Annotated in this window: 96 protein-coding genes (2 of these 96 cut by a window edge); 41 read left to right on the plus strand and 55 right to left on the minus strand. The window is 72.5% G+C overall.

Features of this window, described 5'->3' with window-relative positions; all coding sequences use genetic code 11:
* On the plus strand, window positions 1-419 hold the 3' portion of the coding sequence (locus FHS13_RS08980; RefSeq protein ID WP_184290381.1) for a response regulator. The gene continues 241 nt to the left of window position 1, outside the view; 419 of the gene's 660 nt are visible here — the last part of the coding sequence; the start codon falls outside the window, past its left edge; it ends in the stop codon at window positions 417-419.
* A 65-nt stretch (window positions 420-484) separates the two neighbouring features.
* On the opposite strand, the gene FHS13_RS08985 is transcribed toward FHS13_RS08980, so the two are convergent.
* Window positions 485-2,311 carry a GAF domain-containing sensor histidine kinase gene (locus tag FHS13_RS08985; RefSeq protein ID WP_184290383.1) on the minus strand — a complete coding sequence of 609 codons (1,827 nt, stop codon included), beginning with the start codon at window positions 2,309-2,311 and terminating at the stop codon, window positions 485-487.
* 212 nt (window positions 2,312-2,523) lie between these two features.
* Between FHS13_RS08985 and FHS13_RS08990 the strand changes: the two genes are divergently transcribed.
* The gene (locus FHS13_RS08990) at window positions 2,524-3,132 is read left to right on the plus strand and encodes an HAD-IA family hydrolase (RefSeq protein WP_184290384.1); all 609 of its coding nucleotides are present in this window, start codon (window positions 2,524-2,526) and stop codon (window positions 3,130-3,132) included.
* Between the two features lie 92 nt (window positions 3,133-3,224).
* Here the strand turns inward: FHS13_RS08990 and FHS13_RS08995 are convergent, their stop codons facing one another.
* The 4 genes from FHS13_RS08995 to FHS13_RS09010 all read right to left on the minus strand — a co-directional run bounded on the left by FHS13_RS08995 (window position 3,225) and on the right by FHS13_RS09010 (window position 6,874).
* Window positions 3,225-3,884, minus strand: coding sequence for a nucleoside/nucleotide kinase family protein (locus FHS13_RS08995; protein WP_184290386.1), 660 nt, complete (start codon window positions 3,882-3,884; stop codon window positions 3,225-3,227).
* 58 nt (window positions 3,885-3,942) lie between these two features.
* The gene (locus FHS13_RS09000; protein WP_184290387.1) at window positions 3,943-4,479 is read right to left on the minus strand and encodes an NUDIX hydrolase family protein; all 537 of its coding nucleotides are present in this window, start codon (window positions 4,477-4,479) and stop codon (window positions 3,943-3,945) included.
* A 170-nt stretch (window positions 4,480-4,649) separates the two neighbouring features.
* Window positions 4,650-6,380: a PH domain-containing protein gene (locus tag FHS13_RS09005; protein WP_184290389.1), complete on the minus strand. Its 1,731-nt coding sequence runs from the start codon at window positions 6,378-6,380 to the stop codon at window positions 4,650-4,652.
* The gene (locus FHS13_RS09010) at window positions 6,377-6,874 is read right to left on the minus strand and encodes a PH domain-containing protein (RefSeq protein ID WP_184290391.1); all 498 of its coding nucleotides are present in this window, start codon (window positions 6,872-6,874) and stop codon (window positions 6,377-6,379) included. The genes FHS13_RS09005 and FHS13_RS09010 overlap by 4 nt, the downstream gene beginning before the upstream one ends.
* Window positions 6,875-7,077: 203 nt before the next feature.
* On the opposite strand from FHS13_RS09010, the gene FHS13_RS09015 reads away from it, so the two are divergent.
* Together FHS13_RS09015 and FHS13_RS09020 are read left to right on the plus strand one after the other, a co-directional pair.
* On the plus strand, window positions 7,078-7,911 hold the full coding sequence (locus FHS13_RS09015) for an SPFH domain-containing protein (RefSeq protein WP_184290951.1): 834 nt from the start codon (window positions 7,078-7,080) through the stop codon (window positions 7,909-7,911).
* 15 nt (window positions 7,912-7,926) lie between these two features.
* Entirely contained in the window at window positions 7,927-8,151 is a 225-nt protein-coding gene (locus FHS13_RS09020; RefSeq protein WP_184290394.1) for a hypothetical protein, read from the plus strand.
* A 107-nt stretch (window positions 8,152-8,258) separates the two neighbouring features.
* Here the strand turns inward: FHS13_RS09020 and FHS13_RS09025 are convergent, their stop codons facing one another.
* Window positions 8,259-9,920, minus strand: coding sequence for an FAD-binding dehydrogenase (locus FHS13_RS09025; protein ID WP_184290396.1), 1,662 nt, complete (start codon window positions 9,918-9,920; stop codon window positions 8,259-8,261).
* Window positions 9,921-10,113: 193 nt separating this feature from the next.
* Here FHS13_RS09025 and FHS13_RS09030 point away from each other — a divergent pair, with 193 nt between their 5' ends.
* Window positions 10,114-10,935, plus strand: coding sequence for a hypothetical protein (locus FHS13_RS09030; RefSeq protein WP_184290398.1), 822 nt, complete (start codon window positions 10,114-10,116; stop codon window positions 10,933-10,935).
* A gap of 29 nt (window positions 10,936-10,964) precedes the next feature.
* On the opposite strand, the gene FHS13_RS09035 is transcribed toward FHS13_RS09030, so the two are convergent.
* Window positions 10,965-12,059 carry a zinc-binding dehydrogenase gene (locus FHS13_RS09035; protein ID WP_184290400.1) on the minus strand — a complete coding sequence of 365 codons (1,095 nt, stop codon included), beginning with the start codon at window positions 12,057-12,059 and terminating at the stop codon, window positions 10,965-10,967.
* Window positions 12,060-12,202: 143 nt separating this feature from the next.
* Between FHS13_RS09035 and ku the strand changes: the two genes are divergently transcribed.
* Both ku and ddaH read left to right on the plus strand, forming a co-directional pair.
* On the plus strand, window positions 12,203-13,147 hold the full coding sequence (gene ku, locus FHS13_RS09040; RefSeq protein WP_184290402.1) for a non-homologous end joining protein Ku: 945 nt from the start codon (window positions 12,203-12,205) through the stop codon (window positions 13,145-13,147).
* Between the two features lie 143 nt (window positions 13,148-13,290).
* Window positions 13,291-14,133 carry a dimethylargininase gene (gene ddaH / locus FHS13_RS09045; protein WP_246404989.1) on the plus strand — a complete coding sequence of 281 codons (843 nt, stop codon included), beginning with the start codon at window positions 13,291-13,293 and terminating at the stop codon, window positions 14,131-14,133.
* A gap of 80 nt (window positions 14,134-14,213) precedes the next feature.
* Here ddaH and FHS13_RS09050 read toward each other — a convergent pair whose 3' ends face one another.
* The 3 genes from FHS13_RS09050 to speB form a co-directional block, all read right to left on the minus strand.
* Window positions 14,214-15,653: an aminobutyraldehyde dehydrogenase gene (locus FHS13_RS09050; protein WP_184290404.1), complete on the minus strand. Its 1,440-nt coding sequence runs from the start codon at window positions 15,651-15,653 to the stop codon at window positions 14,214-14,216.
* Between the two features lie 75 nt (window positions 15,654-15,728).
* On the minus strand, window positions 15,729-17,213 hold the full coding sequence (locus FHS13_RS09055) for a cytosine permease (RefSeq protein ID WP_184290406.1): 1,485 nt from the start codon (window positions 17,211-17,213) through the stop codon (window positions 15,729-15,731).
* Window positions 17,214-17,446: 233 nt separating this feature from the next.
* The gene (speB, locus tag FHS13_RS09060; RefSeq protein WP_184290408.1) at window positions 17,447-18,403 is read right to left on the minus strand and encodes an agmatinase; all 957 of its coding nucleotides are present in this window, start codon (window positions 18,401-18,403) and stop codon (window positions 17,447-17,449) included.
* Window positions 18,404-18,592: 189 nt separating this feature from the next.
* Here speB and FHS13_RS09065 point away from each other — a divergent pair, with 189 nt between their 5' ends.
* The 4 genes from FHS13_RS09065 (at window position 18,593) to FHS13_RS09080 (ending at window position 24,500) form a co-directional block, all read left to right on the plus strand.
* Window positions 18,593-20,128, plus strand: a complete 1,536-nt coding sequence (locus FHS13_RS09065) for a PucR family transcriptional regulator (RefSeq protein WP_343064961.1) — start codon at window positions 18,593-18,595, stop codon at window positions 20,126-20,128.
* Between the two features lie 193 nt (window positions 20,129-20,321).
* Window positions 20,322-21,641, plus strand: a complete 1,320-nt coding sequence (locus FHS13_RS09070; protein ID WP_184290410.1) for a GAF domain-containing protein — start codon at window positions 20,322-20,324, stop codon at window positions 21,639-21,641.
* Between the two features lie 625 nt (window positions 21,642-22,266).
* Complete coding sequence (locus FHS13_RS09075; RefSeq protein WP_184290957.1) at window positions 22,267-23,499, plus strand: aminotransferase-like domain-containing protein; 1,233 nt, start codon at window positions 22,267-22,269, stop codon at window positions 23,497-23,499.
* Between the two features lie 50 nt (window positions 23,500-23,549).
* On the plus strand, window positions 23,550-24,500 hold the full coding sequence (locus FHS13_RS09080) for a D-alanine--D-alanine ligase (protein ID WP_184290412.1): 951 nt from the start codon (window positions 23,550-23,552) through the stop codon (window positions 24,498-24,500).
* Between the two features lie 419 nt (window positions 24,501-24,919).
* Here the strand turns inward: FHS13_RS09080 and FHS13_RS09085 are convergent, their stop codons facing one another.
* Window positions 24,920-26,626 (minus strand): protein kinase domain-containing protein, encoded by a 1,707-nt coding sequence (locus FHS13_RS09085; protein ID WP_184290414.1) that lies wholly within the window; start codon window positions 26,624-26,626, stop codon window positions 24,920-24,922.
* A 355-nt stretch (window positions 26,627-26,981) separates the two neighbouring features.
* On the opposite strand from FHS13_RS09085, the gene FHS13_RS09090 reads away from it, so the two are divergent.
* The 3 genes from FHS13_RS09090 (at window position 26,982) to FHS13_RS09100 (ending at window position 31,160) form a co-directional block, all read left to right on the plus strand.
* Window positions 26,982-28,532, plus strand: coding sequence for a PucR family transcriptional regulator (locus FHS13_RS09090; RefSeq protein WP_184290959.1), 1,551 nt, complete (start codon window positions 26,982-26,984; stop codon window positions 28,530-28,532).
* Between the two features lie 71 nt (window positions 28,533-28,603).
* On the plus strand, window positions 28,604-29,299 hold the full coding sequence (locus tag FHS13_RS09095) for a pentapeptide repeat-containing protein (protein WP_184290416.1): 696 nt from the start codon (window positions 28,604-28,606) through the stop codon (window positions 29,297-29,299).
* A 118-nt stretch (window positions 29,300-29,417) separates the two neighbouring features.
* The gene (locus FHS13_RS09100) at window positions 29,418-31,160 is read left to right on the plus strand and encodes a protein kinase domain-containing protein (RefSeq protein ID WP_343064962.1); all 1,743 of its coding nucleotides are present in this window, start codon (window positions 29,418-29,420) and stop codon (window positions 31,158-31,160) included.
* 119 nt (window positions 31,161-31,279) lie between these two features.
* Here the strand turns inward: FHS13_RS09100 and FHS13_RS09105 are convergent, their stop codons facing one another.
* Window positions 31,280-32,044: an SDR family oxidoreductase gene (locus FHS13_RS09105; RefSeq protein WP_184290421.1), complete on the minus strand. Its 765-nt coding sequence runs from the start codon at window positions 32,042-32,044 to the stop codon at window positions 31,280-31,282.
* Window positions 32,045-32,302: 258 nt separating this feature from the next.
* Between FHS13_RS09105 and FHS13_RS09110 the strand changes: the two genes are divergently transcribed.
* From FHS13_RS09110 to FHS13_RS09125, 4 genes are all read left to right on the plus strand, one after another.
* Window positions 32,303-33,073 (plus strand): TSUP family transporter, encoded by a 771-nt coding sequence (locus tag FHS13_RS09110; RefSeq protein WP_184290423.1) that lies wholly within the window; start codon window positions 32,303-32,305, stop codon window positions 33,071-33,073.
* A gap of 140 nt (window positions 33,074-33,213) precedes the next feature.
* Window positions 33,214-34,248 carry an iron chelate uptake ABC transporter family permease subunit gene (locus FHS13_RS09115; RefSeq protein ID WP_184290425.1) on the plus strand — a complete coding sequence of 345 codons (1,035 nt, stop codon included), beginning with the start codon at window positions 33,214-33,216 and terminating at the stop codon, window positions 34,246-34,248.
* Window positions 34,245-35,333: a FecCD family ABC transporter permease gene (locus tag FHS13_RS09120; protein ID WP_184290427.1), complete on the plus strand. Its 1,089-nt coding sequence runs from the start codon at window positions 34,245-34,247 to the stop codon at window positions 35,331-35,333. The genes FHS13_RS09115 and FHS13_RS09120 overlap by 4 nt, the downstream gene beginning before the upstream one ends.
* A gap of 55 nt (window positions 35,334-35,388) precedes the next feature.
* Window positions 35,389-36,204, plus strand: coding sequence for an ABC transporter ATP-binding protein (locus FHS13_RS09125; protein ID WP_184290429.1), 816 nt, complete (start codon window positions 35,389-35,391; stop codon window positions 36,202-36,204).
* Window positions 36,205-36,252: 48 nt separating this feature from the next.
* Here the strand turns inward: FHS13_RS09125 and FHS13_RS09130 are convergent, their stop codons facing one another.
* The 5 genes from FHS13_RS09130 to FHS13_RS09150 all read right to left on the minus strand — a co-directional run bounded on the left by FHS13_RS09130 (window position 36,253) and on the right by FHS13_RS09150 (window position 41,793).
* Window positions 36,253-36,849 (minus strand): GTP-binding protein, encoded by a 597-nt coding sequence (locus FHS13_RS09130; RefSeq protein ID WP_184290431.1) that lies wholly within the window; start codon window positions 36,847-36,849, stop codon window positions 36,253-36,255.
* Window positions 36,850-36,855: 6 nt separating this feature from the next.
* The gene (locus tag FHS13_RS09135) at window positions 36,856-37,218 is read right to left on the minus strand and encodes a DUF742 domain-containing protein (protein WP_184290433.1); all 363 of its coding nucleotides are present in this window, start codon (window positions 37,216-37,218) and stop codon (window positions 36,856-36,858) included.
* Between the two features lie 5 nt (window positions 37,219-37,223).
* Window positions 37,224-37,661 carry a roadblock/LC7 domain-containing protein gene (locus FHS13_RS09140; protein WP_184290435.1) on the minus strand — a complete coding sequence of 146 codons (438 nt, stop codon included), beginning with the start codon at window positions 37,659-37,661 and terminating at the stop codon, window positions 37,224-37,226.
* Entirely contained in the window at window positions 37,645-39,867 is a 2,223-nt protein-coding gene (locus FHS13_RS21695) for a sensor histidine kinase (RefSeq protein ID WP_184290437.1), read from the minus strand. Before FHS13_RS21695 ends, FHS13_RS09140 begins: the two co-directional genes overlap by 17 nt.
* A gap of 324 nt (window positions 39,868-40,191) precedes the next feature.
* Window positions 40,192-41,793, minus strand: a complete 1,602-nt coding sequence (locus FHS13_RS09150) for an AMP-binding protein (RefSeq protein ID WP_184290439.1) — start codon at window positions 41,791-41,793, stop codon at window positions 40,192-40,194.
* Between the two features lie 120 nt (window positions 41,794-41,913).
* Here FHS13_RS09150 and FHS13_RS09155 point away from each other — a divergent pair, with 120 nt between their 5' ends.
* Window positions 41,914-42,933 (plus strand): acyltransferase domain-containing protein, encoded by a 1,020-nt coding sequence (locus FHS13_RS09155; protein WP_184290441.1) that lies wholly within the window; start codon window positions 41,914-41,916, stop codon window positions 42,931-42,933.
* Window positions 42,934-42,941: 8 nt separating this feature from the next.
* On the opposite strand, the gene FHS13_RS09160 is transcribed toward FHS13_RS09155, so the two are convergent.
* Window positions 42,942-43,136 (minus strand): hypothetical protein, encoded by a 195-nt coding sequence (locus FHS13_RS09160; RefSeq protein ID WP_184290443.1) that lies wholly within the window; start codon window positions 43,134-43,136, stop codon window positions 42,942-42,944.
* A 754-nt stretch (window positions 43,137-43,890) separates the two neighbouring features.
* On the opposite strand from FHS13_RS09160, the gene FHS13_RS09165 reads away from it, so the two are divergent.
* From FHS13_RS09165 to FHS13_RS09175, 3 genes are all read left to right on the plus strand, one after another.
* Window positions 43,891-44,898, plus strand: a complete 1,008-nt coding sequence (locus FHS13_RS09165) for a tyrosine-type recombinase/integrase (protein ID WP_184290445.1) — start codon at window positions 43,891-43,893, stop codon at window positions 44,896-44,898.
* Window positions 44,899-45,006: 108 nt separating this feature from the next.
* On the plus strand, window positions 45,007-45,810 hold the full coding sequence (locus FHS13_RS09170; RefSeq protein ID WP_184290961.1) for an exodeoxyribonuclease III: 804 nt from the start codon (window positions 45,007-45,009) through the stop codon (window positions 45,808-45,810).
* 15 nt (window positions 45,811-45,825) lie between these two features.
* Window positions 45,826-46,572, plus strand: coding sequence for an alpha/beta fold hydrolase (locus FHS13_RS09175; RefSeq protein WP_184290447.1), 747 nt, complete (start codon window positions 45,826-45,828; stop codon window positions 46,570-46,572).
* Between the two features lie 53 nt (window positions 46,573-46,625).
* On the opposite strand, the gene FHS13_RS09180 is transcribed toward FHS13_RS09175, so the two are convergent.
* Window positions 46,626-47,381: a class I SAM-dependent methyltransferase gene (locus FHS13_RS09180; protein WP_184290449.1), complete on the minus strand. Its 756-nt coding sequence runs from the start codon at window positions 47,379-47,381 to the stop codon at window positions 46,626-46,628.
* A 366-nt stretch (window positions 47,382-47,747) separates the two neighbouring features.
* Between FHS13_RS09180 and FHS13_RS09185 the strand changes: the two genes are divergently transcribed.
* Both FHS13_RS09185 and FHS13_RS09190 read left to right on the plus strand, forming a co-directional pair.
* Entirely contained in the window at window positions 47,748-49,136 is a 1,389-nt protein-coding gene (locus tag FHS13_RS09185; protein ID WP_184290450.1) for an amino acid permease, read from the plus strand.
* A 213-nt stretch (window positions 49,137-49,349) separates the two neighbouring features.
* On the plus strand, window positions 49,350-49,886 hold the full coding sequence (locus FHS13_RS09190; protein WP_184290452.1) for a hypothetical protein: 537 nt from the start codon (window positions 49,350-49,352) through the stop codon (window positions 49,884-49,886).
* A 68-nt stretch (window positions 49,887-49,954) separates the two neighbouring features.
* On the opposite strand, the gene FHS13_RS09195 is transcribed toward FHS13_RS09190, so the two are convergent.
* The 11 genes from FHS13_RS09195 to nirB all read right to left on the minus strand — a co-directional run bounded on the left by FHS13_RS09195 (window position 49,955) and on the right by nirB (window position 64,248).
* The gene (locus tag FHS13_RS09195) at window positions 49,955-51,310 is read right to left on the minus strand and encodes a hypothetical protein (protein ID WP_184290454.1); all 1,356 of its coding nucleotides are present in this window, start codon (window positions 51,308-51,310) and stop codon (window positions 49,955-49,957) included.
* A 119-nt stretch (window positions 51,311-51,429) separates the two neighbouring features.
* Window positions 51,430-52,662, minus strand: a complete 1,233-nt coding sequence (locus FHS13_RS09200) for a tyrosine-type recombinase/integrase (RefSeq protein WP_184290456.1) — start codon at window positions 52,660-52,662, stop codon at window positions 51,430-51,432.
* A 6-nt stretch (window positions 52,663-52,668) separates the two neighbouring features.
* Window positions 52,669-53,142, minus strand: coding sequence for a hypothetical protein (locus FHS13_RS09205; RefSeq protein WP_184290458.1), 474 nt, complete (start codon window positions 53,140-53,142; stop codon window positions 52,669-52,671).
* Between the two features lie 10 nt (window positions 53,143-53,152).
* The gene (locus tag FHS13_RS09210; RefSeq protein ID WP_184290459.1) at window positions 53,153-53,473 is read right to left on the minus strand and encodes a hypothetical protein; all 321 of its coding nucleotides are present in this window, start codon (window positions 53,471-53,473) and stop codon (window positions 53,153-53,155) included.
* A 179-nt stretch (window positions 53,474-53,652) separates the two neighbouring features.
* Complete coding sequence (locus FHS13_RS09215) at window positions 53,653-57,249, minus strand: TM0106 family RecB-like putative nuclease (protein WP_184290461.1); 3,597 nt, start codon at window positions 57,247-57,249, stop codon at window positions 53,653-53,655.
* Window positions 57,250-57,381: 132 nt separating this feature from the next.
* Window positions 57,382-58,086 carry a septal ring lytic transglycosylase RlpA family protein gene (locus FHS13_RS21700; RefSeq protein ID WP_184290463.1) on the minus strand — a complete coding sequence of 235 codons (705 nt, stop codon included), beginning with the start codon at window positions 58,084-58,086 and terminating at the stop codon, window positions 57,382-57,384.
* A 229-nt stretch (window positions 58,087-58,315) separates the two neighbouring features.
* Complete coding sequence (locus tag FHS13_RS09225) at window positions 58,316-59,431, minus strand: protein-tyrosine phosphatase family protein (RefSeq protein WP_343064964.1); 1,116 nt, start codon at window positions 59,429-59,431, stop codon at window positions 58,316-58,318.
* 125 nt (window positions 59,432-59,556) lie between these two features.
* Window positions 59,557-60,243 carry a sirohydrochlorin chelatase gene (locus tag FHS13_RS09230; RefSeq protein WP_343064965.1) on the minus strand — a complete coding sequence of 229 codons (687 nt, stop codon included), beginning with the start codon at window positions 60,241-60,243 and terminating at the stop codon, window positions 59,557-59,559.
* 8 nt (window positions 60,244-60,251) lie between these two features.
* Window positions 60,252-61,385 carry a uroporphyrinogen-III synthase gene (locus FHS13_RS09235; protein WP_184290469.1) on the minus strand — a complete coding sequence of 378 codons (1,134 nt, stop codon included), beginning with the start codon at window positions 61,383-61,385 and terminating at the stop codon, window positions 60,252-60,254.
* Window positions 61,382-61,744 carry a nitrite reductase small subunit NirD gene (gene nirD / locus FHS13_RS09240; RefSeq protein WP_184290471.1) on the minus strand — a complete coding sequence of 121 codons (363 nt, stop codon included), beginning with the start codon at window positions 61,742-61,744 and terminating at the stop codon, window positions 61,382-61,384. Before nirD ends, FHS13_RS09235 begins: the two co-directional genes overlap by 4 nt.
* 11 nt (window positions 61,745-61,755) lie before the next feature.
* Window positions 61,756-64,248 carry a nitrite reductase large subunit NirB gene (nirB, locus tag FHS13_RS09245; RefSeq protein ID WP_184290474.1) on the minus strand — a complete coding sequence of 831 codons (2,493 nt, stop codon included), beginning with the start codon at window positions 64,246-64,248 and terminating at the stop codon, window positions 61,756-61,758.
* A gap of 429 nt (window positions 64,249-64,677) precedes the next feature.
* On the opposite strand from nirB, the gene FHS13_RS09250 reads away from it, so the two are divergent.
* The gene (locus FHS13_RS09250) at window positions 64,678-65,316 is read left to right on the plus strand and encodes a DsbA family protein (protein ID WP_184290963.1); all 639 of its coding nucleotides are present in this window, start codon (window positions 64,678-64,680) and stop codon (window positions 65,314-65,316) included.
* Window positions 65,317-65,377: 61 nt separating this feature from the next.
* On the opposite strand, the gene FHS13_RS21705 is transcribed toward FHS13_RS09250, so the two are convergent.
* A complete protein-coding gene (locus tag FHS13_RS21705) occupies window positions 65,378-68,212 on the minus strand; it encodes an ATP-binding protein (RefSeq protein ID WP_184290476.1) in 2,835 nt (944 codons plus the stop codon).
* Window positions 68,213-68,403: 191 nt separating this feature from the next.
* Between FHS13_RS21705 and FHS13_RS09260 the strand changes: the two genes are divergently transcribed.
* Window positions 68,404-68,892 (plus strand): anthrone oxygenase family protein, encoded by a 489-nt coding sequence (locus FHS13_RS09260; RefSeq protein WP_184290478.1) that lies wholly within the window; start codon window positions 68,404-68,406, stop codon window positions 68,890-68,892.
* A 13-nt stretch (window positions 68,893-68,905) separates the two neighbouring features.
* On the opposite strand, the gene FHS13_RS09265 is transcribed toward FHS13_RS09260, so the two are convergent.
* From FHS13_RS09265 to FHS13_RS09285, 5 genes are all read right to left on the minus strand, one after another.
* Entirely contained in the window at window positions 68,906-70,342 is a 1,437-nt protein-coding gene (locus FHS13_RS09265; RefSeq protein ID WP_281388748.1) for an FAD-dependent oxidoreductase, read from the minus strand.
* Window positions 70,339-72,429: a molybdopterin oxidoreductase family protein gene (locus tag FHS13_RS09270; protein WP_184290480.1), complete on the minus strand. Its 2,091-nt coding sequence runs from the start codon at window positions 72,427-72,429 to the stop codon at window positions 70,339-70,341. The genes FHS13_RS09265 and FHS13_RS09270 overlap by 4 nt, the downstream gene beginning before the upstream one ends.
* The gene (locus FHS13_RS09275; RefSeq protein ID WP_184290482.1) at window positions 72,426-73,802 is read right to left on the minus strand and encodes an MFS transporter; all 1,377 of its coding nucleotides are present in this window, start codon (window positions 73,800-73,802) and stop codon (window positions 72,426-72,428) included. The genes FHS13_RS09270 and FHS13_RS09275 overlap by 4 nt, the downstream gene beginning before the upstream one ends.
* A 201-nt stretch (window positions 73,803-74,003) precedes the next feature.
* On the minus strand, window positions 74,004-74,594 hold the full coding sequence (locus FHS13_RS09280) for a methyltransferase domain-containing protein (protein ID WP_184290967.1): 591 nt from the start codon (window positions 74,592-74,594) through the stop codon (window positions 74,004-74,006).
* Between the two features lie 474 nt (window positions 74,595-75,068).
* A complete protein-coding gene (locus FHS13_RS09285) occupies window positions 75,069-76,199 on the minus strand; it encodes a PP2C family protein-serine/threonine phosphatase (RefSeq protein WP_420222365.1) in 1,131 nt (376 codons plus the stop codon).
* A gap of 298 nt (window positions 76,200-76,497) precedes the next feature.
* Between FHS13_RS09285 and FHS13_RS09290 the strand changes: the two genes are divergently transcribed.
* The 3 genes from FHS13_RS09290 to FHS13_RS09300 all read left to right on the plus strand — a co-directional run bounded on the left by FHS13_RS09290 (window position 76,498) and on the right by FHS13_RS09300 (window position 78,977).
* Entirely contained in the window at window positions 76,498-77,241 is a 744-nt protein-coding gene (locus tag FHS13_RS09290; RefSeq protein ID WP_184290486.1) for an MBL fold metallo-hydrolase, read from the plus strand.
* Window positions 77,242-77,298: 57 nt separating this feature from the next.
* On the plus strand, window positions 77,299-78,096 hold the full coding sequence (locus tag FHS13_RS09295; protein ID WP_184290488.1) for a DUF4253 domain-containing protein: 798 nt from the start codon (window positions 77,299-77,301) through the stop codon (window positions 78,094-78,096).
* A gap of 68 nt (window positions 78,097-78,164) precedes the next feature.
* Entirely contained in the window at window positions 78,165-78,977 is an 813-nt protein-coding gene (locus FHS13_RS09300; protein ID WP_184290490.1) for a thioesterase family protein, read from the plus strand.
* A gap of 46 nt (window positions 78,978-79,023) precedes the next feature.
* Here the strand turns inward: FHS13_RS09300 and FHS13_RS09305 are convergent, their stop codons facing one another.
* On the minus strand, window positions 79,024-79,785 hold the full coding sequence (locus tag FHS13_RS09305) for a metallophosphoesterase (protein ID WP_184290492.1): 762 nt from the start codon (window positions 79,783-79,785) through the stop codon (window positions 79,024-79,026).
* Window positions 79,786-79,900: 115 nt separating this feature from the next.
* Here FHS13_RS09305 and FHS13_RS09310 point away from each other — a divergent pair, with 115 nt between their 5' ends.
* Complete coding sequence (locus FHS13_RS09310) at window positions 79,901-80,473, plus strand: CGNR zinc finger domain-containing protein (RefSeq protein WP_184290494.1); 573 nt, start codon at window positions 79,901-79,903, stop codon at window positions 80,471-80,473.
* A 106-nt stretch (window positions 80,474-80,579) separates the two neighbouring features.
* On the opposite strand, the gene FHS13_RS09315 is transcribed toward FHS13_RS09310, so the two are convergent.
* From FHS13_RS09315 to FHS13_RS09325, 3 genes are read right to left on the minus strand one after another with little or no spacing between them, the layout of a single operon-like run.
* Window positions 80,580-81,440: a metal ABC transporter permease gene (locus FHS13_RS09315; protein WP_184290496.1), complete on the minus strand. Its 861-nt coding sequence runs from the start codon at window positions 81,438-81,440 to the stop codon at window positions 80,580-80,582.
* The gene (locus FHS13_RS09320; protein ID WP_184290498.1) at window positions 81,428-82,168 is read right to left on the minus strand and encodes a metal ABC transporter ATP-binding protein; all 741 of its coding nucleotides are present in this window, start codon (window positions 82,166-82,168) and stop codon (window positions 81,428-81,430) included. Before FHS13_RS09320 ends, FHS13_RS09315 begins: the two co-directional genes overlap by 13 nt.
* Window positions 82,165-83,100: a metal ABC transporter substrate-binding protein gene (locus tag FHS13_RS09325; RefSeq protein WP_184290500.1), complete on the minus strand. Its 936-nt coding sequence runs from the start codon at window positions 83,098-83,100 to the stop codon at window positions 82,165-82,167. The genes FHS13_RS09320 and FHS13_RS09325 overlap by 4 nt, the downstream gene beginning before the upstream one ends.
* Before the next feature lie 272 nt (window positions 83,101-83,372).
* Here FHS13_RS09325 and FHS13_RS09330 point away from each other — a divergent pair, with 272 nt between their 5' ends.
* Genes FHS13_RS09330 through FHS13_RS09345 form a run of 4 tightly spaced genes read left to right on the plus strand, consistent with a single transcriptional unit; the run spans window position 83,373 to window position 87,665 of the window.
* Window positions 83,373-84,524: a Gfo/Idh/MocA family protein gene (locus FHS13_RS09330; RefSeq protein ID WP_184290502.1), complete on the plus strand. Its 1,152-nt coding sequence runs from the start codon at window positions 83,373-83,375 to the stop codon at window positions 84,522-84,524.
* A complete protein-coding gene (locus FHS13_RS09335) occupies window positions 84,521-85,681 on the plus strand; it encodes a DUF993 family protein (protein ID WP_184290504.1) in 1,161 nt (386 codons plus the stop codon). The genes FHS13_RS09330 and FHS13_RS09335 overlap by 4 nt, the downstream gene beginning before the upstream one ends.
* The gene (locus FHS13_RS09340; RefSeq protein ID WP_343064966.1) at window positions 85,678-86,586 is read left to right on the plus strand and encodes a sugar phosphate isomerase/epimerase family protein; all 909 of its coding nucleotides are present in this window, start codon (window positions 85,678-85,680) and stop codon (window positions 86,584-86,586) included. The genes FHS13_RS09335 and FHS13_RS09340 overlap by 4 nt, the downstream gene beginning before the upstream one ends.
* A 2-nt stretch (window positions 86,587-86,588) precedes the next feature.
* Window positions 86,589-87,665 carry a mandelate racemase/muconate lactonizing enzyme family protein gene (locus FHS13_RS09345; RefSeq protein ID WP_184290506.1) on the plus strand — a complete coding sequence of 359 codons (1,077 nt, stop codon included), beginning with the start codon at window positions 86,589-86,591 and terminating at the stop codon, window positions 87,663-87,665.
* A 44-nt stretch (window positions 87,666-87,709) separates the two neighbouring features.
* On the opposite strand, the gene FHS13_RS09350 is transcribed toward FHS13_RS09345, so the two are convergent.
* The 5 genes from FHS13_RS09350 to FHS13_RS09370 form a co-directional block, all read right to left on the minus strand.
* Window positions 87,710-88,741 carry a substrate-binding domain-containing protein gene (locus tag FHS13_RS09350; RefSeq protein ID WP_184290508.1) on the minus strand — a complete coding sequence of 344 codons (1,032 nt, stop codon included), beginning with the start codon at window positions 88,739-88,741 and terminating at the stop codon, window positions 87,710-87,712.
* Window positions 88,742-88,827: 86 nt separating this feature from the next.
* On the minus strand, window positions 88,828-89,712 hold the full coding sequence (locus tag FHS13_RS09355) for an NAD-dependent epimerase/dehydratase family protein (protein WP_184290510.1): 885 nt from the start codon (window positions 89,710-89,712) through the stop codon (window positions 88,828-88,830).
* A 105-nt stretch (window positions 89,713-89,817) separates the two neighbouring features.
* Window positions 89,818-90,654: a DUF6807 family protein gene (locus tag FHS13_RS09360; protein WP_184290511.1), complete on the minus strand. Its 837-nt coding sequence runs from the start codon at window positions 90,652-90,654 to the stop codon at window positions 89,818-89,820.
* Window positions 90,651-91,829 carry a Gfo/Idh/MocA family protein gene (locus FHS13_RS09365; protein ID WP_184290513.1) on the minus strand — a complete coding sequence of 393 codons (1,179 nt, stop codon included), beginning with the start codon at window positions 91,827-91,829 and terminating at the stop codon, window positions 90,651-90,653. The genes FHS13_RS09360 and FHS13_RS09365 overlap by 4 nt, the downstream gene beginning before the upstream one ends.
* Window positions 91,826-93,139: a Gfo/Idh/MocA family oxidoreductase gene (locus FHS13_RS09370; RefSeq protein ID WP_184290515.1), complete on the minus strand. Its 1,314-nt coding sequence runs from the start codon at window positions 93,137-93,139 to the stop codon at window positions 91,826-91,828. The genes FHS13_RS09365 and FHS13_RS09370 overlap by 4 nt, the downstream gene beginning before the upstream one ends.
* A 416-nt stretch (window positions 93,140-93,555) precedes the next feature.
* Between FHS13_RS09370 and FHS13_RS09375 the strand changes: the two genes are divergently transcribed.
* The 3 genes from FHS13_RS09375 to FHS13_RS09385 are packed head-to-tail and all read left to right on the plus strand — an operon-like array spanning window position 93,556 to window position 96,722.
* Entirely contained in the window at window positions 93,556-94,521 is a 966-nt protein-coding gene (locus tag FHS13_RS09375) for a carbohydrate ABC transporter permease (protein ID WP_184290517.1), read from the plus strand.
* Window positions 94,511-95,377, plus strand: coding sequence for a carbohydrate ABC transporter permease (locus FHS13_RS09380; RefSeq protein WP_184290519.1), 867 nt, complete (start codon window positions 94,511-94,513; stop codon window positions 95,375-95,377). Before FHS13_RS09375 ends, FHS13_RS09380 begins: the two co-directional genes overlap by 11 nt.
* Before the next feature lie 16 nt (window positions 95,378-95,393).
* Complete coding sequence (locus FHS13_RS09385) at window positions 95,394-96,722, plus strand: ABC transporter substrate-binding protein (RefSeq protein ID WP_184290522.1); 1,329 nt, start codon at window positions 95,394-95,396, stop codon at window positions 96,720-96,722.
* Window positions 96,723-96,773: 51 nt separating this feature from the next.
* Here FHS13_RS09385 and FHS13_RS09390 read toward each other — a convergent pair whose 3' ends face one another.
* Both FHS13_RS09390 and FHS13_RS09395 read right to left on the minus strand, forming a co-directional pair.
* Window positions 96,774-98,264, minus strand: coding sequence for an aldehyde dehydrogenase (NADP(+)) (locus FHS13_RS09390; protein ID WP_184290524.1), 1,491 nt, complete (start codon window positions 98,262-98,264; stop codon window positions 96,774-96,776).
* A 32-nt stretch (window positions 98,265-98,296) separates the two neighbouring features.
* Window positions 98,297-99,262: a 5-dehydro-4-deoxyglucarate dehydratase gene (locus FHS13_RS09395; RefSeq protein WP_343064967.1), complete on the minus strand. Its 966-nt coding sequence runs from the start codon at window positions 99,260-99,262 to the stop codon at window positions 98,297-98,299.
* Window positions 99,263-99,398: 136 nt separating this feature from the next.
* On the opposite strand from FHS13_RS09395, the gene FHS13_RS21860 reads away from it, so the two are divergent.
* Entirely contained in the window at window positions 99,399-100,163 is a 765-nt protein-coding gene (locus tag FHS13_RS21860; RefSeq protein WP_184290526.1) for an IclR family transcriptional regulator domain-containing protein, read from the plus strand.
* Window positions 100,164-100,173: 10 nt separating this feature from the next.
* Here FHS13_RS21860 and FHS13_RS09405 read toward each other — a convergent pair whose 3' ends face one another.
* Both FHS13_RS09405 and FHS13_RS09410 read right to left on the minus strand, forming a co-directional pair.
* Window positions 100,174-100,812 carry a response regulator transcription factor gene (locus FHS13_RS09405; protein WP_184290528.1) on the minus strand — a complete coding sequence of 213 codons (639 nt, stop codon included), beginning with the start codon at window positions 100,810-100,812 and terminating at the stop codon, window positions 100,174-100,176.
* 26 nt (window positions 100,813-100,838) lie between these two features.
* Window positions 100,839-102,059: a sensor histidine kinase gene (locus tag FHS13_RS09410; protein ID WP_343064968.1), complete on the minus strand. Its 1,221-nt coding sequence runs from the start codon at window positions 102,057-102,059 to the stop codon at window positions 100,839-100,841.
* 324 nt (window positions 102,060-102,383) lie between these two features.
* On the opposite strand from FHS13_RS09410, the gene FHS13_RS09415 reads away from it, so the two are divergent.
* Window positions 102,384-103,340: an exonuclease domain-containing protein gene (locus tag FHS13_RS09415; protein WP_184290530.1), complete on the plus strand. Its 957-nt coding sequence runs from the start codon at window positions 102,384-102,386 to the stop codon at window positions 103,338-103,340.
* Window positions 103,341-103,400: 60 nt separating this feature from the next.
* On the opposite strand, the gene FHS13_RS09420 is transcribed toward FHS13_RS09415, so the two are convergent.
* Together FHS13_RS09420 and FHS13_RS09425 are read right to left on the minus strand one after the other, a co-directional pair.
* Window positions 103,401-104,531 (minus strand): baeRF2 domain-containing protein, encoded by a 1,131-nt coding sequence (locus FHS13_RS09420; RefSeq protein WP_184290532.1) that lies wholly within the window; start codon window positions 104,529-104,531, stop codon window positions 103,401-103,403.
* A gap of 160 nt (window positions 104,532-104,691) precedes the next feature.
* Window positions 104,692-105,492, minus strand: coding sequence for an alpha/beta fold hydrolase (locus tag FHS13_RS09425; RefSeq protein WP_184290975.1), 801 nt, complete (start codon window positions 105,490-105,492; stop codon window positions 104,692-104,694).
* A gap of 551 nt (window positions 105,493-106,043) precedes the next feature.
* Here FHS13_RS09425 and FHS13_RS09430 point away from each other — a divergent pair.
* Window positions 106,044-107,633, plus strand: a complete 1,590-nt coding sequence (locus tag FHS13_RS09430; protein WP_184290534.1) for an alkaline phosphatase D family protein — start codon at window positions 106,044-106,046, stop codon at window positions 107,631-107,633.
* Here FHS13_RS09430 and FHS13_RS09435 read toward each other — a convergent pair.
* From FHS13_RS09435 to pabB, 3 genes are all read right to left on the minus strand, one after another.
* Window positions 107,621-108,430 carry a class I SAM-dependent methyltransferase gene (locus FHS13_RS09435; RefSeq protein WP_184290536.1) on the minus strand — a complete coding sequence of 270 codons (810 nt, stop codon included), beginning with the start codon at window positions 108,428-108,430 and terminating at the stop codon, window positions 107,621-107,623. The two genes, FHS13_RS09430 and FHS13_RS09435, sit on opposite strands and share 13 nt — an antisense overlap.
* Before the next feature lie 105 nt (window positions 108,431-108,535).
* The gene (locus FHS13_RS09440; protein ID WP_184290537.1) at window positions 108,536-109,255 is read right to left on the minus strand and encodes a metal-dependent transcriptional regulator; all 720 of its coding nucleotides are present in this window, start codon (window positions 109,253-109,255) and stop codon (window positions 108,536-108,538) included.
* Window positions 109,256-109,470: 215 nt separating this feature from the next.
* Entirely contained in the window at window positions 109,471-111,480 is a 2,010-nt protein-coding gene (pabB, locus tag FHS13_RS09445; protein WP_184290539.1) for an aminodeoxychorismate synthase component I, read from the minus strand.
* A gap of 176 nt (window positions 111,481-111,656) precedes the next feature.
* Between pabB and FHS13_RS09450 the strand changes: the two genes are divergently transcribed.
* Window positions 111,657-111,884, plus strand: coding sequence for an SHOCT domain-containing protein (locus FHS13_RS09450; protein ID WP_184290541.1), 228 nt, complete (start codon window positions 111,657-111,659; stop codon window positions 111,882-111,884).
* Window positions 111,885-111,897: 13 nt separating this feature from the next.
* Here FHS13_RS09450 and FHS13_RS09455 read toward each other — a convergent pair whose 3' ends face one another.
* Window positions 111,898-112,601: the 3' end of a sugar porter family MFS transporter gene (locus tag FHS13_RS09455; protein WP_184290543.1), read on the minus strand. 781 nt of this gene lie beyond the right edge of the window; 704 of the gene's 1,485 nt are visible here — the last part of the coding sequence; the start codon falls outside the window, past its right edge; the stop codon is at window positions 111,898-111,900.

Genomic DNA, 112,601 nt, shown 5'->3' on the forward strand with positions numbered 1-112,601 from the left:
CCCGCATGCTCATGCTCACGTCCTACTCCGACGACGAGGCCCTCTACGGCGCCGTCATGGCCGGGGCCTCGGGCTACATCCTCAAGCAGATCCACGGCACCGACCTGGTGGGCGCGGTCCGCACCGTGGCCCAGGGACGCTCGCTGCTCGACCCCGAGTCGACGGCCCGCATGCTCAACCGGCTGCGTGAGGAGGCCGGGCGCAAGGACCCGCTGAGCGAGCTGACCGAGCAGGAGCGCCGCGTCCTGGAGCTCATCGGCGAGGGCCTGACCAACCGGGAGATCGGCGCCCGCATGTACCTGGCGGAGAAGACGGTCAAGAACTACGTCTCCCGTGTGCTGGCCAAGCTCGGTATGGCCCGCCGCACCCAGGCCGCGGCCTACGCCGTCCGCCTGTCCATGGACCAGCAGAGTTCCTGAACCGACATGTGCGGGGGGCCGCACCCGAACGGGTGCGGCCCCCCGCACGTGCGCGGAGCGCGGGGTCAGTCGCCGAGGGCGGGGGCGGGCATGTCTCCGGCGGCTGCCTCGGGAAGCCGCACCGGAGCGGACCACTCGACGACGGTCCCCTCGCCGGGGCCGGTGGCCACCGCCATCGACCCGCCCAGCTCCTCGGCGCGCGAGGCCATGTTGCGCAGGCCGCTGCGCGCCACGCCCTCGGGGATGCCGCAGCCGTTGTCGGAGACCCGCAGGACCACCTCGTCGTCGCTCACCGACAGCTCCACGTCCACCGACGTGGCCTTGGCGTGGCGGGCGGCGTTGGACAGCAGCTCGCGCAGTACCGCCGACAGGTGGGCGCCCACGGTCTCGTCGACCGTGTTGTCCACCGGCCCCTGGGTGAGCAGTCTCGGCGCGAACCCCAGCGTGTCGGAGGCGGAGTTGACCAGGTCCAGCACCTGTGAGCGCAGCGTCGAGGCCTCGTCCCCCGAGTGCTGCAGCGCGAAGATCGTGGAGCGGATCTGGCGGATCGTGTCGTCCAGGTCGTTGACGGCGCGCTGCACCCGGTCGGCCGAGGCGCTGTCGTCGATCCTGCGGACGGTGCCCATCAGGGTGATCGCGGTGGCGTAGAGCCGCTGGATCACCGTGTCGTGCAGGTCGCGCGCGATGCGGTCGCGGTCCTCCAGAACGCTGAGCCGCTCGGAGTCCAGGCGCGCCTCGGCCAGCTCCAGCGCGACCGCGGCCTGGTTGGCGAACGACGACAGCATGCCCATCCAGCTGTTCTGGAACTCCTCCTGCTCGGCGGTGCGGGCCAGGAACAGCACGCCCCGCGCGCCGTCGGGCGGGCCGAAGGGCAGCACGAGGACCGGGCCCAGACCGAGCCGGGCCAGGAACTCCACGTCCCGGTCGCAGTACTCGGAGATGTTGGTCTGGACGTGCCTGCCGCTGAGGTAGACCCGTCCCAGGAGGGTGTCGGGCGCACAGGTCAGGGAGGCGCCCCGGATCCCGGTGGCGACGGTGGAGCGGGGGCCGAGGACGTTCCTGTGCCCGGGCGGGGCGTCCTCGTCCGGGCCGTCCCACACCCGCACGGTCAGGGTCCCCGGTTCCTCCCCCGGCATGGCGATGACGGCGACGTCGGCGTGCGCCATGAGCCGTGCGCGCCGTGCCACCAGGCGCAGCACCTCCTCGGGCGGCGCACCCGACAGCAGCCGGGTGGTGATCTGTCCCGAGGCGTCCAGCCAGGTCTCCCTGCTCTGGGTCTGGGCGAACAGCTGTGCGTTCTCGATGGCGGTGCCCGCCGCGGTGGCCAGAGCGCGCAGGAGCAGTTCGTCGTCGACGGTGAACTGCGTGCCGTCCTGCTTGTCGGTCATGTACAGGTTGCCGAACACCCGGTCCCGGATGCGGATCGGGACCCCCAGGAAGGACCGCATCACCGGGTGGCCCTCGGGGAAGCCGCGCGACTCGGGGTGCTCGGAGACATCGCCCAGCCGCAGCGGCTCGGGCTCCTTGATGAGCAGGCCGAGGATGCCTTCGCCCCGGGGCCAGTGGTCGATGGAGGAGATCTCGTGCGGCTCCAGACCGACCGGGATGAACTGGCTCATCTCGCCGTCCTCCCCGATCACGCCGAGCGCGCCGTAGCGAGCGTTGACCAGGCTGGTCGCGGTCTCGGCGATGCGCAGCAGAAGCGGGTCGAGGTCGAGCCCCTCGCCGATGGAGACGACGGCCTCCAGCAGTGTCCGCAGCCGCTCGTGCGCGGTGGAGATCTCGCTCATCCGCGAACGGACCTCGTCGAGCAGATCGTCCAGCCGTACCTGCGGCAGGGACAGCCGCTCCTGCCCTCGAAGCGCGTGCGCGCCGCCGACCGTGTCACTCATCTGGGGCTCTTTTCGACAGCTGCCAAGGTCTGGAACCGAGTCTAGGTCCACCATCCGGACACCCGCAGCCGGGCTGTCACAAGCTTTTCGTGCCCTCCCTCACACGCGGTGATCGGGCGTGTCCGCACCCGCTGCGGGGCCTTCCGGAGGTGCGGGGGCCCTCTCCGGGTACTGATGGAGGGAGCCGCATCCGCAGCCGCGAGGAGGAACCTGTGACCGAGACGCACCGGGGCGCCGTGCTCTTCGACCTGTTCGGTGTCATCGCCCTTCCCCAGGACGATGCGGGCAAGGGCCGCCTCGTCCGGACGGCGGGCGTGCCCAACGAGCCGTTCTGGAAGGCCTACTGGGACCTGCGCCGGCGCTACGACCGCGGCGATCTGGACGGGTACGCCTACTGGAAGGGCGTGGGGGAGCGGCTGGGCACCGAGTTCGACGACGCCAAGATCATCGAGCTGCTCAAGTTCGACGTCGAGAGCTGGCGCGGCGTCGACTCCGAGATGGTCGACCTCGTGCAGGGGCTCGCCGCCTCCGGGCGCACCATCGGACTGCTGTCCAACATCCCCACCGAGCTCGCCGACCGCTTCGAGAACGAGAACCGCTGGCTGGAGGCGTTCGGGGTGGTGGCCTTCTCCTGCCGCATCAACATGGCCAAGCCCGAGGCCGGCGCCTACCTGTGGTGCGCCGAGCGCATGGGCGTCGATCCCCGGGACATCCTGTTCACCGACGACCGCCTCGACAACGTCGAGGCCGCCCGGGGCGTGGGCATGCGGGGCCACGTGTTCACCAACGCCGGGACGCTGCGCCGGCTGCTGGGGGAGTGAGCGCCCCCGCGCCGGGCCTGCCGCGGGCGGGGCCTTCCGGGATCCGCCGACCGGACCGCCTTCTGCGGCAGTGCTCCCGCGGGGGCGGGGTCTCAGTCCTCGGGGAGGCCGGGAACGCCTCCGGTGCGCACGACGCGGGTGCAGCGGTCCCGGAAGCGCTTGACCAGCTCGCCGTTGGGGCGGTCGCTGCGCTCGACCCACGCGCGGGCGGCCTCGTCGGTGGCGCCGCCCGCGAGCTGCCTGCGGTGCAGGCGGCGCTCGCGCAGGGCGTCGTCGGCCTCCACGTACCACAGCTCGGCGAACAGCTCCCGCAGCCCGGCCCACGGTTCCTCGTCCCAGGCCAGGTAGTTGCCCTCGGTCACCACCAGGGCGGTGCGGGGCGCGATCACGTGCCGGGCGGCGACGGGCTCGTGCAGATCGCGGTCGTAGTCGGGCACGTAGACGGGGTTTCCCGTCTCGGTGAGCAGGCGGCGCACCAGGGCCGCGTACCCGTGGGCGTCGAAGGTGTCGGGGGCTCCCTTGCGGTCGAGCCGGCCCAGGCGGGAGAGCTGGGCGTTGGACAGGTGGAAGCCGTCCATCGGCACATATCCGGCCGTGCCCTCCCCCAGGCGCGCGTCGACCTGCTCGACCAGGTGGCGGGCGAGCGTGGACTTGCCGGCGCCCGGAGCGCCGGTCAGCCCCAGGAGGGCGCGGTGCCCGGAGGCGGAGGCCTCCTCGGCCAGTGCGAGGACGTCGTCGAGAGGTACGGGCATGTTCCGAGCCTACGTGTCGCGGTGCCGGCGGGCGGGTCGCCCGCCCGCCGGCACCGGGTCAGGGGATGTGGCCGACGTGGGCCAGGGCCTGCCGCAGCAGCACGTCCTCGCCGCCGGCCATCTCGGCGTGCAGTTGCGGGCCAGCCGCCTCCTGCACGGTGAACCACACCAGGTCCAGTGCGTCCTGGCGGGGCTGGCAGTCACCCGCCACGGGGACGATGTAGGCCATCGCGACCGCGTGCTGGCGGGAGTCGTGGAAGGGCGTCACACCCCGGGTGGGGAAGTACTCGGCGACGGTGAAGGGCTGGGGAGAGGCGGGGACGCGCGGCAGCGCCACCGGGCCCAGGTCCTTCTCCAGGTGGCGCAGCAGTGCGTCACGCACGCGCTCGTGGTAGAGCACCCGGCCCGAGACCACCGACCGGTGGAAGCTCCCGTCCGGCGTCGCCCGCAGGAGCAGGCCCACGTGGGTCACCTGCCCGGCCTCGTCCACCCGCACCGGCACGGCCTGTACGTACAGGATGGGCATACGGGCGCGGATACTCTCCAGTTCCTGGGATGTCAGCCACCCGGGCCGGGTGTCGGCGGTCTCGGTCATAGGGGTGTGCGGCGGTCCCCGCCGCGCAGGCCGGGAGTGGTCGCCGCTCCCTCCCTTCTGTCGCTGTCCGTCGCCCGCGGCCCCCGCGGGGGCCGCGGAGGCCACGATCTCGTACGCGGTCAAGCAGTGGAAAGGCTACATGCGGCGGCAGCGGAGCCGGGTGACGCGGCTCACGTCGGACGTGGCTCCTCCTCGGAGGGGCCGACGCGGACCAGGAAGGGCGACAGCAGGCCGGGTACCGCCTCGTGGGCCCAGGCCAGGCCCTGACCCAGACCGACGTCCGCCGCCGTGTACACACCCTCGCCCGCGGCGGTCGTGGCCGAGACGTGGGCCAGGCCTGCCCGGCGCTGCAGCGGGGACCGGGTGATCCGCCAGCCGATCACCGCCGACCGCTCCAGGGCCACGGTGTCGCGCGAGGCCATCCCCTTGCGCACCACCAGGTAGCGCGGGTGCAGGCCGTGCCCCAGGCCCCGGTAGGAGCCCACCGCGTACCACAGAGCCGCCGCACCCAGCAGCACGGCCGCCACCGCCCACACCCACAGCGGGGCCGCCGCCACCGAGCGCGCCGCCACCGGCACCGGTGAGAGCCGCTCCTCGATCCTGTACACCGCCTCCCAGAACGCCTCGTTGGCCAGGGTGTGCAGCCAGGCCGCCCCGGCCGCCGCCACCGCGCCCAGCACGGTGACGATTCCGGCGCGGGTGAAGCGGCGCCGCAGCGCGGCCCGCGGGTGCGCGGCCAGCGAGACCTCCAGAGGGGAGTTCCGCGTGCGCGTCAGGTCGGCGGACAGCTCGAGCGCCCTCGCCCGGGGCATGGCCGGGGACAGGCGGCTCTTGGCGCTGGTCCTCCTGTCGTCGCCCGCGGACAGGCCGGTGGCCACCGCCCGCACGTCCGCGCCGCCCGCCGTGCGCAGTACGAACGGCTCGTGCAGCACCACGCCGTTGAGGCGGCGCCCCTCCACCGACAGCGACACGCTGGTCAGCAGGCCCCGGCGCAGCCGCACGGTTCCGTCGGCGGACCGGGTGAGCCGGTAGTTCCACCAGGTCTCCACCGCCACGGCGAGCAGCACCACCACGCCTGACAGCAGCAGGCCCGCCAGGAACGTCGGGACGACGAGCAGCAGGCGCGCCATCACGTAGGAGGCGATCTCCGCCGAATCGGGCAGCCCTGCGCGCTCGGACAGCCACAGCCACATCCGGCCCTCGCTCTGGGCGTTGGCGCCGAGCAGGGTGGCGATGGCACCGATGCCGATGCCCGCGGTGGCGGTCGTCGCCGGGGCGTAGGCGAACCAGCGCGGGTCCAGCCGCGCCAGCTCCACCTCGACCTCCTCGCCGGCCTCCGCCGCGCCGCCCGCGCGGTCCTCCGGGGTCGCTCCCGCCGCCCCGCCGGAGGCGGCGGGCCTGCGGTACAGGAGCTCCCGGCGCAGCCGCTCGCCCTGCTCGGCGGTCACGAACTGGAGCTGGAGCTGGTCCGACCCCGACCCCACGGCCTCGCCCGTGCCGACCGTGACCGCGCACAGGCCGAAGAGCCGGGCGTGGATCGGCGCGGCCACGTCCACGCTGCGCACCCGGTCCCGGGGGATGGAGCGGTGTGCCGTGGCGAGGATCCCCGAGCGCATCTCCATGCGCTCGGAGGTGACCCGGTAGCGGGTCGCGCGCAGGCGCACCAGCTCGATCCAGGTCATGAGGGCGGTGAGTGCCAGCCCGGCAGGAACGGGGGCCAGGGCCCACGCCCCCTGGCCCGCGGCGATCAGGGCGACGGTGCCGATCACGGCGGTCACCATCGTGGGGACGCCCCCGGCCGCGGTGTTGGCCCACACGCTGAGAGTGCTCAGCCCCTGCCAGTCCCCGAGGGGCGCGGGGCTCTGGACGGCCGGGGTGCCGTCGTCGGTGTGCGCGGTCATGTCGCGTCCCCCGCGGTGGCCTGAGTGGTCTCGGTGAGCCGCTCGACGGTCGCGTCGGCCAGGGCGCTGTCGAGTCCGGCGATCTCGATCGGTCCGGCCGCCGAGGCGGTGGTGACGGTCACGCTGGCCAGGCCGAACAGCCGCTGCACCGGACCGCGCTTGGTGTCGACGGTCTGGATCCGCGACATGGGGGCCACCCGCCACTCCTGCCAGAGCCAGCCGCTGGAGGTGTAGACGGCGTCGTCGGTGATCTCCCAGCGGTGCACCCGGTAGCGCCACTGCGGCATCACCACCGTGACGGCCAGGCCGGGCAGGCCGATCGCGGCGGCGGCCAGGAGGAGCCAGGGGCGCCCTTCCTCCCAGAAGAGCGCGGGGACCACGAGCGCGGCGGTGAGGGGAAGCACCACCAGCAGCGCGTTGGCGGTCCACCACAGGACCGCCTTTCCGTTCACGCGGTTCCGGGGTGGGCGCAGGCGGAGTGTGTCGGTGCTCATCGCGACCGCCTCTCCTCTCTTTTTCGGGCCCTGGGGCCGTTGTCCATAGAAAAGTGATATCACAATGCTATGCTTGAGTCATCACCTCGGAACGAAGGAGACCCTCCGTGAACACCACCGACCGTCCTGTGACCCCCGCGCCCCAGTACCGGGACGCCCCCCAGTACCGGGAGCACACCGCCACCAACGTCGACGGCATCCTCATGGCCGTTGCCGCGGTGGTCCTGGTCCTCGCGGGCGCGGGCATCGCCCTCACCCCGCTGTTCCTGGACATGCACATGTCCCTGATCGGGGTGGGGGTCGTCCTCGGCCTCGTCGGCCTCCTGCTCTTCGTCGGCCTGGAGATGGTCGCCCCCAACGAGGCCAAGGTGGTCCAGCTCTTCGGCCGCTACGTCGGCAGTGTCCGCACCGACGGCCTGCGCTGGGTCAACCCCCTCACGGTCCGCAAGGGCGTCTCCACCCGCATCCGCAACCACGAGACCTCCGTCATGAAGGTCAACGACGCCGCCGGCAGCCCCATCGAGATCGCCGCCGTCGTGGTCTGGCAGGTGGAGGACACCGCCCGCGCCACCTTCGAGGTCGACGACTTCGTCGAGTTCGTCTCCATCCAGACCGAGGCGGCCGTCCGCCACATCGCCGGCCACTACCCCTACGACTCCTACGACAACGGCGGATCGCTGTCCCTGCGCGACAACGCCGACACCATCACCGAGGAGCTCTCCCGCGAGGTCGGTGAGCGGGTCCAGGCCGCTGGCGTGCGCATCGTGGAGTCCCGCTTCACCCACCTGGCCTACGCGCCCGAGATCGCCCAGGCCATGCTCCAGCGCCAGCAGGCCAGCGCACTGGTCGCAGCCCGCCAGGAGATCGTCGAAGGAGCCGTCGGCATGGTCGACCGCGCCCTGGAGAGGCTCTCGGAGGAGAACGTCGTCGAGCTCGACGAGGAGCGCAAGGCCACCATGGTCAGCAACCTGCTCGTGGTGCTGTGCTCCGACCGACCCGCAAGCCCCGTCGTCAACACCGGGACCCTGTACCAGTAACCGGGTGAGGTGGCCGTGCCCGAGCGCAAGAAGGTGCTGCTCAGACTCGACCCCGCCGTCCACGACGCGCTCGCGCGCTGGGCGGGGCAGGAGCTGCGCAGCACCAACGCCCAGATCGAGTTCCTCCTGCGCCGCGCCCTCGACGAGGCCGGGAGGATGCCGAAGGAGGCCGGGGACCTCCCCCGCCGCGGCCGCCCCCGCAAGTCCAGATCCGGGGACGCCCCCGAGAAGGAGGACTGAACCGGCTCACCGACCTCGAGGCGGCGGCCTGCGGACCCGGTACCGCGGGACGGGCGCCGGGCACCCCGTGCCCGGCGCCTCGCGCCGCCCGGCCCGCCGGCGCGCTCCTACAGAGCCGCGGCCGCGGCGCGGCCGGCGGTGCGCCCGGAGAAGAGGCAGCCCCCCAGGAAGGTGCCCTCCAGGGCGCGGTAGCCGTGGACCCCGCCGCCGCCGAACCCGGCGACCTCGCCCGCCGCGTACACGCCCGGAAGCGGGGTGCCGTCGGCGCGCAGCACACGCGCGTCCAGGTCGGTGTGCAGGCCGCCCAGGGTCTTGCGGGTGAGGATGTTCAGGCGCACCGCGATCAGCGGACCCGCCTTCGGGTCCAGGATCTGGTGCGGTGAGGCCACCCGGATCAGCTTGTCGCCCCGGTAGTTGCGGGCCGCGTGGATGGCCATGACCTGCGCGTCCTTGGTGAAGGAGTTGGCCATCTCCCGGTCCCGGGCCACCACCTCGCGGGTGACGGTCTCGGGGTCGAGCACGCCGTCGCCGGCGATCTCCTGCATCTTGCGGATCAGCTCGGGCAGCCTGTCGGCGACCGCGAAGTCGGCGCCCTTGTCCTTGAACGCCTCCACCGGGCCCGGAGCACCCGGCAGCACCCGCTTGAGCAGGAGCTTGACGTCCTTGCCGGTCAGGTCGGGATTCTGCTCCGAGCCCGAGAGCGCGAACTCCTTCTCGATGATCTTCTGCGAGAGCACGAACCACGTGTACTCGTGGCCGGTGCGCATGATGTGCTCGAGGGTGCTCAGGGTGTCGAAACCGGGGAAGTTCGGTGCCGGCAGCCGTCTGCCGGTGGCGTCCAGCCACAGCGACGACGGTCCGGGCAGGATGCGGATGCCGTGCCGGGCCCAGATCGGGTCCCAGTTCTCGATGCCCTCGGTGTAGTGCCACATGCGGTCGGGGTTGATGATCTGCCCGCCCGCCTTCTCGGTGACGGCGAGCATGCGCCCGTCCACGTACTCGGGCACGCCCGACAGCATGCGCCGGGGCGGTGTGCCCAGGCGCTCGGGCCAGTTCTCGCGCACCAGGTCGTGGTTGGCGCCGATACCGCCGGAGGTGACGATCACCGCCTGGGCGGCCATCTCGAAACCGCCCACCACGTCGCGGCTGCCGGCCCGGCCGCGTTCGGCGTCGCTGGGCGCCAGCAGCGAGCCGCGCACTCCTGTCACCGCGCCGCCGGTCACCACCAGCTCTTCCACCCGGTGGCGGAAGCGCAGGGAGATCAGACCGCGCTCGGCCGCCGCCCGCACCCGCCGCTCGAACGGCTCCACGACGCCCGGCCCGGTGCCCCAGGTGATGTGGAAGCGCGGAACGGAGTTGCCGTGCCCGCCCGCCAGGCTGCCGCCCCGCTCGGCCCAGCCGACCACGGGGAACAGCCGCAGGCCCATCCGGCGCAGCCAGGAGTACTTCTCCCCGGCGGCGAAGTCCACGTAGGCCTCGGCCCACTTGCGCGGCCACGCGTCCTCGGGGCGGTCGAACCCGGCGGTGCCCATCCAGTCCTGCAGGGCGAGTTCGCGGGAGTCGCGGATGCCCATGCGGCGCTGCTCGGGGGAGTCGACGAAGAACAGTCCTCCGAAGGACCAGAACGCCTGTCCGCCCAGGGAGTTCTCGGCCTCCTGGTCGAGCAGGAGCACCTTCTTGCCCGCGTCGGCCAGCTCGGCCGCCGCGGCCAGGCCGGCCAGGCCCGCACCCACGACGATCGCATCGGCCCGCTCGACTGTGCCGCTCATCCCGTGTTCCTCCAGGGTCCGTCCACTCGCGATGGGCACGACTGTGCCCGCCCGCGCGGGGGAGCGGCAAGAGCAGTGTGCGTCCCGCGCCACATCCTTTGTCATACAGTGACAAACCACGAGGTGTGCGGCACGGTTCGAGCGATCCGCCGGTGTCGGGCACCCCCCACCCCGTCGCGCAAGGATCCCCGAGTTGTACTTCCATCCCCCCACGCTCGAACCCGGGCCTGCCGCCCTCACGGTCGCGGCCGCCGCCCTGCTGCTCACACTGTCGGAACCGCTCCTGGCCGGGGCCTTGAGGAAGCGCGCACGCGGCGCCCCGGGCCCGAATGCCGCCGGCACCGGCCCGGCCCTGTGGTTCTCGGCCGCGGAGCTGGGGGCGGTGGTGCTCTTCGCCGCCACGGCGGTCCGGGTCTCACCGGCGGACCTCGGTCTCAACCTGCCGGACCTGGACGGCCACACCTCCCGGGATCTGGTTCCGGACGGGGCAGGACCGCTCGCCCCTGTGGTGGTGGCGCTCGTCCTCCTGGCCACCGCCGCCTATGCCGGCCTCCTGCTGCGGGAGCGCCGCAGGGAACCCCGGCGGGAGGAGGCCGCACCCGGGGCCGCGCCGATGGGGGAGCACGAGGTGGGAGCGGCGATCGCGGTCTTCCTCTGCGGAGGCCTGGCCACCACGGTCCTCCAGTACGCGCTCCTCTATCCGGTGCTGGCCCTGTACGGCGGCCCGGTGGCCGCGGTGCTGGGCCTGGCCGTGCTGGCGGGCTGGCAGATGTGGGGCAGCGGCCCGGGCATGATGGCGGGCCACAGCCTGTACACGCTCCTGATGGCGCTCTGCTACACCCTCCTGTTTCCCGGGTCCCTGCTCGTACCCGCCGCGGCCTGGTGCCTGCTCTCCTACGGGGCGGCGGGGATGCTGCGCCGTGCGGCCCGAGCCCCGAACCCGCAGGGGAGGGTTCCGCTGGAGGTGATCATGCTCGACGCCGACGGAAACCCCGTGCGGCGTCCGGGGGAGTAGGCGTCCGACCTCCCCCGGACCGCACCGGCTCAGGCGCCGAAGCGCACCAGGGAGCGGCCGCCCCGGCCCTCGCGCATGCGCTCGAAGGCCTCTGGCAGGCCGCCCAGGCCGATCTCGTCGGTGATCATCGCCGCCAGGCGCAGATCCCCCGAGCGCACCTGCTCGGCGATGAGCGGGACGTCGCGTACCGGGTCGGCCGAGCCGTACACGCAGCCGCGCAGCGTGCGCGCCTGGTGGAACAGCTCCAGGGCGTTGAAGGACACCTCGTCGTCGTGCCTGCCCACGCCCACGACGGTGACCGTGCCGCCGCGCCGGGCGGCGCTCCAGGCCGAGCGCACCACCTTCGCCGAACCGACCACCTCGAAGACGTGGTCGGCGCCCCGGCCGCCGGTCAGGGCCCGCACGCCCTTGGTGAGGCGCTCGTCGGCGACCAGGAAGTCGGTGGCGCCCAGCGATCGGGCCAACTCCTCCTTGGCGGGGGAGACGTCCACCGCGATCACCTGCCGGGCCCCGGCCAGGCGGGCCGACTGCAGCACCGCCAGGCCCACGCCGCCCAGGCCCATCACCACCACGGACTGGCCCTCGCGCACGGCGGCGGAGTTGCGCACGGCGCCCCAGCCGGTGAGCACGGCGCAGCCGAGCACGGCGGCCACCGCCGGGTCGATGCCCTCGGGCAGCGGGACCACGGCACTCGCCGGCACGACGGTGGCCTCGGCGAACGCCCCGCAGCCCAGCCCCGGGTAGACGGGGGTGCCGTCGTCCAGCTCGGCGTAGGGGACGGCGGTGCGGTCCAGGGCGTGCTCGCACAGGTAGGGCTCGCCGTTGGTGCAGAACCAGCACTCGCGGCACGGGGGTGCCCAGTTGAGGATCACCTGCTGGCCGGGCACCAGGTCCTCGACCCCCTCGCCCACGGCCGCGACGGTCCCGGCGCCCTCGTGGCCGAGCACGGCGGGCCACTTCTGGGCCAGGGTGCCGTTGGACAGGGACAGGTCGGAGTGGCACACACCCGCCGCGGCGATGCGCACCAGTACCTGGCCCGGCCCGGGGTCGGGCAGGACCAGGTCGCGGATCTCGGGGGGTGCGCCCAGCGCGGGGAAGACAGCGGCCTTGACGGTCGTACTCATGGGGCTTTGCTCTCCAATCGCGGGAACTGCCGCGACACTAGCAAACCGACCGGTCGGTCCAGAAGGGGGCCTCTGTCCTCCCTTTGCTTTACAAAGCCGACATTTTGCCTGGTCGCGGCAATCATGGTGAGCAGGGAGGCGACATGGTCAATCCGGTATGGGTGGGAACGCTGATGTTCGGCCAGGTGCCGATCGGGGTGCGCCTCTACAGCGCCCGCGAACGCAGGGGGCCGGTCCTGCACCAGTTCGAACGCGGCACCGCCGACCGCATCCGCTACGTCCGCGTCAACGAGCGCACCGGCGAGGAGGTTCCCGCCGAGGACGTCGTGCGCGGCGCCAGGACCGCGGTCGAGGACGAGTACGTCATCCTGGAACCGGAGGAGCTGGAGGAGATCCTCCCGCACGGCTCACGCACCATGCACCTGGACGGCTTCGTCTCCGAGGGCTCGGTGGCACCCCTGTGGTACGCCTCCACCTACTACGTCGCCCCCCGCGACCCGGCCGACGCGGAGCCCTACCAGCTGCTGTACGCGGCCCTGGACCGCACCCGCCGCGTCGGCACCGCCACCGCGGTCCTGCGCGACCGCGAGTGGCCGGTGCTCGTCGAACCCGACCGGGGCGTGCTGACCGCCTCCACCCTGTGGTGGCCCGACGAGGTCCGCACCCCCGACGACGTCATGCCTCCCGTGCCCCGCACCGAACCGGGCAAGGAGGAACTCGGCCTGGCCTGCGAACTGGTCAAGGCCCTGTCCACCGACTGGGACCCCGACGACTACTCCGACAGCTACGGCAGGCGCCTGGCCGAACTCGTACGCACCAAGGCCCGGGGCGGCACCATCACCCACCGCCCCGACCGCCCCGAGTCCTCCGGGGAGGCCACCGGACTCGGTGAGGCCCTGCGCCGGAGCCTGCCCGCCGCCCCGCGCCGGCGCGGACGCGCACCCTCGCCGCGCACACCCGTGCGCGGCGAGTCCCGGCCCACCAAGCGCGAGCTGCTGCGCCGGGCCTCCGAGCTCCACGTCCGGGGCCGCTCCAGAATGAGCCGCGACGAGCTGGAGGAGGCCGTCACCCGGGCCGACGGGGACTGACCGAACCCCCATGCCTTATGGAAACGCCTATGGCGTCGCCCCTCCGGGAACGGGTATCCCCTCCGTACCGCCCGGCACCCCGCGGGCCCGGGCCCGCACCGCGGAGAGGAGACCCGTCCCCGGGCGGGCGATCAGGAGGTCCGATGGGAAGCCCGACCGGTCCGGTGCGCAACCGGAGGCACTACCTGATGTGCCGCCCCACCTACTTCGCCGTCGACTACGCCATCAACCCCTGGATGGACCCGGCCGCGGAGGTCGACAGGGAAAGGGCGATCCGCCAGTGGGAGGCCCTGCGCGACCTCTACCTGGAACTGGGCCACAGAGTCAGCGAGATCACCCCCGTCGAGGGCCTGCCCGACATGGTGTTCGCCGCCAACGGTGCCCTGGTCGTCGACGGGCGCGTCTACGGAGCCCGCTTCGCCAGCGCCGAGCGCACCCCCGAGGGTCCCGCCTACCTCGACTGGTTCCGCAAGGCCGGCGTGAGCGAGGGCTTCGTGGAGACCAGCGAGCCCAAGTACGTCAACGAGGGGGAAGGGGACTTCATCACCCTCGACGACCTGATCCTGGCCGGGACCGGCTTCCGCACCGACGCCGCCGCACACCAGGAGGCCGAGCGCTTCCTGGGCCGCCCCGTGGTCACCCTCCAACTGGTCGACCCGCGGTTCTACCACCTCGACACGGCCCTGTGTGCCCTCTCGGGAACACAGATCGCCTACTACCCCGGCGCGTTCTCCGCCGGAAGCCGGAAGGTGCTGCGCGCCCTCTATCCCGACGCCCTGACCGCCACGGAGGAGGACGCCGCCGTCCTCGGGCTCAACGCGGTCTGCGACGGGAGCAACGCGATCCTCCCGGCCGAGGCCACCGGGCTGGCCGCACGCCTGAGGGCCCTGGGCCTGACCGTCCACCACGTGGAGATCGACGAGCTGCGCAAGGCCGGCGGAGGCGCCAAGTGCTGCACCCTGGAACTGCGCGGCGCCCCCGACTGACGACGCGGTCCGGCCGGCGGCCCCGGCGCCGACCGCAGAAAAAAAGGGGAGCCCCTTCCGGGAGCTCCCCTCGTGACGCGTCAGCCCGTCGCGCTCATCACGTGCTTGACGCGGGTGTAGTCCTCCAGGCTGTAGGCCGACAGGTCCTTGCCGTACCCCGAGTGCTTGAACCCGCCGTGCGGCATCTCCGACACCAGGGCGCCGTGGCTGTTGATCCACACCGCGCCGAAGTCCAGCTCGGCGCTCATCCGCAGGGCGCGGGAGTGGTCGCGGGTCCACACCGACGCGGCCAGGCCCTGGTCGACCCCGTTGGCCAGCTCCAGCGCCTCCTCCTCGGTGGAGAAGCGCTGCACGGTCACCACCGGGCCGAAGACCTCCTCGCGCACGATCTCGTCGTCGGCGCGCAGGTTCACCACCACGGTCGGCGCCAGGAAGAAGCCGCGATCGCCCACCCGGTGCCCGCCGGTCGCCACCACCGCGTGCTCGGGCAGCCGCTCCAGCAGGCCCGTGACCCGGGCGAACTGGTCGGCGTTGTTGATCGGGCCGAAGTCACTGGGCTCGTCGCTGGGGACACCCGTGACCTGAGCCGACGCCTGACGCGACAGCTCGGCCACGAACGCGTCGTACAGACCCTCCTGCACCAGCACCCGGGTGCCGGCCGTGCAGTCCTGGCCCGTGTTGATGAAGGCACCGGCCACCACGCCGGCGGCCGTCTCGGCCACGTCGACGTCGTCGAACACGACCACCGGTGCGTTGCCGCCCAGCTCCAGGTGCAGCAGCTTCAGGTCCTCCGAGGCGCTCTTGGCCACCTGGATGCCCGCCCGCGTCGAACCGGTCACCGACACCAGGCGCACCGCCGGGTGGGCGACCACCAGGCGGCCGGTGTCGCGGTCGCCCACCACCACGTTGAGCGCACCCTCCGGCAGCGCGTCCGCGGCGATCTCGGCGAGCATGACCGTCGTGGTCGGCGTGGTCTCGGCGGGCTTGAGCACCACCGTGTTCCCGGCGGCCAGCGCGGGGCCGATCTTCCACACCGCCATCATCAGCGGGTAGTTCCACGGGGTGATGCCCGCGCACACCCCCACCGGCTCGCGGCGGATCCACGACGTGTGGTCCTCCATGTACTCGGCGGCGGCGCGCCCCTCCAGATGGCGGGCGGCCCCGGCGAAGAACCGCAGCGTGTCCACGCAGAAGGGGATCTCCTCCTCCAGCACGACCGCGCGCGGCTTGCCGGTCTCGCGGCACTCGGCGTCGGCGAACTCCTCCGCCCGCGCCGCGAGGGCGTCGGCGATCGCCAGCAGCGCGTCCTGGCGCCGGGCGGGCGTGGCCTTGCGCCAGGTGCGGAAGGCCTTCGACGACGAGGCCATGGCCGCCTCCACCTCGGCGGAGCCGCAGATCCCGGCCCGGCCGCTCACCTCTCCGGTGACCGGGTCGACCAGGTCCAGGGCGCGGTCGCCCGCGGCGGCCAGCGGCTCGCCGCCGACGAACGAGGGAAGGGTGTCGAACTCGTGGATACGCATGTGTCCTCGCGTCTGTGGATGGAAGGGGCCCGGCGGCACGCGCCCCCGCGGTGCGCCGCCGGGCCCCGGTTCTCGTCAGGACAGGACCGGAGCGGTCCCGTCCTCGTCGGTCTTCGCGGTCTCCACCGGGGCGGCCTCCTCCTTGGCCGGGACCAGGCGCGGACCCTGCGGACCGAACACCGAGCGCGGCTCGGGGAAGGCGATGACGGCGATCGGGTAGGTGATCGCCGCGGTCAGCAGCGCCACCGGCAGGCTCAGGTCGATCCCCGCGGCCAGGTTGCCCAGGGGGCCCACCAGCAGCGGCGTGTTGGCGAACACCAGGCCCATGCCGGCCGACAGCAGCCAGGCGGTCATGGCCCGCCAGTTGATGCCGTTGGAGAACCAGTAGGCGCCGCCGCGGCGACCCTCGTTGAAGACCTGGAGGTCCTCGGCCACGTAGAACCCGCGCCGGAACAGGTACCCCAGCATGAGGATGACCATCCACGGCGAGGTCAGCAGCACGATGAGGATCGTGAAGGCGTTGATCGTCTCGACGATGTCGAACAGGAACGTGCCCACGAAGATCAGCACCAGTGCCAGGCAGCCCACCACGACGGTACCCTGCAGGCGGTTCAGACGCGGCACCAGCGAGGAGAAGTCCAGGCCCGTGCCGTACAGCGAGGTGGTGCCCGTGGACAGTCCGCCGATCAGGGCCACCAGCAGCAGCGGCAGCGCGTACCAGAGCGGGGAGGCGGCGGCCAGCCCCGACACGTAGTTCGCCGGGTCGGCCACCAGGGTGGCCGTGGTCAGGCCGAAGAAGAACGGCAGCAGCGTCGCGACCTGGGCCAGGAACGGCGCGGCCAGCATCGAGCGGGTCGAACGGGTGGCCGGGATGTAGCGCGACCAGTCGCCCAGGAACCCGCCGAAGGACACCGGGTTGGACATGACCGTCAGCACCGAAAGCACCCAGGTCGGCCAGAAACCGCCCAGGAGGAACTCACCGCTGCCCGCGTAGGAGGGGTCGAAGTCGCCCCCGTAGGCGAACACCGCCAGCAGCATCAGCGCGGTGCCGGCCACCACCGCGACCTTGTTGATCAGCAGCATGAACTGGAATCCGTACACGCACACCGCGAACACCGCCACCGCGATGACGCCGTAGGCCAGTGCACGCAGCCAGTCGCCGCCGTCGAAGCCGAAGCGCATCGCCGCGCCCACGATCGCGTCACCGCTCACCCACACGGAGATGGAGAAGAAGGTGACAGCGGTCAGCAGCGACAGCAGGGACCCCAGCGCACGCCCCACCACACCGAAGTGGGCTCCGGAGGAGACGGCGTTGTTGGTGCGGGTACGCGGTCCGAACAGCGCCATCGGCGACAGGATGAGGGCGCCCAGCACCACGCCGACCACGGTTGCCGTGGCCGCTGCGGTGAAGCTGAGCCCGTAGGCGATGGGCATGGTGCCCAGGATGATGGTGGCGAACGTGTTGGCCCCGCCGAAGGTGAGGCGGAACAGGTCGAAGGGACGCGAGGTCTGCGCCTTGACCGGGATCGGAGCGACCCCGTAGGTCTCGATCTCGGTCACCTTCGGAGGCGAACCGGGCGTCTGCCCGGTTGCCGCGGGTGTGTGGGGTGTGCTCACGGCTTGCTCCCGTGGGGACGGTCCCGGAACGGCCGATGCCGGACCGGGGGTGGGGTGGTGATGGGGAGGGGGGATGAAGCGCCCCGCCGGATCATCGGCGGAGGCAGGGAAGCGGCGCGGCGCCGTCGACACGCCGTTCCCCGGCTCCGGGGCCCCGGGCAGGGGCCCCGGGCAGGTCAGGCCCCGCGCTTCTCCTGGTTGAGAGCCAGGACGCTGACCAGGTCGTAGGCCACGTGCGAGGCGGCGGTGGCGGTGATCTGCGCGTGGTCGTAGGCGGGCGCGACCTCGACGACGTCGGCGCCCACGAGGTTGCAGCCGGCCAGGCCGCGCAGGATCTCCAGCAGCTCGCGGCTGGTCAGGCCGCCCGCCTCCGGGGTCCCGGTGCCCGGCGCGTGCGCCGGGTCGAGCACGTCGATGTCGACCGACACGTACAGGGGGCGGTCACCGATCCGCTGGCGCAGCGCGTCGGTGATCTCGTCCACACCCTTGCGCATGACGTCGGCCGAGGTGACGATGCCGAAACCGAAGCGGCGGTCGTCCTCCAGGTCCTTCTTGCCGTAGAGCGGGCCGCGGGTACCCACGTGGGAGATCGCCTCCGTGTCGAGGATGCCCTCCTCCACGGCCCTGCGGAACGGGGTTCCGTGGGTGTAGGGCTCACCGAAGTAGGTGTCCCAGGTGTCCAGGTGGGCGTCGAAGTGCAGCATCGCGATCGGCCCGTGCTCGCGGTACAGCGACCGCAGCAGCGGGAGGGCGATGGTGTGGTCCCCGCCCAGCGTGACCATGCGGGTGCCCGAGCGCACGAACTGGGTGGCGGCCTCGTCGATGGTCTCCACGGCGTCGCCGATGGCGAACGGGTTGACCGCGATGTCACCGCCGTCGACCACCTGGGCGGCAGAGAACGGAGACACGTCCAGACCCGGGTGGTAGGGACGCAGCAGGCGGCTGGCCTCGCGAATGGCGGAGGGGCCGAAGCGGGCCCCCGGGCGGTAGGAGACGCCGGTGTCGAAGGGAACGCCGACCACGGCGATGTCGGCCCGCTCCACCTGGTCGATGCGGGGAAGCCGAGCAAAGGTCGCCGGCCCGGCGAAACGCGGTACGAGGCTGGAGTCGGTGGGTCCGATCGGTGTGCTCATCGGTCGGAGAGGCCCCTTTCGTCTTCGGCGGCGGATGAAGAAGAAAAAACACGCCGCGAGCTGCGAGGAAACCCCTCGGAAACGCGTGCGCTCCGCACAGGTTAGGCACGTCACAGGCACCGCTCCAGTGGATGAAACGCACAAACATGCGTGCTCTCATGGAGGAAGAGACCAGAAAAGGGGGAAGTTGTGGCCGACGACGCGGACGGTATCGGCGCCTACAGCGTCGCGCTCAGCACCGTGCTGGCCAGACGACACCTCGGCCTGACCGCCGTGGTCGAGGTCGGCGACCCGGGGGTGTCGTGGGCGGTGGCCAGCGAACTGGTCGACCCCACCCCCTACCTGAACGGGGGCGAGCTGCTCCTGACCGCAGGGGTGAACCTGCCCGCCGACGACGCGGGCCTGCGCTCCTACGTCACCGCCCTTGCAGAGGTGGGCGTCAGCGCTCTGGGCTTCGGTGTCACCCCCGTCCACGACACCGTCCCCGCCGCCCTGGCCGAGCAGTGCCGCAGCCAGGGCCTGCCCCTGATCGAGGTGCCCCGCCTCACCCCCTTCGCCGCGGTCAGCCGCGCCGTCGGCGAGGCACTGGAGGAACTGCGCCTGCGCGAACTGCAGCGCCTCGGCGACGCCCACCGGGACATGGCCCGGGCCGTGACCGCCGACCGGCCCGTGGACCGCATCCTGCGCGTTCTGGCCTCCTCCCTCGACGCCTGGGCCCTGCTGACCCGCCCGGCAGCCTCCGGGGACGCGGAAACCGGTGCGCCGGCTCCCGTCTCCGCCACGGCCGGTGCGCCCACCGCCCCCGACGAGGAGCTGCGCACGCTCGCCGCACGCCTCACCGAACCCTCCGGACCCCGCAGCGCCAAGGCCCGCACCGGCGGCGAGGAGGTCTTCCTCCACACCGTCGGCACCCCGCCCCAGGAGCACGGCGTCCTCATGGTCGGCCGCCCCCGCCCCCTGGGCATCACCGAGCGGGCCGTCCTGCGCACCGCCACCGCCCTGATCGACCTGGTCGGACGCACCGTCCAGGACACCCAGCCCGTCCCCGGGCACCTCCTGGCCGGCCTGCTCCTGGACGGCGGCCCCACCGAGGAGACCGAACCGCTGCTGTCCGAACTCACCGGCGCGACCGGCCGACCCGCCGCCTACCGGGTCCTGCACGCGGCCGCCGACGCCCGGCACACCCCCGCCTCCCGCCTGCCTCTGGACACCCGCGTCAGCGGCACCCGCCCCGACGGGACCCTGCGCGCCGTCCTGGCCGACCGCGGAGAAGAGGTCCACCGCGCCGACCTCGACCAGCTCCTGCTGCACGGATGGACCGGAGCCCTCAGCGGCCCCGTGGCGGCCGGGGAACTGACCGAGGCGCAGCGGCACGCCGCCGCCCTGCTCCTGCGCGCCCGCACCATGGGGGAGCCTCTCCTCTGGGAGGAGGACCGAGATCCCTTCGACGCCCTCCTGAGCTCCGCCGACGCCGCCGAACTGGCCCGGAACGTCCTGGGGCCTCTGGCCGGAGACGACGAGAACGCGCGCACCCTGCGCCGCACCCTGCAGGCCTGGCTCACCCGCCACGGCAACTGGGACCGCACCGCCGCGGACCTGAACGCGCACCGCAACAGCGTCCGCTACCGGATCGGACGCATCGAACGCGAGCTGGGCGTGGACCTGGCCGACCCCGAGCAGCGCATGCGCCTGTGGTTCGCCCTCACCCGGAGCGGCGAAGGATAGCGGCGGCCTCCCCGCCGGAGCCCCGGTTGACCGGTTGCGGCCAACACACGTGAATCAGCGTTCCCAGGGGGAACGCGGAACCCAGGTGGGGCAAGCTGGGCATGCCCGAAAGGGCGGTGGAGACCGTACGGGGCGACGAGCCCGGGTGCGCCCCGGCCCCACGAGAGTCCAGCCCACCCGAACAGGGGGTCGTATGCCGTTTCCTCCGCTGGACGCGGCCCTGCCCGCAGGAGCCGACGCACGCGAGCACGCACTTCTGCTGCGGCGCGTGCACGAGGCCGCCCTGAGCGGACGCCCCGCGCCGGCCCGACTGCGCCCGGTCATCCAGGACTCCTGGAGCCGCACCCGCCGCCTCGGCATCGACCCCGACAGCACACCCCCGCCCCGCCTGGCGGCCCCTTCCGAGCTCCACCGCCTTCGGGAGGAGTCTCCGCTGGCAGGAGTCCTGCCCCTGATCCGCGACTCCCTGATGTCGGTGGCCGACCACGCCGACCACGCCATGCTCGTCACCGACGCCTCCGGCCAGGTCCTGTGGCGCGAGGGCTCCCGCCGGGTCCGCACCGTCTGCGAACGCGTCGGACTGGTCGAGGGCGCCTTCTGGAACGAGGGCAGCACCGGCACCAACGCCATCGGCACCGCCCTGACTGTCGGAAGGCCCGTGCAGGTCTACTCCGCCGAGCACTTCGTCCGCAACCTGCACACCCTCACCTGCGCCTGCGCCCCCGTCCACGACCCCCGCGACGGGCGGCTGCTCGGAGCCGTCGACGTCACCGGGCCCGTCTCCACCGTCCACCCCTCCACCCTCGCCCTGGTCAGCGCGGTGGCCCGGTTGGCGGAGGCCCACCTGCAGAGCCTGCACCACGCCCACCTGGAACGCCTGCGCTCGGTCGCCGCCCCCTTGCTGGCAGGGATGGGCGGGCCCGCCCTGGTCGTCGACGACGCCGGATGGACCGCCGCGGCCGTCCGCATGGAGCCGCTCCGCCGCGTACTGCTGCCCGCCCGCCGCGAGGGCGGTACGGCCTGGCTGCCGGCCCTGGGGGAGTGCTCCCTGGAACCCCTGCCCGGAGGCTGGCTGGTCCGGCCCCGCCCGACCGAGGCGGCCGCACCCACCTCGGTCTCCCTCGAACTGGGCGGCTCCCCGCCCTCGGTGACCGTGAGCGGCCCCAGCGGCACCTGGTCGCACCGGCTCACCCCGCGCCACGCCGAACTGCTCCTCCTGCTCGCCGCGCGCAGGGACGGGGTCACGGCCGCCCAGCTCTCCCACGCCGTGTTCGGCTCCGAGGGGCACACGGTGACCGTGCGCGCCGAGATCTCACGCCTGCGCCGCCACCTGGGAGGCGTCCTCGCGAGCCGCCCCTACCGGTTCGGCGACGACGTGGACGTGCGCCTGGCCGCCCCCGCGGCACCGGCCGACCTGCTGCCCGCCTCGACCGCTCCGGGGGTGCGGTCGCTGCGCAGGGAATGGGAGGAGAGCGGCCTTCCCCTGGCTCTGCGTGTCGAAGCCGCAACCTAGTGCAACCCTTGCCTCCGGGGAGGGAAGGCGCTCAACTGGACAGGCAGGCCCGTCCGGAGGGGCTGCCGGGCAGGAGAGGGCACGGCGGACCCCGCAGGCGCGTCTTCGTCGTGTTCTTCGGACCTTGAGGGGGGTGCGGGGAGAGCGGACACGCCGACGGGCCCGTGCACGGCGGCCCACACGGAGATTCGGGGGAAGATCCGGGCCGCCCGGAGAGCGGTGTGCCCCGGCCCTGCCGGGGCACACCGCTCCTGCCCGCCGGACGGGAAAGACCTCCCCATGTTCCGGTAACCCCGCGAGAGCACACCCCCTGACCCCGGGTACCTCTCCGACCACGGGGAGCATCGGTGACCGGGAGGAACACAGCGCTCGGACGGCCTCCCCGCCCGCACCGCTGGGCTAGACTCAGTGCATTTACCGAACCGTGTTCACCGGAACCTCCGTGTGAACCGCACAACGGCGGCGGGCGTCGAACCCAGGACCAACGATGATCCCGGACCGGCCCCGCGCCGACCCGAACAGACCGCGGAGGTGGATCGTGTCCGCTGACCACCGAGAACAACAGCCCGTCCAGGGTTCGCGCATCGACCCGCACATCGGCCGCTACGCACACCGAACCCAGGGCATGGTCGCATCGGAGGTCAGGGCACTCTTCGCCGTCGCATCGCGCCCCGAGATCGTCTCCCTCGCCGGGGGCATGCCCAACGTCTCCGGGCTGCCCCTGGAGCAGATCGGCGACATGGTCAAGGACGTCGTCACCGAGGAGGGGCCCACCGCCCTCCAGTACGGCTCCGCCCAAGGGGACCCCGCCCTGCGCGAACTGCTGTGCGACTACATGTCCCTGGAGGGCATCGACGCCGCCCCTGACGACATCATCGTCACCGTCGGCTCCCAGCAGGCCCTCGACCTCATCACCCGCGTCTTCGTCGACCCCGGCGACGTCGTCCTCACCGAGGCCCCCACCTACGTCACCGCGATCAACACCTTCGCCGCCTTCCAGGCCGACATCCGACACGTGGGCATGGACGACGAGGGCGTGATCCCCGAGGAGCTCGAGGAGGCGCTCGTCCGCGCCCAGCTCGACGGGCGCCCGGTCAAGTTCTTCTACACCATCCCCAACTTCCAGAACCCGGCCGGCATCACCATGAGCACCGAACGGCGCGCCAAGGTGATCGAGGCCTGCGAGCGGCACGACGTGCTGATCGTCGAGGACAATCCCTACGGCCTGCTGCGCTACGACGGTGAGCCCCGGCCCACCCTCTACTCCCAGGGCAGCGGCAACGTCGTCTACCTGGGATCGCTGTCCAAGACCTTCTCCCCGGGACTGCGCATCGGCTGGGCCCTGGCCCCCTCGGCCGTGCGCGCCAAGCTCGTCCTGGCCGCCGAGTCGGCGATGCTCAGCCACTCCACCTTCAACCAGCTGGTGGTGCGCCGCTACCTGCGGACCTTTCCCTGGCGTGAGCAGATCAAGACCTTCAACACCATGTACGGCGAGCGCCGCGACGCGATGCTCTCCGCCCTGGAGGCGATGATGCCCGCCGGGTGCACCTGGACCCGTCCCGAGGGCGGCTTCTTCGTCTGGGCCACCCTTCCCGAGGGCATCGACGCCAAGGCCATGATGCCCCGCGCCATCGGCGCGCGCGTCGCCTACGTTCCCGGCACCGGCTTCTACGCCGACGGGCGCGGCCGGCAGAGCATGCGGCTGAGCTTCTGCTACCCCACCCCCGAGCAGATCCGCGAGGGCGTGCGCCGCCTGGTCACGGCCATCGAGGGAGAACTCGACCTGCGTGATACCTTCGGCACCACCTTGGCCCCGCCCGCGGGGGGACTCCAGGCGCCTGCCCCCGATCTGCCGTGACGCGAAGGCACCCAAGCACCATGACCGCAGCACAGAAGGAGGTCCGCGCCGTGGCAGACCTTGACCGGGTTCTCGTTCTTGCCGGGGGCCTGTCCCCCGAACACGAGGTGAGCGTCCAGTCCGGGCGCAGCGTCGCCGACGCGCTGCGCCGCATGGGCGTGGAGGTCCAGGTCGCCGACGTCGACTCCACTCTCCTGGACCGGATCGCCGACGACCCGCCCCAGGTCGTCTTCCCCGTCCTGCACGGCTCGGCCGGCGAGGACGGCGTCATCCGAGAGGTCCTCGAACTGCTGGGACTGCCCTACGTGGGCGCCCGCCCCGAGGCCTGCCGCCTGGCCTACTCCAAGCCCACCGCCAAGGCGCTCCTGGCGGACAAGGGCGTGCGGGTGCCCCGCGGCGCGGCCCTGCCCAAGTCGGCCTTCCACGACCTGGGGGCTCCGGCGCTGCTGTCGCGTCTGACCGGCACGCTGGGCCTGCCGCTGTTCGTCAAGCCCGACCACGGAGGCTCCGCCTTCGGAGCGGCCCCGGTCGCCTCGGAGCAGGAGCTGTCGGCGGCCCTGGTCTCCTGCTTCGCCTACAGCGACTGCGCGCTGGTGGAGGAACAGGTCCAGGGCACCGAACTGGCCGTGGGGGTGCTCGACACCGGTGCGGGCCCTGTGGCCCTGCCGCCGGTGGAGATCGTCCCCGACGGCGGCGTCTACGACTACGCCGCCCGCTACACCGCCGGACGCACCGAGTTCTTCTGCCCGGCCCGCCTGCCGGAGGAGACCCTCGACAGGGCGAGGCGGACGGCGCTGACCGCCCACCGGGCCCTGGGCCTGCGCGACCTGTCACGCACCGATCTCATCGTCGGCGCCGACGGGGAGATCACCTTCCTGGAGACGAATGCCGCTCCGGGCCTGACCGAGACCTCCACCTTCCCGATGGCGGCGGCCGCCGCCGGGCTGGACTTCGCGGTGGTGTGCCGAGAGCTCGCCCACCAGGCGCTCCTGCGCGGCTGATCCGCGCCCGAGTGCCCCGCTCACCGGAGTCGGGGCTCTTTGGCATGCCCGGTGCCGGCGCGGGGGAGGGGACCGGCCGCGGGCCTTCGTCGCCTGGAGCGGGGGAGCGGGCCACGTCCGGCACCGGTGCGCGGTGGGGAGATCGACCGGACCGGGAGGGCGCGGTACGGACCTTCGCGCTCGACGCTGACGCAGAGCATCCTTGCGCCGCTCTGCGTGAAACTTATAAATCTACGCCGTAAAGGTGGCGGTTCTTTTCAATAAAAAAGAAAAGGAAACAAGGAGCGGCTACGCCGCACCTCTTCCTAAAAGAAGGTTCCATCCGGTGATCTTGCTCCTAGGTACAAGATCATTTCAGGACGGCATGTGGCCTGCCCGGTGATCTTGCTCCCAGGAGCAAGATCACCGGGCGAAAAGGCTCAGGGGGACTCGGCCGGAGGGGTGGTGCCCGGGTCGGCGGTGTCGGGGGCCGGGGCAGGAGTGCCCGGGTCCTCGGGCTGGGGGGCCGGGGGCTCCTCGGGTGCGGGGGCAGGTTCCTCGCCCCCGGTCTCGGGGTCGGGCTGCTGAGGCTGCTCCGTCTCGGGCTGCTCGGTCCGGGGCGACTCGCAGGAGCCGTGCTCGCAGCCGTCTCCGGGGGAGGAGGACGGTCCGCAGCCCGGTGCGTGAGGGTTGGCCCGGCAGGCGTCCGCGGTCGGACCGTCCGCGGGTTCACCGCTCTCGTCGACTGCGCCGGGCTCCTCGTCGTCGTGCTCGGAGGAACGGGGCCCGGCCGGAGAGCCCTCCTCCACGGATCCCTGTTCGGCGGGGGTGTTCTCGGCGGGTGCCTCCTCGACGTCCTGCGCGGGGAGGTCGATGCCGCCGGCGGGGAAGACCTGTGCGGGCAGCCCACCGCTGAGGGCCAGGTAGAGGAAGCCGGCCATGAGGCCGAACACCGCCACCGCCGCAGCGCTCTTCCACACGGACCGGGGGCGGTTGCGAGAGGTCCGGGAGCGGCGCCCCCGCGGAGGCGGTTGGGCAGCAGGAGAGGGCGGGGGCCCCGGTGGGGGAGCGGGGCGCACGGGGTCGTCCGATCGGCGTGGCCGCGGCGGGAACACGGCGGTCCCGGGGTGTCCGCCGCCGGGGGCGGCGGGGTTCCAGGGGCCCGGGCCTGCGGTGTCGGCTGCCGTGTCCTTGCCGGGATGGGCGGATCGGTCCGCCGGGTTCGTGTTCGTCGGGGCCGGCAGGACAGAAGGGGTGTGGCCGTCCGGGGGCAGCTGGATGCGTGCGGTGTCGGCGAGGACGGCGGAGCAGGCCTCCTCCAGGACCAGGGTGGGGGCCTGGGGCATCGGACCACGGCCGAGCAGCATGCCCAGGACCTCGGCCGCCGAGGGGCGGGAGTCGGGGTCCTTGTCCAGGCAGCGCTGCAGGAGGGGGAGCAGCCGCTCGGGGACTCCGTGCAGATCGGGCTGTTCTGCGAGAACGCGGTGGAGCACCGCCATGGTGTTGTCGCCGGAGAAGGCGTGGCGGCCCGTGGCGGCGTAGGCCATGACGGCGGCCCAGGAGAACATGTCGCAGGCCGGTCCGAGCTGGGCGCCCCGGACCTGTTCGGGGGACATGTAGGCGGGGGTGCCGGCCACGCTCGTGGTCTGCTGGGTCGCGTCGACGACGCGGGCGATGCCGAAGTCGATGACGCGGGGTCCGTCGGGGCCCAGGATCACGTTGCCGGGTTTGAGGTCGCGGTGGACGACGCCTGCCTCGTGGATGGCGGTCAGGGCGGTGACGGTGGCGATGGCGAGCCGGTCCAGGGCGGTTCCGGTGCGGGGGCCCTCGTCGCGTACGGCTTCGCGGAGGGTGGGGCCGGGGACGTACTCGGCTGCGATGTAGGGCATGTCCGCGTCCATGTCGGCGTCCAGTACCGCGGCCGTGCAGAAGGGGGCGACCCGTCTGGCGGCGTCCAGTTCCTTGGCGAAGCGGTGGCGCTGGGCGGTGTCGCCGGCCCAGGCCTGGGAGAGGACCTTGACGGCGGCGGGGGGTCCGTCGGGGGTGTGCGCGAGGTAGACGGTCCCCTGGCCGCCTCCGGCGATGCGTGCCGTGGTGGTGTAGGGGCCGATTCGTCGGGGGTCGGCAGGGGTGAGCGGAGTGGTCATGGGAGCGCCCTGGTCGTTGCGGAGTCGCTGGCTGCGGACTCCATCATCCACTTTGACGTGGGGATGAGCAGGTAAGGAGATCACTTTCGGGCAACGATCACCTCACTTTTTTCGGACAGCTGGTGGATTGGTTCGCATTTCACGCGAGCTGTTTTTTCTGTCGGTGATGTGCGGTCGGACCTTGATGCCCACGATGTCCCGGGGGGCGGCCGGGGATGGCTGGGCGGTGGCATGAGGCGGGGGCGGGTGGACGGTTATCGTTGGTTGTTTCCTACAAGCGGTGGGTGGGGGATGTTCGTGGAGGTGTCCGCCTGTGCCGCTGGTGTCGGGGTTTTCGGTGCAGGGGAGGGTGTCCATGCGGATCGGTGATCTGCTCGCGGTGGAGCGGTTGGATCTGAGGTTCCTGGTGGGGGAGGAACTGGCGGATCGCGAGGTGGAGTGGGTCTACACGACCGATCTGCTGGAGCCGGCGCGTTATCTGCGCGGTGGTGGGCTGGTGCTGACAGGGATGATGTGGCGCACGTGTGCGGAGGACTCGCGGACGTTCGTGGCGTCGGTGGTGTCGGCGGGATCGGTGGCGTTGGGGGCGGGGACGGCTCTGGGGGAGGTGCCGCCGGATCTGGTGGAGGCCTGCCGGGAGTTCGGGCTTCCGCTGTTGGAGGTGCCTGCGCAGACGGCGTTCGGTGCGGTCACCGAGGAGGTGCTGCGGGCCCGTACGCGGGAGCGGTTGACAACGATGGCGCGCAGCCGGGACCGGAGTCGGCGCCTGATGGCACAGGTGGCCTCGGGCGCGGATTTCGCGAAGGTGTTCGCGGAGTCGGCGGGGCAGGCGGGGCTGAGGGCGTGGGTGGTCTCGGGCAGCGGCCGTGATGTCGCGGGGTCGGGCGGGGTGCTGGCGCAGGACGACCGGGAGTGGTTGGCGGCGCAGGCCCTGGGTTGGTCGGAGTTTCCGCGCACGGTGCGGCTGGGGGGCGGGCGCGGTGCGGTGGTGACGGTGCTGGCGGTGCAGGGCGCACGCACGTGTGCGCAGGCGCGGTGGCTGCTGGTGTGTGAGGGCGAGCCGGATACGTGGGGTGAGGAGCTGGGCGAGGCGGTGGCCGAGCTGGGGGCGGTCGCCGAGGTGGCCCGTAGCCGCGCGGAGGAGCGTGTGGTGACGGCGGCGCGGCATCTGGAGGGTTTGTCGCGTCTGCTGGCGGCTCAGCGCCTGGAGGAGGCCGCGGCGCTGGTGCGCGGTGTGGGCGGGTCGGTGGATGCGGCTGTTGTGGTGGTGAGTGCGGCGGTGCTGCCCGGGCCGGTGGAGGAGGGCTCGGTGCTGGGTGTGGTGGCCGAGCTGGTGGCGGGCTTCGCGGGGGCGGTGGTGGCTCGGGACGGTGGTGGGGGTGATGTGCTCGCGCTGGTGCCGGAGGGGGATGCGGAGCGGGTGCGGGGTGAGGTGGTGCGGCGCTGCGGGGTGCTGGAGGCGGGGATGGCCGAGCGGCGGTTGGCGCTGGGGACGAGTGCGTCGGTGCGGGGTGTGGGGGAGTTGCGTGCGGCGGCGGTGGAGGCCCGCCATGCGCGGCGGTTGGCGGAGTTGCGCGGGGGGCGGTGCCGGGTGATCGCGGGCAGTGAGATCGATTCGCACGAGCTCTTGTTGGCGTCGGTGCCCGAGGAGGTGCAGGTTTCGTATCGGGAGCGGCTTCTGGGGCCGTTGCTGGAGTACGACCGCGATCATCGTTCGGAGCTGGTGGAGACGTTGGAGCGGTTCCTGGAGCATTCGGGTTCGTGGCAGCGGTGTGCGGCGGCGATGCATGTGCATGTCAATACGTTGCGGTACCGGATCGGGCGGGTGGAGGAGTTGACGGGGCGGGATCTGAGCACTCTGGAGCATCGGGTGGATCTGTTCCTGGCGTTGAAGCTGCGCGATTGAGCGCGGGGATGCCGGCCCTGGGGTGTGTTCGCCGGGTGCTCGCTCCGCTGTGTGCGTCCTAGGGTGTGGGGATGGTTCTGGACGAGGGAAAGATCGTGGGTGCCGACCTTGCCGGTGCGGATCTGCGGGATGCGGGGCCTCTGCCGGGAGGCGGGTCGCGTGTGTTGGTGGGCTGCGACCTGTCGGGGGCGGATCTGCGGGGAGCGGATCTGGCGGGGGCGGTGCTGACCGACTGCCGGCTGGAGGGGGCCCGGTTGGAGGGCGCGGACCTGGACGGGGCGGTCGTATCGGGGGGTGGGGCGGCGGGGGCGTCGTTCGCCTCGGCCGAGTGCGTCGATGCGCGGTTCGAGCGTGTGGATCTGGCCAATACGCGCTGGCAGGGTGCCCTCGTGACCGATGCGGTTTTCGAGGGGTGCCGGTTGACGGGGGCGCAGCTGACGGGGTTGCGCGGTGTGGGGTATCGGTTCGTGCACTGCAATCTGATGCTGGCGCGGTGCAAGGGCCTGGTGTTGCGCGGTCAGTATGTGGAGGGGCTTCGTCTGGACGAGGCCGATCTGTCGGGTGCGGATCTGCGCGAGAGCGTGTGGGTGGGGTCGCGGTTGCGGGGTGCTCGGCTGGTGGGGGCGCGTCTGGAGGGTGCGGATGTGCGGGGCGCGGACCTGGGAGATCTGTCGCTGGAGGAGGCCGGGTGCCTGCGGGGTGCTCTGGTGAGTGCGGTGCAGGCGGGGGCGATCTTGGCGGGGCTGGGGATCCGCGTGGAGTCCTGAGCCGGGGCCGGGGAGGCGGTTCGGGCGGTCTCGGACGGGTCGGGGCGGCGTCCGGGGTTGGCTACGATCGCTTGCGTCGCCCGCGCGTGTGCGGGCGCGTGGGCGCAAGAGGCGGAGGGTGAGGACGTTGGGTCCCCTTGAGAGCACTGATCCGGATCGTATCGGCAGGTACCGGTTGATCGGCCGGTTGGGTGCCGGCGGTATGGGTCAGGTGTTCTTCGGCCGGTCGGTGGGCGGGCGGGCCGTGGCGGTCAAGCGCATCCATCCGCACATGGCTGCCGATGCCTCGTTCCGTGAGCGGTTCGTGCGGGAGGTGACGGCGGCCCGTCAGGTCAGCGGTGCCTTCACCGCTCCGGTGATCGATGCGGGGCCCGAGGACGAGGTGCCGTGGTTGGTGACCTCCTATGTCCCGTCGCTGCCTCTGGACGATGCGGTGCGTGCGCACGGTCCGCTTCCGGAGGCGACGGTGAGGGTGCTGGCGGCGGGGTTGGCCGAGGCGCTGGCGGAGATCCACCGGGTGGGGTTGATCCATCGGGATCTGAAGCCGGGCAATGTGCTGCTGGCGCAGGACGGTCCGAGGGTGATCGATTTCGGTATCGCGCGTGCCACGGACGGGACGGCGGCGACGCAGTCGATCATCGGTACGCCGGGGTTCATGAGTCCGGAGCAGGTGCAGGGGGAGTTCTTGACCCCTGCGAGCGATCTGTTCGCCTATGGTGCGGTTCTGGCTTATGCGGCGTCGGGTGTGGGTCCTTTCGGTGAGGGCAGCATGCCGACGCTGGTGATGCGCATCATCAGCCGTGAGCCGGATCTGTCGGGGGTTCCGGAGTCGTTGCGGCACCTGGTGGCGGCGTGTCTTTCGAAGGATCCGGCTGGGCGTCCCGGGCCGGAGGAGATTCTGGACCATCTGGGTGATGTGCATGTGGGTGCGTCGTGGCTGCCGCCCGCGGTGATGGCGGGTGTGCAGGAGCAGGTGGCCAAGGTCAACGGTGCGTTGGAGGCGTCGGCGGCGGAGGGGGAGTCGGCGGGGCGTACCGAGGTGTTGGGGGCCGGTGGCGGGCAGGCCACCCGGGTGGTGCCGGTGGACGAGGGCGGTGCGACGTCGGTGCTGGGTCAGGGGCCGCAGCCGACGGCGCGTTTTTCCGGTGAGGAGGTGGCCGGGACGGGTGTTGCCGGGGCCGGTGGGGCGGTGAGGGGGCCGGAGACGGCTCGTTACGGTCAGGACGGCGGGCTCCCGGGCGGTGGTGGGGTGGATCCGTATGCGGATCTGTACCGGGACGGCGGGGGCGGGGCCTCGGGGAGCGGACGGCAGGCCGAGCAGATGCGGCAGGCGGAGCAGATGCGGATCGCGGAGCAGCAGCGGTTGGAGGAGCATCGGCGCCGTCAGGTCGAGCAGCAGCGCCAGGAGGAGCAGCAGCAGCGGATGCAGGAGCGGCGCCGCCAGCAGGAGGCCGAGCGTGTGCACCGTGAGCGGATGCGCGCGGAGCAGGAGGCGGCGCGGTTGGCGCAGGCCGAGGCGCGCCGTGCGCATCAGCCGGGGCTGTGGGGGTTTGTGAAGCTGTTGCCGCTGCTGGTGCTGCCGTTCATCCAGATTCCGTTGGGCTACGGTGCGGAGTTGGCGTGGTCGTGGTTGACGACGGAGACAGAGGTGTGGGCGGGTGCGCCCCATGTTTTCGAGCCGTGGAGCTGGGAGGGGTTCTGGCATGCGACGATGCTGGGTTATTTCCTGCTGAACAACTTGGTGGCGGCGGAGTTCCTGGTGCGGTCGTTGCGTAGTTCGTTCGTGACGGGTGCGGTGTTGGCCGTGGGTGTCGCGGCGGCGACGAACGGGCTTCTGTACAGCTTCGGTTTCTGGGGTTGAGTGGGGCCGGCGGAGGGGCGCCGGTGTTGTTGACATGGGGTTGAGCGCTGTCCGACGATGAGGCACGGCCGCCCCGGTCCGGATCCCGTCCTGATCCGGACCGGGGCGGTCGTGTGTTCTCAGGGTGCGGAGAGGCCGCCGTCGCTGTGCAGGAGGCGGCCGGTGATCCAGCTGCCGCGGGGTGAGCAGAGGAAGGCGACGAGGTCGGCGGTGTCGGTGGGGGTGCCCAGTCGTCGCAGGGGTGTGGCGGCGGTGAGTTCGCGGGCGAGGTCGGGGGTGATCCAGCCGGTCTGTACGGGGCCGGGGTTGATGACGTTGGCGCGTACGTCGAGGTGGGCGAGTTCGCGGGCGGCGGCCAGGACGATGCGGTCGAGGGCTCCTTTGCTGGCGCCGTAGGGCAGGTTGTGTGCGGTGTGGTCGCTGGTGAGGGCGACGATGCGGGGGCTGGTGTGGGTGGTGTCCAGGTGGAGGGCGAATTCGCGGATCAGTTGCCAGGTGGCGCGTGCGTTGACGGCGAAGTGGCGGTCGAAGCTCTCGATGGTGGTGTCGAGGAGGGAGGAGGCGACCGATTCGCAGTGGCACATGACGAGGGCGGTGGGGGTGCCCAGTTCGCTGCGGGTGCGCTGCAGTATCCGGGCGGGGGTGTCGGGGTCGGCGAGGTCGGCCTCGATGGCCAGTGTCGCGGCGCCGTGGGTGGTGAGGTCGTCGGTGATCTGTCGGGTGGCGTCTGGTTGGGCGCCCCAGGGCATACGTGCGTCGTAGGCGTTCCAGTGTGTGAGGGCGATGTCCCAGCCGTCGGCGGCCAGTTGGCGGGCGACGGCGGCGCCGATGCCTGCGGTGCGGCCGACGCCGGTGACGAGGGCGACGGGGCGAGTGGGTTGCATGGGTGGAATGGTCACAGGGGCGGGCGGGGCGGGCAAGTGGATTGTCTGAGGGTGTCGTTCTGATGGTCCGTCTGCGGGGTGTGGGCGGTCTCGGGGGCCGGGTTCTGGGTGCGGTCGCGGTGGTGGTTCTCCTCGGTTGGTTTCGCCTGTCCGGTGGAAAGGGGTTTGGGGGAGTGTGGGTAGACTCGCGGCGATTTGTTGACCGTTGAGAAAGAGCCCATGACCCTCTCTGTGTGCGGGACCGGGGTGTGCTGACCGGTGGAACCCGAGATCTGGGGCCTGCTCATGCTGGTCGCCGCTGCCGCGGGCTGGGTCGACGCGGTGGTGGGCGGGGGAGGGCTGCTGCTCCTTCCGGCACTGCTGGTGGCCGTTCCCTCCGCACCGCTGGCGACCTTGCTGGGAACCAACAAACTGGGTGCGGTGGTGGGTACGGCGTCGGCGGCCGTGGCCTATGCCCGCCGGGTCGAGCTGGATCGCGGGGTGGTGTGGCCCACGGCGGGACTGGCCCTGGTGGGCGCGGGGACGGGTGCGGCGCTGGCGGGGGCGCTGACCGCCGATGTGCTCAAGCCCGTCATCATGGTGGTGCTGGCCGGGGTGGCCCTGGTGGTGCATCTGCGTCCGGGGATGGGCGCGGTGGCCGATCTCCGTTCCCGTACCCGCGTCCGGGTGGTGGCGGCGGTGCTCCTGGCGGGTGCGGGGGTGAGTTTCTACGACGGGTTGATCGGCCCGGGGACCGGGGTCTTCCTCGTCATGGCCTTCACCGCGGTGCTGGGGATGGATTTCGTGTCGGCGTCGGCGTCGGCCAAGGTCGTCAACGTGTGTACGAATCTGGGTGCGCTGGCGGTTTTCGCGCTGGGCGGGCACGTGGACTGGTTGCTGGGGGCGGTCCTGGCGGGGTGCTCGGTGGTGGGTGCGCAGGTCGGTGCGCGTATGGCGCTGGCGCGGGGGTCGGGTTTTGTGCGGGTGGTTCTGCTGGTGGTGGTGTGTGCGCTGCTGGCGCGGATGGGGTGGGACGTCTTCGGGGGCTGAGCGGGGTGCTTTGGGGGGACCCTTCTGTGCGCGCCTGCTATAGGTAAGGCTAACCTGTCCTGGTCTGTTTGGTTGTGTTCCCTGCGTGGGGCGCGGCCACCGGTTCCAGCCCATCACCACCCGAGACGAACGGGGAAGCCGTGGCCTTGCGCGTGTCTGCTCTCGCGCCTCCCTCGCCGACCAGGCGTGTGATCCGGCCCGTGGGGCTCGTGGTCTGCCTGGCGGTTCTGGGCCTGTGTGCGCTGCTGAGCGTGACGGTGGGTGCCAAGCCCATCGCGGTCGCCGATGTGTGGGCGGCCCTGACCGACTACCGGGGCACCTACGACCACGACGTGATCCGTACGCTGCGTGTGCCCCGGACCGTGCTGGGGGTCTTCGTGGGGGCGGCGCTGGGGCTGGCGGGGGCCCTCATGCAGGCGCTGACCCGCAATCCGCTGGCCGAGCCCGGCATCCTGGGGGTCAATTCCGGTGCGGCGGCGGCCGTGGTGGTGGCGGTCTTCGTCTTCGGTGCGGGCGGTGCCGCGCTGGTGTGGCCGGCCTTCGCGGGGGCGGCGCTGGCGGCGGTGGCGGTCTACGCGCTGGGTTCGCGGGGGCGCTCCAGTGCCACGCCGGTGCGTCTGGCCCTGGCCGGGACGGCGGTCGCCGCGGTGCTGCAGGGGCTGGTGTACGGCGTGATCGTGCTCAACGACTTCGTCTTCGACCGTATCCGCTTCTGGCAGGTGGGGTCGTTGACGGGGCGCGACATGGAGATCTTCTGGCAGGTCGCGCCGTTCCTGGTGGTGGGTGTCATGCTGACGCTGTCGCTGGGGCCGTCCTTGAACGTGGTGGCGCTGGGGGACGAGCTGGCCTCGACGCTGGGCGGGCGCATCGGGCAGGTGCGGGTCCTGAGCGCGGTGGGGGTGATCCTGCTGTGCGGTGCGGCCACTGCCGCGGCCGGGCCCATCTGGTTCGTGGGTCTGGTCATTCCGCATCTGGCGCGTCTGGTCACGGGTCCCGACCAGCGCTGGCTGCTGCCCTATTCGGCGGTGCTGGGTGCGGTGCTGCTCACCGCGGCCGACACGGTGGGCCGGGTGGTGCTGCCCCGTTCGGAGCTGGAGGTGGGGATCATCACCGCGTTCGTGGGTGCTCCCCTGTTCATCGCGCTGGTCCGGAGTAGGAAGATGGCCAAGCTGTGACGACTTTGATTTCGGCCCGGTCGGCCGAGGGCGGTCGGGTCCGGTTGCGGACGGCGTGGGCGCTGCGCCTGTGGGGCGGGCGGGTGTCGGTGCTGGTGCGGCCGCGGGCGCTGGCCGTGGGGCTGGTGCTGGTGGCGGTCAGTGTCGCGGTGGTGGCGCTGTCGGTGTCGGTGGGTGACTACGCGATCCCCTTGGAGCGGGTTCCGGGGGCGATGCTGGGTTTCGGTGAGCGCCTGGACGTGTTCTTCGTGCAGGGGGTGCGTCTGCCTCGGGCGCTGACGGCGGTCGCGGTGGGTGCGTCGCTGGGGCTTGCGGGTGCGGTGTTCCAGAGCCTGTCGCGCAATGCGCTGGGCAGTCCCGACATCATCGGGTTCACCTCGGGTGCCGCCACGGGGGCGGTGGCGGCGATCCTGGTGTTCGGTGCGGGCCGCACGGTGGTGTCGCTGGGGGCGATCGGTGCGGGTCTGGCCACGGCCGCGCTGGTGTATCTGCTGGCGATGAAGGGCGGGGTGCAGGGTTACCGTCTGGTGCTGGTGGGGATCGGTGTGTCGGCGGTGCTGGGTGCGGTGCGCGATTATCTGATGACGCGTGCGGATCTGACCGATGCGATGGGTGCGCAGATCTGGATGATCGGCAGTCTCAACGGCCGCGGTTGGGGGGAGGTCGCTGCGGTGTGCGCGGGGCTGGTGGTGCTGGGTCCGCTTCTGGTGGGGCTGGGTCGGCGCCTGCGCTACATGGAGTTGGGGGAGGACACCGCGCGGGGTCTGGGTGTGCCGACCCAGGTCACGCAGGTGGTGGCGCTGGCGGCGGCCAGTGCGTTGACCGGTGCGGCCATCGCGGTGGCCGGGCCCATCGGGTTCGTGGCGTTGGCCGCTCCTCAGCTGGCGCGGCGCCTGGCCCGTAGCGGTGGGACCACGCTGGTGCTGTCGGGGCTGATGGGTGCTGCTCTGCTGGCGGTGGCCGACCTGGTGGCGATGCGGGTGCTGGCGCCCGCTCAGCTGCCGGTGGGGGTGGTCACCGCGGTCATCGGCGGGAGTTATCTGCTGTGGCTGCTGTACACCGAGTGGCGCGGCAACCGCGCCTGAGGCGTGTCTGCCGGCCCTGGTGCCGTTTTCGATTCCGGTACGAACGAGGAAGACCATGACCACTTCGGCGCACGCCTCCACCCGTCTGAACGGCAGCGGCCTCACGCTGGCCTACGAGCAGCGCGTCATCTCCCAGGATCTGGCCGTTGCGATTCCCGACAATTCCTTCACGGTGATCGTGGGGCCCAACGCCTGCGGGAAGTCGACGCTGCTGCGGGCCCTGTCGCGCACGCTCAAGCCCTCGCAGGGGCAGGTGCTGCTGGACGGCCAGGTCATCGGTTCCTATCCGGCCAAGGAGGTGGCGCGCCGGTTGGGGTTGCTGCCGCAGACCTCCATCGCTCCCGACGGTATCGGGGTGGCGGATCTGGTGGCGCGGGGCCGCTACCCGCATCAGGGGTTCTTGCGCCAGTGGTCGAGCCGTGACGAGGAGGTCGTGGCCGAGGCGATGGAGGCCACGGGGGTGGCGGCGCTGGCGGAGCGGTCGGTGGACGAGCTCTCAGGCGGCCAGCGCCAGCGGGTGTGGCTGGCGATGGTGCTGGCCCAGCAGACGCCCCTGCTCCTGTTGGACGAGCCCACGACGTATCTGGACATCGCCCATCAGATGGACATGCTCGACCTGTGTGCGCAGCTGCATTCCGAGCGGGGGCACACGCTGGTGGCGGTGCTGCACGACCTCAACCACGCCTGCCGTTACGCCACCCACCTGATCGTGATGAAGGACGGGGCGGTGGTGGCGGAGGGGGATCCGGCGTCGGTGGTGACCGCCGAGCTGGTCGAGTACGTCTTCGGGTTGCCGGTGCGTGTCATCGACGATCCCGAGACGCACACGCCGATGATCGTGCCGGTGGACCGGCGGCGGGCGGGCCGCTGAAGGGGAAGGGGCGCGGGGTGGTGCCCCGCGCCCCTCACGGTTGCCGTGTCAGGTGTCGGCCTGTGCCAGGCGCAGCACCAGGGACACCAGTTGGGCCAGGACCTCCTTGGCGGAGTCGCGGCGGCGTGCGTCGCACAGGAGCACCGGTACGTGCTGGGACACGTCCAGGGCTGTGCGCACGTCCTCGGGGCGGTGGGTGCTGTGGCCGTCGAAGCAGTTGACGGCCACGACGAAGGGGACGGCGCGCGACTCGAAGAAGTCGATGGAGTCGAAGGAGTCGGCCAGGCGCCGGGTGTCGGCCAGGACGACGGCTCCCAGCGCTCCTTGGACCAGTTCTTCCCACATGTAGGAGAAGCGGCGCTGTCCGGGGGTGCCGAAGAGGTACACCACGGTGGTGGGGTCGAGGGTGATGCGGCCGAAGTCCAGGGCCACCGTGGTGGTGGTTTTGTCCTCGACCCCTTCGAGGTCGTCGACGCCCACGCTGATCGAGGTCATCCGTTCCTCGGTGTGCAGTGCCTCCGTTTCGCTCAGGGAGGCCACCAGTGTGGTTTTTCCGGCTCCGAAGCCGCCGGCGACGACGATCTTGAGGGTGTCGGGCACGGGCCCGGCCAGGGTCGATTCGGTCACAGTCCACGTCCCGTCCATAGGGATTCAGAGCTCACGGATGCGCTCCAGTACCGAGCGCAGGGTTGCCGTGTCGGGTCGGCGGTATTCCCAGGAGGAGGTGTGTACGACCACGCAGCCCCGGTCGGCCAGGTCTGCCAGCAGTACGCGTGTCACTCCCAGGGGCAGTCCCGCGCGGGAGGCCACCTCGGCGACCGAGAGCGGGTGCACGCACAGGGACACGATCAGTTCGAGTTCGGGGTCGGCTCCGGAGGGGAGTGATCCGGGCACCGACACGACCTGGGCGGTCAGGGCCAGGTCGGTGCGGGAGGGCCGGGTGCGTCCGCCTGTGAGCGAGTAGGGGCGCATCAGGTCCGCGTCGGGGGGCCATTCCTCGTCGTGTGCGGACATGGGGCTCACTCCTTCCGGGTGCTGGTGTGCCGCGGCAGTGCGGACAGGTGCGGGCCGACCTGGCGTACGAGGCGGTTGATCTCGAAGGCGGCCTGGCCCATGTCGCAGGTGGATTCGGTGATCAGGGTCAGTGAGGCGCCCTGGCCGGCGGCCAGGACGAAGAAGAACGCGGTGTCCATCTCCACGACGGTCTGGCGCACCTGGGAGGCGCCCAGTTGGGTGCGGGCTCCGCGGGCCAGGCTGGCGAAGCCTGCGGCGATGGCGGCCAGGCGTTCTCCTTCGTCCCGGTCCAGGCCGGGGGAGGCCGACAGGAGGAGTCCGTCGGCCGACAGCAGCAGGGCGTGGCGTGCGCCGGCGACCCGTTCGACGAGGTCGCCCATGAGCCAGTCCAGGGTCGCGGCGGGGGACTGTGTGTCCGCTGTGCCTTCAACCGGTGTCGACATCGTTGTTCGCCTTCCTGTGGGGCTGGTCGTCGTCGTGGTGGGAGCGGCCGCGCAGTGATCCTGCCTGGAGGGCGTTCATCATCGACCGGATCTCGGTCAGGGGCCGTTCCCCGGTGGGGGGTGGTGCTGTCGGGGGCGGAGGTGCGGGGGTGCGGCGGCGCCGTACCGGCAGTCCCTTGTAGGTGTCGCCGGTGGGATCGGGGGTCGGGGGCGGATCGGAGACCGGTGCGGGGCCCGGGCCGGGAGGCGGGGCGGTCGGGGTCGGGCGCTTCCGGGGGTCGGTGGTGTGCGCGGGCCGGGCCTGTTCGTCGGTCAGGGTGTGCTCGGGCAGGTGCAGGTGGGCGTGCACGCCCTCGGGTTCGGCGGCCTGCAGACGGACGCGCAGGCCGTGGTGTCCGGCGATGGTGGCGACCACGAACAGGCCCAGGGGGGAGTTCTCGCGCATGGAGGCCAGGTCGAAGCGGGGCGGGTCGGCCAGCAGGGCGTTGGCCTGTTCGAGCTGGTCGGGGCCCATGCCCAGGCCGCGGTCGGTCACGGTGATGCGGCAGCCCGCGCCGGGGGTGTGTTCGCCGCTGACGAGGACCTCGGTGCCGGGCGGGGAGAAGGCGGTGGCGTTCTCCAGGAGCTCGGCCAGGAGGCGTACCACGTCGGAGGCCACGCGGCCGTGTACGGCTGCGGCGGGCAGGTGTTGGGGGCGGACCCGGGTGTAGTCCTCGATCTCGCTGGCGGCGGCGCGGACGGCCTCGTGCAGTCGTACGGGTGTGTGGTGGCGGCGGGTGGGGGTGTCGCCGCTGAGCAGCATGAGGTTTTCGGCGTTGCGGCGCATCTGGGTGCTGAAGTGGTCGATGCGAAAGAGCGATTCCAGGATTTTGGGGTCGGTCTCGTCGCGTTCGAGGCGGTCCAGGAGGGCGAGCTGGCGGTGGACCAGGGACTGGGTGCGCCGGGCGATGTTGCGGAAGACGGCGCGGACGCCCGCGCGCAGGCGGGCCTGTTCGACGGCGGCGGTGACGGCTGCGTGCTGGGCGGTGTTGAAGGCGCGGGCGACGTCGCCGATCTCGTCGTTGTGTTCGGTGTGTACGGGGGGTACCTCGGTGTCGGCGTCGATGTCGTGGCCGGCGTGCAGCCGGGCGGTGACGTCGGGCAGGCGCTGGTGGGCGTGTTCGAGGGTGGCGGTGCGCAGGCGGTTCATGCGTCGGGCCAGGCGTCTGGTGGCCTGGGCGGTGAGGGCGATGGAGGCCAGTGCGGCGGCCAGGGCGGGGATGCTGACGAGGAGTGTGCTGCGGGTCAGGTCGGTTGCCTGCCGGTTCGCGGTGTCGGCGGCGTGGCGGGCCTGGGTGTGTTCGAGGCCGCGCATGCGCTGGTCGACGGCTTCGGCGGCGCCTTGCCAGGCGGAGGTGTTGACGGGGAAGGCGGTGGTGTTCTGGGGTGGGTGGGCGACGATGGTGTCCTGCATGAGGTAGACGCGCTGCAGGGCGGAGTAGGAGTCGAGTTCGAGGTAGGTCTGGGCGTCGCGGGCTTTCAGTCCGGTGCCGATCTGCTCCCATGTGTAGGCCTGGGCTCCGGCGGCGGCGACGAACTGGGCGTGGGCGGTGGGGGTGAAGGTGTCGGTGGCCACGGCGTGTGCCAGGACGGTGTCCTGGCGGTTGAGGAGTTCGCGGGTGCGCATGAGGGCGGTGAGGGCGCGCATGTGCGGTACCTGGTCGCTGTGGGCGCGGGCGGTGAGGGAGTCCCATACCTGGAGGCCGAGGTGGATGGTGTCGGTGTAGGCCTGGGCGGTGGCGGCGGGGGAGCGTTGGGCGGGGGCTCGGGCGTCGGTGTGGGTGCGGTGGTTGTCGAGTCCTTGGAGGAGTTGGCGGAACTGTCGGGCGGAGGCGGGCAGTTCGTCGGGGGTGAAGCGGTCGAGGGCGTTGTCGAGGTCGTGGACGGCGGTGTCGGTGTCGTGGCGGGCCTGTCGGAGGGTGTCGGCGGTGGTGGGGGAGCCGTTGGCCGATTCCATGGTGGCGCGGCGTTCGCGTTGGAGTGCGCTGATGGTGTCGGCGGTGGCCAGGCCGATGTGTTCGGTGAGGGCGGCGGTGGTGCGCAGTTCGCGGATCTGGCCGGTGAGGTGGGCGGCCAGGAGTGCGCACACGAGCAGCAGCAGGGTGCTGGGGACGAGGACCAGCGTGATCATGCGGGCGCGGAGCGACCGGCGCTTGTCGTGTGCCATGGGCTCGTTTTCGGGGAGGGGGAGGGCGGGGGAGAAAAGAAAGAGGGGATTGCCCTCCGGAGGGGGGTTGTTCCGGATTTTCCCTGAGTGAACCGCTTGTGCGGGGGGTGGTGCAAGTCCGCGGTGGCGGCGGGGGCCCTGTGGCGGGTGTCGGCGCAGGTCAATGGCCGGGGCTCAGGTTGGTAACGGACTGCCCGGCTGTGAATCCGTGTGGTAAATGCGGTTGTTTCTCCCGCGCATTCAAATCAGACAAAGAGGTGCTTTTATCGCATTGGTCGGGGGAGGGGCCTGCCGGCGCCCGGGCCGGGGCCGGCCCGGGGCGTCTCAGCGCAGGCGCGCCCGGCGCATCTTGCCCGAGGCGGTGCGCGGCAGCTCGGGAACGAAGTCGATCCGCTCGGGCGCGGCATGGGTGGCGAAGCGCTCGGCCACCCACGCCTTGAGCTCGCGGGCCAGCTCCCCGCCCTCCTGGGCCCCTGCCTCGAGGACCACCCGCGCCGCCACCAGCTGCCCGGCCAGTTCGTCGGGCAGCGAGTAGACGCCGCACTCCTGGACGGCGGGGTGCTCGGACAGGACCGCCTCGACCTCGCTGGGGCCCACCCGGTAGCCGCGGCTGAGGATCGCCCCGTCGTCGCGTGTGGAGAAGAACAGGCGCTCCTGCCGGTCCAGGATGCCGGTGTCACCGGTCAGGTAGTAGGAGCGGTCGGGGGTGAAGCGCAGCCGGGAGGCCGAGTCGTTGTCCAGGTACCCCTCGAACCACGCCAGCGGGCTGCGGGCCAGGTCCAGTGCCACGCGCCCGTAGGCGCCCAGCGGGGCGGGCTCGTCGGTGAGGGCCTCCAGGACCGACACCTTCCACCCCGGCAGGGCGGGGCCGATCGATCCGCGCGCCGGTTCGGCGCCGTCCTGGCCGGTGTCGCCGTTGGGTACGCCCACGCACCAGCCCAGCTCGGTCTGCCCGTAGTGGTCGCGCACCGGGACACCGAAGACGTCGCGGACCCAGTCGGTCACGTCGGGCGCCAGCGGCTCGCCGAAGCTGGCCATGCGCTCGACCACGACCTCGGGCGGCAGCGTCTTGGTGGCCGCCCGCAGGGTCCGGTAGGTGGTGGGGTCCGAGGCCAGGTTGGTCACCCCGTACATCCCCAGCACGTCCAGGGTCAGTTCCGGGTCGAAGAACCCGGCGCGCAGGGCCAGGGAGGCATGGCCGGCCAGCAGGGGGGAGATCAGCCCGTGGTAGAGGCCGTAGGCGGTGCCCGGGGCGGCGGTGTTCCAGTACACGTCCTGGTCGCGCACCCCCAGCCCGTGGTGGTGGTAGGAGTGCATGGCCGCGAGCGCGCGCACGGGAACCGGCACGCCCCGGGCCGGTCCGACGAGGCTGGAGACGTAGAGCAGGGCCATCAGCCCGTCGCCGCCGACGGCGGCGTCGTCGACGGCCGCGCCGGGGCGTGCCAGGTCGGTGAGGGTGCGGTCCCCGTCGCGCAGGGGGGCGGGGCCGGTGGTGGCGACCTGCCAGGCGGGGGAGGGGGCGTCGAGCTTGGCGCGGTTGTCGTCGTCGGCCACGACCAGGCGGGCGCCCGAGCCGATCAGCCGCTCCTGGACGGCGGAGGGGGCGAAGGAGGACAGCAGGGGGACCAGGACGGCGCCCAGGCGCCAGACGGCCAGGGCCGTGACGGTGAGGTCGATGCCCTTGGGGACGAGGGTGGCGACGCGGTCGCCGGCGGTGATGCCCGTCTCGGCCAGGCCCGCGGCCAGGGCGCGGGAGCGTTCGGCGAGTTCGCCGAAGGTCAGGGTGGTGGGGGCCAGGTCGGGGCCGATCTGGGTGGTGGCGACGCGGTCGGGGTCGTGGCGGTCGCACAGCAGGTGGGCCACCGATGTGGCGGGGGAGTCGTAGGTGGCGAGCCAGTCGCGTATGCGGTGCGCCGGATCGGGCATCGGTGGTCATCCTCGTTTTTGGTGGATTGATGGTGTGGGGAGGGGTTGTGTCAACACTATGCCCATCTGTGAGGTGGGCCTCACTCGTCACCGGGTTCGGGCATGGGCGATGATGTCGGGATGAATGCTGCTGTGGCCGCGGAGCGGCTTGGTCTCGGTGAGGATGTGCGCGCATGGTTGGCGGAGGCCGAGGGCCTGGCCGACCCGGCAAGGCCCCTGGACCTGCCCTCGGGGGCGCGGGCCGAGCGGGTGTGGGACCTGTTCGCGCTGGAGCCGGAGGACCGCGCCGAGGTGGCGCGGCTGTGGCCGGGGCCGCAGGGGCAGGGCTGGCCGGAGGAGGCCTGGTACGTGGCGGTGTGCATGTACCGGCGCCTGTGCGCGGACGCGGATCTGCCGGTGGGGCGGTGGCAGGACTGGCCGGCGCTGGTGGAGGCCGGTGACCCGCGGGTTCGGATGGCGGCGCTGGTGGCGTTCGCGGCGATGGTCGAGGCCCAGTACGAGGCGCATGCGGCGCTGGGTGTGGACCCGTCGGTGACCGGGGCGACGCTGGCCGACGTGGGGGTGCAGATGGCGCGGTCGCGCAGGATGTTCGGCCGCCTGTCGCTGGAGACGGCCTCGTGGGTGGCTGTGCAGTTCCGCGGGGGCCTGTACTGGGTGGGCGGCCTGCAGTTGGAGCCGAACGTGCTGGGCGAGCAGGGCGAGGTGGAGTGGTATCCGCCGCAGGAGGCGCGGGAGCTGGGGCCCGGGATGGGGGTGGGTGACCCGGTTCTGCGCCTGCACATCCCGAACAAGGGGCTGGACCCCGCGTCGGTGGACGATGCGCTGGCCCGGGCACGGGGTTTCGCCAGGGCGCACCTGGGGTGCGACCCGGTGGTGGCCACGTGCACGTCGTGGCTGCTGGACCCGCAGTGGGCGCAGGTGTTGGGGCCCGATTCCAACATCGTGGCGTTCGGGCGGCGGTTCACGCTGGTGGGGAAGGGGCAGCCGGGGGAGTCGGACGTGTTCCGGTTCGTGTTCGGCATGGCGCGGGTGGACGTGGAGGCCGCCTCTCGGCGGACGCGGCTGGAGCGTGCGGTGGTGGACCGGTTGCGGGCCGGGGATCGCTGGTGGGTGCGCACCGGGTGGCTGCCGCTGGCGTGAGGTGCGGTTCAGGTGCGGGGCGGCGGGATGCGGTCGGTGGCGGTGAGCGGCTGGTGGCCGGTGCCGTCGCAGTCGGTGCAGGTGCGGCGGGTCAGGGTCTGGCCGACGGTGAGGTGCCGGGGCGGCTGGGCGTCGGCGCGTGCGTGGATTGCGACGTGGGTGCCGTTGCCGGTGCAGGTGCGGCACAGGGTGCGGATGAGCATGTGCGCAGGATAGGCGGCGGGGTGCGGGGGTGGTGGTGAAGTGGCCCGGATCGCCTGCGGGGAGGGCCTTCCCGCCGGTTACTTGACATAATGTACATTATCGGCGCTGTGGAGGGGAGTGGGGTTGCGGTGGAGGCCGTACAGCGTCCCTTGCGGCTGCTGGGCGTGTGTGGTCCGGTGCGTGAGGCCGTCGGCGCGGTCGGCTGCCCGGGGTGCGGGGCTTCGCGTCCCGAGGCCGGCGGGGCGGAGTCGTGAGGCGCATCCGCTCGCGGGGCCGTCTCGGGGGCGTCGCGGTGTCCTTCCGCCGTTTCGCCGCAGGAGCGCGGGCCGTGCCGGGGCCGTGTCCGTGCCGGTGAGCTGTTACCTCGCCGGTGGCGGGGAGATCGGTCCCTGTGCGGGCGGGCCCTCCCCGACGTTACGCACCGTGGTGCCGGGGAGTCTGCCGGTTTTTGATGCATAACATGCTTTATGCATCATTTGTATGCTTTTGCGAAGGTGTCGGTGTGCCGTTTTTTGCGGACGGTCTTCTGCGGGCGGACCGCCGGAGCCGTGGGGCACCTGGCCCGCACCCCGGGCGCGAGCTCCTCGCACGCCGACGCCCCCTGCCGCGCGGCAGGGCCTCTCCCCCGCCGAAGCCGCAACCCCACACCAAATATCACTTTCTGTAATTAAGTGAATGCTCTCGGGTGCCTCTCTCCTGTCGGTCGAGCAGTCCTCGGGTGCCGCGGCACCGCGGATCGGGGATGCTGTGGGCATGAGCGTTGAACAGGGGTCCGCGGCCGCAGCGGTCGAGCAGTACCTGGTCGCCAGACGGGCCGCCAAGCTCTCCCCCCACACCGTGGCCGCCTACCGGCGCGACCTGCGCGGAGTCCTGGAGTGCGTGGCCCGGCTGCGCGGTGTCGCGGTCGGACAGGTGGCGTTGGCCGACCTGGACGCGACCGCGCTGCGCGGGGCCTTCGCCGAGTACGCCGCCGAACGGGCAGCCGCCAGCGTGGTGCGGGCGTGGTCCACCTGGAACGGGTTCTTCGACTTCTGGGTGTGCGAGCAGGTCGTGGCGGGCAACCCCATGCCGGCGGTGCCGCGGCCGCGGGTGCGGCCCTCCTCCCCCAAGCCGCTGCGGGGCGAGGACACCCCCGAGCGTCTGCTGGAGGCGCTGGCGCGCGGTGCCCGCAAGGCCCGGGACCCCTGGCCCGAACGCGACCTGGCGGTGCTGGCGCTGGCGCTGCTGACGGGGATGCGCTCGGCGGAGATGCTCGCGCTGCGGGTGGACTCGGTGTCGGGGCGCCGGGGCGAGCGGCGGGTGTGCGTGGTGGGCAAGGGCGGCGGTGAGCGGGTGCTGCCGATCGAGGCGCCGCTGGAGGCGCTGCTGGAAGAGTACCTGCGTACGCGGCGGGAGCGTTTCGGTGCGGTGGGCGGCGGCGATCCGCTGCTGGTGGACAACCGGGGGCAGGGGCTGCGCAGGGGCGGGCTGCAGTACCTGGTGAAGCAGTGCTACAGGCATGCGGGTGTGCACGACCGGGTGGCGCGGGGGACGCTGGTGCACGCGCTGCGGCACACGTTCGCCACGCGTCTTGCCGAGGACGGGGCGTCGGTGAGCGAGATCATGCACCTTCTGGGGCATGCGTCGGTGGCGTCGTCGCAGGCCTACATCGAGGTGACGGCGCGTGCGCAGCGGGAGGCGGCGTCGGCCAACCGCACCTACGGGGTGGTGCGGCGCCTGGTGGCCGATGCGCAGGAGGCGGAAGGGGCGCGGGGCACTTAGGCCCTGTCGTGTGGACCGTCTCGGGCCGCACGGCCGCCCCCGAGGTGCGGTTCCGGGCAGGAAGATCGTGTTCTACATCCGGAGTACTAGGCTGTCGTTGTGCAGCAGATGACGATCTCCTCCATCAACGTGAACGGGCTTCGGGCCGCGGCGAAGAAGGACCCGGGTTTCCTGCAGTGGCTGGCGGCCACCGATGCCGATGTGGTGTGCCTGCAGGAGGTGCGGGCCGAGCCCGAGCAGTTGCCGGCCGGGGTGGTGGCGCCCGAGGGCTGGCACGTGGTGCTGGCGCCGGCGGCCGCGCGGGGGCGCGCGGGGGTGGCGGTGTTCTCGCGGGCGGAGCCCGAGGCGGTGCGGGTGGGCTTCGGCGAGGCCGAGTTCGAGGACTCGGGCCGGTATGTGGAGGTGGACCTGGGGCCGGTGTCGGTGGCCAGCCTCTACCTCCCCTCGGGCGAGGTGGGCACCGAGCGCCAGGAGGAGAAGGAGCGGTTCATGGAGGCGTTCCTTCCGTTCCTGGTCAAGCGGCGCATGGAGGTGGAGGCGCAGGGCCGGGACCTGGTGGTGTGCGGGGACTGGAACATCGCGCACCGCGAGGCGGACCTGAAGAACTGGCGGGGGAACCTGAAGAACTCGGGGTTCCTGCCGATGGAGCGGGCGTGGCTGGACCGGGTGCTGGACGAGGCGGGCTACGTGGACGTGGTGCGGGGCCTGTATCCGGACCAGGAGGGGCCCTATTCGTGGTGGTCGTACCGCGGGCGGGCCTTCGACAACGACACGGGGTGGCGGATCGACTACCACATGGCGACGCCGGGGCTGGCGGAACGTGTCGTGGAGGGCCGGGTGGAGCGTTACCGGGATCGTGCGGAGCGCTGGTCCGATCATGCGCCGGTGACGGTGCGCTACCGGTTGGTGTGAGGGAGGGTGCCGGGTATGGGTGTGCCGATCGTGCTGGTGCACGGCCTGCGGTTGTCGGGGAGCATGTGGCGTCCGCAGGTGGAGCTGCTCCGGGCCCAGGGGCGCACGGTGGTGGCGCTGGATCTTCCCGGTCACGGGTCGCGGCGGGGTGAGGACTTCACGCTGGGCCGTGCGGTGGACGCGGCGGTGGACGCGATCGACTCGGTCGGCGGTCGTGCGCTGCTGGTGGGGTTGAGTCTGGGCGGGTTCGTGTCGATCGCGACGGCCTCCGCCGCTTCGCAGAAGGTGGCGGGGCTCGTGGCGGCGGGGTGCACGGCCAAGCCGGCGCAGCTGCTGGCACAGGTGTACCGGATCCCGGCGGTGCTGATGGACCGGTTGCCGGACAAGGGGGCCACGCTCAACGAGCGGTTCCACCGGTTGACGCTGCGCGACGGCGCGGTCGAGGCGGTGCTGGACGGGGGGTTGGCGGTGGAGGCGGCCACAGCGGTGATCGACGAGGTCTCGGAGATGGACACGTTGTCGGCGCTGGCGTCCTACGGGGGGCCGGTGTGGTTGATCAACGGGGCGCGTGACCATTTCCGGATCCATGAGCGGCTCTTCTTCGACGCCTGCGCCGACGGCCGGCTGGTGAACGTGCCGCGGGCCGGTCACATGGTGAGCCTGGACCAGCCGGTGAACTTCTCGCGGATCGTGGCGGATGCGGCTGATGTGGTGGCGTTGCGCGAGAGCGGTTCTCCGGAGCTGGAGCCCGGCGGAGGCTGACCGGGGCCGTGTCGTGCGGGGGTGGCTGTGGCCGCCCCCCTTTTTTTGTGGGGTCAGCCGTGGACCGGGGTGCTCCGGGCGGGTGGGCGGGTGGGGTGGCCGGGGCGGGGCCGTTCGGGCAGGTGGAAGAAGACCATGGGGTTGTGGTGGCCGGGGTGGATGGGGGTGTCCATGCCCAGCAGGGCGCGGGTGCGGCGCAGGGCCTGGTGGGTGTGGGGGGCGCGGGCAGCCGAAGCGGTGAAGTAGCTGGTGGTGTTGTTGGTGAGCCAGGTGAGCAGGAGGGCGCCTTCGGTGAAGGGCAGGGCGTAGCGCTGGTGGAAGACGTCGTGGACGCTGACGGGGATGTGCGGGGGCAGGGCGGGCAGGAGGTGGTGCAGGTACCAGCGGGCGAACCAGCCGTTGCGGGTGGCGTCGATGAACAGGTAGTCGGTGTCGGCGGGGATGCGGGCGGCCTTGGCGCGGACGTCGCCCTGGGTGTGGGTCCACCTGTCGCGGGCCAGGTGGGGCGGGACGTGGGCGGCGGCGTGGTCGGTGGTGTCGAAGGTGTGGAGGTGGCCTGTGCCGTTGTCGTGGAGGGCGTGGAGGATCCAGGTGGTGGCCCAGCCCTGGTGGGTGCCGATCTGCACCACGTTGCGGGGGGTGTGGTGGCGTAGGAGGAGGTAGGTGATCTCGGCTTCGATGTCGTCGAGCTGGGGGGTGTGGTCGGGGTTGTGGTGGTGGCGCATGTGCTCGCGGACGCGGGTGAGGTCGTCGCTGTGGGTGCGGTAGAGGGTGGTGATGTGGTCGAGGGTGATGGCGGGTGCGGGCATGGATGTCCTTGCGGGTCCTGGTCCTGTGGCCGGGGCCCTGTTGCTTGGACTGTCGCGCCGGTGGCGGCGCGAGCATCCGAGAAACAGGGATGTTGCCGAAAGTAGCAGAACCGTGTCTCTGTGTTGGGTTCTTGTGGCCGTGTCGCCGGCGGATCGGGGGTGGTGGTGAGGGTCCTCCCCCACTGCCGGGTTTTCGGCAGCTGTCTTCGGATGTGAGAGTTGTTGCAGCTGAGGCCGGGAGGGTGTGGTGCGGGAGCGTTCTAGGGTGGGCGGGTGGACAGCAGTGATACGCCGCGCGGTCTTGCGGCAGACGGGACGGGAGAGCCTGCCGGGGGCGGGCTCGCGCACACGCTGAAGCGTCGGCACATGGCGCTGATAGCGATCGGCGGGTCGGTGGGGGCGGGGCTCTTCATCGGATCGGGGTCGGTCATCCAGTTGGCGGGTCCGGCGGCGGTGGTGTCCTACGTGCTGGCCGGTGCGCTGGTCTTCTTCACCCTGCGTGCGCTGGGCGAGATGGTGGTGTCGGTGCCGGCGGGGGGTTCGTTCTCGGACTATGCGCGGTTGGCGTTCGGGCCGTGGGCGGGTTTCACCATCGGTTGGGTGTACTGGTGGATGTACGCGGTGCTGGTGGCGGCCGAGTCGGTGGCGGGGGCGTCGATCCTGGCGGGATGGGTGCCGGGGGTGCCCGCGTGGGCGCTGGCCCTGGTGGTGCTGCTGTCGATGACCGTGGCCAACCTGGTGTCGGTGCGGGTGTTCGCCGAGACCGAGTCGCTGTTCTCGCTGGTGAAGGTGGCCACGATCGTGGCCTTCCTGCTGCTGGGAGCGCTGTGGGCGCTGGGGTGGTGGCCGGATGCCCCCGGCGGGGTGTCGAACCTGTGGGAGCACGGTGGGTTCGCGCCTCGCGGGTGGGTGCCGGTGCTGGCGGCGACCGTGGTGGTGCTGTTCGCCTTCGGCGGGGTGGAGATCGTCACGGTGGCGGCCGGTGAGAGCGACGAGCCCGACCGGGGTGTGGCGTTGGCGGTGACCAACGTGCTGTGGCGGATCGGCCTGTTCTACGTGGCGTCGATCCTGGTCGTGGTGGTGGTGCTGCCCTGGAGTGCGGTGGACCCGGGTGTGAGCCCGTTCGTGGCGGTGATGGAGCACATCGGGGTTCCGGGGGCGGCGCTGGCCATGGAGATCGTGGTGTTCGTGGCGGTGCTGAGCGTGCTCAACGCGGCGATGTACACGTCGTCGCGGATGCTGTTCACCTTGACGCGTCAGGGGGATGCGCCGCGGTTCTTGCGGGTGGCCAACCGGCGGGGTGTGCCGGCGCGGGCGATCGTGCTGGGAACGGTGGTGGGTTATGCGGCGGCGCTGGCCGAGTACGTGTGGCCCGGGCGGGTGTTTCCGTTCCTGGTGGCTTCGATCGGGGCGATTCTGCTCGTCCTGTTCCTGACGGTGTGCGCCTCGCAGTTGGTGGTGGGGGCTCGGGTGCGTCGGCGTGAGCCCGAGCGCCTGTCGCTGCGGATGTGGGGTTTTCCGTATCTCACATGGGCGGTGCTGATCGGGCTGATGACGGTGCTCGTGGCGATGCTGGTGATCGAGGAGCAGCGTTTGTCGCTGTTGGCGTCGCTGTGTTCGGTGGGGGTGGCGCTGGTGGCCTACGGGGCGCGGCGGCGGTGGGGTTCACCGCCCTCGGACCGGGTGCTGCGGGTACCGGGGCGTCCGGGCGCGGACGGGTTGCGCAGGCGCCCGGATGTGCCTGGGGACTCCTGAGGGCACGACCTCCGGGTCGGCGGGGGCGCCCGGGGCGGAGGAGGTCGCGGCGGGGCCGTGGGCGGGGCCTCGGTGGCTCGCTCTGGCGTGCTCCCTGCGGCTTCTGAGGTGGTTCTGAGGGGTTCTTGCGGGTGCGGGCGAGTTGGGTGGGGTTGGTGTTCTGGTGTGTTTTGTCGCTAGGGTGCTGCGCAACCACTGAGAGGAGCACCCCCCGTGCGACATGTCGTCGGCTTCCTGTCTGGTCTGCTTCTGGGACCTTTGCTGGTGTTGGCCTGTGGCTGGGCCTTTGAGCATCTGCGTGTGCTCCATGGGGCGCAGGGCAGTGTGTTGCAGGGGTCGGGGCCGCTGGTGCTGGCCGGTATGGCCGCCGTGGGTCTGCTCGTGGCGCTGCTGGCCGTGCCGGTCCGGGTGACGCCGATGCTGCCGGTGTCGGTGTCGCTGGTGCTGCTGGGGCTGACCGCGGTGGCGCTGGTGCGGATGCACCTGTTGGAGCGGCTGCCCTCGCTTCCGGGCAGCGACGGTGCTCTGACGGCGCTGGCGCTGGGCGGTTTCGTGCCGCTGGCGGTGGTGTTGGCGGCGCCGCTGTTCGTGGGTGCCCGGTGGCGTGCCTCCCGTGACGAGGAGGACGCCGAGGAGGAGGAGTACTTCGAGGACCTGTACGAGGAGGAGCCGCAGCGGGGTGCTGCTGCGGCCCGGGCGGAGCGGGAGGAAGCCGATTCCGACCAGCACGTGCCTCGGCACCGGGCCTGAGGGTGCGCTGACACGGCGAACGGGGCCCGCCGCGACAAAAAAGGTCGCGGCGGGCCCCGTTCGCCGTGTCAGCGCCAGGCAGGTCCCCAGGCCGAGCTCTTGGAGACGCCGGGGGGCAGGGGCGGCAGGAAGCTCTGCTGGGGGGTCGGCGCCGGTTCGGGGGCGGGTTCGGGTACGGCCCGGGGGGCGGCCTGCGGCGGGGGCGGGGCGGCTGCGGTGTCGGTCAGCGCGGGGGCCGGAGCGGGTTCAGGGGCGGTCTCGGTCCCGGGTTCGGGCGGCAGGAAGCCGCGGACGCGCTCGGCCTCGGGCAGCGGGTCGGCCAGGACCGGTTCGGGGATGGGGGTGGCGTCGGCGGTGTCGGCCGGGTCGGGGAGGGCCGGTTCGGTGGGTGCGACCTTCTTCCACCACAGCTGGGCCTCCTCCGCCTCCAGTTCGCTCTCCACCTCGAGCCGGCCGTGGACCAGGGGGTGGCGCCGTTCGGCGTTCCAGGAGCGCGGGTAGGGCAGTTCGTCCAGGACCAGGAGGTGTTCGCCGTCCAGGGTGGGGATGTCGGCGGGCACGCCTTCGTTCCACACCCAGGTGCCGTCGTGGGCGACCAGGTTCCACCAGCCGCGGACGGTGTGGGCCTGGGGGTCGGGTTCGCCGTCGCGGAAGGCGCTGACCCAGCGCGGGTCGGGGCGTTCTCCGTCCAGGCCTCGGCCCTGGGGGCCGATGAGGGCGTCGGCGAGCAGGGTGTGGAGCTGGAAGTTGTCGCCGATGCCGTCGAAGCGGACGCGGAAGGCCCGGCCGGAGGCGCGGTCCAGGACGAGGGCGGTGGTGGTGGCATCCATGGCCAGCAGGGTGCCGAGTTCCTCGAACTCGGGCAGGTGTGTGCCGAGCTGTTCGCTCAGGTCGGTGAGTTCGGTGTGCAGGTCCGGGTCGGCGTGCAGCTGGGCGCGGACGTCGGAGTGGCAGAGCATGGTCTTCGCGGCCAGGCCGTGGCGTCGGATGGTCCACCAGCACATGGTGGCGCGGGGGGCCTTGTCGCCCAGGTGGGCGGTGACGCGTTGTTCGTCGTCGGCGGTGACGGTGTCGGGGTCGGGCGGTGCGTCGGTGCCGGTGCGCTGCCAGGCGCGGGTGAAGACGAGGGCGCCCTTGCCCATGGTGCGCAGGCGGCGCAGGGTCTCGATGCCGGCGGGGCCGGGGTCGGTGCCCATTTCGACGAGGGCTCCGGCGACGATGGACAGGTCGGCGGTGATGCCGGGGGCTGCGTGGTCTCCGGTCAGGAGCGGGGTCAGGGCCTCCAGGGCCAGTGCGCGTTCGGCTGCGGGGACCTGGGAGGCGAGGGTGTAGACCTTGTGGACCGCTGGGGGGAAGTGTTGGGGGTCGGCGGCGACCGATGCGTCGATGAGTTCTTGGAATGCGGCGCGGAAGTCGTCGACCATGGTCCCGTCCCCTTTCTGACGCAACCAACTTAATGTCTGCTGAGGGCAGGATTGCACGTTAAGGAGCGTGTTCGGTGTTGCTGACGGTTTTGTTGGTGTTTTGATACTGGAGGGAGCTGTCACAGCCCCAGGCGCGTGACGGCGTTGTCCTCCAGGGGGTTGGCGGTGCGGATGTAGTCGTGCACCGTGCGGGGGTTGGTCCAGCGGCCCTGGCGCATGATCTCGCGGTCGCCGGCGCCGCCCAGGGCGGCCTGGGTGGCGAAGCCCGCGCGCAGGGAGTGCCCGCCGAAGTCGTCGGGATCGAGCCCGGCACGGGCGGCGTAGCGTTTGACGAGTTCTCCGACGGCGCGTCCGGACATGGGGTGGGATCCGATGTGGCCGTGGCGGGTGACGGTGGGCAGCAGAGGCCGGCCGGTGCCGTCGGCCAGGGGGGCCAGGTCGGCGCTGTCGAGGTCCGTGCACCGGTGGGGGGCGGCCGCGGGGGGTGCGGTGGCGGCGGCCAGGTGGTCGCGCAGGGCCTGCTGGCCGCCCTGGGCGTGCAGGCGCAGCAGGTGGACCCAGTCGGCCAGGGCGCACAGCGGGCAGGTGTGGTGGTGGCGTCCGCGCGGCAGGGCGACGGTGTGGCTGCGGCGGTCCTCCTGGTCGGTCTTGGTGGCGCCCAGGCGGACCAGGAGAGTGGGGGCGCCGGTGGCGGGGTCGGTGCGCAGGTCGAGGTCGTCGAAGGTCAGGCGGGCCAGCTCGGTGCGGCGCAGGGCCCCGGCGAAGCCGGTCAGCAGCAGGACGGCGTCGCGGCGGCGCGCCACTCCCCCGGGGTGCCCGTCGTCGGGGCGTACGGCCAGGAGGGCTTCCAGGGTGGACAGGACGACGGGGTCCTTGCGGCGGGGGCGGGCGCGGCGGGTGCGGCGGATGCCGCGCAGGGTCATGCGTACGACCTCGGTGCGGGTGGGCGAGTCGAGGCCGTGGGCGCCGTGGACGGCGGCGATGGCGGCGGCGCGGCGTTCGATGCTGGAGGGGGCCAGGGCCCAGCGGGCGCCGTCGGGGGTGCGGGCCTGGGCGCAGGCGGCGAGGTAGACGGCGACGTCGACGGGGTCGGCCGGCAGGGAGCGGCGGTTCTCGGTCAGGCACCAGGCGGTGAAGGCGGTCCAGTCGGTGCGGTAGGCGCGCAGGGTGTTGGGTGACTGGGCGCTGGCCAGGTAGCGGCCCAGAGCCTGGGCCTGCTCGGTGTCGAAGCGGTGGCGGACCTGCTCCAGGGCGCGGGTGTCGACCAGGACGCTGTGGGTGCCCTGGTCCAGGCGGGAGCGCACGGGCGCGGGCAGGGCGGACCGGTCGGAGGGTTCGGGTTGTGAGGACATGGCGGGTCAGCCCAGCAGGTGGGCGGTCAGGGCGTCGGCGAGCTCGGCGGGGGGCATCAGCCACAGCAGGGGGACGGCGGAGACGGCCAGGGCGGCGGTGAACCCGATGGCGGCGATCTTGCGGCGCAGCAGCGCGGCTGCCAGGGCGGCGGCTGCGGGGACCGCCAGGGCCAGGACCAGGAGCCAGACGAGGGCGTCGCCGACGGCGTCGACGGCGGCGGTGGTGTCCTGGGGGCCGTCGGCGAGGTGGGCGGCGTCCTGGACGTCCATGGTGGTGAACAGCAGGTTGGCCAGGGCCAGGGGGGTGCCCAGGGCCCACAGCAGGGTCAGGAGCACCCACAGGGCGGTGATGCGGCGGTCGGGCGGGTCCTGGACCACCACGGGGGTGCGGCTCGCCCTGGGGCGCGGGCCGGTGGGGGCGGCGGCCTCGGGCCGGGCGGGGTGCCGGGGTTTGCGCTGCTTGCGTTTCTTGGGTGACACGGGGCGGAGCCTACCCGCCCAGGGGGGTGAGGTGGACGAGCGACATGAACAGCAGGGGCCAGGCCAGCAGGGCCAGGGAGAGGGCGGCGGCCCTGCGGTCGCCGGCGACGGTGGCGACGGCGGCGGCGAGCAGGGGGATGCCGACGAAGGCTCCGAAGGCGAGGGTGTGCCATTCGGCGGCCGATCCGGCGTGGGAGGCGGCGCTCTGGCCCATGAGGTAGCCGGTGGGGCCCAGGGTGAGGGCGAGCAGGGCCAGCACGGCGACGACGATGCGGATGCCGGTGGGGTGGCGGGTGTTGCGCCCGCCGGGTGAGGAGGGACGGTCAGACACGGGGGCCGTGGTGCCTTTCGGGAACGTGGTGTCGGGGCCGGCGGCGTGGCGAACACGAGGGGGCGGTCGGTTCGCGGGTGGGCGCACCGCGTCCTTGGTGTCGGGCGCGGGGCCCGGGGCCGGGTGTGCCACGTAAAACGTACTCCACCCGGGGGGTGTCTGGGACCGTGTCGGGGTGTTCAGGGCGCGTCGGGCCAGGGTGCGGCGCTGCGGACCAGGCCGGTGAAGGAGGCCAGCAGGCGCAGCTCGTCGATGCTGCGGGGGGTGGTGGTGAGCAGGTCGGGCGAGTGGACGAGGACGGCGGCCAGCTGGGCGCGGGAGAGGGCGACGTTGAGGCGGTTGCGGTCCAGGACGAAGGCGGCGCCGCGGCTGGCGGCCGCGGCGTCGGAGGTGGTCATGGAGCAGATGACCGCGGCGGCCTCCTGGCCTTGGAAGCGGTCGACGGTGCCCACGCGTATGCCGTCGAGCTGGGGGTGGGTGCGGGCGGCCTCGGCCAGGGCGCGGCGCAGGGCGCGGACCTGGAGGTTGTAGGGGGCCACGACGAGGATGTCGTGTCCGGTGAGGGGTCGGGGCCGGTCGCCGGGTTCGGAGGTGATCTTGTCGGTGGTCAGGGTGCGGGCGATGGCGATGACGGCGTCGGTCTCCTCGGGGCTGTGGACGGTGCGGCCCCGGTGGGTGACCGGGTGGGAGTACAGGCCCGGTGCCAGGGTGGAGAGGCTGCGTTCGCGGGTGGTGGGGTGGGCGTGCAGGCGGCCTTGGTAGGACAGGCGGGAGACGGGCGCGCACACGTCGGGGTGCATGCGGCGGGTCTGGTCGAGGAAGTAGCCCAGGGCGGGGTCGATGATGTGGCCTTCGCCCATGAGGTGCTGGAGCGCGGAGGCGTCGGCGCCTTCGCCGTGGGTGCCCTGGACGACCTGGGGCAGCTGCTGGGGGTCGCCGAGCAGGACGAGGTTGGTGGCGGAGGCGGAGACGGCGAGGGTGTCGGCGAGGGCGAACTGCCCGGCTTCGTCGATGACGAGGACGTCGAGGGGGTCGGCGACCATGGCGGCGTTGGTCATGGCCCATGCGGTGCCGCCGATGAGGACGGGGTTGCCCTGGGCGGTGTTCTTGGTGCGCCAGGCGGCCAGGGCCTGGGGCGTGGTGGGCTGTTCCCAGGGCAGGTCGGGGTCGGTGTCCTTCTTGCTCCTGGCGCGTTTGGCGGCGGGCAGGTCGACTCCGGCGGCGGCGGTGGCGCGCAGGGCGGCGGCCATGAGGTTCTCGACGGCCTTGTGGCTGGTGGAGCACACGCCGATGGTCTTGCCCTGGCGGGCCAGGTGGGTGATGAGCTGGGCGGCGAGGTAGGTCTTGCCGGCGCCGGGCGGGCCCTGGACGGCGAGGTAGGAGTGGTCGAGGCGGTCGGCGGCGGCGATGACGGCGGCGACGGTGTCGCCGCCGCAGTCGGCCGGCCGGGGCAGGGGGCCGGGCGGGTCGAGGCGGGGCGGGATGCGGCGCAGCAGGTCCAGGCCGGGGTGGTCGGGCCAGTGGGGCAGGCGGTCGACGGCGGTGGCGGCGATCAGCTCCAGGGCTCCGTCCTTGGGGGCGGGGTTGACGGGTGATCCGGGCAGGACGGCGGCGGGCAGGGCGGAGCGCAGGTCGTCGGGGTCGCAGGTCTCGGTGAGGGTGAGGGTGTCGGGGCGGGCGTCGGTGACGGTCGCGGGCTGGGTCGTGGCGGGGCGTCCGGAGGCGGCGGGGTAGAGCAGGTGGACGTCCTGGCCGGTGGTGAAGGGGTGGGGGTGGGAGGTGTCCAGGCGCATGCGCAGTTCGCGGTGGGCCTTTCGGCGGCGTCCGGTGGGCGGGTTCCACTCCCCCGCCCGGACCTGCCAGGGCACGGCGCAGTCGGTGTCGGCCTCCAGGTCCGTCAGGGGGGCGCTGGTGCGGCGGAAGTGCTCGCGCCAGGGCGGCAGGTTCTCGCGCTGGTAGTAGCCGACGAGGGAGGCCATGCAGGCGCGGGTGCGGTCGTGGTCGGTGCGCTGGTCGGTGTCGGCGGGCAGGTCGCGGGTGAGGGGGTCGGTGAGGGCGGCCTGGCGGGCGGCCTTCTCGGCGCGTTTGCGGGCGCGCTCGGCCTCTTGTTCGGTGATCTCGAGCTGGTGGGCGGGGCGCTGGGTGATGCCCTGGCGGGTGCGCTGGTCCTCGAGCCAGTCGCGCAGGCGGGCGGTGGAGTGGCAGTCGTCGCGGTTGTAGGCGGCGATGTCGGCCAGCACCTGGTCGGCGGCCCGGGTGCGGCCGGCCTGGGCTGCCGACAGGTAGGCGGCGTAGGCGTCGATGCTGGAGGCGGCGGTGGTGACGCCGCCGGTGCGGCCGGCGGGGAGGTAGAGGGGTTCGAGGTACTTGATGGAGTAGGAGCGCTGGGACACGCGCAGGCTCTTGCGTACGACGGTGTACAGGTCGACGAGGCGGTGTTCGCGCAGGAGGCGGTTGACCTCCTCCTCGCGGGTGGCGTACTCGGAGCTGAGGTGCTTGAGGCGGTCGGCCTCGTAGGAGGCGTAGTGGTAGATGTGCGCGTGGGGGTCGGCGTCGATGCGCCGGTAGGCGAAGTCGACGAAGTCCTCCAGGGCCTTCTTCTCCTGGGCGCGGTCGTGGGCCCAGAAGGCGTGGAAGGTCTCGTTGCCGGCCTGGTCCTCGGTGGTGGCGCCGAAGAGGTATTCGAGGCCGCGGCCGCCCTGGCGTGAATGGTAGGGGTAGCCCTCCATGTCGAAGAAGATGTCGCCGGGGCTGGGGGCGGGCAGGGAGGCCAGGCCGTCGGGTGAGAAGACCTCGGCGGTGACGGTGCCCTGGGGGTTGCGGGGGGTGCGGGTGGCGTCCTGGCGGACCTGGAGGGCGGCCTGGGCGCGCAGGGCGTCGAAGGAGCGCGGGGGCAGGGTGGGCGGGCGCCGGTCGTCGCTCGCCCGGGCGAGGTCGTCGATGGTGGTGATGCCGGCGTCGGTGAGTTTGGTGGCCTGGTCGGTGCGCAGGCCGGCGACCAGGCTCAGGTGGCGGGCGGCGGTGCGGCCCTGGCTACACCAGGTGGCGTAGCCGCATCCGTCGCAGGCGGGCCGGGGGTGGCCCCAGGTGGGGGTCGGCAGGGCGGGTGGTCGGGTCAGGTTCTGGAGCAGGCGGGTGGTGACGGTGTCGAGGATGGGGGTGAAGTCGGCGACGTCGAGGGTGTGGGTGCGGCCGTCACCGGTGAGCAGGTGCATGTGGCGGGGGGCGCGGCCGGTGGCGACGGCGACGGCTTGGGCGTAGGCGGTGAGCTGGATGACGGCGCCCGGTCCGGGGCGGCGGGTGAGTTTGGTGTCCCAGGGTTCGTAGGTCCACTCCCCCGGCGGGGGCTGGGGGGTGCGGGGTGTGCCGGTGGCGGGGTCCAGGTCGGCGCGGATGAGGAAGTCGGCGCGGCCGTGGAAGGCCACGGGTGTGGGGGCGTGGTCGGTGAGGGGGTGGTGGAAGCAGGCCTGGTAGATGACGGGGGCGCCCTGGGCCATGGCGCGGGTGGTGGCGGCTGCTGCCTCGGCCAGGGAGGCGTCGTCGGGGTGGGGGTCGGGAATGTGGACGACGGTGCCGAACAGGGCGGTGAGGCGTTCGAGCTCGGCCTGTTCGTGCAGGTGGCCGTGGTGGGCGACGAGGGCGTCGACGGGTTCGGGTGCGGGGGCGCCCTCGATGCGGGCGGCGAGGGCTGCCTTGAGGGAGCTGCGGTGGTCGCATTCCAGGGTGTCGACGAGGTCGGTGGGTGAGACGACCCAGCCGGAGGTGGTGGCAAACAACGCCCGGGCTCCCTGTTGCTGGTGGTGGCTGTGCGGGTGCTCGGATTGTGCCACGTGGGGGCGACGTGGGGGGCCTCACACGCCCGAGGAGGGGCGGTGGCGGCGCGGGAGCGGGCCCTGCGGGGCGCGGTGTCAGCCGACGACCTGCCATTGGACCTGGCCGACTCCGGCGCCGGTTCCGATGATCTGGTCGAAGGCGGCGGTGGACAGGTCCAGGCAGCGGCCGGCGACGAAGGGGCCGCGATCGTTGATGCGGACGGTGACGGAGCTGCCGTTGGCGGGGTTGGTGACCTGGACCATGGTGCCGAAGGGCAGGGTCTTGTGGGCGGCGGTCATGGCGCCGGGGTCGAAGGTCTCGCCGTTGGCGGTGGTGCGGCCGGCGAAGTCGGCGCCGTAGTAGGAGGCTTCGCAGGTGCCGCCCTGGCCGGTGGACTCCTCGGGTTCCTCGGGCGCGGTGTCGGTGCTCTGGTCCTGGTCGGTGTCCTCGGGCTCGGGTGAGGCGATGTCGGAGCCGGCGGCGGTGGAGGTCTGGGTGGCGGCGGAGACGGCTTCCTGGGCGCTGCCGTGGGCCTGGCCGTCGGCGGGTGCGGGGTCGGCCGGGGTGAGGGGGTCGGGGTCGGCCTCGGGGACGAGGGCGGCGCTGGTGGCACTGGTGGTGTCGGGGGGTGTGTTTCCCAGGGTGATGGCGGCGGTGGCGCCTCCCGCCACGGTCAGGGCCAGGCCGGTGGTCGCGGCCAGGACGATGGTGCGTTTGCGCCGGGCGCGTCTGGCTGCCGTGCGTGCTCCCACAGGGGCGGGGGCGTCGTCGGTCTGGGGTCGGGGCTGGGGTGTTGCCACGTCGCTGGGTCCTTCGTCGGGGTGCAGGGCCGGACGGTCCGGGTGCCCGACCGCGGCCGGTGGATGCGGAGGGACGGGGTGTCCGGTGTGGTGTGTGCCCTGTGCGGGACACGGCCGCCGGTGTGGCCGGGCGCGGGGCCTGGGCGCCGAGCCTAAGGTGTCACGCTGAGGTAACGGTAGCGGAAAGGGAGGGTTTGTGGAACTTCTCACCTGCCGCTCGGCGCGGTCCTCAGCCGGTGTTGTGGGGCTCGGGCAGCTCGGGGCGGCGCGGCGGGATGCCGTCGGGGAACAGGTGCGCGGCGGCCTCGGGCAGGTCCTGGCCGCTGAGTGCGGCCACGGCGCGGGCCAGGGTGGGGTTGTCCAGGTGTCCGCCCACGGTGCGGATGAGCAGGGCCAGGGTGGGCAGGGCGGGGGCGCCCAGGTGGGCGGCGGCGTAGCGGGCGGCCACGGCGGGGGTGCGTGAGGCGCCGGCCCAGCAGTGCAGCAGGACGCGTTTGCCCTCGGCGCGCAGGGTGGCGACCGCGGCGGCCGCCTCGTCGAGGGCGAAGTGCAGGTTGGGGTTGGCGCCGGGCCGGTCGTGCAGCCACACCCGTGTCCAGTCGCGGGCGGGCAGGTGGGGTGCGTCGTCGGGGTGGGTGCGGCACAGGGACACGGCGGCGTCGGCGCTGTCGGGGTGGGTGCGCAGGTGGTCGAGGTTGCCCAGCAGGACCTGGTCGTCCAGGGGGTGGGGGACGGCGAAGGGGGGCAGGCGCCGGCTGGGGCCGGTGCGGATGGGGGCGTGGGGCCAGGAGGAGGTCCGGTGGCCCCGGGCCGCGGTGAGGGCGTCGGTGACGAGGGTGTGCGGATCCGCGGCCAGGTGGCGCAGGGAGCGCAGGGGCAGTGCGGAGAAGCCCCAGCGGGCTCCGGCCAGGGCGCCGGTGTACATGGCGGTGAGGTCCCCGGCCGCGGCGTGGGCGCTGCGGACGGCACGGGTCAGGTGATGGCAGGCGAAGATGCCGCGGGCGGGGTCGTGGGCGGGGACGGGGGTGCGGGTCAGGGCCCGCCAGGAGGCGCTCGGGGGACGGTCCGCGGGGGTGTGTTCCAGGAGGGTGCGCGGTGGGGCGGCGGTGAGGACGAGGGTGCGCAGGGCCTGGGCCCAGGCGTGGTCGAGGGGGTCGGGAGGGGGGTGGGGCAGGGCGGTGCCGGCGTTCAGGTCGGTCAGGGCGGCGCGGATCAGCCGGGCCAGGGGGGCTGGGACGGGGGTGGAGCGGGCGGTTGCCGCTGCTGCGCCGGCCAGGGCTCCTGCGGCGCGGTCCCACACGGGGTCGTGCAGGTCGGGGTGGTCGCGGGTGGCGCCGGTGTCCACGGTGGCTCCTTGCCGGGTGCGGTCGGGTACGCACCGGCAGTCCTTCCCTTCTGCGGGCCCGGTGGTGCCTTTCCTGCCGCTTGTGGCCATGTCCTTGCGCAAGGGGGCCGGAGGCCGCGGCGGGATCAGCTGCGGGCGGCCGGGAGGTGCGAGTGGTAGCGGTCGATGACGGCGCGGGCGACGGCCGGGTGGGGGCACAGGGGCGCGGCGACGGTGTCGGCGCCGGCCGCGGCCAGGCGCTGGTGGAACAGGCCGGGTGCCAGGAGCCAGGAGGCGATGGAGACGCGGGTGTGGCCGCGGGCGCGCAGGTGGGCGACCTGTTCGGGGACGGTGGGGGTGCCTGTGGTGATGTGGCCGATGTGGACAGGGGTGCGCAGGCGGTGGGAGAGGGCGCGGGCGTGCCGGGCCAGTTCGAGGAGGGCGCGGGGGTCGCGGGTTCCGGCCGCGGCCATGACGACGGCGTCGCCGGGGCGGTGCCCGGCGTGGTGCAGGCGGTGTGCGGCGGCCTCGGCCAGGGCGGGGTGGTCGCCCAGGCCGGGGGTGACGGCGGCGTCGGCGCGTCCGGCGCGGGCGAGTTGGCGGGGGATGTCGGTGCGTACGTGATGGCCGTTGGCCAGGAAGGCGGGGACGACGACGAGGGGGCCGGGGAGGTCGGCGGCGGTGTCGGTGACGGTGGGGGTGAGGACGTCGGCGAAGGCCAGGCGGACGGGCAGGCCGGTGGTGTGGGCCACCTTCAGGGCCAGGGAGTGGGCGGTGGCGGTGCCGCGGGGGTCGCGGGTGCCGTGGACGGCCAGCAGCAGGGTGGGCTTCACGGGGTTCCTCACAGGGCGGGGGGTGTGTCCAGGGCCAGTCGGTAGCCGCGTTTGACGACGGTGTGGACGATGCGGGGGTCGCCCAGGGCGGTGCGCAGGCGTGCGACGGCGGTTTCGACGGCGTGGGGTGCGGAGCCCGGGCCCAGGCAGGTGAGCAGGTGGGCGCGGCTGTGGACCTGTCCGGGGCGGTGGGCCAGGGCGCGCATCAGGCGCATGAGGGTGGGCGAGAGCGTGCGGGCGGTGCCGTCGACAATGACGGCGTGGCCGCGCAGGCGCAGGCGGTGGCCGGCCGCGTGCAGGGTGGGGAAGCGTGCGGGCAGCTCGTGGGCCAGGGCGCGGACCTGGGCGCCGACGCGGGCGCGCCGGGGCCAGCGGGCGGGAACGGCGCGGGTGGTGAGGGGGTGGGCGGTGGTGGGGCCCACGCACATGGCCAGGACGTCGTGGCGCAGGGCCTCCAGGAGTGCTTCGGTGCGGCCGGTGTCGGCGGCGCGGGAGAGGAGTCCGTCTGCGGCGGGTGCGCTGGTGAAGGTGAGGGCGTCCACTCCCCCGGCGATGGTGGTGTCGATGAGGCGGTCCAGGGGGTCGGTGTCGGTGGGGGGCCTCCACCGGTAGACGGGTATCTCGACGACCTCGGCGCCGGCCAGGCGCAGGGCGTCGGTGAGGTCGGGCAGGGGGCGGCCGTGGAGTTGGACGGCCACGCGCAGGCCTTGGACGCCTCGGGTCAGGAGGTGGTCCAGGATCTCGGCGCAGGATTCCCCGGGCGGTGACCAGTGTTCGGTGAGTCCGGCGGCGCGGATGGCGCCTGTGGCCTTGGGGCCGCGGGTGAGCAGGTGTGAGGTGCGCAGGGATGCCAGGAGGCGGTCGGCGCTGCCCCAGGTGTCGCAGGCCTCGATCCAGCCGCGGAAGCCGATGCCGGTGGTGACGACGACGATGTCGGCGGGGTGGCGGACGAGTTGCTCGGAGATCGCGGCCAGGTGCCGGTCGTCGCCGAGGGCGACGATGCGCAGGGCGGGTGCGGTGATGACGTGGGCGCCTTTGCGTTGGAGCAGGGCGGTGATCTCGTCGGCGCGGCGGGCTGCGGTGACGGCGACGGTGAAGCCGGTCAGGGGTGCGGTGGTGGGGCCGGTGCTGGGCGGGGTCATGGTGCGGCCAGGGGGGTGCGGATCTGGACGGTGGTTCCGGTGTCGCGGACGGGCCAGGTGGTCAGGCGGACGTGGGGGGAGTCCAGGCTGTGGCCGGTGCGCAGGTCGAAGGTGTGTTTGAGCAGGGGGGAGGTGATGGTGGGGGTGCCGGCGCGGTCGCCGACGATGCCGCGGGCCAGGACGGCGGCGCCGGTGTAGGGGTCGATGTTGTCGAGGGCGTAGAGGTGGCCGTCGCGGGTGCGGAACAGGGCGGCCTGGCGGCCGCCGGGAAGCAGGACGGCGATGCCGTCGTCGGTGTGCAGGCGGCTGCTGGCGCAGGCGTCGATCCAGGTGGTGGAGGTGGCGTAGGCGGTGGTCACGGGGTGTCTCCTCAGGGGCGGGTGGTGGGCATGGCGAGGTGGACGGGCGTGGTGGGGACGGGTTGGTCGCGGGTGGTGGTGAAGGTGATGGTGGGGTCGGGCGTGGTGGGGGCGTTGGCGAAGGTGGTGAAGCGGGCGAGTTTGTCGGGGTCGGCCAGGACGTCGGCCCATTCGTCGGTGTAGGTGGCGGTGTGGCGCTCCATCGCTGCTTCGAGTTCGGCGGCGATGCCCAGGCCGTCGTGGACGACGACGTCGCGCAGGTGGTCCAGTCCCCCGTCCATGGCCTCGATCCAGGCGGAGGTGCGCTGGAGGCGGTCGGCGGTGCGGATGTAGAACATCAGGAAGCGGTCGATGTGGCGGATGAGGTCGCTCTCCTCCAGGTCGGTGGCCAGGAGGTCGGCGTGGCGGGGGGTGAATCCGCCGTTGCCGCCCACGTAGAGGTTCCAGCCCTTGTCGGTGGCGATGACGCCGAAGTCCTTGCTGCGTGCCTCGGCGCATTCGCGGGCGCAGCCGGAGACGGCCGCCTTGAGTTTGTGGGGGGCGCGCAGGCCGCGGTAGCGCTCTTCGAGGCGGATGGCCAGTGCGGTGGAGTCCTGGACGCCGTAGCGGCACCAGGTGGTGCCCACGCAGGACTTGACGGTGCGCAGGGATTTTCCGTAGGCGTGGCCGGATTCGAAGCCGGCCTGGACGAGGCGGGCCCAGATGGCGGGGAGCTGTTCGAGGCGGGCGCCGAGCAGGTCGATGCGCTGGCCTCCGGTGATCTTGGTGTAGAGGTCGAAGTCGCGGGCGATCTCGCCGATGGTGATGAGTTTTGCGGGGGTGATCTCGCCGCCTGGGATGCGGGGGACGACGGAGTAGGTGCCGTTGCGCTGCATGTTGGCCAGGTGGCGGTCGTTGGTGTCCTGCAGCGAGGCCTGTTCGCCGTCCAGGATGTGGCCGTTGCCCAGGGACGCGAGGATGGAGGCGACGGCGGGTTTGCAGATGTCGCAGCCGTTTCCTGTGCCGTGGGAGGCGATGAGGGCGGAGAAGGTGCGGGTGCCGGTGGCGCGGACGATCTCGAGCAGTTCGGTGCGTGAGTGGGGGAAGTGCTCGCACAGCGCCTTGGTCTGTGTGATGCCGGCCTGGGTGAGGATCTGCGCGAGGGCGGGTGTGCACGAGCCGCAGCTGGTGCCGGCCTTGGTGCAGGCCTTGAGTGCGGGGACGTCGTGGGCGCCGTGGGCGATGGCGGAGAGGAGGTCGCCCTTGGTGACGGCGTTGCAGGAGCAGACCTGCGCGGTCTCGGGCAGGGTGTGGGCGCCGGGGGGCGGTGCGCCGTGGGGGGTGATCAGAGCCAGCGGGTCGCCGGGCAGGGGTGAGCCGACCATGGGGCGCAGGGTGGCGTAGGCACCGGCGTCGCCGACGAGGATGCCGCCGAGCAGGGTGGTGGCGTCGTCGGAGAGGACGAGTTTGGCGTAGCGGTGGTGGGCGGCGTCGTTGACGACGACGTCGAGGCTGCGGGGGGTGCGGCCGTGGGCGTCGCCGAAGCTGGCCACGTCCACGCCCAGGAGTTTGAGTTTGGTGGAGGTATCGGCGCCGGTGAAGGTGGCGGTGCCGCCGGTGAGGCGGTCGGCGGCGACCTCGGCCATGGCGTTGCCGGGGGCGATGAGGCCGTAGACGGTGCCGCGGTGGTGGGCGGCTTCGCCGATGGCGAGGATGGAGGCGTCGCTGGTGGTGCAGGTGTCGTCGATGGTGATGCCGCCGCGTTCGCCGGTGGCCAGGCCGCAGGCGCGGGCGAGCTCGTCGCGGGGGCGGATGCCGACGGAGAAGACGACCAGGTCGGTGTCCAGGCGGGTGCCGTTGTCCAGGTCCAGGTGGGCGGCGTGTCCGGTGGGGCCGGGGCGGACGGCGGTGGAGGAGGTGCCGGTGTGCACGTGTACGCCCAGGCCGGTGACGAGGTGTTCGAGCAGGGCTGCGGCGCCTTGGTCGATCTGGGCGGGCATCAGGTGGGGGGCGAGTTCGACGACGTGTGTCCGGAGGCCGAGCAGGCGCAGGGCGTTGGCGGCCTCCAGTCCCAGGAGGCCGCCGCCGATGACGGTGCCGGTGCGGGCGCCGCGGGCGCGGTCGGTGATGGCGTCGAGGTCGTCGAGCGTGCGGTAGACGTGGCATCCGGGCAGGTCGTGGCCGGGGACGGGAGGTACGAAGGGGGTGGATCCGGTGGCCAGGACGAGGCGGTCGTAGGTCAGGGTGCGGCCGGTGGAGGTGGTGACGGTGCGGGCGGCGCGGTCGATGGCGGTGGCGCGTTCGCCGGTGTGGACGGTCACGCGGGGGCCGGTGAGGTCGCCCAGGGACAGGTCGTGGGCGGTGGCGCCGTCGAAGTAGGAGGAGAGGGCGACGCGGTCGTAGGCGGTGCGGGGCTCTTCACCGATGACGGTGATGTTCCAGTGGCCGGCGCGGTCGCGGTCCAGGAGCGCTTCGACGAAGCGGTGGCCGACCATGCCGTTGCCGATGACGACGAGTTCTTTCACGGGTGCGGTTCTTCCTGGCTGCGGGTCGGGGCGGTTCTCAGGTAACCCGCAGGGTGTTTCCCGGGGGTCAGGCGTGTGTGTCGGGGGTGTTTCTTTGTGCTGTCGGTACAGGTGGGGGCAGGTGATGGGGTGTTCGGGGCGGAGTGCGGGCTTGGTCACACCGGCTGGAGCGGGGCGTCGGTGGCGGCGGGCAGGGGCGGGTGTGAGCGGATGCGGGCCCTTTGTCCTGGATTGGGGCGCACTAGGCTTTGTGCGAATGCTGAACCAGGTGGGGGTGTGTGTGGACGCGACGGGTGAGCCGCGGGCCGAAGTGCGGGAGCGGGAGCTCCGGGAACCGGGGCCGGATCGGGTCGAGGCTCTGGTGGTGCTCGAGGGCGGCCAGGGCCCGGTGTGCTCGGAAGGGGTGTGCTGGTGAGCGGGGAGCCGACGGTGCGGGTGGAGATCTGGTCGGACATCGTCTGTCCCTGGTGCTACATCGGCAAGCGCCGCTTCGAGAGGGCGCTGGAGGGTTTCGCCCATGCCGACCGGGTGCGGGTGCAGTGGCGCAGTTTCGAGCTCGATCCCTCTTTCCCCGCGGGCGGGGCCGTGCCGGTCCTCGACGCGCTGGCGCGCAAGACGGGCGCTTCTCGCGAGCAGGTGGCGGCGATGACCGATCAGGTCAGGGAGGTCGCTGCGGGGGAGGGGCTGGTCTACGACCTCGAGGGCGGGGTGATGGTCAACACCTTCGACGTCCACCGGCTCGTCCACCTGGCCCGCGAGGCAGGGGTGGAGGAGGAGGCCCAGGAGCGGTTCATGCGCGCCCAGCTGGTGGAGGCCCGCGACCTGTCGCAGGAGGCGGTGCTGGTGGAGCTGTCCGGGGAGATCGGTCTGGACGCGGACCGGGTCCGCGAGGTCCTGTCCGGGGACCGCTTCGCCGCACAGGTGCGCGACGAGGCCGACCAGGCGCGGCGCCTGGGCGGCACCGGGGTGCCCTTCTTCGTGTTCGACCGCGCCCTGGGGGTGGCGGGCGCCCAGCCGGTCGAGGTGTTCTCCTCGGCTCTGGAGAAGGCCTGGCAGACCCGCTCGTAGCGGTTCTCCCCCGGCGGGGGCCGCCCTGCCCGGGAGGGTGGTGCCGGGGGTGCGCCGGCGGTCACCGGGTGTGCTGTGCGGGGCCGGTCCCGGGGTGGGCGGCCAGCTCGCGGCGGGAGCTCAGGTCCAGTTTGGCCAGGGCGTTGGCGACGTGGGTCTCCACCGTGCGCGGGGACAGGTGCAGCAGGGCGGCGATCTGGCGGTTGGTGCGGCCCTGGGCGGCCAGGGCGGCGATCTCGGCCTCCCGTGGGGAGAGGCCGCGGTCACCGCCGGCGGGGGCGGTGGCCGCGGCGGGGACGCCGTGGGCGCGCAGGAGGCGGCGTACGCGTGCGGCGTCCCAGGTCGCACCGAGGTCGGTGTAGCGGGCCAGGGCGGTGTGCAGCGCCCCGAGGCCCTCGGCGGCGGTGCCGGGCCCGGTGAGATGCACGGTGGCGATGGCTTCGCGGATCTGGGCGGCGTCGTAGGGGCGGGGCATGGCGCGATAGGAGGTCTCGGCCCGGCCGTACAGGTCCAGGGCCTGGTCGCGGTCGCCGCGGTGGTGGGCCAGGGCGGCTTGCAGGCGCAGCAGGGCGGCCCGGGCGGCGGGTGCGTCGGTGCCCTCCAGGCCGGTGTCCAGGCGTGCGCACAGGTCCTGGGCCTGGTCGGCACGCCCTGTCGGCAGGAGGGCCTCGATGCCCGGCACCAGGTCGGCGGCCCATACCCAGATGCCTTTGCCCTCGACAAGGGCGACCAGGTCGGCGACGTGTTCCCAGGCGAGCGTGTGGTCGCTCCGGGAAGCGGCCAGGCGGGCCAGCAAACCGGCGGCGAAGGCCTGGACGGGGACGGCGTGGTCGGGGCGGGTACCGTCCTGGGGATCGCCGCGCAGACGGTCGAGGTGGGTGCGTGCGGCGGCGGTCCGGCCGTGGGCCAGGGCGAGGGCGGCGCGCAGGAGGGTGAGCTCGGCGGTGACGGGGTGCAGGTGGGCCAGCCGGGGCGAGGTGAGGTTGCGTTCGGTTTCCTGGGCCAGGCCGCTCCAGTGGCCGCGGGCCCAGTCCAGCATCAGGCGCAGGGTCTGGGCGCTCTCGTGGATGTAGGGGGTTTCGGCGGCCGGGGACCAGCGGGCGGCGTCGGCCAGGTGGCGGTCGGCACGGTCGTAGTGGCCGAGCATGACCGCGGCATCGGCCAGGTTGAGGCAGGCGCGGGCACGTTCGCGGCGCCCCGTGGAGGTGTCGGGGGCGGGCAGCGGGATCTGCCAGGCGGCGGGGTCGCCGATCTGGGCCAGGAACGTGGCGTGGTTGACGGTGATGCCGCAGGTGAGGCCGGGGTCCGGGATGCGGGCGGCGGTGGCCAGGGCCTGGTGCATCCAGCGCCGGTGGGTGTCGACGGGGTCGGGGGTGCTGTGGGGGACGGCCAGGGCGCACATGGCGCGAGCGGCCAGGTCGGGGCGGTCGGCGAGTTCGGCGGTGGCGCGGACGAGTTCGTCGCGGGCGGCGCGGCCCTGGGCGGCCTGGTTGAGCAGGAGCAGACCCAGCGCCATGCGTAGCCGGCCGCGCTGGGTGCCGGTCAGGGCGGGAGCGGCCATGGCCTGGCGCAGGAGGGCGAGGGTGTGCTGGGTGCTGACGCCGGTCAGAGCGGCGCGGCCGAGGGTGAGGGTGAGGTCGTAGCGGCGGCGGGTGGGCAGGTCGGGGCGGGTGAGGGCGTCGTGCAGCAGGGTGAGGGCGGTGGTGTCCTCGCCCTGGGCCAGGGCGGCTTCGGCGGCCTGTTCGGCGTGGTCGGTCCACTGCGGGAGGAGTCCGGCGTGCCGGGCGTGGTGGGCCAGGCGGGCGTGGGGTGGTCCGGGTTGGTTGGCGAGGGCTTCGTGGGCGGCGCGGTGCAGGCGGCGGTGTTTGCCGTGGGGCAGGTCTTGCCGGCACACGTGGGCCAGGAGCGGGGTGGCGGGGGCCGCTGTGGCGGGTGCGGCGGTGATGAGCAGGCCCTTGCGGTGGGCCCGGGAGAGGGCGCGGGCGGCGCGGTCGGGGGCCAGTCCCGAGACGCGGCTCAGGAGGGCTTCGTCGGCGGGTCTGTCGAGGACGGCGGCGGCGCGCAGCAGATGCCGGGTGTCGCGGTCCAGGCGGTGGAGGTGTTCGCGAATCCAGTCGTGCAGGGGCGGGGGGACGGGGGGTGAGGCGGGGACGGCGGGGCCGGTGGTGGGGTGTCGGGCCAGGTGGCGGAGGGTGTGGACCGCGGGCAGGGGAAGGCCGCCGGTCCAGGTGTGCAGGCGGTGGGCGTCCTGGGCGGTCACGGGTGTGGGGGCGAGCATGTGGGTGGCCAGGGTGTGCAGGTCGTCGGGGGTGAGGGGGCCCAGGGTGATGTGGTGGTGGCGGGTGCCGGGGGGTGTGCGGGTGGTGAGGGCGGCGGTGGGGAAGGTGCGCGGGAGTTCTTCGGGGCGGTAGGTCAGGATCAGGGCCAGGTGCGGGGGCAGGCGCGGGGCGAGGTAGGTGAGCAGGTCGCGGGTGGCGGGGTCGGCCCATTGGAGGTCTTCGAGGGCCAGGACGGTGGGGCCCAGGCGGTGCAGGAGTTCGGTGAGGGCGCGGTAGGTGAGGTGGTGCCCGGCCGCGGGGGTGGGCGGAGGCGGTGGAGGGGCGGGGAGGTCGTCGATGTGCTCGGGCAGCAGGGGCCGCAGCGCGCCGCACAGGGGGCTGAGGCCTGTGGGCAGGCGGGTGTGGCGCAGGGCTTCGACGAGGGGCGCGAGGGGGAAGGGGTCGGTGCGCGGTGGGCAGTGTCCGGTCAGGACGGTGGTGGTGTCCTGGAGCTCGCCGAGCAGGCGGGTCTTGCCCGTTCCGGCGGTTCCGGCCAGGAGGACGAGGGCCGGCGGTGTGGCTGCCTCGCGCAGCTGCCGTCGTTGCCGTTGGCGGCCCACGATCGGAGGGGAGCACATTTACCCGACGGTAGAGCGACCATGTGTCATGGAAAAGGGGGGTATTCGGTGACGTTTTGTTGTCGTGGCCGTGGTGGTGTGCAAAAGTTTCCGGTGTGCTTTTTTTCGTGATTTTTCTGCATGGTGGTGTTTCTGTCTGAGGCATACAATCCTGGCCAGACATCGATGAAGAGGTGTGGGACGGCGGGTTGATGGCTGACGTGGTGTATGCGGTGGTACCGGTGCTCGCGGTCGTGCTGGCGGGATTGTTCGCCGGTCTGTTCTTCGCTTTCTCGGTGGCGGTGATGCCCGGCTTGGCCCGGACCGGGGACCGCGTGATGGTCGAGGCGATGCAGCGCATCAACGTGGCGATCCTCAACCCGTTCTTCGCGGTGGTGTTCATCGGTGCGCCGGTGGCGGCGCTGGCTCAGACGGTGCTGTACGCGGCGGCGGGTGCCCCCGGAGCCGCTGCGGCCGCGGGCGGGGCGTCAGCCGCGCAGGCGGTGGTGCTGGCGGTGACGTTCGCGGTCAACGTGCCGCGCAACAACGCCCTGGAGGCTGCGGGGCCGGCCGATCGCCTGGCCGAACCGGCTGCGGTGCGAAGCGCCTTCGAGGGGGTGTGGGTGCGGTGGAACCATGTGCGCACCCTGGTGTCCCTGGTCGCCCTGGTGTGCGCGGCCGCGGCTCTGGCCCTGTTCTGAGCGCGCTGCCGCCTCAGTTCGCGGATGCTCGGTCGCCCCAGTCCGACAGCAGTGCGTCGACCTCGCGTACACACCCGCCGCAGCCGGTGGTGGCGCGGGTGGCCGAGGCGGCGGCCTCGCGGGTGCGCGCCCCGTCCAACCAGGCCTGCTCCAGGTCGTGGCGGGTGACGGCGTTGCAGCGGCACACCAGGGGTTCGGGGATGTTGGGACCGGTGTGCGGCGGTGTGTCCTGGAGCAGGGCGAGGCGGTCGGCGGGCAGGGGTGTGCCGGTGTCGTGGAGCTGGGCGAGAGCGGCTGCCGCCTGGGGGAAGCCCAGCAGGACGGCGCCCACCAGCATGTCGCGGCGTGTGGCCAGTTTGGCGTAGCGGCCGCCTGCGGGGTCGCTGACGGTGAGTGTGCGTACGCCGTCCTGGCCGTCCTGGGCGTGGACCCGGCCGAACGCGGTCAGCTCGATGCCCTGGGCCTTGAGCCGGGTGACGGGTCGGGCGCCGCTGTAGCGGGCGCCGGGCTCGGTGCCGGTCAGGCGGCGGGCCAGGACGGCGGCCTGTTCCCAGCCGGGTTGGACGAGTCCCGCGCCGCCGCCGGGGTGCTGGGCGCAGTCGCCGATGGCGTGCACGCGGGGACGGGAGGTGGCGAGTGTGTCGTCGACCTTGATGCCGTGTTCGACGTCGATGCCGGCGCCGGCGGCCAGTTCGGTGTCGGCGCGTACCCCCGCGGTGACCACCAGGGCGTCCGCGGGCAGGATGCGGCCGTCGTCCAGTTCCAGCCCGGTGCCGGGGATCCAGCGGGAGGCGACGCGCCAGGAGTGGACCTGCACCCCCAGGTCGCCGTAGAGGCGGCTCAGGATGTGGGCGGCGGGCTCGTCGATCTGGCGGCGCATGATCCAGGGTGAGGATTCCACGACCGACACGCGCGCTCCTCTGCGCTGGAGGCCGCGGGCGGCCTCCAATCCGAGGACACCGCCGCCCAGGACGACCGCGGGGGCACCGGGGCGGACCAGGGTCAGCAGGCGGTGGCAGTCGGCGATGTCGCGCAGCGCACTCACCCCCTCCCCCGGTGTGCCGTCGGGGGAGGCCGCGCCCGGGAGCGGGGGGAATACGGCGCGGGCTCCGGTGGCCAGTACGAGCTCGTCGTAGGCCAGCAGGGTGCCGTCGTCCAGGGTCAGGGTGCGGTGTGCGGTGTCCAGTGCGGTGGCGCGCATGCCGGTGCGGACGGTGGTGTGGGGTGTGTCGGGGGCGGGCAGGCGGATCTGGTCGGTGGTGTAGTCGCCTGAGAGCACACCGGGGAGCAGGACGCGGTTGTAGGCGGGGTGGTGTTCGGCGCCGATGACGGTGGTGCGGACGCGTTCGCCGGTCGGGTCCAGAAGTGCGGTCTCCTGGGCGAAGCGGGCGCCGACCATGCCGTTGCCGACGACCACGATCTGGCGCGGGGACGGGTTCGCGCTGCTCAACTGGGGTCTCCTGGGTCGTGGGCGGGGCGTAGGCGTACGGCGCTGACCTTGAACTCGGGCATGCGGCTGGTGGGGTCCAGGGCCGGGTGGGTGAGGTTGTTGGCGGCCTGGGCGCCCGCGTAGTGGAAGGGCAGGAAGAGGGTGTCGGGGCGGGCGGTGGGATCGGTGCGTATGCGGGCTCGGACGGTGCCGCGGCGGGAGGTGACCAGGGCCCAGTCGCCTGCGCTCAGGCCTGCGCGGGCGGCGGTGTCGGGGTGGACCTCGACGTAGGCCTCGGGTTCGGCGTCGGCGAGTTCGGGGATGCGGCGGGTCTGGGCCCCCGTCTGGTAGTGGCCCATGAGGCGCCCGGTGGTGGCGATGAGGGGAAAGCGGGTGTCGGTGGCCTCGGCCGGTGGGCGGTGGGCGGGCGAGGCGAAGCGGGCGCGGCCGCCGGGGTGGGCGAAGCGGTTCAGGAACAGGCGGGGGGTGGGGCGGCCGTCTGCGCGTACGGGCCAGTGCAGGGCCTGGCCGGAGGCCAGGTTCTGCGGGGTGACGCCGGAGTAGTCGGCTCTTGCTCCGGCTGAGGCGCGGCCCAGTTCGGCCAGGGCGGTGTCGGGGTCGGTGGGGAAGCGTGTGCCGGGTTGGCCCAGGCGCACGGCCAGGTGGTGGAGGACCTCCAGGTCGGTGCGTACGCCGGGGGGCGGGGCGGTGGCGCGGTCGCGGCGCAGGACGCGGCCCTCCAGGTTGGTGGTGGTGCCGCTCTCCTCGGCCCATTGGGCGACGGGGAGGACCACGTCGGCCATGGCAGCGGTTTCGGAGAGCACGAAGTCGGCGCTCACGAGCAGGTCCAGGGAGCGCAGGCGGGAGCGGACGCGGCTGCTGTGGGGGGCCGACACGACAGGGTTGGAGCCGAACAGCAGCAGGGCGCGGGGGCCGCCGCTCCGCCCCAGGGAGTCGAGGAGCTCGTAGGCGGAGCGTCCCGGTCCGGGCAGGTCTGCGGGGTCCACGCCCCAGGTGCGGGCGATGTGGGCCCGGTCGTCGGGGTCGGTGATGTGCCTGTAGCCGGGGAGCTGGTCGGCCTTCTGCCCGTGTTCGCGTCCGCCCTGGCCGTTGCCCTGGCCGGTGATGCACCCGTAGCCGGAGCCTTCTCTGCCGGGCAGGCCCAGAGCCAGGGCCAGGTTGATCCACGCCGAGACGGTGTCGGTGCCGGTGGTGTGCTGTTCGGTTCCGCGTCCGGTGAGGATGTAGGCGGAGCGCCGGCGTGCGGCCTGCCCCAGCAGGTCGGCGGCCTCGTGCAGTTGCGCGGCGGGGACGCCGGTGACGTGTTCGGTGTGCTCGGGCCACCAGGTGGCGGCGTGTTCCCAGGCGGCCTCGAACCCGGTGGTGCGTTCGTCGATGTAGTCGCGGTCGGTGTGGCCGCGCACGTGTACGGCGTGCAGCAGTCCTCGGGCCAGGGCCAGGTCGGTTCCGGGCCGGGGCGCGAGGTGGAGGCCTCCCCTGTCCAGGGCGGCCCGGGCGGTGGCCGAGCGGCGGGGGTCGACGACGATCAGGGTCGGCGCCGACAGATGGCCCATCATCGGCGGCATGGTTTCGGCGGGGTTGGCACCGGCGAGCAGGACGGTTCGGGCACTGCCGATGTCGGCGAGGGGGAAGGGTATGCCCCGGTCCAGGCCGAAGGCGGTGTTGGCGGCGGCCGCGGCCGAGGACATGCAGAAGCGGCCGTTGTAGTCGATCTGGGAGGTGCCCAGGGCCAGGCGGGCGAACTTGCCCAGCATGTAGGCCTTCTCGTTGGTCAGTGCGCCACTGCCGAAGACCGCCGCGGTGTCGGGTCCGTGTTGGGCGCGCAGGTGGAGCAGGCGCTGGGTGATGTGGTCCAGGGCGGTGTCCCAGTCGGTCTCCTTCAGGGGTGCGGAGCGGTCGGTGCGCAGAAGGGGGCGGGTGAGGCGGTCGGGAGAGGTCAGCAGGGCCGGGGAGGTCCAGCCCTTGCGGCACAGGCCGCCGCGGTTGGTGGAAAAGGGCGCGGGTCGGGCGGTGAGGCGGCCGTCGGGCCCGGTTTCCAGGTGCATGGCGCACTGCAGCGCGCAGTAGGGGCAGTGGGTGGTGGTCATCGTGCGGCCGCCCGGGGCCTGCGGGGAGCGGTGGAGGGGCGGCGCAGGTAGACGGCCCAGGTGAGGGCCGCGCACGCCAGGTAGAAGGCGGCGAAGGCGGCGAAGGCGTGTGCGGTGGTGCCGAAGGCCGCGTAGGAGGTGCGCAGACCGATATTGACTCCGGCTCCGCCCAGGGCGCCGACGGCGCCGATGAGGCCCAGGACGGAGGAGGAGATGCTCCGGGTGCGGGCCAGGGCCTGTTCGCGGTCCTGTCCGGCGGCGACGGCGTCCTGGGCCCTGGCGTCGTAGAGGGAGGGGATCATCTTGTAGGTGGAGCCGTTGCCCAGGCCGGTGAGGGTGAACATCGCGGCGAAGGCGGCGGTGAACAGGGGGAGCTGGGCGGTGTGCAGGGAGGTGGCCAGGACGGTGGCGCACAGTGCCATGGCCAGGAACACCCACAGGGTGACGCGGGCTCCTCCCAGGGTGTCGGCGATGCGGCCTCCGACGGGGCGCAGGAGGGAGCCGATGACGGGTCCCAGGACGGCTATGGCGGCGGCGTGCAGGGGTGTGAGGCCGAACTGGGACTGCAGGAGCAGGCCGAAGGCGAACCCGGTGCCGATGAAGGAGCCGAACGTGCCGATGTAGAGCACCGACATGGTCCAGAAGTGACGGTCGCCGACGGCGGAGAGCTGGGCGCGCACGTCGCTGCGCACCTGGGCCAGGTTGTCCATGGACCGGTGGCACCACCACAGGGCGGCCAGGACGAGGGGGAGGTAGGCCAGAGGCAGCAGGTGCGCGGCGCCGGTGCCGAAGGCGGCGATGACACCCAGGCCCGCGAGTTGGACGGTGGCGACGCCGATGTTGCCGCCGCCGGCGTTGAGGCCCAGGGCCCAGCCTTTCTCCTTGTCGGGGAAGTAGGCGTTGATGTTGGCCATGGAGGAGGAGAAGTTGGCGCCGCCCAGGCCGGCGGTGGCGGCCAGGGCCGTCATGAGCCAGAAGGGGGTGTCGGGGTGTTGGACGAGGACGAGGGCGGCGAGGGTGGGGACGGTGAGCAGAGCGGTGGAGAGCACCGTCCAGTTGCGTCCGCCCAGTGCGGGAACGGCCAGGGTGTAGGGCACGCGCAGCAGCGCGCCCGTCAGGGTGACCGCGGACAGGAGCAGGAACTTCTGTTCGGGGGTGGTGGTGAAGCCGTTGTCGGGGGTCATGAAGAGCACGAGGACCGACCACAGGATCCAGACGGAGAAGCCCAGGTGTTCGGAGGCGATGGAGGCCCACAGGTTGCGGCGGGCGATGGTGCGGCCCCGGCTGTTCCAGAAGGCCTCGTCCTCGGGGTCCCAGCGGGGGATCCAGGTGGGGCCGGTGCGCGGTGCGGGTGGGCCGGTCTGGGGTGTCACGGCCGGACCTTCCTCTTGGGTCTTTGCTGACGTGAGTGAAGGTAGGAGGACGAGATTGCCGCCAGATGTCGGGCCGTGACGTGGGGGAAACAGGGGGCTCACTTCGGGCGAGGGACCCGGTGAGGGGTGCGGAAGGCGTGTGGTTGTCCGTCTTCTCCGGGAGCGGGGAGCCGCACGGGGCTCCCCGGGGCGGGGCCGCTGTCAGGTGCGGGGACGGGGTTCGGCACCCGGCGGCGGAACGGGGGTGCCGGTGCGCCGCCACACGAGCGTGTACCGCCAGAACAGGCGCCGACGCAGCCGCGCCCCGGGCAGAAGGCACCGGACCTGCCGGGCGATGTCGGACAGTGTCATGTCGGCCCGGCGGGTGGGAGCGGTCATCGACACCGGCGCGGACGAGGTGCGGCCCCGGTTGCGGATCCAGCCCATGGCGAGGTTGGCGGGGATCGCGACGGCATCGGTCGCATAGTCCAGTGGTGAGGCGGTGCGGTAGATGCCCACCACGATCAGGGGAGCGCCGGGAGCCAGCAGGGAGCGCATGTGCTCCAGCGCGGGTGCGAAGGGCAGATGGTGGAGGGCGGCCACGCACGTGATGGCGTCGAAGGGGCCCGGGGGCAGGTCCTCGGGGGCGCTGCCGAGGGTGAGGTGGACGCGGGGGTCGTCCCCGGTCAGCTCGCGGGCGCGGGCGAGGGTGCCGGGGTCGGCGTCGATGCCGTGCACCTGCTCTGCCCGTTCGGCGAGCAGGCGGACCAGGCCGTGTTTTTCGGATGCTCTCGCCGTATCGGCGGAGCCGATCCTCCGGCGAACGGTCGGCCAGGTGTTCCCTTGCGAGGCGGGGAGCGCAGCTCAGCCTGGTTGGCTTCGCAAGCTCTCCGACGCGGCAAGGGGGCGCCTGGCGGCCGTGCAGCCGAGATGATCCGAAAAACAGGGCCGAGATCGCCGGTGCCGCAGCCGATGTCCAGCACCCGGCGCGGCCGTGGGGGCAGGTTGCGCAGGATCCAGGGGTGGTGGTGGGCGTTGTGATCCCAGGGGTGGTCCGTGTTGAAGCGCTCGATCGCCGTCAGGACGCGGGAGGTGAGGGTGGCCATGGGCCGCAGTCAACCATGGTCGGGACTGCGGCGTCCGTTCGTCCCGCGGAGGTGCTGTGCACCGGAAAGGCCGTTCCGGCGGTGGGATCGGGCAGGCGCGCCCGGCGCCGTCGGGGCGCCCGGGCCCGGGGCGCGGGGTCAGGGCGTGCTCCCCCAGGACCGGAACCGTGTCGGGGGTTCATCAGCCGTGCCATTCGCAGACCAGCACGGTGGCGTCGTCACCGAGCTGGCCGTGGTGGTGGGCCATCACGGCCTGGATCAGGAGGCGCAGCGTCTCGGGGACGGGCAGGCGGATGACCTCGTGGAGGATGATGAAGTTCACGAACTGCTCGAGGCCGAATTCGCGGCCGTGGGCGTTGCGGGCCTCGATGATGCCGTCGGTGTACAGCACCAGCCGGTCGCCGGGGTGGAGCTGTTCGCGGTAGACAGCCACGGGCAGTCCCAGGTCCGTTCCCAGGGGGTGGGTGGGTTCGCCCTCCAGTTCGCGGGCCTTGTCGTCGCGGATGAGCACGGGGGGCAGGTGCCCGCAGTTGACCCAGGAGAAGACGCCGCTGTCCAGGTCCAGCTCTCCCATGATGCCCGTGGTGTAGCGGTTGCGTACGAACTCCTGGGTGAGGGTGGCCTCCACCCGGGCGGGCATCATGCTCAGGGCGGTGTTCTTGCGGCGCTGGTTGCGGAAGGCGCCCACGGTCAGGGCCGCGAGCAGGCCGGCGGCGTCGTCGTGTCCCATGGCGTCGAACATCGCCAGACGCAGGGTGGTGCCGTCCAGGGCGTAGTCGAAGGAGTCCCCGGCGTTGTCGTAGGCGGGTTCGGTGACGGCGGAGACGGTCACCTGCTTGTTGGAGAAGGTGCTGGGGGGCATGAGTGTCCACTGCATCTCGGCCGAGACCGACATGGGCTGGGTGCGGATGAGCCGGGCGTAGGCGTCGCTGTTGGTCCGCTTGTCGACCAGGAGCAGGCCCACCATGGAGGCCAGTGTCTTCATCGTCACGAGGTCGGGTTCACCGGTGTGGTCCACGTGCAGGACCCCGATGCGTTCGGTGCCGTCGAGAACCGGTATCCAGTACTGCTTCCCCCGGTCGACCTGCACGGGTTCGCCCTTGGTGTAGGACATGCCCGCCACCGTGCCGTCGACGCGCAGCTCCTCTCCGCCCTCGTGGGCGTCGATGCCCGCCCCGGTCATCTCGCGCAGGACGCGTTCCTGGCGGTCGGCGATGTAGACACGCACGTCCTTCAGCCCGGCCCGGGCGGCTTCTGTGGCGATCAGGCCCGGCAGCTCGTTGAAGGAGGCCAGGTGACTGGCGACCGCCATCGCAGCCACTGCTCTGTCGATTGCGTGTTGTGCTGACATGGAAGGCACCTGGGATTCGTCGCGGGTTCTTGCTTGGCGGACCTACCCAAGCCGGGGGCCGCTACTCAGAGTGCCGGTCCTGTTCGTTCCGCGTCGCCTCGAAGTGCGGTGGGTGCCGTGGAGCGCGCCTCGTCGCGGGGTTTTCCAGGTTTGCCCCCGGGCGCGGCAGGTGATGATCCTCCTTGCGTCCGGTCGGCCCCCTGCCGGTCTCCCCCGAAGCAAGGAACGCGGTGTTTCACCGACGCCTGGAGGAGGCCTCGTGATCATCAGGGAAGTCGCCGACGGTATCAGTCTCATCTCGCATGCCCACGTCAACTGCTATCTGGTGGAGGACGACGACGGGGTGACGCTCGTGGACGCGGGTCTGCCGAGCATGTGGTCCATGGTGCTGGCGGCCCTGGGCCGGCGGGGGCGGCGCACGGACGAGGTCCGGGCGCTGGTCCTGACCCACGGTCATTTCGACCACGTGGGGTTCGCCGTGCGTGCGCGCCGGGAGTGGGGTGTGCCTGTGCTGGTCCATCCGGGTGACGAGCGCCTGGCGGCCCACCCCTACCGGTACACACCTCAGCGCAACCGCCTCCTGTACCCCCTCTCCCATCCCCGGTCGCTGCCGGTGCTGGGCCGGATGGCCGCGGCCGGGGCGCTGGGGGTGAAGGGGGTGGAGGACACCGAGTCGCTGGAGGCCGGCAGCACCCTGGCGGTTCCCGGCCGACCCGTGGTCGTGCACACGCCGGGGCACACCGACGGGCACTGCATCCTGCACCTGCCCGAGCGGGGCGCGGTCATCAGCGGCGATGCCCTGGTCACCCTCGATCCCTACACCGGACGGCCGGGGCCGCAGATCGTGGCCTCGGCGGCGACCAAGGACACCCGGCAGTCGCTGGCGTCCCTGGACGCCGTGGCGGCCACCGGGGCCGGCACGGTGCTGCCCGGACACGGGGACCCTTGGACAGGGGGCGCCCAGGCAGCGGTGGAGCAGGCGCTCCGGGTGGGAGAGCACTGAGGGATTGTCGTGGTGCTCCGGTAGCGTCTGCTCGCCGTCGACGCGACAGGAGCCCGTATGAATCCTCAGAACGACATCCGTGTCCGGCTTCCCGCGGGGGGTGTGGCACTCTCCGAGGAGGGCGGGGCCGCCCTGTGGGTCAGCGACGGTCCTGTCGGTGCCGGGTTGTGGGAGCGGCTGCGCGTCGAGCATCCCGTGTCGGGGTGGTGGCCGCTGCTGCTGGAGGCGCTGGACGAGGCCTCCGGTGAGATCCGCCCCTGGGAGTCGGGGGAGTTGTGCCCGGAGGAGACGGGCTCCCCCGATGTGCACGATGCGGCCGAGCTGCTGGAGTCCTGGTGGCGGGAGTACACCGCTGTCGACGGCGGCCAGGACCCTCTCGGCGGGGAGCTGCGCGCGGCCGTCACCGCTCCTTACGGCCTGGAGTGGCCGGGCCCGGCTCCGGCCGGGCGGCCGGGTGCGGACCCGGAGGAGGCCGCCGACCGGTGCGCCGCTGCCCTGGTGTCCGGTCGGCGGGGGCTGCGCCTGGGACTGGTGCGCGCGGTCTCCGGTGCCCGGGCTCCGGCTGCCGTGGGTTGGCAGGGCCCGGCGAACTACATCGAGGACGCGGCGGAGGTGTCCGCGGTCCTGGCCTCCTGGGAGGAGCGCTTCGGGGTGCGGGTGGTGGGGATGGGGTTCGACACCCTGGAACTGAGCGTGGGGGCGCCGCCGGCCACGAAGGAGGAGGCCCTGCGTGTGGCGGCCGAGCATTTCGCGTTGTGTCCCGACAGTGTCTGGCAGGTCCGCGGCGGGCGTCCTCTGGAGCGCTACGGCGAGAGCCTGGTCGGTGCGGAGCGCTGGAGCCTGTGGTGGGACTGAGTGCGCGGGGGCGATGGCGGGAGGCCGGCTGCCCCACCTGGGCTTACTCGTCAGTAACATAGGAGGTTATGAGCTCTGACCCCACCGCCGAGGCCTTTCAATTCGACCGCGACACCCGTGTGGAGAAGCTGGCCGACGGCGAGTTCGCAGCCGTCCTCACCGACGCCTGGACCACCTTCACCTCCCACCCCAACGGGGGCTACGTCCTGGCCACCGCACTCAACGCGCTGCGCCAGGGCCTGAGCCTGCCCGACCCCCTGGCGGTGTCGGCGTTCTTCCTGCGCCCGGCCGCGCCCGGCGAGGCCACCGCCCGCACCGAGGTGGTGCGCGAAGGGCGGCGCACCTCCACCGGGCAGGTCGTCCTGGAACAGGGCGGCAAGGAGATCGTCCGCGCCACCGCCACCTACGGCGACCTGTCCCCCGACCCGTCCGCGCGGGTGCTGACCCTGGACGGGCCTCCGCGCCTGCCCGCGCCCCAGGACTGCCCGGTACCGCCCGAGTTCGACAACCCGCAGGGGTTGGGCATCGCCCGCAGCGTCGAGTACCGCTACCCCGAGAGACCCGGCTGGCTGGACGGGCGTAAGGACGGGCGTCCCCACGCCGAGTTCTGGATGCGCTTCTCCGACGGTCGCGCCCCCGATGTGCACGCCCTGCCCGCGATGGTCGACTTCGCTCCCCCGGCGGTGCTGGAGATCGGCGAGTTCTCCACCGTCACGGTGGAGCTGAGCGTCCACGTGCGCGCCAGGCCCGCCCCGGGATGGGTGGCCTGCCGGGTCTTCACCAAGCACGTCTCGGGCGGCCTGCACGAGGAGGACATGGAGATCTGGGACAGCACCGGGACCCTGGTGGCCCAGTGCCGCCAGCTCGCCATGCTGCTGTAGGTGCATGACGGAGAGGGGCCGCCGCGGGGCGGCCCCTCTCCGTTTCTCACACCGCGGCCTCGGCGCGCATCACGGCGCGGAAGTGGGTGGTCAGGCGGTGGTCCTGCTCCAAGACGTGGAAGGCCACGCCCGGGGGCTGGTCGCGGTTGACCGCGGGTTCACCCTCCCAGGGCATGCGCAGCGTCCACGTCACGCCGGGGGCCAGCAGCAGCGGCCTTCCCGCGAACGTGGTCGCGCCGCCGGTGTGCGCGTGGCCGACCAGGATGCCGGCCACCCTGGGGTGGGCGTGCAGGAGCCCGGCCAGGTCGTCGGCGTTGGCCAGGCGTATGGAGTCGGGCAGGGGGTGGTGGACCCGCACCGGCGGGTGGTGGAAGGCCAGCAGCGCGGGGGTGTCCCCCTCCAGGCCGCTCAGTGTCTCGTTGATCCACACCAGCGTGGCGGGCTCCAGGAGCCCGCCGTCGTGGCCCGGGACGGCGGAGTCGCAGGTCAGCACGGCCGCGCCGGGCAGGTGGTGAAGGCGGTTGAGGGGCTGGTCCGAGGGCTCGTGCCCCGGCAGTACCCGGCGCAGTGCGGCCCGGTCGTCGTGGTTTCCGGGGCAGACCATGACGGGGAAGGGCAGGTCCAGCAGGCGTGCGGCCTCCTCGTACTCGGACGGGGCGGCGGTGTCGGCGATGTCCCCGGTGACCAGCAGGGCGTCGGGGGCCTGGGGCAGGTCGCGCAGGTAGTCCACCGTCCGGGCGGCGCGCTCGGTGGCGCGGTCGCTCCCGTCCAGATGCAGGTCGCTGATGTGTGCGAGCAGAACCGTCATGGCCGTCCTTCCGCGGGTTTCCCCCGAAGTTCTAACGGATAACTTAGTCTTAAGCGTTAGAGACGCTAGCCCGTGGAGAGGACACGGGGCAAGCGGGGTCGACGGACGGGGAGCCATGGAACGCCATCTGGCACTGGAACTGGCCGACACGATCCACCGCGGCGACGCCGCGGGAGTGACCGACGAGCTGAGCACTCCCGAGTCGACCGCCCGGTGGCTGGACACCGTGGGCGGTCCCCTGCCCGCGGCGGGGCGGGTCGACGAGGCGCTGCACGCCCAGGTCGTGGTGCTGCGCGGGGCGGTGCGCTCCCTGCTGGCGCGCGCGGCGGGGCCGGCCGACCCCGCCGGGGGCGCCGCTGCCCCCGATCCGCAGGAGGCCCTGTCACTGCTGAACGCGGCCTCGGCCCGCGAGCCGGTGGTACCGCGGCTGCGCTGGACCGAGGGGGACGTGCCCACGGTGGAGATGGCCCCGGCCGAGGGCTGTGCGGACACGGTCGCGGCCCTGGCCCGCTCGGCGATGGCGTTCCTGGACAGCCCCGATCGCGAACGGCTGCGTTCCTGCTCGGCTCCCGGCTGCCTGCGCTACTTCGTGCAGGCCCACGGCCGCCAGCAGTGGTGCGCCACCGCCTGCGGCAACCGGGCCCGCGCCGCACGCCACTACCGCCGCCACGCCGGGGCGCGCGCCTGAGGCGGACACACCGGACACCGACCCGGTGCGTCCCCTGCCGTGTCCTCACCGCCCACGGGCGCACCGCCGGGAAGCACTGCGCGTCGGCGCACCGTGCCGGGGACGCTCAGGCAGGTGCGGGGGCGCGGCGGCGCAACAGGCCGTGGGAGGGCGAGAAGAGGTAGGCCAGGGCGAAGGCGGCGGCCTGGGCCAGGACGATCGACCCGCCGGTGGACACGTCGAGGTGGAAGCTGGCCAGCACCCCGGTCACCGCCGCGGCCACCGCGACCGCCACCGAGATCAGCAGCATCCGCTCGAAGCGGTCGGTGAGCAGGTAGGCGGTGGCACCCGGGACGACGACCATGGCCACCACCAGGATGATCCCCACCGCCTGCAGGGCCACCACCACGGTCACCGACAGCAGCCCGAGCAGGAGGGTCTCCAGCAGGCGCGGGCTGATACCGAGGGAATGTGCGTGGACGGGGTCGAAGGCGTACAGGGTCAGGTCGCGGTGCTTGTACCAGACCGCGGCCAGCACCACTCCGGCCAGGATCAGCACCTGCCAGATGTCGGAGTCGGAGACTCCCAGCACGTTGCCGAACAGGATGTGGCCCAGATCGGTCTGGCTGGGCACCCGCGAGATCATCACCAGCCCCAGGGCGAACATGGCGGTGAAGACCACGCCGATGACCGCGTCCTCCTTGACCCGGGAGGTGCGGTTGACCGCGCCGATCAGGGCCACCGATCCGGCACCGAAGACCAGCGCCCCCAGTGCGAAGGGCAGTCCGAACATGTAGGAGAGCACGACCCCGGGCAGGACGGCGTGGGAGACGGCGTCGCCCATGAGGGACCAGCCCACGAGGGTCATCCAGCACGAGAGCACCGCACACACCGCGCCGGCCACGACCGAGACCAGCAGTGCGCGCTGCACGAACTCGAACTGCAGCGGCTGGGCGAACCACTGGGCGAGACCGGTCAGGACGTCCATGTCGCCTCCTCCTCGGGGTGGACCCCGAACGCCTCCATGAGCACCTGGGGCCGCAGGACCTGTTCGGGGGTGCCGCGGGCCAGGACGCGGCGCTGCAGCAGCAGGGCCTCGTCGCACAGGTGCGGCACCTGGGCCAGGTCGTGGGTGGACACCAGCAGGGTGTGTCCCTCCCCGCGCAGTTGCAGGAGCAGTTCGGTGACGGTGGCCTCCGAGCGCTTGTCGACACCGGCGAAGGGTTCGTCCAGCAGCAGCACGGCGCTCTCCTGGGCGATGGCGCGGGCGATGAAGGCGCGTTTGCGCTGGCCGCCCGAGAGCGCGCCGATCTGGCGGTCGGCCAGGTCGGTCAGGCGGGTGCGCTCCAGGGCGCGGCCGACCGCCTCGCGGTCGGCGGCGCGGGGACGCCGGCGAGGGCCCATGCGCCCGTAGCGGCCCATCATCACCACATCGCGCACGCGTACGGGGAAGGCCCAGTCGACCTGTTCGGACTGGGGGACGTAGCCGATCAGCCCCTCTTTGCGAGCGGCGGCTCCGGTACGGCCCAGGATGCGAACGGTGCCGTCGGCGGGTACCAGCCCCAGCAAGGTCTTGAACAGGGTGGACTTTCCCGAGCCGTTGGTGCCCAGCAGGCCGCAGACCCGGCCGGGGGCGACGGTCAGGGACACCTCGTCCAGGGCCAGGACGTCACCGTAGCGGACGGTGGCTCCCTCGACCTCGATGGCGGCGCTCATCGGCGCTCTCCCTTCAGCCCGGTGACGATGGCGCGCGCGTCGTGGCGCAGCAGGTCGAGGTAGGTGGGGACGGGCCCGTCGGCCTCGGACAGGGAGTCGACGTAGAGGGTCTGCCCCATGCGCGCGCCGCTCTCGCGGGCGACCGAGCGCTGGGTGCCGTCGTCGACGGTGCTCTCGCAGAAGACCGCGGGCACCTGGTTGTCACGCACGTACTCGGTGACGGCGGCGATGCGGCCGGGGGTGGGTTCGCTCTCGGCGTTGACCGGCCACAGGTACATCTCGGTCAGGCCGGCGTCGCGGGCCAGGTAGGAGAAGGCACCCTCGCAGGTCACCAGGGCGCGTGCGTGCTCGGGGACCTGGGCGAGTTCGCTGTCGAGGTAGTCGCCGACCTCGCCGATCTGTTCCTTGTAGTCCCGGGCCGCGGCGGCGTACTGTTCCTTGCCTGCGGGGTCGAGATCGGTGAGGGCGTCGCGAATGTTGTCGACGTAGACCAAGGCGTTGTCGGGGGACATCCAGGCGTGGGGGTTGGGTTCGCCCTCGTGGCCGCCCGAGGAGACGGGGATGGTCTCCACGCCCCGTGTGAGGGTGGCGGTGGGGGCGTCCACGCGCTCGGTGAACTGGGCGAACCAGGCCTCCAGACCGAGCCCGTTCTCCAGGACCAGGTCGGCCTCCAGGCCGCGCACGAGGTCGTCGGGGGTGGGCTCGTAACCGTGGATCTCCGCTCCGGGCCGGGTGAGGGAGGCGACCTCGACGCGGTCGGCGGCGACGTTGTCGACCATGTCGGCCAGGACGGTGAAGGTGGTCAGGACCAGCGGGCGGCCGTCGTCGGCGGGTGCCGCGGGCGCTGAGCAGGCGGTCAGCGCCAGGGCCACGGCGGCGGCCGACACCGCGGACCAGAGGTGTGAGGGTGACCCAGCTTCTGAGTTGGCCATGCCTAACTTTTACCACGGGAACGGCAAATCACACATGAAGGGCCGTCCTGGTGCGGCCCCGAACGTGTGAAGCGGTCGCCCGATACCTCTTCGTCGGAGCGCCTCCGCCTCGACCCGAGTCCGGCGACGGCCCTGCCCGTCTCCCTTGCGCGCGAACTCTTCCCGACCGCCCTCAGCAGCGGGTTTCCGGCGTCGGATCCTTCCGCTCTGGTGCGGGCGAGAGGTTTGCCGTAGTCTGGAAAGCGCTTTCACAGGAAAGGTGGGAACCATCCATGGGTGATCACGTGCTGGGCGTGGCCATGAACGGCGTCACGGGACGCATGGGATACCGGCAGCATCTGACCCGATCGGTCCTGGCCATCCGCGACGCCGGCGGCCTCGAACTGGCCGACGGCTCCCGCGTCGTCCCCAGGCCGGTGCTCGTCGGGCGCTCCGAGCGCAAGCTCCGCGAGATCGCGGAGCGCCACGACATCGAGGACTGGTCGACCGACCTGGACTCGGTACTCTCCGACCCCTCGGTCTCGATCTACTTCGACGCCCAGATCACGCACGCACGCGAGGCCGCCGTGCGCTCGGCCATCGCCGCGGGCAAGCACGTCTACGTGGAAAAGCCCACCGCCGCCACCCTCGACGCCTCCCTGGAGCTGGCCGAGCTCGCCCGCCGGGCGGGCCTGTGCAACGGCGTGGTCCAGGACAAGCTCTTCCTCCCCGGCCTGCTCAAGCTGCGCCGCCTGGTGGAGAGCGGCTTCTTCGGGCGCGTGCTGTCGGTGCGCGGCGAGTTCGGCTATTGGGTCTTCGAGGGCGACTGGCAGGACGGCCAGCGCCCCAGCTGGAACTACCGCGCCGAGGAGGGCGGCGGCATCGTCCTGGACATGTTCCCCCACTGGCACTACGTGCTCGAGCACCTCTTCGGCCCGGTCCGCTCGGTCACTGCCCGAACCGCCACCCACATCCCCACCCGCTGGGACGAGAACGGCGAACCCTACGAGGCCACCGCCGACGACGCCGCCTACGGCATCTTCGAACTCGAAGGAGGTGTCGTCGCCCAGATCAACTCCTCCTGGAGTGTGCGGGTGGACCGCGACGAGCTCGTGGAATTCCAGGTCGACGGCACGCACGGCAGCGCGGTGGCGGGACTGCGCTCCTGCCGCGTCCAGCACCGCTCGACCACCCCCAAGGCGGTGTGGGACCCCGACAAGGCCGACCCCGGACGCTACCGCGCCCAGTGGGAGGAGGTGCCCGACAACGCCGACTTCCCCAACGGCTTCCGCGCCCAGTGGGAGCTGTTCCTGCGCCACGTGGTTCAGGGCACCCCCTTCCCCCACGACCTGCTCTCGGGCGCACGCGGACTGCAGATGGCCGAGGCCGGCCTGCTCTCGGCCGCCACCGGGCGCACCGTCGAACTGAAGGAGGTGGCCCTGTGACCACCCTGAACCTGCCCTCCCCCGGGGGCACGGTGGAGGCGTACACACTCACGGGAACGGCTGCCGACACTTCTCCCCTGCCCCCCGCACGCTCGCGCCGCGCCTACGCCGCCGCCCACGTGGTGGCCGACCCCCTGGCCCCCAACGCCCCCGGGGCGCCCGCGCGCCTGGACTGGGAGCAGACCCTGGCCTTCCGCCACCACCTGTGGGACCAGGGGCTGGGCGTGGCCGAGGCCATGGACACCGCCCAGCGCGGCATGGGGCTGGACTGGGCCGCCACGGCCGAGCTGATCAGGCGCACGGGGGCCGAGGCCGCTTCCCGCGGAGCCGCACTCGTCTGCGGGGCCGGCACCGACCAGCTGGACCCTTCCCACGCCGATCTGGAAAGCGTTGTCACAGCGTACGGTGAACAGCTGGACACCGTCGCCGCGGCCGGGGCCACCCCCGTCGTCATGGCCTCACGCGCCCTGGCCGCCCTCGCCCAGGGGCCCGACGACTACGCCCAGGTCTACGGCAAGGTCCTCGCCCGCGCCGAGCGGCCCGTGATCCTGCACTGGCTGGGCGACGCCTTCGACCCGGCCCTGGCCGGGTACTGGGGGCGGGACGACCCGGCCGAGGCGGTGGAGCCGGTGGCCGCGCTCATCGCCGAGCACGCAGACCGGGTGGAGGGCATCAAGGTCTCCCTCCTGGACGCCGGACTGGAGGTGCGGCTGCGCCGCCTGCTGCCCGAAGGGGTGCGCCTGTACACCGGCGACGACTTCCACTACCCCGAGCTGGTCCTGGGCGACGGGCAGGGCCACTCCGACGCGCTGCTGGGTGTGCTCGCCGCCATCGCCCCGGTGGCCGCCCGGGCCCTGCACGCCCTGGACGAGGACGATGCCGACCGCTACCGCGCGCTGATGGAGCCCACCGTCCCCCTGGCCCGGCACCTGTTCGGCGCGCCCACCTTCTACTACAAAACCGGGATCGCGTTCCTGTCCTGGCTCAACGGGCACCAGAAGGGCTTCCACATGGTGGGCGGTCTGCACAGCGCGCGCGACCTGCCCCACCTGGCACAGGCCCTGCGCCTGGCCGACGCGGCCGGCGCCCTGACCGACCCCGATCTGGCCGCCTCCCGCATGCGCGCCCTCCTCCAGGTCTCGGGGGTGGACCAGTGACCACCTCCCTCGTGCCCACCCCGGTGGACGTGCCCTGCGGTCTGGCCGCCGCCGTGCCCACTCCCCCACCCGGTGACGAGCGCCTGGCCCGGCTGTCGCTCAACCAGGCCACCGTCAAGCCGCGCAGCCTGGTCCAGGCCGTCGACAGCGTCCTGCGGGCGGGCCTGCCCTCCATCGGCCTGTGGCGTGAGCACGTGGCCGAGACCGGGCTCGAACGCGCCGCCCGGCTCGTGCGGAGCTCGGGGCTGCGCGTGTCCTCCTACTGCCGGGGGGGCTTCCTCACCGGCCGCGACACACGGGCAGCCCTGGACGACAACCGCAGGGCCCTGGACGAGGCCGCCGCCCTGGGCGCGCCGGTCCTGGTCATGGTCCTGGGGGGGTTGCCGGAGGGCGACCGCGACCTGGACGGGGCGCGCGAGCGCGCCTTCGGTGCCCTGGAGGAGCTGGTGCCCCACGCCGCGGCCGTCGGGGTGCGCCTGGGGTTGGAGCCGCTGCATCCGCTCTTCTGCGCCGACCGCGCGGTGCTGTCGACCCTGGGCCAGGCGCTGGACGTGGCCGAGCGCTTCGAGGCCGAGCACGTGGGTGTGGTCGTCGACACCTACCACGTGTGGTGGGATCCCCAGGTCCGCGAGCAGATCGCGCGGGCCGGGCGGGGCGGGCGCATCACCTCCTTCCAGGTCTGCGACTGGGTGCTGCCGCTGCCCTCCGACGCCCTGCTGGGCAGGGGAATGCCCGGAGACGGCTGCATCGACCTGCGTGCACTGCGCCGTGCCGTGGACGGTGCGGGGTACACCGGCGACATCGAGGTGGAGGTCTTCAACGCCGAGGTGTGGGCCGCTGACCCCGACGACGTGGTCGCCACCATGGCGCGGCGCCACGTCCAACACGTTCTGGAGAGGGGGTGAGCATGCGCGTCACCGAGGTGTCGGCCCGGGCCTTCCGCCTGCCGCTGCACCGGGCCTGGGACGGCGGTGTGGACCGCAACGATCTGGTCGTGGTACGGGTGGCCACCGACGAGGGCCTGGTCGGTACGGGCTTCTCGTGGACACCCCTGATCGGGGCGCGGGCCGTGGCCGCACTGATCGCCGACGACCTGCGCCCGGCCCTGCTGGGACGCCGGGCCGATCCGAGCCTGTGGGACGAGTTGCGCTGGCACCTGAGAGAGGCCGGTACGAGCGGCCTGACACTCATGGCGCTGGCGGGGGTCGACATCGCCTTGTGGGACCTGGTGGCGCGCCGTGCGGGCCTTCCCCTGGTGGAGCTGCTGGGCCGGCGGCGGGAGGAGGCCGAATGCTACGGCAGCGGTGTCAACCTCGACTACCCGCTGCCCGACCTCCTGGAGCAGGTGGCGGGGTGGGTGGCGGCCGGGCACCGGGCCGTGAAGGTCAAGGTGGGTTCGCCCGCGGTGGCGCGCGACGCCGAGCGGGTGGAGGCGGTGCGCGACCTCGTGGGGGCCGACCGGCTGCTGATGGTGGACGCCAACCAGCGCTGGGACGTGCCCGGTGCGGTGCGCGCCCTGGCCGTGCTGGAGGAGTTCGACCCGTACTTCGTGGAAGAGCCCCTGCCGGCCGGCGACCTGGGTGCCCACGTGCGGCTGCGCGCCAGGACGCGGGTTCCCTTCGCGGTCGGGGAGAACCTGCGCACGGTCGAGGAGTTCGAGCGCTTCATCGACGAGGGGGTGTGCGACGTCGCCCAGCCCAATGTGGTGCGGGTGGGCGGTATCACGCCGTTCATGCGCATCGCGGAGTCGGCGGCACGCAGGAGTGTGCCGGTGGCCCCGCATCTGCTGCCCGAGCTGTCGGGGCAGTTGGCGCTGTGCCTGCCGCGGGTGGGGATGGTCGAGGACATCGACCGTGCCTCGCTGGCCGCGCTGGGGGCTTTGGCCGTCCCCAGCGGGGTGCGTCTGGAGCGGGGCCGCGTCAGCGCCGACACCGGTCCGGGCCACGGTCTGGTGTTCTCGGGCGGGCTCGCCCCTGTCCCCTAGCACGTGAGGGGCGGGCGGAAGGGGTGCGGCGCCCCCCGCCGGTGTCAGCCGGCGGGGGGCGCCGTGCTCTCCCGGACCACGACCTGGCCGCGGACGGTGACCACGCGCGGCGGGTCCGCGGGGTCCTCGGCCAGCGCGAGCCGTGCGGCCTGCTCTCCCATCTCCTCCAGGGGCAGGCGCACGGTGGTCAGGGCAGGGGTGAGGTCGCGCAGGGTGGGGATGTCGTCGAAGCCGGCGACCGACAGGTCGGTGGGGACGCGTTTGCCCATGTCGCGCAGGGCGGCCATGGCTCCGGTGGCCATGACGTCGTTGACGGCGAACAGGCAGGTGGCGTCGGTGCCCAGGGTCATGAGGCGGCGGGTGGACTCGTAGCCGCCGTCGCGGGTGAAGGCGCCGTGGATGACGTTGTGGTGGGCCAGCTCGATCCCGGCGGCGGACAGGGCCGAGTGGAAGCCGTCCATGCGTTCGCGTGCGGTCCGCAGGTCGCTGGGGCCGGCCAGGATGGCGAAGCGGCGGTGTCCCTGGGCGATGAGGTGGCGGGCCAGGTCGGCGGCGCCGGCGTGGTTGTCGGGGCTGACGGTGTCGGCGGGCAGGCCCGGTTGGGAGACGCAGGCCACGCGGCCGCCCTGTGCGCGGAAGGCCTCGATCTCCTGGGCCAGGCGGCGGTTGCTCTCCTCGTCGGTGGAGCGCGAGCCGGCCAGGACCACGGCGCGGGCGCGGTGGGAGCGCAGGGCGGCCAGGATCTGCCCTTCCTGATGTGCGGAGCGGTGGGTGGTGCCCAGCACCAGGACCAGGCCGTGCTCCTCGGTGCAGCGGGTCACGCCGGCGGCAATGGAGGAGAAGTAGGGGTCGGCGATGTCGTGGACGAGCAGTCCGACCAGGGAGCTGGTGTTGCGGGCCAGGGTCTGGGCGGAGGCGTTGGCGAGGTAGCCGAGTTCACGGGCGCTGGCGTTGACCTTCTCGCGGAGTTTCTGGCTCACCTGGCGGGTGCTGCCGTTGATGACGCGCGACGCTGTGGCCAGGGAGACCCCGGCGTGCTCGGCGACCTGTTCCAGCGTCACGTTCGTGCTCACCACACCCCTGGCCCTTCTGGTCCCCCGCGCCGGGAAAACTCTTTCCTTGCCAGGGTAGTGGAACGCGGGGGCGGTGCGGGGGTCGCTGTTCACGGGGTTCGCAGCTGCTCTCTCCAGGTACGGCGGGGGCGCCAGCCCAGCGTGGTGTGTGCGCGCTCGGAGGAGAAGACCGCGCTGCCGTCGGCCAGGGCGGCGGCAGCCTCGGCGGCGGCCGGGTGGAAGCGCGCCATGAGTTCGTCCACGGGGCCGGGCGCCAGGGGGTCGGGGGCGACGGCGTTGAACACCTGACCGCTCTCGATGCGGTCGGGGTTCTCCGCGGCCAGGGCGAACAGTTCGGCGGCGTCGCGTGCGTCGATGTAGTTGAACAGCGAGGTGGCGGCCAGGGCGGGGTCGGCCAGTCGCTGGGCCATGGTGTGTCCCTGCTGGGTGGGTGCGCCCTCCCACTCCTGGGGGGCCACCACGTACCCGGGGCGTACGCACGAGAGCACGCACCCGGGAGCGGTGCGTGCCAGGGCGCGCACGGTGTCCTCGATGATCGTCTTGCTCAGGCCGTAGGCGTGCCAGGGGGCGACCGGGTGGTCCTCGTCCAGGGGCAGGTAGAGGGGTTTCCAGGAGGGGGTGTTGTAGCCGTAGACGGTGGGGCTGGAGGCGGCCACCGCCGAGCGGGCCCCGTGTTCGATCGCGGCGGACAGGACGGCCCAGGCCAGGCCGGTGTTGACCTGGAGGGTCTCCACGTCGGGGCGGGCGAAGGGGACCGCGATCCCGGCCAGGTGGACCACGGCCTCGGGGGCGGCGCGATCGAAGGTCTGCCGGAGCTGCCGGGGGTCCAGGAGGTCGGCGACGACGCCGTCCACACCGGCGGGCTGGTGGGCGGGGGCGGTGTCGGCGGAGGTCACGTGGTGTCCGCGTTCGGCGAGGACGGCGGTGACGCTGCGGCCCAGGCGTCCGGAGCCTCCGGTGACGAGCACTCTCATGGGTGTGTTGCGCGCTCTCTCTTCGTGGGGTGGTCGGGGGCGGGTCGCGCGTGCTCGGTGTTGCCGCGCGGCGGGGTGCGGCAGCGGGTGTCCGCCGCACACACCCTAGGGAAGGGCCGCGGTGGCGGCGGCCAGGTGGCGGGGGTCGGGGTGTCCGTCGCTGATCGCCGTGCGCAGGCTTCTTCGCAGAGCGCCGCCTTGGGGCAGGGGCAGGCGGGTGTCCCAGGCCAGGGCCGGCCCGAGGCCGGGGTATTCGCGGGCGCGCAGGAACCACGGGTCGGTGTGGTCCCCGGGCTGGGTGAAGAGCAGGGTCCAGGGGGCGCCCGAGGTGGTGTGTCCGGCCAGGGACAGCCAGGGGGCTCGGGACCCGTGGAGGGCCTCTTCGCCCTCCAGGCCGTCGGGTCCGGTGACGGCGGGGGGCCGCTCGCCGAGGGGCGCGCGCCAGAACAGCCCGCCGTATCCGGCGCCGGGGCGGCCGTTGGTGGCGGGACTGCCGATGCTCAGGTCCTGTCCGCAGGTGTTGTACAGCACGGTGTGCAGGTCCAGGACCCAGGTGTGTTCGTCCAAACCTGTGGCGCGGACGGTGCGTTCCTCGCGCAGGAGTTCGCGACCGTGCGGGTCGGTCCACGACAGCAGCTGCACGGACCGGTTCGCGGAGCGTTCCAGCCAGGTGCGGTGCTGTTGGCGGCCGTGGTTGTCCAGCAGGACCGAGCCCCGGTCGGGGGTGAAGGTGCGCCCGCCCCAGAAGTTGGTTCCCGATACGTCGGGGACGGCCATGCCCACTCCGAGGTGGTGGCGGTGGTCGTCGGGCAGTTCCTCGGTGACCGCGGTGCCGGCCGGGGTGAGCACGGGGTGCAGGTAGGGGCGCGGTGACAGGAGGGGGTCGATATCGGCGCCGTCGCGGTGGAGGGCCACGACCGTGCCGTCGAGGGTGAGGTTCACGCGGTCTCCTTGGTTGCGCGGAGAGGCCGGGCCCAGGGGGCGCCCAGTTCGGAGAACAGGGACAGGGACTCGGCGCCGGTGCGGACGAGGTCGGTGATGCCGTGGACGGTGCGGTGGGTGGCGCCGTCCTGTTGCCACACGTGCTGGTGCTCGGCGGGGATGGGCAGGGGGTCGGGGGCGGTGCGCACGGCTTCCAGCACGTGCATGAAGCCGCGGGTGGCGGCGGGTGGGACGAGCAGGGGGGTGCCGGTGCGCAGGTGGTCGAGGAGGTTCTCCATCAGTGAGGTGCGCGGGTGGCGGGTGGTGCGGGGGGCGCGGCCGGGGCGGTGGAGGGTGACCAGATCCAGGGTGTAGTCCAGCTCGATGCGTCCGCGGCTGCCGTGCACGACCAGCCGAGGAGGTGTGTTCTCGGGGGCGCACAGGGTCACGGCGATGGTCGCGGTGAGGCCGTCGGCGGTGTGCAGGCGCAGGCTGGAGGTGTCGTCGCTCTCGATGGGGTGGGCGCGGTACAGCTCCAGCTCGATGCGGGCGGGGGGCCGGTGGGCGGTTCCGGTCAGTGCCAGGGCGGTGGCCACGGCGTGCGCGAAGGGGTTGGTGAGGGCGCCGTCCACGACGTCACGGCCGTCCAGGCGGCGTCGTCCGGCCCAGGCGGCGCGGTCGTAGTAGGCGGAGGTGCGTTTCCAGGTGCCGGAGCCTCCGATACCGCGCACGGAGCCGATCTCGCCGTGGTCGAGGAGGTCGCGCACGGCCTGTACGGCCTCGGAGCCCAGGCTCTGGAAGCCGACCTGGCAGGCCAGGCCGGAGTCCGTGACGGCTGCGTCGAGCAGGTCGAGCTCGGCCAGGGTGGCGGTGGTGGGTTTTTCCAGCAGCAGGTGGGAGCCGTGTGCCAGGGCGGTGCGGGCCAGCGGCAGGTGGGTGTGGATGGGGGTGGCCAGGACGGTGACGCGCGCGCCGGTCCGGTCCAGCGCCCGGCCCAGGTCGGAGAAGAAGGGGACGCTGCCGTGGCCCTCCAGGTCGTCGCCCGGCGGGAGGGGGCGGGTGTCGCACACGCCCGCCAGGCGTACCAGGCCGCGCCGGGCCAGGGGCAGCAGTGAGCGCAGGTGGGAGCGGCCGTGGCCGTGCACGCCCGCCAGGAGCACGGGGACGGGGCCGGACTCCAGGGGGGCGGGCGTCATCGTGCGCCCTCGGCGAGCAGGTCGGCGACCCGCACGGGGGCGCCGGTGGACATGGAGGCGTTGGCGGCCAGGCCGGTGAGCAAGGCGTTGCCGCCGTCGGCGTGGTCGGGGCGGATGCCGTCGTCGGTGCGGCCCAGGAGAGAGTCGAGCATGGCGGCGTCGCCGCCGCCGTGGCCTCCTTCGCCCACGGACACCGGGATCTCCTCGGGTTCCCGCCAGTGCCGGCGCAGCAGGAGCCGGGCCCGGGTGTTCTCCTTGGGGGCCGGCATGCCCCGTACGGGGTGGGTCTCGTCGCGGCCCGGGGTGGTGTGGGAGAACTCGGTCATGTCCAGTTCCAGGCGTCCGCGGCTGCCGGTGAGGGCGAGCCGGTAGCCCTCCCAGGGGGCGTAGGCCGTCAGGTGGTAGGTGAGGCGGGCCCCGGTGTCGTACTTGACCAGTACGGACATGTCGTCCTCGATGGTGATGCCGGGGCCGAAGACGTTGAGGTCGCGGCGGTAGCCGTCCTCGTGCTCGGCATCCAGGTAGAGAGAGGTGAGGTCGGGGCTGTCGCTCATGTGCAGGGCGAAGGGGTCGTCCTGGGCCCCGGGTGAGCCGTGTCCGCGTTCGTAGTCGGCGGCCAGACCGTGGCGGCGGCCGTTGGCGTCGCCGTAGAAGAACAGGTCGCCCCAGGCGAAGACCTCGACGGGGCGGGCGCCGATCCACCAGTTGACGAGGTCGAAGTGGTGGCCGGCCTTGTGGACGAGCAGACCGCCGGACTGGGTCTTGTCGCGGTGCCAGCGGCGGAAGTAGTCGGCTCCGTGGCGCAGGTCGAGCAGCCACTCGAAGTGGACCGAGGCGATCTCTCCGATGGCGCCCGAGGCGACGAGGTCGCGCAGGCGCAGGTGGACGGGGTTGTAGCGGTAGTTGAAGCCGACGGTGACACGGCCGCCGGTGCGGGCCTGGGCGCGGTTGATGCGGTGCAGGCCCTCCAGGTCGGCGGTCAGGGGTTTCTCCGTGATGGCGTCGACGCCGGCTTCCAGGGCGGCCACGACGTAGTCGGCGTGGGTGCGGTCGATCGTGCAGACGATGACCTCGTCGACGTGTTCCTCCGCGAGCATGCGGGTGAAGGCGTCGGCGGGGTAGGTGGGGACGGGGTCGAGCCCGGCTTCGGTGACGATGCGGTTGTGGGCGGCCATGCGGGTGGAGTTGGTGTCGCACAGGGCGACGAGCCGGCCCAGGTGGCGGTGGGTGCCGGTCAGGGCCCGGGTGTACATGCGGGCGCGGGAGCCCGTGCCGACGATCGCGTACCTACGTGGAGTGGTGTGGTTCACGCCAGCATGGTAAACGCTTTCCCGGCGATGGCACAACGGCCCCTCGGATCCCGGCGGAGGAGAGGGCGACTGGGGCGGACCGTGGTGGCGCAGATGCGCAGAGCTGTCCTTTGCGAGGATGCTCCCGGTTTTCTCGCCGGAAACGGCCTCCTGCGAAGGTAACGATCTGGGGGGTGGATTCCGGTTCGGGGGAAATCCGTCGTTGACACCCCTGGAGGCCGGTGCTAGAAACGGAGAATCTTACTGCATGGATAGCGCTTACCAGGCCTCTACGTGCGGTTTTCGCTCGTGTTCTCCGCCACAGCCCTTGTGCTGCGGCCTCTTTCGCCCCCGACCGGATTGGTGGTCCCATCGTGAGATCCCGGTACCTGCGCGCCTTCGCGGCGCGCGGCGGCACCGCCGAGAGGCGGTGAGCCTTGGTGGCACTCCTTCAGCGAAGGCCCAGGACGGACCCCGCACCCTCCCCTGCTCCCCCTGCCGGGCGCGCCGGCACAGGCGGCAGAGGGCGGGTCCGGCGGGAGAACCTGGCTGCCTACGGCTTCCTGGCCCCGTGGTTCGTGGGACTGGTGTTCATCACGGCCGGGCCGTTGCTGGCCTCCCTCTACTTCTCCTTCACCGACTACAGCCTCATCGGCGACCACGAGGTGGTCGGGCTGGCCAACTACGAGCGCATGCTCACCGACACGCGCCTGCACAGCGCCCTGAAGGTCACCTTCGTCTACGTGTTCGTCTCCGTGCCCCTCCAGCTCGCCCTGGCGCTGGCGCTGGCGCTGGTCCTGGACCGGGGCGTGCGGGGCCTGGCGCTGTACCGGTCGGTGTACTACCTGCCCTCCCTGCTGGGCGGCAGCGTGGCCGTGGCCATCCTGTGGCGCCAGGTCTTCGGCGCCGAGGGGCTGATCAACCAGGTCCTCGGGTTCTTCGGGATCCAGGGCGAGGGATGGGTCTCCCATCCCGACTACGCGCTGGGCACCCTCATCGTGCTCAACGTGTGGACCTTCGGGGCACCCATGGTCATCTTCCTGGCCGGGCTGCGGCAGATCCCCGCGATGTACCACGAGGCCGCCGCGGTGGACGGGGCCGGCCCGGTGCGCCGGTTCTGGCACATCACGGTCCCCATGCTCACCCCCATCATCTTCTTCAACCTGGTACTGCAGATCATCAACGCCTTCCAGACCTTCACTCAGGCGTTCATCGTCAGCGGCGGTACCGGCGGCCCCTCCGACTCCACGCTGTTCTACACCCTCTACCTGTACCAACGCGGCTTCGGCGCGTTCGACATGGGCTACGCCTCGGCGATGGCCTGGCTGCTCCTGATGATCATCGGTGGGTTCACCGCGGTGAACTTCCTGGCCTCCAAGTTCTGGGTCTTCTATGGCGACTGAAACGACCTTCCGCGGCCCGCGCACGCGCAGCGAGCGCTCCCGCCGCCTGCTGATCCACCTGGGCCTGATCGCGTTCGGGCTGGTGATGCTCTATCCGCTGCTGTGGATGCTCTCCAGCTCGTTCAAGCCCACCGCGGAGATCTTCCGCGAGCCCGGCCTCGTTCCCCAGAACTTCACCCCGGGCAACTACACCGAGGGCTGGACCGCACTGCAGCACCCCTTCCACCACTACCTGCTTAACTCGGCGGTCGTCGTGGCGGGTTCGATCATCGGCAACCTCGTCGGCTGCTCGATGGCGGCCTACGCCTTCGCCCGGCTGGAGTTCCGCGGCAAGAGGCTGTTCTTCGCGGTCATGCTCGCCACGATCATGCTGCCGATCCACGTGGTGATCGTGCCGCAGTACATCCTCTTCGCAGAGCTGGGGTGGATCAACACCTTCTACCCGCTGATCGTGCCCAAGCTGCTGGCCACGGACGGCTTCTTCATCTTCCTGATGGTGCAGTTCATCCGGGGGCTGCCCAAGGACCTGGACGAGGCGGCGCGCATCGACGGATGCGGACACGTGCGCATCTTCTGCCGGATCATCCTGCCCCTGTCCATGCCGGCCCTGGCCACCACCGCGATCTTCACCTTCATCTGGACCTGGAACGACTTCTTCAGCCAGCTGATCTTCCTCACCAGCCCGGACATGTACACGGTCCCGGTCGCCCTGCGCACCTTCGTCGACTCCAGCTCCCAGACCTCCTGGGGTCCGCTGTTCGCGATGTCGGTCGTGGCGCTGGGCCCCGTGTTCGGTTTCTTCCTGGCGGGACAGCGATACCTCGTCAAGGGGATCGCCACCACCGGCATCAAATAAGAAGGGAAATCCCCCCATGAACAGCCCTGTCAGCCCAAGGCGGCCCTCGGGGCCGCGCCGCGGCCCCCTCCTGCCCCTGGTCGCGGTCTCCGCCGCCCTCGCCCTGGCCGCCACCGCCTGCGGCGGGGGCTCGGACTCCGAGGACGGGGTCGTGGAGCTGCGCTACTCCTGGTGGGGGGCGGACGACCGCCACTCCACCCTGCAGCAGGTCATCGACATCTTCGAGGCCCAGAACCCGGACATCCAGGTGGTGGCCGACTACACCGACTGGGGCTCCTACTGGGACCGGCTGGCCACCAGCACCGCGGCCGGCGACGCCCCCGACATCATGATGCAGGAGGAACGCTACCTGCGTGAGTACGGCGATCGGGGAGCGCTGGCCGACCTGCAGGAGTTCGAGGGCGTGCTGGACCTGTCCAAGGTCGACCCGCTCGTGGCCGAGAGCGGCAACCTGGACGGGCAGACCTTCGGCATCGCCAGCGGTGTCAACGCCTACACGGTCCTGGCCGACCCCGAGGCGTTCGAGGCCGCCGGGGTGGAGATGCCCGACGACTCCACCTGGACCTGGGACGACTACGCCGAGATCGCGGCGCAGATCACCGAGGCCAGCGACGGGGAGATCGTCGGCGCCCAGAGCATGGCCTACAACGAGACCGGCTTCCAGATCTTCGCGCGCCAGCACGGCGAGAACCTCTACAACGAGGACGGGACGCTGGGCTTCTCCGAGGAGACGCTGACCGAGTGGTTCACGATCACCCAGGACCTGCTGGAGAGCGGCGGCCAGCCCGGAGCCTCCCAGAGCGTGGAGATCGAGGCCGGAGGGCCCGACCAGTCGGTCCTCTCGACCAACCAGGGGGCCATGGCGCACTTCTGGACCAACCAGCTGGGTGGCATCACCGAGTCCTCGGGACGTGAGATCGAGCTGCTGCGCTACCCCGGTGAGACCGAGCACGAGCGCACCGGGATGTTCTTCAAGCCCGCGATGTTCTACTCCGTCTCGGCCGAGTCCGAGCACCCGGAGGAGGCGGCGCGCTTCGTCGACTTCATGCTCAACAGCAACGAGGCGGCCGAGCTGATCCTGTCCGACCTGGGCCTGCCGGCCAACATCGACGTGCGCGCCCAGATCCTGAGTTCGCTGCCGCCGGCGGACGAGCGCAGCGCTGTGTTCCTGTCCGAGATCGAAGGGGACATCGTCGACGGCAACCCGCCTCCGCCCATCGGAGCGGGCCAGGTCGTGGAGATCACCAAGCGGGTGACCGACGAGCTGTCCTTCGGCAACCTCACGCCCCAGGAGGCCGCGCAGCAGTTCATGAGCGAGGTCGAGGCAGCCACCGGCGACGCCTGACACGGAGGTGCGGGCCCGGCGCGGAAGACCGCGCCGGGCCCGCACGCGTGTTCAGCCCTCCCGGCGCGGAACGGGGTGGACCGGGTGGTCGCGCAGCTCGTCGGGCAGGACGTCCTGGGGGGCGTTCTGCCAGGCCATCGGGCGCAGGAAGCGCCGGATCGCGGTGGTGCCCACGGAGGTGTGCAGGGCGTTGGTGGTGGCGGGCCAGGGTCCGCCGTGGTGCATCGCGCCGGTGACGGCCACACCGGTGGGGTAGCCGTCGTAGACGATGCGTCCGGTGCGCGTCCACAGGGTGTCCTGCAGGCGCGCCCGGAGCTCGCCCTCGTCGGGCTCGGAGAAGACCGACGCGGCCAGGGAGGGCGGCAGGTCGCGCAGCAGGCGGTGCAGCTCGTCGGGTCCGTCGTAGAAGACGACCAGGGCCGTGGGGCCGAAGCACTCCTGTACCTGGTGCGGGTCCAGGGAGGAGGCCTCCGCGGCCAGGAGCCGGACGGGGACCGACCAGCCGGAGCCGTCGGCGGGCAGCCCCTGGGCGAGCAGGCGGGTGCCCGACCCCTCGCGGGAGCCTTCGCCGTAGGCGTCGCGGATGGAGGCGGCCAGCAGTGTCTGGGCGGGCAGGTCCGCCACGCGCTCGGCCATGGCCTGGGCCAGGTCGCGGCCGGCCCGGTCGGCGGGCAGCAGGATCAGGCCGGGTTTGGTGCAGAACTGCCCGGCGCCCTGGGTGAAGGAGGCGACCGCGCCCTCGGCGATCTGCTCGGTGCGGGCCCGTGCGGCGCCGGGGGTGACCGCCAGCGGGTTGACGCTGCCCAGTTCACCGTAGAAGGGGATGGGGTCGGGCCGGGAACAGGCCAGGTCGAACAGGGCCCGTCCGCCGCGGGTGGAGCCGGTGAAGGCGGCGGCGCGGATGGAGTGGTGGCGCACCAGGGCGGTGCCTGCCTCCATTCCGTGCACGAGGCCGAGGGTGCCCTCGGGCGCGCCCGCGTCGCGGGCCGCCCGCTCGATCAGGGTGAAGGCGCGTTCGGAGGTGGCCGGGTGGGCGGGGTGGGCCTTGACCACGACGGGGCAGCCCGCGGCCAGGGCGGAGGCGGTGTCGCCTCCGGGGACGGAGAAGGCCAGGGGAAAGTTGCTCGCGCCGAAGACGGCCACCGGTCCCAGGGGCAGCAGCATGCGCCGCACGTCCGGGCGCGGTCCCATGGGGGTGTCGGCGGGCCGGTCGACGGCGGCCTCCAGGTAGGCGCCCTTGCGCACATGGGCGGCGAAGGCCCGGAACTGGTGGGCGGTGCGGGTGAGTTCGCCGTCGAGGCGGGTCCGCCCCAGGGCGCTCTCGCGGTCGGCGAGGGGGACCAGGCCGGGGCGGTCCTCCTCCAGTGCCTGGGCGACGGCCTCGAGCATCCCGGCCCGCCACAGGCGGTCCCGGGCGGCCAGCTCGGGGGCGGCCTGGGCGGCGGCCCGGCAGATGCGGTCCACCTCGCTGTCGGCGGTGTGGGGTGCGACCGTCTCCACGACTTCTCCGGTGCGTGGGTCCGTGCTGGTGGCCTCGGCCATGGAAGGTCCTCTCTGACGAAGGTGGGCGGGGCTCAGCGGGCCAGGTCCAGGCCGGTGGCGATCAGGGCGCGGGCCTGGTCCAGGTGCTCGGGGTCGGGGTCGGCCAGCGGAGGGCGGGCCGGCCCCACGTCGTGGCCGAGCTCCTGGGCGCGGGAGCGGGCCGCGGCCTTGATCAGGGACACCGCGTATCCGACGCCCTTCTCACGCAGTCGTACCCAGGGGACGTAGAAGTCGTTCAGGAAGCGGTCGACGGTACCGGTGTCACCGGCGGTGAGGGCGCGGAAGAAGGCGTGGGAGATCTCGGGGGCGACGGCGTGGACGGCCGAGGAGTAGGCGGCCACCCCGGTGGCGGCGTAGGCGCGTGCCTGGAGTTCGGCTGTGGGCACGCCGTTGAAGAACAGGAAGTCGTCGGGGGCGGCCAGGACCAGGCGCTGCATGTTGTCGAGGTCGCCGTGGCCGTCCTTGAGGCCGATGACGTTGGGGATGCGGGCGATCTCGGCGAGGGCCTCGGGGGTGTGGGAGACCTGGTCGCGCTGGTAGGCGATCAGGGGCAGGGGTGTGGCGGCAGCCACGCGTCGGGTGTGTTCGACCAGGCCCTGCTGGGGCCCCTTGGCCAGGTAGGGGGGCAGGAGGAGGAGGGCGTCGGCCCCGGCGCGCTGGGCGGAGCGGGCGAATTCGGCGGCCAGAGCGGTGCCGTGTCCGGTTCCGGCGACGACGGGCAGGCGTCCGTCGGCCAGTCGTACCGCGGTGGCGACCGCGGTCTCGTGTTCGGCGGGGTCGAGGGAGAAGAACTCTCCGGTGCCGCAGGCGACGAAGAGCGCTCCGGGGTCGGCGGCCAGCTGGTGTTCGAGGTGGGCCTCCAGGGCGGCCTGGTTCAGGGAGCCGTCGTCGTCGAAGGGGGTGAGGGGGAAGGCCAGGACGGCGCGGGCCATGCCCTGGGCGAGGCGCTGCGCGGTCTCGCGGACGTGTGCGGGGCGGTCGACGGGGGGAACAGACACGTTTTGTCTCCGTATGTAGACAGCTTTTTCATATGCAAACAGAGGCTATGCTTGTGGACGCCGGGGAGTCAACAGGTGCCCGCCGCGGATAGACTCCGCTGGCACACGGACCACGCGAGAGGAGACCGGGACGTACGTGGACGGCGAACCGAGAGAGGGCGTACGCGAGGTCAAGTCGGCCGCCCGCACGGTCGAACTGCTCGAACTCCTGAGCGACCTGGAGGAGGCCGCCACCCTGCGCACCCTCTCCCAGCGCATGGGCGTGCCCCGCAGCAGCCTCTACGCCCTGCTCCAGACCCTGGTCGGCCGCGGCTGGGTGCACACCGACCCCACCGGAACCCTGTACTCCCTGGGCATCCGCGCCCTGCTCACCGGCACCGGCTACATCGACGCCGACCCGCGCGCCGCAGCGGCGCGGCCCCACCTGGACGCCCTGTCCGAGCGCACCGGCGAGACCCTGCACCTGGCCCGCCTGGACGGCTCCGACGTCGTCTACCTGGCCACCCGCGAATCACGCCACTACCTGCGCCCCTTCAGCCGGGTGGGCCGGCGCCTGCCCGCCCATGCCACCGCCCTGGGCAAGGCACTGCTGGCCGAGCGCACCGACGCCCAGGTCGACGCACTGCTCCCGGAGAAGCTGCAGGCCCTGACCGAGGCCACCATCACCACTCGCGAGGAGCTCTTCGCCGACCTGGCGCGCGTGCGCGAGCGCGGCTATGCCACCGAGGACGGCGAGAACGTCGAGGGCGTGCGCTGCCTGGCGGTGGCCCTGCGCTACGACCGCCCCGCCGTGGACGTCATCAGCTGCTCGGTCCCCTCGGCCCGCTACAGCGACGCCCTGGCCGCCGACGCCGTGGACGCGCTCATGGAGGCACGCACCCTCCTGGAGAGAGGCTTGTGACCGGCCCCGATCAGCCGCCCACGTGGCGCAGCACCGCCAGCACCCGGCGGCTGTAACCGGAGGCCGGCTCCAGGCCGAGCTTGTCGAAGATGGCGTTGACGTGCTTTTCCACCGCGCTCACCGACACGTGCAGCCGCGCGGCGATCGAGGCGTTGCCCCAGCCCTGGGCCATCTGCTCCAGCACGTCGCGCTCGCGCGGGGTGAGCCGGGCCAACGGGTCGGCCGCCGCTGCCAGGAGTTTGCGTATCACCTCCGGGTCGAAGGCCGCCCCTCCCCCGCGCACCCGCTCCAGGGCGTCGAGGAACTCCCCTACCTCCGACACCCGGTCCTTGAGCAGGTAGCCCACGCCGCCCGGCGAACCCGCCAGCAGTTCGGCGGCATGGCGCCGCTCCACGTACTGCGACAGCACCAGCACCGCCACGGCCGGGTGCTCGGCGCGGATGCGCAGCGCCGCACGCAGGCCCTCGTCGGTGTGGGTGGGCGGCATGCGCACGTCCACCACAGCGGCGTCGGGTGCCAGGCGCACCACCTCCTCCAGCAGGGCGTCGGCGTCGCCGACCGCGGCCACCACCTCGTGCCCCTCCTCCTCCAGCAGCCGGATCAGGCCCTCGCGCAGCAGGACCGAGTCGTCGGCGATCACCAGGCGCATGCTTCTCCTCTTCTCCGCGAAGGACGTCAGGGCAGCGGGAGGACGGCTCGTACCGTGGTCGGTCCGCCCTCGGGGCTGTCCACCGACAGTGTGCCGTCCAGCGCCCTGATCCGGCGTCCCAGTCCCGTCAGCCCGCCGCCGTCGGGATCGGCTCCGCCGCGGCCGTCGTCGAGAACCCGCAGCTCCAGGCCATGGCCGAGGTCGTCCAGGTGCACGACGACACTGCCGGCGCGGGCGTGCTTGACGGCGTTGGTGATGGCCTCGCGGGCGGTGAAGTACACGGCGGCGGCCTGGGCCCGGGGAGGCGGGGCCGACAGGCGCACGCGCACCTCGACCGGCAGCGGACTGCGCTGGGCCACCTCGGTCAGGGCCGCCTCCAGCCCCGACGTGTCCAGAGCAGCGGGATAGACCTGCCAGGCCACCTCGCGCAGCTCGTCCAGCAGTAAGCGCGTCTCGGCATGGGCCTCGTCGACCAGGCGGGCCGCGCGACGGGGGTCGCTGCCGCGCCGGGCCCGGCCCAGCAGCATCGCCAGGGCCACCACGCGCTGCTGGACGCCGTCGTGCAGGTCGCGTTCGATCCTGCGCCGCTCCTCGTCGACGGCCTGCACGACCTCGGCGCGGGTCAGGGTCAGCTCGTCGATGCGCCGGGCCAGCAGGTCCTCGCGGCTGGGACCCACCAGGCGCCGGGCCAGCGCCCGGTCGGAGGCTGCTGCGGCTGCCGCCGCCAGAGCGGTGGCGGCCAGTGTGCCCACTCCCATGAACAGGCCCACGCTGATACTGGAGATGTGCATCTGCGCGCCGGGCATGGGGACGGGGACCGTGGTGCCGGTCCCGGTGGCGGCCTCCAGTGCGGCCCCGCCGAGGAAGACGCCCACCAGCAGTACGGCGGTCGGTGCCAGACAGCCGCACAGCAGCGCCACGGGGATCCGCAGCAGCAGGTAGGCCACCCGGGGGCCCGTCTCGGCCCGGGGCCGGACGGGGCAGTCGCACCACCGGGCGAGCCGGGCCAGGTCCGCATCGCACAGGCGCCGCGCCCACCGGGACAGGATCGCGGTGATCCGGTGGCGCGTGCGGGGGGCGAGGGGGGAAAGGGCCAGGGCGGCGGTTGCGGCGACCGCCCAGGCCAGTGTGAGCAGGGCGGTGAGGACGCCCAGTCCCACCCCCACCAGCTCGCGTCCGGCCCGCACCAGGGGGGCGGCCACCGCGCGGGCCCAGGCTCCGGGGCCCTCCGCCGTCGGTTCCTGCACTGCCACCTTCCTCTCTGGAGTCACGGCGCACCAGGACCGCGGTCCTGCGGCCGGACATCCCCGCGCCCGGCCAAGAAGTACCACTGCCCCGGCTGCGGGCGGCATCCGGGCGAACAGGTGCAGGCCCACCTCGCCATCCGGCACGGCGAGCATCACCGGCGGTCCCGGGATCGGTACGGACACCGCGATCGGGGAGGCCGCGTCGGCAGCGGCCCGGCACGCGTACAGCGTTCCACGGCCCTCCTCAGGTCCGTCACGGTGTTCGGGCCGTTCCGGAGTCCGGGCGGCGGTAGCCTCGAATCGTTGCCTGCCAGGAGGTGTGTGGTGTCCGACAGCTGGACCGCGATCGACTTCGAGACCGCCAACGCCGACCGCGGCAGTGCCTGCTCGGTCGGCCTGGTGCGGGTGCGCGACGGTGTCGTCGTGGACCGCTACAGCACGCTGGTCCGCCCGCCGGCCCAGGCGGACTTCTTCTCCCGGCACAACATCGCCGTCCACGGCATCACCCCGGACGACGTCGCCGACGCGCCCCGCTGGGAGCGGGTGTACGCCGACATCGTCGAGTTCGCCGAGGACGATCCTCTGGTGGCCCACAACGCCGCGTTCGACATAGGGGTGCTGAACCAGGCCTGCCGCTATGCGGGGCTGGCCCGCTCGGCGCGCGACTACGCGTGCACGCTGGCCCTGTCGCGCCGTACCTGGGCGGATCTGTCCGACCACCGGCTGCCCACGGTGTGCGCCCACATCGGCCACGAACTCGCCGGACACCACCGCGCCGATGTCGACGCCGAGGCCGCCGCGCGCATCGCGATCGCGGCCATGGAACGCCACGGGACCGCCTCGCTGGCCGACCTGTCCCGTCTGTCGGGCGCGGGGCTGCGCAGGTTGGAGGAGGCCTCCCCGGGCCCGGTCCCCGTCGCGGCCGCGGCGCCCCGGCAGGGCGGGGACCGCTTCGCGCGCTGGCAGCGGGCCGCGCAGGCACCTCTGCCCGAGCCCGCGGCGGACGCCGACCCCTCCGGGCCCCTCTACGGCAGGGTCGTGTGCGTCTCGGGTGACCTGGAGACGATGGACAAGCCCGAGGCGTGGCGGCGCGTGGCCGAGGCGGGCGGCATCGCGGCCAAGAACGTCACCAGGAAGACCGATGTCCTGGTGGTGGGCGGCCACGACGGGCCGGGCAAGACCTCCAAGCACCTGCAGGCCGAGGCCTATGCGGCGCGCGGCCAGCGCATCGACTTCGTCACCGAGGCCGACCTGCTGGTCATGCTGGGCATGACCTTCTGAGCGCGGCGCAGGGCCGCCCGCGTTCCCGGTGCGGTCGCGGACGGCCCTGCGGGTACCGGGCTACTTGGGGAAGCGCAGGATCGCGCCGCTGTCGGAACTGGTGCTGCCGTGGTCCAGGACCTCGGAGAAGGCGGCGTCGGTCATCACCGCCGAGCGCAGCATCAGCGCGCTGGCCGGTGCCTTGAACGCCTTGTCCGCGGCGATCAGCTCCTCGGGCTTCTTCGCCACGAGTACCGGTTCGTCGGGCGAGCCCCACAGTTCGGGCTCACCGTCCTGCTCGGCGCCCAGGAGCAGGGTCTGCACCCTGGCCTCCGACAGCATCGGCAGGGTGGGCTCGGTACCGCGCACGGCCTGGTCGTTGGCGAGCTTCTGCTGGAAGTCGTCCAGGAGCTTGTCGTGGCGTTCGACGACGAAGTCGCGCAGGGCCTCGGCCGCGGCCTGGTGCAGGCGCTCCTGGGCGTCGGGGCCGCCGCGGCCGCCGGGCACCAGCTGGATGGGGATGGAGAGCTTGCGTTCGCCCAGGTTCTCGCGCAGGTGGGCGATGGCTCCCTCGTCGCCTCCGACGAAGATGATCTCGGCGTCGACCTCGGCCACGGCCTCGCGCGCGATCTGGGCGATGCGGGCGGTGTTCTCGCGCCAGGTCTCCTCGGGGAAGTGCTTGCCGTCGAAACGGCCGTTGTAACCGCTGAGGACACCGGGGCCGCCTCGGCCCATGGGGTCGAGGTTGCGAAGGTCGTCTCCGGTGAAGTCCTGTTCGTAGGTCGGATCGATGGAGGGGTGGCCGGGGTAGGCGAACACCTTCGCGTTGACCCGGTCCAGTGCCACCAGCACATAGGGCAGGTAGCGGCCGCGGTCGATGGCCAGAGGCAGCGGGTCGGGAACCGGCAGCCAGCGGGCCCGGTCCTGGCGGGGCGGTTCGCTCAGGGTGTGCAGGCCCAGCAGCCGGCCCTGTGAGGCGAACAGGGAGTGGCCGTGCGGGCCGTGGGCCCGGGAGGTGCCGTCCTTGACGGCCTCCTCGAGCACGTCCAGGGTGGCCTTGTCGGTGCCCAGGTCGGAGAGTTCGTCGCGCAGGTGCCTCCAGCGCAGTTCGATCTTCTTGGCCGCGTCCGTGGTGTCACGGCTGGTGTCGATGTGAACCGAGGCCACCGGGGCGCCGGACTCGTACAGAGGTCGAAGGAAAGCCAGGTCCATGTGTCCGCGGGACGCGGTCTCCCCGTCCCGCCCACCCCCTTCTCATGTGTTGGTCCGCGGGCCGTCGCAGGGCCTCTACCCAGGCCCGGTCAGGGCAGACACGGTCCTCGACCAAGGATTCTTGCCCGGCGCGGGGCGGGCCGGACACTGCGGGGACGGGTCAGGTGCGGCGGCTGCGGGCGCGCGAGCTCTCCAGGAAGCGGCGCAGCACCTCGTTGAACCTCTCGGGGCGTTCCAGGTTGGGCAGGTGCCCGGCGCCCTCGATGATCTCCACGACCGAGTCGGGGACGCGCACGTGCATGGCCTCGGTGAAGTCGGGAGGGGTGAAGCGGTCCTCCTGTCCGACCACCAGCAGGGTGGGGGCGGAGATGCACCGGAGCAGGGGCACGTAGTCGGGTCTGCGGGCCCGGCCCAGCAGTGCGGCGGCCGCTCCCTCGGGTGGTGCGGTGTACATCATCGTGCGTACGTGGTCGGCGACGCGGGGCATGGAGCGCACGTTGGCCGCGGTCATCATGCCCACGAGGTGGGAGTCGGCATAGCCGCGCATGCCTTGGGAGCGCAGGTGCTCGGCGGTGGCGCTGCGCCTGGCCCGGCCCTGCTCGGTCTCGGCATGGGGGTTGGTGGCCACCAGGGCGAGGGAGTCGACGCGGTCGGGGAAGAGCCGGCACAGCTCCAGTGCGATCTGGCCGCCCATCGACAGGCCCACCACGCCCGCGGTGTCCACGCCCAGGTGGTCCAGGAGCCCGGCCAGGTCGCGGGCGAAGGAGTCCAGGTGGGTGGTGCCGGGCACGACCGTGCTGTGTCCGTAGCCGCGCAGGTCGGGGACGATCGTCCTGTAACCGCGTCCGGCCAGTGCACGTACCTGGGGTTCCCACATGGTGCGGTCGAAGGGGTGGCCGTGGATGAACAGGACCGGGTAACCCGCGCCCTGGTCGGTGTAGTGGAGGTCCACGCCCCGCACAGAGGCAATGCCCGACCCGTCACCTTTCAAAGAGTTCGTCTGCTGTGCCACAAGAACTGATGCTATGTGGCCACGCAAGGGTGTCCGTCCCCGGACATGGCCGTCCGGAGGGAAGGCGAGGACCGGGCCGCAGGCGGTCCCTCGGCGCCTGCGGCCCGTGCGCGCCGTGACCCGCCGTCCTCGGGCACGGTGCACCGGAGCGGACGTGAGAACCGCCACGGGCCGCCGGGTGGTGTGCACCTGGCTGCAGGAGGAGACGCCTGCGGCGGCTGTCCGGTTCAGATTCTGCTGACACCGGACCCGGGGGGCAACTCCGCTCCCACGGGAGCGCGGAGAGCCGGACGATCGCCCGCGCCCGCCTTTTCAGGACGCGCGCACCGCCCCAGAGCGTGTCTACGGCGCTCCGGCACGGACCCGTGCCTACTCTTCCCGAGGGACGGACCCGCACCGGCCTGCGAGGTAGCGGAACGTCATCGTCTCGACACCCGAAGGAGTCGGGAGCGTGCTCCCGCCCGCCGACCGGACACAGCGACCGCGACAGGAGACCGCGCATGCCGGGCGCCCCCCGCCACCCGCACACCTCCCCCACCGCCACCCGCCGCCAGGTCGTCGTCGGCGGGGCCCTCGCCCTGGGCGCCGCCGCACTGAGCCTCCCCCTGCATGCGGGGCCGGCCCGCGCCTTCGCCGCCGCGGGCGATCCCTTCACCCTGGGAGTCGCCTCCGGCGACCCCCACCACGACAGTGTCGTCCTGTGGACGCGCCTGGCCCCCGACCCGCTGGCCGAGGACGGGAGAGGCGGCATGCCCGACCGGTCCGTGCCCGTCCAGTGGCAGGTCTCCGAGAGGGAGGACTTCGGCCGCGTCAACGCCTCGGGCACCGCGGAGGCCGTGCCCGGGTCCGCCCATGCGGTGCACGCGGTGGCGCGCGGCCTGCGTCCGGGGGCGCACTACCACTACCGGTTCCGGGTCGGCAGCCACATCAGCCCGGTGGGCCGTACCAGGACCGCTCCCCTGCCCGGCGCCCGCAACAACCGCTTCGCCTTCGCCTTCGCCAGCTGCCAGAGCTACCTCAACGGCCACTACACCGCCCACGCCCACCTGGCCCGGGAGGACCTGGACCTGGTCGCGTTCCTGGGCGACTACATCTACGAGAGCGGCGCGGCGGGCGCCATCGGGCGCCCGCACATCCCCTCCCGGGAGGTCCACACCCTGGCCGAGTACCGCGTCCGCCACGCCCAGTACAAGAGCGACCAGGACCTGCAGGCCGCCCATGCGGCCTTCCCGTGGGCGGTGATCTTCGACGACCACGAGCTCGACAACAACTGGGCCGGCGAGCACCCCGAGGACGACCAGCCCCACGAGGCGTTCATGCGGCGTCGCGCCGCCGCCCTCAAGGCCTACTACGAGCACATGCCGCTGCGTCCGGCCCAGGCGCCCCAGGGGCCGTACATACACCTGTACCGGCGCCTGCGCTTCGGCACCCTTCTGGACATGCACCTGCTCGACACCCGCCAGTACCGCGACGACCAGGTCGACGACGCATCGCGCCGGGACCCCTCGCGTACCCTGCTGGGGCCTGTGCAGAAGCAGTGGCTCAAGGAAGGGCTCTCCTCCTCCCGCGCGCGGTGGAACGTCCTGGCCCAGCAGGTGTTCTTCTCCCAGCGCGACTTCCTGGCCGGGGAGGGCACCGACTTCAGCAACGACGCCTGGGACAACTACGCGGTGGAGCGTGACGAGATCCGCGACCACCTGGCCGGGGTGCGCAACCCCGTGGTGATCACCGGCGACGTGCACGCCAACTACGTGTGCGACGTCAAAGCCGACTTCGACGACCCCGCCTCGGCCACGGTCGCCACCGAGCTGGTGGGCACCTCGATCACCAGCGGCGGCAACGGCTCCGAGAACGCCCCCGGCGACGACGTCCAACTGGCGGAGAACCCGCACATCAGGTTCGTCAATCGCAGGCGCGGCTACGTGCGCAACACCGTCACCCCCACCGAGTGGACGGCCGACTACCGCATCGTCGACCACGTGGACCGCCCGGGCGCACCCGTGCGCGACCGGGCCCGGTTCGTCGTCGGCGACGGCGTACCCGGCGTGCGCTCCCAGGACCGACCCGACCAGGAGCGTCAGAAGGTGTAGCGGAGAACCCGCATGACGCTCCGGGTCGAGGGCCACCGGGACAGTGCGCGGTAGATGTCGCGGTGCGGACCCTCGGGGAGCAGCGCGTGGTCGCCGGCCACCTCGTACTCCTGGACCAGTCGCACGCCGGGGCACCAGCGCTCGGGCAGCAGGGAGTCCTCCATGGTGTGCAGTTCCCAGCGGAAGGTGAGTGCCAGGCGCCCGGCCCAGGAGGAGACGATGTCGAAGACGATCTCCCCACCCGCCGTGGCCTGGGAGGTGACGTGCTCCAGGAACCTGCGGAGATCGTCCACGCGCACGAACTCGGCCACGCTCTCGGCCACCGCCAGGACCGGTGTGTCGGCGGGCAGGCGCGCCAGCCAGTCGGCATCGGCCAGGGAGCCGGGGACCAGTTGGTAGCGGTCGGGCTCGGGCAGCAGTCCCCGGCGCAGCTCCACCACGGCGGGCAGGTCGACGTCGAACCAGTGTCCGCGCCGGGGAGCGCCCACTCGCAGTGCCCGCGAGTCCAGACCGCAGCCCATGTGCACGACGGTGCCCTCGGGGTTGCGGGAGCTCCACTCGCGCACCCAGGAGTCGATCTTGCGCGCCCTGAGCAGGGTGAGGTAGCGGTCGACGGAGGCGCCCCGCAGATCACGGAGGTCGACCTCCAACCGGTCGAAGGTGTCGACGGCCCACACGTCCCCCAGGAGGGGGTCGGGGTCACGGAAGTCCAGGACCCGCTGGTAGAGGGTCCACAGCAGGCTCCGCTCCACCTTGGAGAGGTTGACCGGCCTGCGCTGTGCCAGGTGGGTGTCCATCGGCCGTCTCCCGTTCGTCGGCGTGTGGAGAGGTGACTACCCACTGCGCGACCCGGGCATCAGGGACTCCGGACGCCGGACATGAGGCCCCCGGGCCCGGTCTCGTCAGGACCGGGAAGCCGGCAGCCCCCTGCCGTCGGTGCTGATCCACAGGGCCTCGGCCGCCACCAGGCCCAGTGACCGGTCCCGGGCGGGGACGTCCTCACCGCTGCTCACCTGGATCCGGAGCGATCCGGCATAGGGCTGGCGCTCGACCACCCGCACGCTCATACCGATGCCGATCTCGATGTCGGACAGGTAGCGCAGCAGTTCGGGGTCGGTGTCGTTGACCCGCACGATGACGCCGCCGGCACCTTCCTCGGCCTCCGACAGGAGCACCGACTCCTGCGGGGGGATGTGTCCGTCACGGGTGGGGATGGGGTCTCCGTGCGGGTCGACCACGGGGTCTCCCAGGTGGGCGGCGATGCGTTCCACGAACTTGTCCGAAACCACGTGCTCGAGGATCTCGGCCTCGTCGTGCACCTCGTCCCAGGAGTAGCCGAGCGCGTCGACGAGGTAGGTCTCCAGCAGCCGGTGGCGGCGCAGCACCGACAGGGCCACCCGTGTCCCGGCCTCGGTGAGGGCGACCGATCCGTAGCGCTTGTGCTCCACGAGCCCTTGGGCGCTGAGTTTGCGCAACATTCCCGACACGGAGGAGTTGGACACCGCCAGCCGCTCGGCCATGCCCGAGATGGTGACCGGTCCGGTGCCGCGCTCCTGGAGGTCGTAGACGACCTTCACGTAGTCCTCCACCGACGTGGACGGACGTGCCAGGGTGTTGTCCATGTCCATAACCGTATCGCGGACCGTCCACAAGCCACCACGCGCGCATCTCTCCTGTGCCCGGGGACGGACGCCGCGCGCGCGTGGAGGGGTGGGAACCGCCAGGGGCGCCGCGCTTCAGCAGAGGTGGCGCAGGAGGCCGGGGTCGAGCGGGTAGGGCTCCTCCCGAGGCAGCAAGCGGATCCTGGCCTGCGCCGGTGCGGGCGGGCAACCGGTTTTCAGCGGCCTCTGGCGGGAACCGCCGCCTTGAGCAGCATCTCCTCGTACTCGTCCTGCGGATCGGAGTCCAGCACGATCGCGCCGCCCGCGCCGATGACCAGTTCCTCGCCCGTGCGCACCGCGGTGCGGATGACCACGCTCAGGTCGGCGGTGCCCGAACGGGACAGGTAACCCAGCGCACCCGAGTACACACCGCGCGCCGAGTGCTCCAGGGAGTCGATGATCTCCATGGTGCGCAGTTTGGGCGCGCCGGTCATCGACCCGCCCGGGAAGCAGGCGCGCACCGCGTCCAGGACCGACACCTGCGGACGCAGTACCCCGCGCACGGTGGAGACGAGCTGGTGCACGGTGGCGTAGGACTCGGTGTACATGAATGCGGGCACCTGGACCGTGCCCACCCGGCACACCCGGCCCAGGTCGTTGCGCAGCAGGTCGACGATCATGAGATTCTCGGCGCGGGTCTTGGACCCGGTGCGCAGTTCGCGGACGGCACGTGCGTCGGCCGCAGGGTCGCTGTGGCGGGGAGCTGTGCCCTTGATGGGGCGGCTCTCGGCACGGCGGTCCGGGTCCACGCGCAGGAATCGCTCGGGTGAGGCGCTCATGACGCTCATCGGTCCCAGGCGCAGGAAGGCCGCGTAGGGGGCAGGGCTCGCGGCGCGCATGCGCCGGTAGAAGTCCAGGTCGTCGCCGCTGCGGGGCAGCCGCAGGCGGTTGGTCAGGCAGATCTCGTAGCTCTCCCCCGCCGCCAGGTGGGCCAGGCACTCCTTGACGTCGGCGGTGTAGTCCTGGGGTGACCGCTCCAGCAGGCCGGTCAGGTCCAGGGGTGCGGCCGCGGGCGCCGGTGCGGGCAGGGGCCGCAGGTCGCGGAGGGCGGCGAGCGTGTCCTCCAGCCAGGTGTCGGCGTCGGGGAGGTCGTCGGCGCACACGGCGTAGGTGCGTCCCTGGCGGTGGTCGACGGCGATGAAGCGGTCGCAGCGCATCCACACGGCGTCGGGGGTGGAGGCGGTGTGGGGGCCGGCGGGGGCGCCGCAGTCGGCCTTGAGCTCGTAGCCGAAGTAGCCCACGTATCCGCCGGCGAAGTCGAAGGGCAGGTCGCTGCGGGGGGCGGCGGGGGGCAGGCGGCGTTCGAGGGCGTCGAAGACGGTGCCGGGTTCGTCGTGCTCGCGGCCGCCGGGTGCCCGTACGCGTACGGGGCCGCCGACGCGGTAGGTGAGGATCTCGCCGGTGGGTGCGCCCAGGAAGGAGAAGCGGGCACTGCCCTGGGGGCGGGAGCTGTCGAGCCAGAACGCGTACTCCTCGTCCCGGTACAGGCGGGCGAAGGCGGCCTCGGTGTCCACGGCGAAGGGCAGTGTGCGGGAGCGCAGGGTCAGGGGGGCGGTCCGCCGTGCCCGGGCGGGGGCGGCGGGTGGCAGGGGGGCCGCGGCGCGGACGCGGGGTCGGGCCAGGTCCAGGAAGTTGGCGACCAGGTCGGCGCCGTGCTCACCGGCGACGGACTCGGGGTGGAACTGCACCCCCCAGCGAGGCAGCTGCCGGTGGGCCAGGGCCATGACGACGCCGTCCTCGGCCCAGGCGGTCGCCTCCAGCCGCGGGGGCAGGGGCCGGGCCACGGCCAGGGAGTGGTAGCGCACGGCGGTGAAGTCCTGGGGGATGCGGGCGAAGAGGCCCTCGCCGCTGTGGCGGACGCGGGTCAGGTGGCCGTGGCGGGGTTGGGGAGCCGAGACCACGTCGGCTCCGGCCAGGTGGGCGATGGCCTGGTGGCCCAGGCACACGCCCAGTACGGGCAGGCGGGCGCGCTCCAGCAGGCCGGGGAGCAGGCCCACGTCGCGCGGGTTCTGGGGGCGGCCGGGGCCGGGTGAGACGACGACGGCGTCGAGGAGGGAGAGGTCGAGGCCGCGCAGGCGCTGGTCGTCGTTGGCGAGCACCAGGGGTTCTGCCCCGGCGACCTCGGCGATGAGCTGGAAGAGGTTGAAGGTGTACGAGTCGTGGTTGTCCACGAGGAGGATGCGCATCCCGCCCCTTTCCGCCCGAACGCGACATCCCAGGTTACGGCGGACGGTGCGGGCCGCGGTCACGGGGTGTACGGCGCGAAGAGGTGTCCCGGGCGGAACGCCCCCTTCCGCTCCGTTCGGCGGGGAGGTAGACAAGGGGGCGTGGAGCGCTCGTCGGGCACAGCGGGGTGGAGACCATGAGCTTCTTTCTGAGCACGATCGTCATCCTCACCATGGTGGCGGTGGGCGTGTACCTGGTGGTGACCGTCTCTGCGGCCTCCCAGGCCTCCGGGGGCAGGCTCCGCGGCCGGCAGGCGCAGCCCCCGGCCCTGGACCCGGCCCAGGAGGAGCTGCGGCTGCGCTATGCACGCGGCGAGATCGACCGGGAGGAGTTCCTCCAGCGCAAGATCGACCTGGAGGACTGAGAGGGGTGCCGCGTCAGCGGCTCCAGTCCGACATCTCCTCCAGGGTCTTGCCCTTGGTCTCGCGCACGAACCTCCACACGAAGAGGAACGACAGGAGGGCGAAGAACGTGTAGATCATGTAGGTCCCGGTCAGGTTCCAGTCGCTGAGGCCGGGGAAGGTCACCGTGATCAGCCAGTTGGCCAGCCACTGGGTGGCGGTGGCCACCGCCATGGCGGCCGCGCGGATACGCAGCGGGAACATCTCACCCAGCAGCACCCACACCACGACACCCCACGACAGGGCGAAGAACAGTACGAACGCACTCGCGCCCACCAGGGCCGTCGCGCCCCAGTTGAAGGCCAGGCTCACGTCGCCGTCCTGGACCCGGGCGTGGCTGAAGGCGTAGGCGGTCACGGCCAGGGACACCGTCATGCCGGCCGAGCCCGTCAGCAGCAGGGGTTTGCGGCCCAGGCGGTCCACCAGCATGATCGCGATGACGGTGCCCACGATGTTGACGATCGAGGTGAACAGGCTCAGCAGCAGGGAGGCGGACTCCTCCACACCCACCGACTGCCACAGGGTGCTGGAGTAGTAGAAGATGACGTTGATACCCACGAGCTGCTGGAACGCGGACAGGGCCATGCCGATCCACACGATGGGCAGCAGGCCGTAGCGGCCCGTGATGTCCCTCATGCGCGGCTGTTCCTCGCTGCCCAGGGCCCGGCGGATCTCGTCGA

The organism is Nocardiopsis algeriensis, from assembly GCF_014203695.1.
Lineage (GTDB): Bacteria > Actinomycetota > Actinomycetes > Streptosporangiales > Streptosporangiaceae > Nocardiopsis > Nocardiopsis algeriensis.

What these genes read in the sequence shown, in the direction of transcription:
- FHS13_RS09385 (WP_184290522.1), top strand. Translation starts at nt 95,394, where the DNA reads ATGAACAGCCCTGTCAGCCCAAGGCGGCCCTCGGGGCCGCGCCGCGGC.
- FHS13_RS09155 (WP_184290441.1), top strand. Translation starts at nt 41,914, where the DNA reads ATGAATGCTGCTGTGGCCGCGGAGCGGCTTGGTCTCGGTGAGGATGTG.
- FHS13_RS09405 (WP_184290528.1), bottom strand. Translation starts at nt 100,812, where the DNA reads ATGCGCCTGGTGATCGCCGACGACTCGGTCCTGCTGCGCGAGGGCCTG.
- FHS13_RS09130 (WP_184290431.1), bottom strand. Translation starts at nt 36,849, where the DNA reads ATGGACGGGACGTGGACTGTGACCGAATCGACCCTGGCCGGGCCCGTG.
- FHS13_RS09175 (WP_184290447.1), top strand. Translation starts at nt 45,826, where the DNA reads ATGGGTGTGCCGATCGTGCTGGTGCACGGCCTGCGGTTGTCGGGGAGC.
- FHS13_RS09075 (WP_184290957.1), top strand. Translation starts at nt 22,267, where the DNA reads ATGGTCGCATCGGAGGTCAGGGCACTCTTCGCCGTCGCATCGCGCCCC.
- FHS13_RS09000 (WP_184290387.1), bottom strand. Translation starts at nt 4,479, where the DNA reads ATGACCGAGACCGCCGACACCCGGCCCGGGTGGCTGACATCCCAGGAA.
- FHS13_RS09025 (WP_184290396.1), bottom strand. Translation starts at nt 9,920, where the DNA reads ATGAGCGGCACAGTCGAGCGGGCCGATGCGATCGTCGTGGGTGCGGGC.
- FHS13_RS09365 (WP_184290513.1), bottom strand. Translation starts at nt 91,829, where the DNA reads ATGACGCCCGCCCCCCTGGAGTCCGGCCCCGTCCCCGTGCTCCTGGCG.
- speB (WP_184290408.1), bottom strand. Translation starts at nt 18,403, where the DNA reads ATGAGCACACCGATCGGACCCACCGACTCCAGCCTCGTACCGCGTTTC.
- FHS13_RS21705 (WP_184290476.1), bottom strand. Translation starts at nt 68,212, where the DNA reads ATGTGCTCCCCTCCGATCGTGGGCCGCCAACGGCAACGACGGCAGCTG.
- FHS13_RS09295 (WP_184290488.1), top strand. Translation starts at nt 77,299, where the DNA reads ATGAATCCTCAGAACGACATCCGTGTCCGGCTTCCCGCGGGGGGTGTG.
- pabB (WP_184290539.1), bottom strand. Translation starts at nt 111,480, where the DNA reads ATGCGCATCCTCCTCGTGGACAACCACGACTCGTACACCTTCAACCTC.
- FHS13_RS09050 (WP_184290404.1), bottom strand. Translation starts at nt 15,653, where the DNA reads ATGCGTATCCACGAGTTCGACACCCTTCCCTCGTTCGTCGGCGGCGAG.
- FHS13_RS09070 (WP_184290410.1), top strand. Translation starts at nt 20,322, where the DNA reads ATGCCGTTTCCTCCGCTGGACGCGGCCCTGCCCGCAGGAGCCGACGCA.
- FHS13_RS09090 (WP_184290959.1), top strand. Translation starts at nt 26,982, where the DNA reads ATGCGGATCGGTGATCTGCTCGCGGTGGAGCGGTTGGATCTGAGGTTC.
- FHS13_RS09285 (WP_420222365.1), bottom strand. Translation starts at nt 76,199, where the DNA reads ATGGCGGTCGCCAGTCACCTGGCCTCCTTCAACGAGCTGCCGGGCCTG.
- FHS13_RS09345 (WP_184290506.1), top strand. Translation starts at nt 86,589, where the DNA reads ATGCGCGTCACCGAGGTGTCGGCCCGGGCCTTCCGCCTGCCGCTGCAC.
- FHS13_RS09200 (WP_184290456.1), bottom strand. Translation starts at nt 52,662, where the DNA reads ATGTCCTCACAACCCGAACCCTCCGACCGGTCCGCCCTGCCCGCGCCC.
- FHS13_RS09160 (WP_184290443.1), bottom strand. Translation starts at nt 43,136, where the DNA reads ATGCTCATCCGCACCCTGTGCCGCACCTGCACCGGCAACGGCACCCAC.
- FHS13_RS09035 (WP_184290400.1), bottom strand. Translation starts at nt 12,059, where the DNA reads ATGAGTACGACCGTCAAGGCCGCTGTCTTCCCCGCGCTGGGCGCACCC.
- FHS13_RS09170 (WP_184290961.1), top strand. Translation starts at nt 45,007, where the DNA reads ATGACGATCTCCTCCATCAACGTGAACGGGCTTCGGGCCGCGGCGAAG.
- FHS13_RS09105 (WP_184290421.1), bottom strand. Translation starts at nt 32,044, where the DNA reads ATGCAACCCACTCGCCCCGTCGCCCTCGTCACCGGCGTCGGCCGCACC.
- FHS13_RS09235 (WP_184290469.1), bottom strand. Translation starts at nt 61,385, where the DNA reads ATGACCCCGCCCAGCACCGGCCCCACCACCGCACCCCTGACCGGCTTC.
- FHS13_RS09125 (WP_184290429.1), top strand. Translation starts at nt 35,389, where the DNA reads ATGACCACTTCGGCGCACGCCTCCACCCGTCTGAACGGCAGCGGCCTC.
- FHS13_RS09095 (WP_184290416.1), top strand. Translation starts at nt 28,604, where the DNA reads ATGGTTCTGGACGAGGGAAAGATCGTGGGTGCCGACCTTGCCGGTGCG.
- FHS13_RS09450 (WP_184290541.1), top strand. Translation starts at nt 111,657, where the DNA reads ATGAGCTTCTTTCTGAGCACGATCGTCATCCTCACCATGGTGGCGGTG.
- FHS13_RS09310 (WP_184290494.1), top strand. Translation starts at nt 79,901, where the DNA reads ATGGAACGCCATCTGGCACTGGAACTGGCCGACACGATCCACCGCGGC.
- FHS13_RS09380 (WP_184290519.1), top strand. Translation starts at nt 94,511, where the DNA reads ATGGCGACTGAAACGACCTTCCGCGGCCCGCGCACGCGCAGCGAGCGC.
- FHS13_RS09015 (WP_184290951.1), top strand. Translation starts at nt 7,078, where the DNA reads ATGGCCGTTGCCGCGGTGGTCCTGGTCCTCGCGGGCGCGGGCATCGCC.
- FHS13_RS09010 (WP_184290391.1), bottom strand. Translation starts at nt 6,874, where the DNA reads ATGAGCACCGACACACTCCGCCTGCGCCCACCCCGGAACCGCGTGAAC.
- FHS13_RS08995 (WP_184290386.1), bottom strand. Translation starts at nt 3,884, where the DNA reads ATGCCCGTACCTCTCGACGACGTCCTCGCACTGGCCGAGGAGGCCTCC.
- FHS13_RS21695 (WP_184290437.1), bottom strand. Translation starts at nt 39,867, where the DNA reads ATGGCACACGACAAGCGCCGGTCGCTCCGCGCCCGCATGATCACGCTG.
- FHS13_RS09260 (WP_184290478.1), top strand. Translation starts at nt 68,404, where the DNA reads ATGGCTGACGTGGTGTATGCGGTGGTACCGGTGCTCGCGGTCGTGCTG.
- ddaH (WP_246404989.1), top strand. Translation starts at nt 13,291, where the DNA reads ATGGGAAGCCCGACCGGTCCGGTGCGCAACCGGAGGCACTACCTGATG.
- FHS13_RS09140 (WP_184290435.1), bottom strand. Translation starts at nt 37,661, where the DNA reads ATGTCGACACCGGTTGAAGGCACAGCGGACACACAGTCCCCCGCCGCG.
- FHS13_RS09325 (WP_184290500.1), bottom strand. Translation starts at nt 83,100, where the DNA reads ATGGCCAACTCAGAAGCTGGGTCACCCTCACACCTCTGGTCCGCGGTG.
- FHS13_RS09320 (WP_184290498.1), bottom strand. Translation starts at nt 82,168, where the DNA reads ATGAGCGCCGCCATCGAGGTCGAGGGAGCCACCGTCCGCTACGGTGAC.
- FHS13_RS09330 (WP_184290502.1), top strand. Translation starts at nt 83,373, where the DNA reads ATGGGTGATCACGTGCTGGGCGTGGCCATGAACGGCGTCACGGGACGC.
- FHS13_RS09435 (WP_184290536.1), bottom strand. Translation starts at nt 108,430, where the DNA reads ATGGACACCCACCTGGCACAGCGCAGGCCGGTCAACCTCTCCAAGGTG.
- FHS13_RS09085 (WP_184290414.1), bottom strand. Translation starts at nt 26,626, where the DNA reads ATGACCACTCCGCTCACCCCTGCCGACCCCCGACGAATCGGCCCCTAC.
- FHS13_RS09270 (WP_184290480.1), bottom strand. Translation starts at nt 72,429, where the DNA reads ATGACCACCACCCACTGCCCCTACTGCGCGCTGCAGTGCGCCATGCAC.
- FHS13_RS09165 (WP_184290445.1), top strand. Translation starts at nt 43,891, where the DNA reads ATGAGCGTTGAACAGGGGTCCGCGGCCGCAGCGGTCGAGCAGTACCTG.
- FHS13_RS09355 (WP_184290510.1), bottom strand. Translation starts at nt 89,712, where the DNA reads ATGAGAGTGCTCGTCACCGGAGGCTCCGGACGCCTGGGCCGCAGCGTC.
- FHS13_RS09185 (WP_184290450.1), top strand. Translation starts at nt 47,748, where the DNA reads ATGGCGCTGATAGCGATCGGCGGGTCGGTGGGGGCGGGGCTCTTCATC.
- FHS13_RS09315 (WP_184290496.1), bottom strand. Translation starts at nt 81,440, where the DNA reads ATGGACGTCCTGACCGGTCTCGCCCAGTGGTTCGCCCAGCCGCTGCAG.
- FHS13_RS09420 (WP_184290532.1), bottom strand. Translation starts at nt 104,531, where the DNA reads ATGGACCTGGCTTTCCTTCGACCTCTGTACGAGTCCGGCGCCCCGGTG.
- ku (WP_184290402.1), top strand. Translation starts at nt 12,203, where the DNA reads ATGGTCAATCCGGTATGGGTGGGAACGCTGATGTTCGGCCAGGTGCCG.
- FHS13_RS09390 (WP_184290524.1), bottom strand. Translation starts at nt 98,264, where the DNA reads ATGGCCGAGGCCACCAGCACGGACCCACGCACCGGAGAAGTCGTGGAG.
- FHS13_RS09180 (WP_184290449.1), bottom strand. Translation starts at nt 47,381, where the DNA reads ATGCCCGCACCCGCCATCACCCTCGACCACATCACCACCCTCTACCGC.
- FHS13_RS09195 (WP_184290454.1), bottom strand. Translation starts at nt 51,310, where the DNA reads ATGGTCGACGACTTCCGCGCCGCATTCCAAGAACTCATCGACGCATCG.
- FHS13_RS08985 (WP_184290383.1), bottom strand. Translation starts at nt 2,311, where the DNA reads ATGAGTGACACGGTCGGCGGCGCGCACGCGCTTCGAGGGCAGGAGCGG.
- FHS13_RS09440 (WP_184290537.1), bottom strand. Translation starts at nt 109,255, where the DNA reads ATGGACAACACCCTGGCACGTCCGTCCACGTCGGTGGAGGACTACGTG.
- FHS13_RS09430 (WP_184290534.1), top strand. Translation starts at nt 106,044, where the DNA reads ATGCCGGGCGCCCCCCGCCACCCGCACACCTCCCCCACCGCCACCCGC.
- FHS13_RS09305 (WP_184290492.1), bottom strand. Translation starts at nt 79,785, where the DNA reads ATGACGGTTCTGCTCGCACACATCAGCGACCTGCATCTGGACGGGAGC.
- FHS13_RS09005 (WP_184290389.1), bottom strand. Translation starts at nt 6,380, where the DNA reads ATGACCGCGCACACCGACGACGGCACCCCGGCCGTCCAGAGCCCCGCG.
- FHS13_RS09150 (WP_184290439.1), bottom strand. Translation starts at nt 41,793, where the DNA reads ATGCCCGATCCGGCGCACCGCATACGCGACTGGCTCGCCACCTACGAC.
- FHS13_RS09135 (WP_184290433.1), bottom strand. Translation starts at nt 37,218, where the DNA reads ATGTCCGCACACGACGAGGAATGGCCCCCCGACGCGGACCTGATGCGC.
- FHS13_RS09300 (WP_184290490.1), top strand. Translation starts at nt 78,165, where the DNA reads ATGAGCTCTGACCCCACCGCCGAGGCCTTTCAATTCGACCGCGACACC.